General features: G+C 66.1%; 99 protein-coding genes, 5 tRNA genes and 1 pseudogene (1 of these 105 running past the window's edge). 63 read left to right on the top strand and 42 right to left on the bottom strand.

The window, feature by feature from the left end; genetic code table 11:
- The 11 genes and pseudogenes from E3C22_RS24725 to E3C22_RS05170 all read left to right on the top strand — a co-directional run.
- A pseudogene (locus tag E3C22_RS24725) lies at positions 1-121 on the top strand (ISAs1 family transposase); the annotation flags it as partial.
- 404 nt (positions 122-525) lie between these two features.
- Positions 526-1,971 carry an allantoinase PuuE gene (puuE, locus tag E3C22_RS05125; RefSeq protein ID WP_134760951.1) on the top strand — a complete coding sequence of 482 codons (1,446 nt, stop codon included), beginning with the start codon at positions 526-528 and terminating at the stop codon, positions 1,969-1,971.
- On the top strand, positions 1,968-2,987 hold the full coding sequence (gene alc, locus E3C22_RS05130; protein ID WP_134760952.1) for an allantoicase: 1,020 nt from the start codon (positions 1,968-1,970) through the stop codon (positions 2,985-2,987). Before puuE ends, alc begins: the two co-directional genes overlap by 4 nt.
- Positions 2,987-3,481: an ureidoglycolate lyase gene (locus E3C22_RS05135; protein WP_134760953.1), complete on the top strand. Its 495-nt coding sequence runs from the start codon at positions 2,987-2,989 to the stop codon at positions 3,479-3,481. Before alc ends, E3C22_RS05135 begins: the two co-directional genes overlap by 1 nt.
- A gap of 179 nt (positions 3,482-3,660) precedes the next feature.
- Complete coding sequence (locus E3C22_RS05140; protein WP_134760954.1) at positions 3,661-5,019, top strand: NAD-dependent succinate-semialdehyde dehydrogenase; 1,359 nt, start codon at positions 3,661-3,663, stop codon at positions 5,017-5,019.
- A gap of 221 nt (positions 5,020-5,240) precedes the next feature.
- Positions 5,241-6,899, top strand: coding sequence for a glucose-6-phosphate isomerase (gene pgi / locus E3C22_RS05145; RefSeq protein ID WP_134760955.1), 1,659 nt, complete (start codon positions 5,241-5,243; stop codon positions 6,897-6,899).
- Positions 6,899-9,385, top strand: coding sequence for a glycogen/starch/alpha-glucan phosphorylase (locus E3C22_RS05150; protein WP_134760956.1), 2,487 nt, complete (start codon positions 6,899-6,901; stop codon positions 9,383-9,385). Before pgi ends, E3C22_RS05150 begins: the two co-directional genes overlap by 1 nt.
- 118 nt (positions 9,386-9,503) lie before the next feature.
- Positions 9,504-11,006 (top strand): sulfatase, encoded by a 1,503-nt coding sequence (locus tag E3C22_RS05155; RefSeq protein WP_134760957.1) that lies wholly within the window; start codon positions 9,504-9,506, stop codon positions 11,004-11,006.
- A 300-nt stretch (positions 11,007-11,306) separates the two neighbouring features.
- Positions 11,307-12,578, top strand: coding sequence for a glucose-1-phosphate adenylyltransferase (gene glgC / locus E3C22_RS05160; protein ID WP_134760958.1), 1,272 nt, complete (start codon positions 11,307-11,309; stop codon positions 12,576-12,578).
- A 7-nt stretch (positions 12,579-12,585) separates the two neighbouring features.
- Entirely contained in the window at positions 12,586-14,031 is a 1,446-nt protein-coding gene (glgA, locus tag E3C22_RS05165) for a glycogen synthase GlgA (protein ID WP_134760959.1), read from the top strand.
- Between the two features lie 3 nt (positions 14,032-14,034).
- A complete protein-coding gene (locus E3C22_RS05170) occupies positions 14,035-15,663 on the top strand; it encodes an alpha-D-glucose phosphate-specific phosphoglucomutase (protein WP_134760960.1) in 1,629 nt (542 codons plus the stop codon).
- A 70-nt stretch (positions 15,664-15,733) separates the two neighbouring features.
- Here E3C22_RS05170 and E3C22_RS05175 read toward each other — a convergent pair whose 3' ends face one another.
- Positions 15,734-15,946 carry a hypothetical protein gene (locus tag E3C22_RS05175; RefSeq protein ID WP_134760961.1) on the bottom strand — a complete coding sequence of 71 codons (213 nt, stop codon included), beginning with the start codon at positions 15,944-15,946 and terminating at the stop codon, positions 15,734-15,736.
- A gap of 148 nt (positions 15,947-16,094) precedes the next feature.
- Between E3C22_RS05175 and E3C22_RS05180 the strand changes: the two genes are divergently transcribed.
- The 4 genes from E3C22_RS05180 (at position 16,095) to E3C22_RS05195 (ending at position 19,989) form a co-directional block, all read left to right on the top strand.
- Positions 16,095-16,406: a hypothetical protein gene (locus tag E3C22_RS05180; protein ID WP_342635617.1), complete on the top strand. Its 312-nt coding sequence runs from the start codon at positions 16,095-16,097 to the stop codon at positions 16,404-16,406.
- Entirely contained in the window at positions 16,385-16,705 is a 321-nt protein-coding gene (locus E3C22_RS05185) for a type II toxin-antitoxin system RelE/ParE family toxin (protein ID WP_134760962.1), read from the top strand. The genes E3C22_RS05180 and E3C22_RS05185 overlap by 22 nt, the downstream gene beginning before the upstream one ends.
- Positions 16,706-16,775: 70 nt before the next feature.
- Positions 16,776-18,842, top strand: a complete 2,067-nt coding sequence (gene glgX, locus E3C22_RS05190) for a glycogen debranching protein GlgX (protein ID WP_134760963.1) — start codon at positions 16,776-16,778, stop codon at positions 18,840-18,842.
- A gap of 181 nt (positions 18,843-19,023) precedes the next feature.
- Positions 19,024-19,989, top strand: coding sequence for an AEC family transporter (locus E3C22_RS05195; RefSeq protein WP_134760964.1), 966 nt, complete (start codon positions 19,024-19,026; stop codon positions 19,987-19,989).
- Here the strand turns inward: E3C22_RS05195 and gluQRS are convergent.
- Positions 19,970-20,902 (bottom strand): tRNA glutamyl-Q(34) synthetase GluQRS, encoded by a 933-nt coding sequence (gluQRS, locus tag E3C22_RS05200; protein WP_134760965.1) that lies wholly within the window; start codon positions 20,900-20,902, stop codon positions 19,970-19,972. The two genes, E3C22_RS05195 and gluQRS, sit on opposite strands and share 20 nt — an antisense overlap.
- Positions 20,903-20,976: 74 nt before the next feature.
- Here gluQRS and E3C22_RS05205 point away from each other — a divergent pair, with 74 nt between their 5' ends.
- The 9 genes from E3C22_RS05205 (at position 20,977) to E3C22_RS05245 (ending at position 30,968) form a co-directional block, all read left to right on the top strand.
- Positions 20,977-21,615 carry a DNA-3-methyladenine glycosylase family protein gene (locus E3C22_RS05205; RefSeq protein ID WP_245514802.1) on the top strand — a complete coding sequence of 213 codons (639 nt, stop codon included), beginning with the start codon at positions 20,977-20,979 and terminating at the stop codon, positions 21,613-21,615.
- 214 nt (positions 21,616-21,829) lie between these two features.
- Positions 21,830-23,422: a peroxidase family protein gene (locus E3C22_RS05210; protein ID WP_134760967.1), complete on the top strand. Its 1,593-nt coding sequence runs from the start codon at positions 21,830-21,832 to the stop codon at positions 23,420-23,422.
- A 286-nt stretch (positions 23,423-23,708) separates the two neighbouring features.
- Positions 23,709-24,269 (top strand): HNH endonuclease, encoded by a 561-nt coding sequence (locus E3C22_RS05215; RefSeq protein WP_134760968.1) that lies wholly within the window; start codon positions 23,709-23,711, stop codon positions 24,267-24,269.
- Positions 24,270-24,926: 657 nt separating this feature from the next.
- Positions 24,927-25,691 (top strand): glutamine amidotransferase, encoded by a 765-nt coding sequence (locus tag E3C22_RS05220; protein WP_134760969.1) that lies wholly within the window; start codon positions 24,927-24,929, stop codon positions 25,689-25,691.
- A 32-nt stretch (positions 25,692-25,723) separates the two neighbouring features.
- On the top strand, positions 25,724-26,494 hold the full coding sequence (locus E3C22_RS05225) for an ATP-binding cassette domain-containing protein (protein ID WP_134760970.1): 771 nt from the start codon (positions 25,724-25,726) through the stop codon (positions 26,492-26,494).
- 32 nt (positions 26,495-26,526) lie between these two features.
- The gene (locus E3C22_RS05230) at positions 26,527-27,513 is read left to right on the top strand and encodes an autoinducer 2 ABC transporter substrate-binding protein (RefSeq protein WP_134760971.1); all 987 of its coding nucleotides are present in this window, start codon (positions 26,527-26,529) and stop codon (positions 27,511-27,513) included.
- A 190-nt stretch (positions 27,514-27,703) separates the two neighbouring features.
- Positions 27,704-28,699: an ABC transporter permease gene (locus E3C22_RS05235; RefSeq protein WP_134760972.1), complete on the top strand. Its 996-nt coding sequence runs from the start codon at positions 27,704-27,706 to the stop codon at positions 28,697-28,699.
- Positions 28,696-29,643 carry an ABC transporter permease gene (locus E3C22_RS05240; RefSeq protein WP_134760973.1) on the top strand — a complete coding sequence of 316 codons (948 nt, stop codon included), beginning with the start codon at positions 28,696-28,698 and terminating at the stop codon, positions 29,641-29,643. Before E3C22_RS05235 ends, E3C22_RS05240 begins: the two co-directional genes overlap by 4 nt.
- On the top strand, positions 29,640-30,968 hold the full coding sequence (locus E3C22_RS05245; protein ID WP_134760974.1) for a M20 family metallopeptidase: 1,329 nt from the start codon (positions 29,640-29,642) through the stop codon (positions 30,966-30,968). Before E3C22_RS05240 ends, E3C22_RS05245 begins: the two co-directional genes overlap by 4 nt.
- Here E3C22_RS05245 and E3C22_RS05250 read toward each other — a convergent pair.
- Genes E3C22_RS05250 through E3C22_RS05270 form a run of 5 tightly spaced genes read right to left on the bottom strand, consistent with a single transcriptional unit; the run spans position 30,965 to position 36,009 of the window.
- Positions 30,965-31,858: a ribokinase gene (locus E3C22_RS05250; RefSeq protein ID WP_134760975.1), complete on the bottom strand. Its 894-nt coding sequence runs from the start codon at positions 31,856-31,858 to the stop codon at positions 30,965-30,967. The genes E3C22_RS05245 and E3C22_RS05250 overlap by 4 nt on opposite strands.
- Positions 31,855-32,703, bottom strand: a complete 849-nt coding sequence (locus tag E3C22_RS05255) for a BtpA/SgcQ family protein (RefSeq protein WP_134760976.1) — start codon at positions 32,701-32,703, stop codon at positions 31,855-31,857. The genes E3C22_RS05250 and E3C22_RS05255 overlap by 4 nt, the downstream gene beginning before the upstream one ends.
- Before the next feature lie 17 nt (positions 32,704-32,720).
- Positions 32,721-33,932 carry a carbohydrate kinase family protein gene (locus tag E3C22_RS05260; protein WP_134760977.1) on the bottom strand — a complete coding sequence of 404 codons (1,212 nt, stop codon included), beginning with the start codon at positions 33,930-33,932 and terminating at the stop codon, positions 32,721-32,723.
- On the bottom strand, positions 33,929-35,005 hold the full coding sequence (locus tag E3C22_RS05265; protein ID WP_134760978.1) for an ABC transporter ATP-binding protein: 1,077 nt from the start codon (positions 35,003-35,005) through the stop codon (positions 33,929-33,931). The genes E3C22_RS05260 and E3C22_RS05265 overlap by 4 nt, the downstream gene beginning before the upstream one ends.
- Positions 35,002-36,009, bottom strand: coding sequence for an ABC transporter ATP-binding protein (locus tag E3C22_RS05270; RefSeq protein WP_206026925.1), 1,008 nt, complete (start codon positions 36,007-36,009; stop codon positions 35,002-35,004). The genes E3C22_RS05265 and E3C22_RS05270 overlap by 4 nt, the downstream gene beginning before the upstream one ends.
- Before the next feature lie 116 nt (positions 36,010-36,125).
- On the opposite strand from E3C22_RS05270, the gene E3C22_RS05275 reads away from it, so the two are divergent.
- From E3C22_RS05275 to ggt, 8 genes are all read left to right on the top strand, one after another.
- Positions 36,126-37,070, top strand: coding sequence for an ABC transporter permease (locus tag E3C22_RS05275; RefSeq protein ID WP_167591648.1), 945 nt, complete (start codon positions 36,126-36,128; stop codon positions 37,068-37,070).
- Complete coding sequence (locus E3C22_RS05280) at positions 37,067-37,915, top strand: ABC transporter permease (protein WP_134760981.1); 849 nt, start codon at positions 37,067-37,069, stop codon at positions 37,913-37,915. Before E3C22_RS05275 ends, E3C22_RS05280 begins: the two co-directional genes overlap by 4 nt.
- A 29-nt stretch (positions 37,916-37,944) precedes the next feature.
- Positions 37,945-39,453 (top strand): ABC transporter substrate-binding protein, encoded by a 1,509-nt coding sequence (locus E3C22_RS05285; RefSeq protein ID WP_134760982.1) that lies wholly within the window; start codon positions 37,945-37,947, stop codon positions 39,451-39,453.
- Between the two features lie 123 nt (positions 39,454-39,576).
- Positions 39,577-40,518 carry an ABC transporter substrate-binding protein gene (locus E3C22_RS05290; protein WP_134760983.1) on the top strand — a complete coding sequence of 314 codons (942 nt, stop codon included), beginning with the start codon at positions 39,577-39,579 and terminating at the stop codon, positions 40,516-40,518.
- A 102-nt stretch (positions 40,519-40,620) separates the two neighbouring features.
- Positions 40,621-41,421, top strand: coding sequence for an ATP-binding cassette domain-containing protein (locus E3C22_RS05295; RefSeq protein WP_134760984.1), 801 nt, complete (start codon positions 40,621-40,623; stop codon positions 41,419-41,421).
- Between the two features lie 83 nt (positions 41,422-41,504).
- A complete protein-coding gene (locus E3C22_RS05300; RefSeq protein ID WP_134761820.1) occupies positions 41,505-42,443 on the top strand; it encodes an ABC transporter permease in 939 nt (312 codons plus the stop codon).
- A gap of 1 nt (position 42,444) precedes the next feature.
- Complete coding sequence (locus tag E3C22_RS05305) at positions 42,445-43,524, top strand: phosphotriesterase family protein (protein WP_134760985.1); 1,080 nt, start codon at positions 42,445-42,447, stop codon at positions 43,522-43,524.
- Between the two features lie 126 nt (positions 43,525-43,650).
- Positions 43,651-45,246, top strand: a complete 1,596-nt coding sequence (gene ggt / locus E3C22_RS05310) for a gamma-glutamyltransferase (protein ID WP_134760986.1) — start codon at positions 43,651-43,653, stop codon at positions 45,244-45,246.
- A 45-nt stretch (positions 45,247-45,291) separates the two neighbouring features.
- On the opposite strand, the gene E3C22_RS05315 is transcribed toward ggt, so the two are convergent.
- The 9 genes from E3C22_RS05315 to E3C22_RS05355 form a co-directional block, all read right to left on the bottom strand.
- Complete coding sequence (locus tag E3C22_RS05315; RefSeq protein WP_134760987.1) at positions 45,292-46,296, bottom strand: ABC transporter ATP-binding protein; 1,005 nt, start codon at positions 46,294-46,296, stop codon at positions 45,292-45,294.
- Positions 46,293-47,306, bottom strand: coding sequence for an ABC transporter ATP-binding protein (locus E3C22_RS05320; protein WP_134760988.1), 1,014 nt, complete (start codon positions 47,304-47,306; stop codon positions 46,293-46,295). The genes E3C22_RS05315 and E3C22_RS05320 overlap by 4 nt, the downstream gene beginning before the upstream one ends.
- A gap of 17 nt (positions 47,307-47,323) precedes the next feature.
- Positions 47,324-48,295, bottom strand: coding sequence for an ABC transporter permease (locus E3C22_RS05325; protein WP_134760989.1), 972 nt, complete (start codon positions 48,293-48,295; stop codon positions 47,324-47,326).
- 11 nt (positions 48,296-48,306) lie between these two features.
- On the bottom strand, positions 48,307-49,350 hold the full coding sequence (locus tag E3C22_RS05330) for an ABC transporter permease (RefSeq protein ID WP_134760990.1): 1,044 nt from the start codon (positions 49,348-49,350) through the stop codon (positions 48,307-48,309).
- 260 nt (positions 49,351-49,610) lie between these two features.
- Complete coding sequence (locus E3C22_RS05335; protein WP_134760991.1) at positions 49,611-51,305, bottom strand: ABC transporter substrate-binding protein; 1,695 nt, start codon at positions 51,303-51,305, stop codon at positions 49,611-49,613.
- 82 nt (positions 51,306-51,387) lie between these two features.
- A complete protein-coding gene (locus E3C22_RS05340) occupies positions 51,388-52,281 on the bottom strand; it encodes a proline iminopeptidase-family hydrolase (protein WP_134760992.1) in 894 nt (297 codons plus the stop codon).
- Positions 52,282-52,324: 43 nt separating this feature from the next.
- Positions 52,325-52,918, bottom strand: a complete 594-nt coding sequence (locus E3C22_RS05345; protein WP_134760993.1) for an ANTAR domain-containing response regulator — start codon at positions 52,916-52,918, stop codon at positions 52,325-52,327.
- Complete coding sequence (locus E3C22_RS05350) at positions 52,915-54,120, bottom strand: transporter substrate-binding protein (protein ID WP_134760994.1); 1,206 nt, start codon at positions 54,118-54,120, stop codon at positions 52,915-52,917. Before E3C22_RS05350 ends, E3C22_RS05345 begins: the two co-directional genes overlap by 4 nt.
- 114 nt (positions 54,121-54,234) lie before the next feature.
- Positions 54,235-55,149 carry a LysR family transcriptional regulator gene (locus tag E3C22_RS05355; protein ID WP_134760995.1) on the bottom strand — a complete coding sequence of 305 codons (915 nt, stop codon included), beginning with the start codon at positions 55,147-55,149 and terminating at the stop codon, positions 54,235-54,237.
- Positions 55,150-55,274: 125 nt separating this feature from the next.
- Between E3C22_RS05355 and E3C22_RS05360 the strand changes: the two genes are divergently transcribed.
- From E3C22_RS05360 to E3C22_RS05370, 3 genes are read left to right on the top strand one after another with little or no spacing between them, the layout of a single operon-like run.
- Positions 55,275-55,670, top strand: a complete 396-nt coding sequence (locus E3C22_RS05360) for a (R)-mandelonitrile lyase (RefSeq protein WP_134760996.1) — start codon at positions 55,275-55,277, stop codon at positions 55,668-55,670.
- A gap of 48 nt (positions 55,671-55,718) precedes the next feature.
- The gene (locus tag E3C22_RS05365) at positions 55,719-56,447 is read left to right on the top strand and encodes an SDR family oxidoreductase (protein WP_245514804.1); all 729 of its coding nucleotides are present in this window, start codon (positions 55,719-55,721) and stop codon (positions 56,445-56,447) included.
- A gap of 34 nt (positions 56,448-56,481) precedes the next feature.
- Positions 56,482-56,709 (top strand): tautomerase family protein, encoded by a 228-nt coding sequence (locus E3C22_RS05370; RefSeq protein WP_134760998.1) that lies wholly within the window; start codon positions 56,482-56,484, stop codon positions 56,707-56,709.
- 140 nt (positions 56,710-56,849) lie between these two features.
- On the opposite strand, the gene E3C22_RS05375 is transcribed toward E3C22_RS05370, so the two are convergent.
- A tRNA-Leu gene (locus tag E3C22_RS05375) sits at positions 56,850-56,935 on the bottom strand.
- Between the two features lie 418 nt (positions 56,936-57,353).
- Here E3C22_RS05375 and E3C22_RS05380 point away from each other — a divergent pair.
- Together E3C22_RS05380 and E3C22_RS05385 are read left to right on the top strand one after the other, a co-directional pair.
- Positions 57,354-57,935, top strand: coding sequence for a YqaA family protein (locus E3C22_RS05380; RefSeq protein ID WP_134760999.1), 582 nt, complete (start codon positions 57,354-57,356; stop codon positions 57,933-57,935).
- An 11-nt stretch (positions 57,936-57,946) separates the two neighbouring features.
- Positions 57,947-58,480 (top strand): disulfide bond formation protein B, encoded by a 534-nt coding sequence (locus E3C22_RS05385; protein WP_134761000.1) that lies wholly within the window; start codon positions 57,947-57,949, stop codon positions 58,478-58,480.
- A gap of 27 nt (positions 58,481-58,507) precedes the next feature.
- Here the strand turns inward: E3C22_RS05385 and E3C22_RS05390 are convergent, their stop codons facing one another.
- The 3 genes from E3C22_RS05390 to E3C22_RS05400 form a co-directional block, all read right to left on the bottom strand.
- Positions 58,508-59,740: a DUF3095 domain-containing protein gene (locus E3C22_RS05390; RefSeq protein ID WP_134761001.1), complete on the bottom strand. Its 1,233-nt coding sequence runs from the start codon at positions 59,738-59,740 to the stop codon at positions 58,508-58,510.
- A gap of 108 nt (positions 59,741-59,848) precedes the next feature.
- Positions 59,849-60,682: a 3-deoxy-manno-octulosonate cytidylyltransferase gene (locus E3C22_RS05395; RefSeq protein WP_134761002.1), complete on the bottom strand. Its 834-nt coding sequence runs from the start codon at positions 60,680-60,682 to the stop codon at positions 59,849-59,851.
- A gap of 89 nt (positions 60,683-60,771) precedes the next feature.
- The gene (locus tag E3C22_RS05400; protein WP_134761003.1) at positions 60,772-61,461 is read right to left on the bottom strand and encodes a glycosyltransferase family protein; all 690 of its coding nucleotides are present in this window, start codon (positions 61,459-61,461) and stop codon (positions 60,772-60,774) included.
- 373 nt (positions 61,462-61,834) lie between these two features.
- On the opposite strand from E3C22_RS05400, the gene E3C22_RS05405 reads away from it, so the two are divergent.
- From E3C22_RS05405 to E3C22_RS05420, 5 genes are all read left to right on the top strand, one after another.
- Positions 61,835-62,728: a hypothetical protein gene (locus E3C22_RS05405; protein ID WP_134761004.1), complete on the top strand. Its 894-nt coding sequence runs from the start codon at positions 61,835-61,837 to the stop codon at positions 62,726-62,728.
- Positions 62,729-62,735: 7 nt separating this feature from the next.
- A complete protein-coding gene (locus E3C22_RS24405) occupies positions 62,736-63,398 on the top strand; it encodes a hypothetical protein (RefSeq protein ID WP_167591649.1) in 663 nt (220 codons plus the stop codon).
- Positions 63,395-64,390: a mitochondrial fission ELM1 family protein gene (locus tag E3C22_RS24410; protein WP_167591650.1), complete on the top strand. Its 996-nt coding sequence runs from the start codon at positions 63,395-63,397 to the stop codon at positions 64,388-64,390. The genes E3C22_RS24405 and E3C22_RS24410 overlap by 4 nt, the downstream gene beginning before the upstream one ends.
- 44 nt (positions 64,391-64,434) lie before the next feature.
- Positions 64,435-65,124, top strand: coding sequence for a hypothetical protein (locus E3C22_RS05415; RefSeq protein ID WP_134761006.1), 690 nt, complete (start codon positions 64,435-64,437; stop codon positions 65,122-65,124).
- A 61-nt stretch (positions 65,125-65,185) separates the two neighbouring features.
- Positions 65,186-66,136: a mitochondrial fission ELM1 family protein gene (locus E3C22_RS05420; protein WP_167591651.1), complete on the top strand. Its 951-nt coding sequence runs from the start codon at positions 65,186-65,188 to the stop codon at positions 66,134-66,136.
- A gap of 616 nt (positions 66,137-66,752) precedes the next feature.
- On the opposite strand, the gene tuf is transcribed toward E3C22_RS05420, so the two are convergent.
- The 5 genes from tuf to E3C22_RS05450 form a co-directional block, all read right to left on the bottom strand.
- A complete protein-coding gene (tuf, locus tag E3C22_RS05430; protein ID WP_134761008.1) occupies positions 66,753-67,928 on the bottom strand; it encodes an elongation factor Tu in 1,176 nt (391 codons plus the stop codon).
- Between the two features lie 183 nt (positions 67,929-68,111).
- Positions 68,112-69,368 carry a DUF5996 family protein gene (locus tag E3C22_RS05435; RefSeq protein WP_134761009.1) on the bottom strand — a complete coding sequence of 419 codons (1,257 nt, stop codon included), beginning with the start codon at positions 69,366-69,368 and terminating at the stop codon, positions 68,112-68,114.
- 55 nt (positions 69,369-69,423) lie between these two features.
- A complete protein-coding gene (locus E3C22_RS05440) occupies positions 69,424-70,359 on the bottom strand; it encodes a pirin family protein (protein ID WP_134761010.1) in 936 nt (311 codons plus the stop codon).
- Positions 70,360-70,648: 289 nt separating this feature from the next.
- Positions 70,649-70,722, bottom strand: a tRNA-Gly gene (locus E3C22_RS05445).
- Positions 70,723-70,760: 38 nt separating this feature from the next.
- Positions 70,761-70,845: transfer RNA gene (locus E3C22_RS05450), tRNA-Tyr, on the bottom strand.
- Positions 70,846-71,032: 187 nt separating this feature from the next.
- Here E3C22_RS05450 and E3C22_RS05455 point away from each other — a divergent pair.
- Positions 71,033-71,890: a TrmH family RNA methyltransferase gene (locus E3C22_RS05455; protein WP_134761011.1), complete on the top strand. Its 858-nt coding sequence runs from the start codon at positions 71,033-71,035 to the stop codon at positions 71,888-71,890.
- A 20-nt stretch (positions 71,891-71,910) separates the two neighbouring features.
- Here E3C22_RS05455 and E3C22_RS05460 read toward each other — a convergent pair whose 3' ends face one another.
- From E3C22_RS05460 to E3C22_RS05495, 8 genes are all read right to left on the bottom strand, one after another.
- Entirely contained in the window at positions 71,911-74,112 is a 2,202-nt protein-coding gene (locus E3C22_RS05460) for a methyl-accepting chemotaxis protein (RefSeq protein ID WP_134761012.1), read from the bottom strand.
- Positions 74,113-74,443: 331 nt separating this feature from the next.
- Entirely contained in the window at positions 74,444-75,790 is a 1,347-nt protein-coding gene (locus E3C22_RS05465; protein ID WP_134761013.1) for a TadE/TadG family type IV pilus assembly protein, read from the bottom strand.
- Between the two features lie 137 nt (positions 75,791-75,927).
- Complete coding sequence (locus E3C22_RS05470) at positions 75,928-78,681, bottom strand: ATP-binding protein (protein ID WP_134761014.1); 2,754 nt, start codon at positions 78,679-78,681, stop codon at positions 75,928-75,930.
- Between the two features lie 4 nt (positions 78,682-78,685).
- A complete protein-coding gene (locus E3C22_RS05475) occupies positions 78,686-79,873 on the bottom strand; it encodes an EAL domain-containing response regulator (protein WP_134761015.1) in 1,188 nt (395 codons plus the stop codon).
- A 148-nt stretch (positions 79,874-80,021) separates the two neighbouring features.
- Positions 80,022-80,999 carry an HAD family hydrolase gene (locus E3C22_RS05480; protein WP_134761016.1) on the bottom strand — a complete coding sequence of 326 codons (978 nt, stop codon included), beginning with the start codon at positions 80,997-80,999 and terminating at the stop codon, positions 80,022-80,024.
- A gap of 253 nt (positions 81,000-81,252) precedes the next feature.
- Entirely contained in the window at positions 81,253-82,755 is a 1,503-nt protein-coding gene (locus E3C22_RS05485) for an arylsulfatase (RefSeq protein ID WP_167591712.1), read from the bottom strand.
- A 410-nt stretch (positions 82,756-83,165) separates the two neighbouring features.
- Positions 83,166-84,863, bottom strand: coding sequence for an arylsulfatase (locus E3C22_RS05490; protein ID WP_206026911.1), 1,698 nt, complete (start codon positions 84,861-84,863; stop codon positions 83,166-83,168).
- Between the two features lie 62 nt (positions 84,864-84,925).
- Positions 84,926-85,837: a formylglycine-generating enzyme family protein gene (locus tag E3C22_RS05495; RefSeq protein WP_134761822.1), complete on the bottom strand. Its 912-nt coding sequence runs from the start codon at positions 85,835-85,837 to the stop codon at positions 84,926-84,928.
- A gap of 652 nt (positions 85,838-86,489) precedes the next feature.
- On the opposite strand from E3C22_RS05495, the gene E3C22_RS05500 reads away from it, so the two are divergent.
- The 3 genes from E3C22_RS05500 (at position 86,490) to E3C22_RS05510 (ending at position 90,553) form a co-directional block, all read left to right on the top strand.
- A complete protein-coding gene (locus tag E3C22_RS05500) occupies positions 86,490-87,341 on the top strand; it encodes a transporter (RefSeq protein WP_134761018.1) in 852 nt (283 codons plus the stop codon).
- 61 nt (positions 87,342-87,402) lie between these two features.
- Positions 87,403-88,350 (top strand): SphA family protein, encoded by a 948-nt coding sequence (locus E3C22_RS05505; protein ID WP_134761019.1) that lies wholly within the window; start codon positions 87,403-87,405, stop codon positions 88,348-88,350.
- 46 nt (positions 88,351-88,396) lie between these two features.
- On the top strand, positions 88,397-90,553 hold the full coding sequence (locus tag E3C22_RS05510; protein ID WP_134761020.1) for a mechanosensitive ion channel family protein: 2,157 nt from the start codon (positions 88,397-88,399) through the stop codon (positions 90,551-90,553).
- A 70-nt stretch (positions 90,554-90,623) separates the two neighbouring features.
- Here E3C22_RS05510 and E3C22_RS05515 read toward each other — a convergent pair whose 3' ends face one another.
- A complete protein-coding gene (locus tag E3C22_RS05515; protein ID WP_134761021.1) occupies positions 90,624-90,806 on the bottom strand; it encodes a hypothetical protein in 183 nt (60 codons plus the stop codon).
- A gap of 411 nt (positions 90,807-91,217) precedes the next feature.
- On the opposite strand from E3C22_RS05515, the gene E3C22_RS05520 reads away from it, so the two are divergent.
- The 3 genes from E3C22_RS05520 to E3C22_RS05530 are packed head-to-tail and all read left to right on the top strand — an operon-like array spanning position 91,218 to position 93,317.
- Positions 91,218-91,838: a HupE/UreJ family protein gene (locus E3C22_RS05520; protein ID WP_134761022.1), complete on the top strand. Its 621-nt coding sequence runs from the start codon at positions 91,218-91,220 to the stop codon at positions 91,836-91,838.
- Positions 91,828-92,616 carry a hypothetical protein gene (locus E3C22_RS05525; RefSeq protein WP_134761023.1) on the top strand — a complete coding sequence of 263 codons (789 nt, stop codon included), beginning with the start codon at positions 91,828-91,830 and terminating at the stop codon, positions 92,614-92,616. The genes E3C22_RS05520 and E3C22_RS05525 overlap by 11 nt, the downstream gene beginning before the upstream one ends.
- A gap of 14 nt (positions 92,617-92,630) precedes the next feature.
- Positions 92,631-93,317 (top strand): DUF1007 family protein, encoded by a 687-nt coding sequence (locus E3C22_RS05530; RefSeq protein WP_167591652.1) that lies wholly within the window; start codon positions 92,631-92,633, stop codon positions 93,315-93,317.
- 326 nt (positions 93,318-93,643) lie between these two features.
- Here E3C22_RS05530 and E3C22_RS05535 read toward each other — a convergent pair.
- The 6 genes from E3C22_RS05535 to E3C22_RS05560 all read right to left on the bottom strand — a co-directional run bounded on the left by E3C22_RS05535 (position 93,644) and on the right by E3C22_RS05560 (position 98,014).
- Positions 93,644-93,719, bottom strand: a tRNA-Arg gene (locus E3C22_RS05535).
- 11 nt (positions 93,720-93,730) lie between these two features.
- Positions 93,731-94,036: an ETC complex I subunit gene (locus E3C22_RS05540; RefSeq protein ID WP_134761025.1), complete on the bottom strand. Its 306-nt coding sequence runs from the start codon at positions 94,034-94,036 to the stop codon at positions 93,731-93,733.
- Positions 94,037-94,229: 193 nt separating this feature from the next.
- Positions 94,230-94,306: transfer RNA gene (locus tag E3C22_RS05545), tRNA-Pro, on the bottom strand.
- A 168-nt stretch (positions 94,307-94,474) separates the two neighbouring features.
- Positions 94,475-95,359 carry a TauD/TfdA dioxygenase family protein gene (locus E3C22_RS05550; protein ID WP_134761026.1) on the bottom strand — a complete coding sequence of 295 codons (885 nt, stop codon included), beginning with the start codon at positions 95,357-95,359 and terminating at the stop codon, positions 94,475-94,477.
- A 158-nt stretch (positions 95,360-95,517) separates the two neighbouring features.
- Positions 95,518-96,720: a LeuA family protein gene (locus E3C22_RS05555; RefSeq protein WP_167591653.1), complete on the bottom strand. Its 1,203-nt coding sequence runs from the start codon at positions 96,718-96,720 to the stop codon at positions 95,518-95,520.
- Complete coding sequence (locus E3C22_RS05560; protein WP_245514805.1) at positions 96,677-98,014, bottom strand: alpha-hydroxy acid oxidase; 1,338 nt, start codon at positions 98,012-98,014, stop codon at positions 96,677-96,679. Before E3C22_RS05560 ends, E3C22_RS05555 begins: the two co-directional genes overlap by 44 nt.
- A gap of 235 nt (positions 98,015-98,249) precedes the next feature.
- Here E3C22_RS05560 and E3C22_RS05565 point away from each other — a divergent pair, with 235 nt between their 5' ends.
- The 13 genes from E3C22_RS05565 (at position 98,250) to E3C22_RS05625 (ending at position 113,392) form a co-directional block, all read left to right on the top strand.
- Positions 98,250-99,173, top strand: coding sequence for a LysR family transcriptional regulator (locus tag E3C22_RS05565; RefSeq protein ID WP_134761028.1), 924 nt, complete (start codon positions 98,250-98,252; stop codon positions 99,171-99,173).
- Positions 99,174-99,593: 420 nt separating this feature from the next.
- Entirely contained in the window at positions 99,594-100,622 is a 1,029-nt protein-coding gene (locus E3C22_RS05570) for a TRAP transporter substrate-binding protein (RefSeq protein ID WP_206026912.1), read from the top strand.
- Entirely contained in the window at positions 100,619-101,143 is a 525-nt protein-coding gene (locus E3C22_RS05575; RefSeq protein WP_134761029.1) for a TRAP transporter small permease, read from the top strand. Before E3C22_RS05570 ends, E3C22_RS05575 begins: the two co-directional genes overlap by 4 nt.
- 16 nt (positions 101,144-101,159) lie before the next feature.
- Positions 101,160-102,446, top strand: coding sequence for a TRAP transporter large permease (locus E3C22_RS05580; protein ID WP_134761030.1), 1,287 nt, complete (start codon positions 101,160-101,162; stop codon positions 102,444-102,446).
- A 45-nt stretch (positions 102,447-102,491) separates the two neighbouring features.
- Positions 102,492-103,091: a flavin reductase family protein gene (locus E3C22_RS05585; protein ID WP_134761031.1), complete on the top strand. Its 600-nt coding sequence runs from the start codon at positions 102,492-102,494 to the stop codon at positions 103,089-103,091.
- Between the two features lie 54 nt (positions 103,092-103,145).
- Positions 103,146-104,570 (top strand): FAD-binding oxidoreductase, encoded by a 1,425-nt coding sequence (locus tag E3C22_RS05590; protein ID WP_134761032.1) that lies wholly within the window; start codon positions 103,146-103,148, stop codon positions 104,568-104,570.
- A gap of 403 nt (positions 104,571-104,973) precedes the next feature.
- A complete protein-coding gene (locus E3C22_RS05595; RefSeq protein WP_134761033.1) occupies positions 104,974-105,915 on the top strand; it encodes a LysR substrate-binding domain-containing protein in 942 nt (313 codons plus the stop codon).
- Between the two features lie 119 nt (positions 105,916-106,034).
- Positions 106,035-107,045: a Bug family tripartite tricarboxylate transporter substrate binding protein gene (locus E3C22_RS05600; RefSeq protein ID WP_134761034.1), complete on the top strand. Its 1,011-nt coding sequence runs from the start codon at positions 106,035-106,037 to the stop codon at positions 107,043-107,045.
- A gap of 353 nt (positions 107,046-107,398) precedes the next feature.
- A complete protein-coding gene (locus tag E3C22_RS05605) occupies positions 107,399-107,911 on the top strand; it encodes a tripartite tricarboxylate transporter TctB family protein (protein ID WP_134761035.1) in 513 nt (170 codons plus the stop codon).
- A 4-nt stretch (positions 107,912-107,915) separates the two neighbouring features.
- A complete protein-coding gene (locus E3C22_RS05610) occupies positions 107,916-109,478 on the top strand; it encodes a tripartite tricarboxylate transporter permease (RefSeq protein WP_134761036.1) in 1,563 nt (520 codons plus the stop codon).
- Entirely contained in the window at positions 109,475-110,338 is an 864-nt protein-coding gene (locus E3C22_RS05615) for a shikimate dehydrogenase (RefSeq protein WP_134761037.1), read from the top strand. The genes E3C22_RS05610 and E3C22_RS05615 overlap by 4 nt, the downstream gene beginning before the upstream one ends.
- 95 nt (positions 110,339-110,433) lie before the next feature.
- Positions 110,434-112,365, top strand: a complete 1,932-nt coding sequence (locus E3C22_RS05620; protein WP_134761038.1) for a bifunctional sugar phosphate isomerase/epimerase/4-hydroxyphenylpyruvate dioxygenase family protein — start codon at positions 110,434-110,436, stop codon at positions 112,363-112,365.
- Between the two features lie 127 nt (positions 112,366-112,492).
- Positions 112,493-113,392, top strand: coding sequence for a LysR family transcriptional regulator (locus E3C22_RS05625; RefSeq protein ID WP_134761039.1), 900 nt, complete (start codon positions 112,493-112,495; stop codon positions 113,390-113,392).
- 147 nt (positions 113,393-113,539) lie between these two features.
- Here E3C22_RS05625 and E3C22_RS05630 read toward each other — a convergent pair whose 3' ends face one another.
- Positions 113,540-114,004 (bottom strand): DUF192 domain-containing protein, encoded by a 465-nt coding sequence (locus E3C22_RS05630; protein ID WP_134761040.1) that lies wholly within the window; start codon positions 114,002-114,004, stop codon positions 113,540-113,542.
- 204 nt (positions 114,005-114,208) lie between these two features.
- The gene (locus E3C22_RS05635) at positions 114,209-114,784 is read right to left on the bottom strand and encodes a cold-shock protein (protein ID WP_134761041.1); all 576 of its coding nucleotides are present in this window, start codon (positions 114,782-114,784) and stop codon (positions 114,209-114,211) included.
- Between the two features lie 417 nt (positions 114,785-115,201).
- Between E3C22_RS05635 and E3C22_RS05640 the strand changes: the two genes are divergently transcribed.
- On the top strand, positions 115,202-115,343 hold the start of the coding sequence (locus E3C22_RS05640) for a VOC family protein (RefSeq protein WP_134761042.1). It continues 299 nt past the right edge of the window; 142 of the gene's 441 nt are visible here — the first part of the coding sequence; it begins with the start codon at positions 115,202-115,204; its stop codon lies off the right edge, out of view.

Below are 115,343 nucleotides of genomic sequence, written 5' to 3' on the forward strand. Positions count from 1 at the left end.
GCGGCGCCTCGCCCTCAACGTCGCCAGACTGCATCCCGACAAGACCCCCATGCGACGAAAACTCCTCAAGGCCGGATGGGACGAAAGCTTCTTCTTCGATCTCATTCGCCATATGCGATAGACCTGCTCAAGGGGGGAGATCAGGCCAATCGCCACCTCTCCCGCCACGATCCCGACGCCCTCCAACGCAAGGCCCGCGGCGAAATCCTCAACATTCCGAATGACGGGAGCTGAGGGAGTGGCAATCAGCCGATCCCCAAGGGCAATCGCTCGAAGCCCCGCACCGCCGGTGACGCTTCGATCTCCCCCCTTCCGGGGGAGATGGGTGGCAACCCAGAGGGGGGTATGGCGCCGGCGTCGGGACATGTCGGCGCCCGTCGCGCCCCCTCTGCCTTTTGAACCTGTTGAAGGGCGACATCTTCCGTCAAGGAGGAGATCAGGCTGCGCGCGGCCCCTCCCGATTGATCTGGCGTGAAACTGCCGCTACCCCTGTCGTCACCGATAAACGCCGCAATGCGACCCGCGATGACAGAGCGCTATCCCCGCGACCTCCTCGGCTACGGCAGGACGCCGCCCGACCCGAAATGGCCGAACCCTTCGGGCGAAGGTCATGCGAAGATCTGCGTCCAGTTCGTCGTCAATTACGAGGAGGGCGGCGAGAGCTCGATCCTCGACGGCGATCCTGCCTCCGAATCGCTCTTGTCCGAGATCGTTGGCGCTCAGCCCTGGCCCGGGCAGCGCAACCTCAACATGGAGTCGCTCTACGAATATGGCTCCAGGGCCGGCTTCTGGCGGCTGTGGCGGCTGTTCACCGAGCGCGACATGCCGGTCACCGTCTATGGCGTGACGCTGGCGCTGCAGCGCAATCCGGAAGCCGTCCAGGCGATGCTGGAGGCGGACTGGGAGATCGCCAGCCACGGTCTTCGATGGCTGGAATACAAGGACTTCTCCGAAGAGGAGGAACGCCGGCACATCGAAGAGGCGGTGCGTATCCACACGGCCGTCACCGGCTCGCGGCCGCTCGGCATCTATCAGGGCAAGCCCTCCGCCAACACCCTGAAGCTCGTGATGGAAGAAGGCGGCTTTGCCTATTCCTCCGACAGCTATTCCGACGATCTTCCCTATTGGATCCCGGGCCCGCACGGGCCGCATCTCATCATCCCCTACACCCTCGACACCAACGACATGCGTTTTGCGACGCCGCAGGGCTTCAATTCGGGCGAGCAGTTCTTCACCTATCTGAAGGACGCCTTCGACACGCTCTACGCCGAGGGCGAGGCAGGCCAGGCGAAGATGCTGAATATCGGCCTGCACTGCCGGCTGGTCGGCCGGCCGGGACGAATTGCCGCCCTCGCCCGCTTCCTCGACTATGTGCAATCGAAGCCGGACGTCTGGGTGGCCCGGCGGATCGACATCGCCCGGCACTGGCGCGAGCATTTCCCCTATACCCCCCGCCTCCAGCCGAGCCGGATGAGCGCCGGCGACTTCATCGCCGCCTTCGGTTCGGTCTTCGAACATTCGCCCTTCATCGCCGACCGGGCCTTCATGCAGGGGCTCCACGCCGCCAACGATACGCCCCTCGGCCTTGCCGGCGCGATGATCGCGGCGTTTCGCGAGGCGAGCGAGGCCGAGCGCCTCGGTATTCTGAAGGCGCATCCCGACCTTGCCGGCAGGCTGGCGCTGGCCGGCGATCTCACCGAGCAGTCGAAGGCCGAGCAGGCGGGTGCCGGGCTGGATCGGCTCAGCGAGGACGAACTTTCCCGCTTCACCGACCTCAACGACCGCTATGTCGAGCGCTTCGGCTTTCCTTTCATCGTCGCCGTGAAGGGCCTCGACAAAAGCGCGATCCTCGCCGCCTTCGAGCGCCGCGTCGAGAACGAACGAGCCGAGGAGTTCGCCACCGCCTGCCGCGAGGTCGAGAAGATCGCCCGCCTGCGCATCCAGTCCCTCTTCGAAAGCCATCCAGCATGAGTTCCGAACGCTTCCTGACTGCCGCTCCCCTGCCGGAGGCGGCGGAACTGACGCGCCGTTTCGTCGACCTCGCCCAGCCCCGGCTCGGTACCGGGGTGACCTTCGCGACCGACGACTTCTTTGCCGACAAGGCCCGGATGATCGACCCGGCGCCGCCGGTCTTCTATCCCGATCGCTTCGACGATCACGGCAAGTGGATGGACGGCTGGGAATCCCGCCGCAAGCGCACCGCCGGCCACGACCATGCGATCCTGCGCCTCGGCCAGCGCGGCGCCGTCGCGGCGATCGACGTCGAGACCTCCTTCTTCACCGGCAATTTCCCGCCCGAGGCGATGATCGAGGCGGCGGATACGGAAGCCGAGCCCGGCGAGGCCGACTGGCGGGTGCTGGTGCCGCGCACCGCGCTTGCCGGCAACGGCCACAACCTCTTCACCGTCGAGAGCGGCGCGCCGATCCGCTGGCTGAAGCTGCACATTTTGCCCGATGGCGGCGTCGCCCGGCTGCGGGTGTTCGGCACCATCGCCAAGGATTGGAGCGGCGTTTCGCCGGACGAGACCGTCGATCTCGGCGCCATGGAGAATGGCGGTACCGCCGTCGCCTGGAACGACGCCCATTACGGCCATCCCGCCAACATGCTGGCGCCGGGTCGCGCGCCGGTGATGGCGGACGGCTGGGAGACGGCGCGCCGCCGCGTTCCCGGCAATGACTGGTGCGTCCTGAAGCTCGGCACCGCCGGGACGGTCGAGCGCGTCCTTGTCGACACCAACCACTTCAAGGGCAACTATCCGGACCGCTTCGCCCTGCGGGGCGGGCGGCTCGGCGGCGAGACCACGACCGAGGCGATCGACGCCGCAAGCCGCGGCTGGCCATTGCTGATCGGCGAGACCAGGCTCGAGGCCCATGCCATCGCCGAGTTCGACGTGGAACGCCTGGCGGAGCCGATCACCCATGTGCGGCTCGACATCTTCCCCGATGGCGGCGTCTCGCGGCTGCGGCTGTTCGGGAAGAAGGCGTGATGGCGGCGCGGATCCTCAGGCCGCAGGCGCTGACCAGGGAGGCCTTCGCCCCCTTCGGCGAGGTGATCGAGACGCAAGGTGCCGAAGAGCGGTTGATCAACGCCGGCACGACGACGCGCTATCACGATCTTGCCCGGGTGGACGTCGAGGCAGCCGGCGGTCGCCCGCTGATCTCGATCTTTCGCGGCCAGCCCTTCGCCTCACCCGTGACGATCGCGATGTTCGAGCGTCATCCGCTCGGCAGCCAGGCCTTCTATCCGCTGTCGGGCCGGCCATGGCTGGCCGTCGTGGCGAAGGACGACGCCGGCCGGCCGGGCGACGCCTTCGCGTTCCTGGCGACCGCCACGCAGGGCGTGAACTATGCCCGCGGCGTCTGGCATCATCCGCTGCTGTCGCTCGAGGGGGTCTCGGATTTTCTCGTCGTCGACCGTGGCGGCGAAGACGCCAATCTCGAGGAACAGTGGCTTGAAAGCCCATATCGGCTCGAGATCTGAGCGGTACCGGCGTGTTGCCGCCACCCGCTTCAACGCCGGATGGCGGGACGACCCCGCGATCTTTTGGCGGGAACCCGCAGATCAGCGGCGCGCCGCCTTTTTCGCCGGGCAAAACACCCTAGCTTGGGCCCTATGCGGCCGGCCTGGCTCACGAGATAACCGCGACGGGACATTCCAAAATGCCTAAAAGCATCAACCCTGCGACGGGCGAAATCATCGAGGATTTCGCCGAGCACGACGATTCCGCGATCGAACGGGCGCTCGAAAATGCCGAACTCGCCTTTCGCGACTGGCGGCGGACGCCGTTCAGCCGGCGGGCCGACCTCCTGCGACGCACCGCCGACGTCCTCGAAAGCCGCAAGGACGAACTGGCGCGGATCGCGGTGCTCGAAATGGGCAAGCGGCTGAAGGAGGCCGTCGCCGAGGTGGAGAAGTCGGCGCTCGGCTGCCGCTACTATGCCGAACACGGCGAGGCGATGATCGCCGACGACGTTCGCGACGGACCGGCGGCGAAGAACTACGTCGCCTATCTGCCGATCGGGCCCGTCCTTGCGGTGATGCCCTGGAACTTCCCCTACTGGCAGTGCTTCCGCTTCATCGCCCCGGCGCTGATGGCGGGCAATGTCGGGCTGCTGAAGCATGCCTCCAATGTCAGCCAGTGCGCCCTCGAGATCGAGAAGGTGCTGCTCGAGGCCGATGCGCCGCAGGGCGTCTTCCAGACGCTGCTGATCTCCTCCAAGAAGGTCGAGCCGATCCTGCGCGACCGCCGGATCCGGGCCGCGACGCTGACCGGCAGCGAAGCGGCGGGTGCCGCCGTCGCATCGACGGCCGGCTCGGAGATCAAGACCACCCTTCTCGAACTCGGCGGCTCCGACCCGTTCATCGTCATGCCCTCGGCCGACATCGGCAAGGCCGTCGAGGTGGGCGTCACCGCCCGCATGCAGAACAACGGCCAGAGCTGCATCGCCGCCAAGCGCTTCATCGTCCACGAAGACGTCTATGACGACTATGCCGCGCGCTATCGCGACAAGCTGGAATCGATGACCGTCGGCGATCCGATGGATGCTGCGACGGATATCGGCCCGGTCGCGATGAAATCCGGCGTCGACGACCTGACAGACCAGATCGACCGCTCGGTGAAGGCCGGCGCAACGCTCACCACCGGCGGCGCCATCGACGGCAAGGGCTTCTACTTCAAGCCGTCGATGCTGGAAAATGTCGGCCCGGAAGCGCCCGCCTATCGCGACGAGCTGTTCGGCCCCTGCGCCATCTTCTTCAAGGTCAAGTCGATCGACGAGGCGATCGATCTCGCCAACGATTCCGACTTCGGGCTCGGCGGCTCGGTCTGGACCAACGAGGCCGGCGAGATCGAGCGCTTCGTCCGCGACCTCGATACCGGCGGCACCCATGTCAACCGGATGACCGCCTCCGATCCGCGCCTGCCCTTCGGCGGCGTCAAGCGCTCGGGCTACGGCCGCGAGCTCTCCAAAGAGGGTATTCATGCCTTCATGAACGCCAAGGCCGTGACCATCGACTGACCGAAGGGCCGCTGGCGCGCGCAACTTTCTGAAGCCTTGCCGAATGGCAGCTGCGACAATTGGAGTCGCAAGCTTCCGGTTACCAGCCGGCTATTTTCTCGGCACACTTGCCGGGTGCCTATGGGCAAGGCATAACTTCAACGTCGACTTCCGGTCGGCGGGCCCGCGTCTGTGGACGGCCGGGCCTGCCGATCTTTCGACAAAGCGAACGGACACGGCCAATGAGCACGACCCAATCTCAGGCACCGACCGACGATCCCTCACAGACATCCCTCGCCTCGCTTGCGCAGACCGCCAGCAAGCGCGGCATCCGCAGCCTGTTCGCCCATGACCCCGGCCGCTTCGAGGCATTCTCCGCCTCGGCGGCCGGCCTCCTCCTCGACTATTCCAAGACGGCGATCGATGCCCAGACGCTCGCCAGGCTGTTTGATTTCGCCAGGGCCTGCAGCCTCAGCGAAAAGCGCGATGCGATGTTCTCCGGCGAGCGCATCAACATCACCGAGAACCGCTCGGTCCTGCATGTCGCGCTGCGCGCCGAGCCCGCCGACGGTTACCGCGCCGACGGCGCCCCGGTGAGCGCCGAGGTCATGGAGGTTCTGACCGCCATGGCGAACTTCGCCACCAAGGTGCGTAACGGCGAGATCGCCGGCTCCGGCGGCGATCTGATCACCGACGTCGTCAATATCGGCATCGGCGGCTCGGATCTCGGCCCGGTGATGGCGACCCTGGCGCTCGCCCCCTATCATGACGGCCCGCGCACCCATTTCGTCTCGAATGTCGACGGCGCCCATATGGCCGACACGCTGAAGGGGCTGGATCCGAAAACGACCCTGTTCATCGTCGCGTCGAAGACCTTCACCACCATCGAGACGATGACCAACGCCGCGACCGCCCGGCGCTGGATCGTCGCCTCCCTCGGCGAGGCGGCGGTCGGCGATCATTTCGCCGCCGTCTCCACCGCCTTGGACAAGGTCGACGCCTTCGGCATCGCCAAGGAGCGCACCTTCGGCTTCTGGGAATGGGTCGGCGGGCGCTATTCGATCTGGTCGGCGATCGGCCTGCCGCTGATGCTCGCCATCGGGCCGGAGAATTTCCGCGCCTTTCTCGCAGGTGCCCGCGAGGTCGACCAGCATTTCAAGTCGGCGCCGCTGGAGGAAAACCTGCCGGTGCTGCTCGGCCTCGTCGGCTACTGGCACCGGGCGCTGATGCATTATCCGACCCGGGCGATCATCCCCTACGACCAGCGCCTGTCCCGCTTCCCGGCCTATCTCCAGCAGCTCGACATGGAATCCAACGGCAAGGGCGTCGGCCTCGACGGCGAGCCCGTCGACATCAGCGGTCCGGTCGTCTGGGGCGAGCCCGGCACCAACGGCCAGCACGCCTTCTTCCAGCTGATCCACCAGGGCACCGACGTCATCCCGGTCGAGTTCATGGTCGGCGCCAACGCCCATGAGGGCGCCGACATGTCCGACCATCAGGACCTGCTCCTCGCCAATTGCCTTGCCCAGAGCGAGGCGCTGATGAAGGGCCGTTCACTGGAGGAGGCACGCCAGCAGCTGCTCGATGCCGGGCGCTCTGCCGATGACGCCGACCGCGTCGCGCCGCACCGGGTGTTCACCGGCGACCGGCCGTCGATCACCATCCTCTACTCGACCCTCGATCCCAGAACCCTCGGCGCGCTGATCGCGCTCTACGAGCACCGGGTCTTCGTCGAGGCGCAGCTGTTCGGGATCAACGCCTTCGACCAGTGGGGCGTCGAGCTCGGCAAGGAGCTTGCCAGCAACCTCGTCCCGATCGTCACCGGAGAAGACGCGGCGACGGGCCGCGACGCCTCCACGCAAGGCCTCGTTGCCGCCATCCACTCCATGAGGAATGCCTGATGTCAGCCAGCCCCGAGATCGAACCCATCGGCGCCACGGTTCCGGAACCGCGCCAGAACGACCCGGACACGCTGGCGCGCCAGATCGTCGAGAAGCTGACCTATTCCATCGGCAAGCATCCCGAGCAGGCCCGCAAATACGACTGGCTGAGGGCAACCACCCTCGTCGTGCGCGACCGGATCATCGATCACTGGTTCGCCTCGACCGACCGGATCCGCGCCAGCAAGGACAAGCGGGTCTACTACCTCTCGATGGAGTTCCTGATCGGCCGGCTCTTGCGCGACGCGATCAACAATCTCCAGCTCACCCAGCCGATCGGCGAGGCCCTCAAGCGCTACAATGTCGATCTCGACATGGTCGAGCTTCTGGAGCCCGACGCCGCCCTGGGCAATGGCGGCCTCGGCCGCCTCGCCGCCTGCTTCATGGAATCGATGGCGTCCACCGGCGTGCCCGGCGTCGGCTACGGCATCCGCTACGTCCACGGCTTCTTCCGCCAGGAGATCGCCGAGGGCGCGCAGGTGGAACTGCCGGAAACCTGGCTCGTCCACGGCAATCCGTGGGAGTTCGAGCGGCGGGAGTCGAGCTACGAGATCGGCTTCGGCGGCAAGGTGATGACCCAGCAGGAGCCCGGCAAGCCGCCGCGGCAGGTCTGGCGTCCGGCCGAGCGAGTGCTGGCCGTCGCCTTCGATACGCCGATCGTCGGCTGGCGCGGCGAGCAGGTGAACACCCTGCGCCTGTGGAGCGCCCAGGCGATCGACCCGATCCTGCTCGACGCCTTCAATTCCGGCGATCACATCGGCGCCCTGGTCGAATCCAACAAGGCGGAGGCGATCACCCGCGTTCTCTATCCGGCCGATTCACACCAGGCCGGCCAGGAGCTGCGGCTCAGGCAGGAATACTTCTTCTCCGCCGCCTCGCTGCAGGACATCATCCGACGCCATCTTGGCGAGAACGACAGCCTCGACAATCTTGCGGAAAAGGTCGCGATCCAGCTGAACGACACCCATCCGGCGGTGTCGGTGGCCGAGCTGATGCGGCTCCTCGTCGACGTTCACGGCTATGACTGGGCCAAGGCCTGGACGATCACCCGCGCGACCTTCGGCTACACCAACCACACCCTCCTGCCGGAGGCGCTGGAGCACTGGCCGATCAACCTCTTCGAGCGGCTGCTGCCGCGCCAGATGCAGATCATCTACCAGATCAACGCCGACATCATCCGTCAGGCGTCGCAGGACAAGGGCTTCGACGGCGCCCAGATCTCCGCCATCTCGCTGATCGACGAGGGCCATGGCCGCCGCGTCAGGATGGGCCAGCTCGCCTTCGTCGGCAGCCATGCGGTGAACGGCGTCTCGGCGCTGCACACCGAACTGATGAAGGAGACGGTGTTCCAGAACCTTCACCAGCTCTATCCGGAGCGCATCCAGAACAAGACCAACGGCGTCACGCCGCGGCGCTGGCTGATGGAGTGCAATCCCGGCCTCACCGGCCTTCTGACCGACGCGATCGGCCCGCGCTTCCTCGACGATATCGAAAAGCTCGCCGATGCCGACCCGCTGGCCGACGATGCCGCCTTCCGCGAGAAGTTCGCTGCGGTGAAACGGGCCAACAAGGCGCGCCTCGCCGACGTCATCTCCGACAGGCTCGCCATCACCCTCGACCCGGACGCCATATTCGACATCCAGGTCAAGCGTATCCACGAATACAAGCGGCAGTTCCTCAATATCATCGAGGCGATCGCCCTCTACAACCAGATCCGCGCCCATCCGGAAAAGAGCTGGACCCCGCGGGTCAAGATCTTCGCCGGCAAGGCCGCGCCGAGCTACGTGCAGGCCAAGGAGATCATCCATCTTGCCAACGACGTCGCCCGGCTGATCAACTCCGATCCGGCGGTGCGCGATCTTCTGAAGGTGGTGTTCGTCCCGAACTACAATGTCAGCCTCGCCGAGATCATCATGCCGGCAGCGGACCTGTCGGAGCAGATCTCGACGGCTGGCCTCGAGGCCTCCGGCACCGGCAACATGAAATTCGCGCTCAACGGCGCGCTGACCATCGGCACGCTGGACGGCGCCAATGTCGAGATGCTGGAGCATGTCGGCGAGGAGAACATCTTCATCTTCGGCCTCAAGGCCGACGAGGTCGCCCAGCGGCGCCGCGAGGCGCATAGCGGCCGCTCGATCATCGAGCGGACGCCGCTCCTGCGCGAGGCGCTGGATGCGATTTCGACGGGCGTGTTCGCACCGGAGAGCCCGGCCCGCTATCACACTCTCGTCTCCAACCTCTACAACAACGACTGGTGGATGATCTGCGCCGATTTCGAGGCCTACTGGAAGACCCAGCGCAGCCTCGACAGCCTGTTCCTCGACCAGAATGCCTGGCAGTCGAAGGCGGTGCACAACACCGCGCGGATGGGCTGGTTCTCCTCCGACCGCTCGATCCGGGAATATGCCAAGGACATCTGGCAGGCAGGGCCCGGCAAGGTCACCTGAGGCCGACCTTCCAATTGCGAACATAACTATCTGCGAGGCTTACGGACCGCCTGGGTGACCCCCGGGCGGTCTTTTTCGTATGCGGCGCCCATGGCGCCGATCATTCGGAGTTTTTCCAATGACCCTGTCCCGGCGTGACTTTCTCCTCACCGCGAGCGCCGCAGGCGCAAGCCTTGCGGTCGCGGACGCCGCGCTCGCCCAGCAGCCGCGCATCAACCTCTCTCAGACGGCCAGACGGCCGGACAAGCCCAACGTCATCCTGATCGTGATCGACACGCTGCGGCGCGACCATCTCGGCGTCTACGGCAATGGCTGGATGAAGACGCCGGCGCTCGACCAGCTCGGCCGGCAGAGCCTGCGCTTCACCCGGGCGACGCCCGAGGCGATGCCGACCATTCCGGCGCGGCGGTCGATCCATTCGGGCATGCGGACCTTCCCGTTCCGCAATTGGGAGCGCCGCGCCGGCAACGGCTCGTCGGTCTGGGGCTGGCAGCACATCCCCGACGACCAGCCGACGCTCGCCGAGCAGCTGGAGAAGGCCGGCTACGAGACGATGCTGGTTACCGACGTGCCGCACGAATTCACCCCGGGCATGAACTTCTCCCGCGGCTTCAAGCTCGTCGACTGGGTCCGCGGACAGGAGGGCGATCCCTACCGCCCCTACTGGTCGGTCGATCCGTTCGAGCTGCAGAAATTCATGTGGCGCGATGCCGATGGTCAGGCGCTGACGACGAAATACGGCAATGCGCCGCTCGCCCGCGAGCTTAGGCAGTATCTCGCCAACACCCAGGACAGGCGGGCCGAGGACGACCGCTTCGCCGCCCGCGTGTTCCGCTCGGCGGCCCGGGCGCTGGAAGGCATTCCGCGCGACAAGCCGTTCTTCCTGACGGTCGATTCCTTCGATCCGCACGAGCCCTGGGACGCACCGCGGCGCTACGCCGACGCCTATGACGATCCGGGCTATGACGAACCGGAACCGGTCACCCCGCGCTACGGCTCCAGCGACTATCTGCCGGAACGCCAGTTGCAGCGGATGCGAGCGCTCTATGCCGGCGAGATCACCATGACCGACACCTGGCTCGCCTTCTTCCTCGACCGGCTGCACCAGATGAGCCTTCTCGACGATACCGTCATCCTGCTCACCAGCGACCACGGCATGGCCCTCGGCGAGCATGGCGCCCTCGGCAAGCCGGCCTATGCGCTCTGGCCGGAGATGACCGACACGCCCTTGTTCATCCGCCATCCGAACGGCACCGCGGCCGGCGAGGCGCGCGACTATTTCGCCTCGACCCACGACATCCTGCCGACGATCCTCTCCTTTGCCGGGGTCGAACCCAGGAAGGAGACCGATGGCAGCGACCTCTCCCCGCATCTCGACGGCAAGGCGGGCACCGTGCGCGAACATTTCACCTCCGGCCTCAACGACTATGTCTGGGTGTCCGACAAGCGCTTCGCGATGATCTCCCGCAACGACGGCAGCGAGGCGAAGCTCTACGACATCGCCGCAGATCCGGAGCAGGCCAAGGATTTGGCTGGGGACAAGCCGCAGGAGGTCAAGCGGCTGTTCGATCTCGTCCTGAAGGACGCCGGCGGCGAGCCGCTGCCGCATTACGACCTGTAGGGCCGAGCGAGCGGGCGGCGGGCGGCGTAACAACACCTCTCCCGCCGCCCTCCTCCCCTCCGGCACGAGAATCGTTGCGCATCGGCCAGGTTTGACGATCCGCGGAGCGTTGCCGGTCGAGCTTATCGAGCCGCGGGCCGTGCACGGCCATCGCTGCTTGACTCTCTCCGCCCTATCTTCACTCTTTGCGCTCACAAGACGGGTCGTCGCGGCCGCTTTTTCCGAAGCTGCCGGCACGATTCCGCAAATCGCAACGATGCGGCATGAAAGCCCGCACGATCCGCCGGGCAGGGAGGGACAATGCCAGACTCACGACCGTTCGCGCCGCTGGCGCGCGACGCCATGGCTTATGTGCTGGCGGGTGGCCGCGGCAGCCGTCTGCTCGAACTCACCGACAATCGGGCAAAGCCCGCCGTCTATTTCGGCGGCAAGACCCGCATCATCGATTTCGCCCTGTCGAACGCCATCAATTCCGGCATCCGCCGCATCGGCGTCGCCACCCAGTACAAGGCCCACAGCCTGATCCGGCATCTGCAGAACGGCTGGAACTTCCTGCGGCCCGGCCGCAACGAGAGCTTCGACATCCTGCCGGCCAGCCAGCGCGTGTCGGAAGACCAGTGGTATGCGGGCACGGCCGACGCGGTCTACCAGAACATCGACATCATCGAGGACTACGCGCCGAAATACATCGTCATTCTCGCCGGTGATCACATCTACAAGATGGATTACGAGATCATGCTCCAGCAGCATGTCGATTCCGGCGCCAACGTGACGGTCGGCTGTCTGGAAGTGCCACGCATGGAGGCCACCGGCTTCGGCGTCATGCATGTCGACGAGAACTTCGTGATCACCGATTTCGTCGAGAAGCCGAAGGATCCGCCCTCCATCCCCGGCCGGCCGGACGTCGCCCTCGCCTCGATGGGCATCTACGTCTTCGAGACCAACTTCCTGATGGACCAGCTGCGGCGCGACGCATCCGACCCGAATTCCCAGCGCGACTTCGGCAAGGACATCATCCCCCATATCGTTCGGCACGGAAAGGCGGTCGCCCACCGCTTCAACCGCTCGGTCGTGCGCTCGGCGATGGAGCCCGACAGCGAAGCCTACTGGCGCGACGTCGGCACGGTCGACGCCTACTGGCAGGCCAATATCGACCTGACCGACATCGTCCCGCCGCTCGACGTCTACGACCGCGACTGGCCGATCTGGACCTATGCGGAGATCAATCCGCCGGCGAAGTTCGTCCATGACGAGGACGGACGGCGCGGCATGGCGATCTCCTCCCTGGTCTCGGGCGACTGCATCATCTCCGGCGGCTCGCTGAACCGCTCGCTGCTGTTCACCGGCGTCAGGGTGCACTCCTATTCCCATCTCGACCATGCCGTCGTCCTGCCCCGGACGGACATCGGCCGCAGCGCCAGGATCCGCAATGCGGTGATCGACCGCGGCGTGCACATTCCGGACGGACTCGTGATCGGCGAGGATCCGGAACTCGACGCCAAGCGGTTCCGCCGCACCGAATCCGGCATCTGCCTCGTCACCCGGGCGATGATCGAGCGGCTGAGCTACTGACCTGGCGATGCAGATCCTCTCGATTGCCTCGGAAGCCTTTCCGCTGATCAAGACCGGTGGGCTCGCCGATGTCGCCGGCGCGTTGCCCTTCGCGCTGGCCGAACACGCCTGCCGCGTCGTCACGCTGCTGCCGGGCTATCCGACCGTCATGCGGGCGATCGAGACCGCCGGCGCCGACGTCGAGGTGCTGCCGCTCGACACCGTGCTCGGCGCGCCCGCCCGGATCCTCGCCGTCGACCTCGCCGGACTGAAGCTCTTCGTCCTCGACATGCCGACGCTCTACGACCGCCTCGGCGGCCCTTACACCGACGCCGGCGGCCACGACTTCGGCGACAACTGGATGCGCTTTGCCGCTCTCTCCAAGGCGGGCGCGATGATCGCGCAAGGGGCAGTGCCGGGCTTTCTCCCCGACATCGTCCATGTCCACGACTGGCAGGCGGCGCTGACGCCGGTCTATCTCGCCGCCTCCAACCGGCCGCGGCCGAAGACCGTTCTCACCATCCACAACCTCGCCTTCCAGGGAAACTATCCCTCGGCGATCTTCCCGCAGCTGGAGCTGCCGGCCGCCACCTGGTCCATCGAGGGTGTCGAATATTACGGCAATGTCGGCTATCTGAAGGGCGGGCTACACGCCTGCGACGTCGTCACCACCGTCAGCCCTACCTATGCCAAGGAGATCGTCACCGAGGGCAGCGGCATGGGCCTCGACGGGCTCCTGCGCGGCCGCGGCTCGCGCCTCGTCGGCATCGTCAACGGCATCGACACCAGGGTCTGGGATCCGGCCAGCGATCCGGCGCTCGCCGCGAACTATTCGGCGCGGGAGCTCAAGCCGCGCATCCACAACAAGCGCGCCCTCGAGGGCGAATTCGGCCTCAGGCGGGAGAACGGCCCGATCCTTGCCGTGGTCAGCCGGCTGACCTGGCAGAAGGGCCTCGACCTCGTCGCGGAGGTCTGCGACGAGCTGGTGGAGCGCGGCGTCCGCCTCGTCGTCGTCGGCTCCGGCGAGGCGATGATCGAAGGCACCTTCCAGGCCGCCCATTCGCGCCATCCCGACCGTGTCGGCGTGAGGATCGGCTATGACGAGGAACTGTCGCACCGGGTTCAGGCCGGCGCCGACGCGATCCTCATTCCGTCGCGCTTCGAGCCCTGCGGCCTCACCCAGCTCTACGGTCTTCGCTATGGCTGCATCCCGGTGGTCGCCAAGGTCGGCGGCCTGGCCGACACCGTCGTCGACGCGAACTACGCCGCGGTCAGTGCCGAGGCCGCGACCGGTGTCATCTTCACCCCACCCGACCGGGCCTCGCTTCTCGAGGCGGTCGACCGCACGCTCGGCCTCTACGAAGAGGCCCGCGTCTGGCGAAGAATGCAGGCTGCGGCTATGAAAGCGGATGTTTCTTGGACGAAGAGCGCGAGGCTCTATGCGGGCCTCTACAGCGATCTGATGAAAGAGTAGACGATGATCGAGACGATCGCCACCACGCCCTACGACGATCAGAAGCCCGGCACCTCCGGACTGCGCAAGAAGGTACCGCACTTCCAGCAGCCGAACTACGCGGCGAACTTCATCCAGTCGATCTTCGACGCCCTGCCGCTGGACGGCGGCGAGACGCTGGTGATCGGCGGCGACGGCCGCTTCTACAACCGCGAAGTCATCCTGATGGCGATCCGCATGGCCGCCGGCAACGGCTATGGCCGCGTCGTCGTCGGCCAGAACGGCATTCTCTCCACCCCCGCCGCCTCGAACCTCATCCGCAAGCGCGGGGCATCGGGCGGCATCATCCTCTCTGCCAGCCACAATCCCGGCGGTCCGAACGGCGATTTCGGCATCAAGTACAATGCGGCAAACGGCGGCCCGGCGCCGGAGCGGATCACCGAAAAGATCTACGAGGCCTCGAAGTCGATCAGCCGCTACCGCGTCTGGACCTCGACCGCGCCGGATATTTCGAAGCTCGGCGAGACGAAGCTCGGCGACATGGTGGTCGAGGTGGTCGACCCGGTCGCGGACTATGCCGCGCTGATGGAGACGCTGTTCGATTTTCAGAAGATCCGCGACCTCATCGCCTCGGGCTTCGGCATTCGTTTCGACGCGATGCATGCCGTGACCGGGCCCTATGCGACCGAAATCCTGGTCAATCGCCTCGGGGCCTCGCCGGACAGCGTCGTCAATGCCGTGCCGATGGAGGATTTCGGCGGCGGCCATCCTGATCCCAACGCCGTCCACGCCAAAGACCTGATCGACGCGCTGATGGCCGCGAACGGGCCGGATTTCGGCGCCGCTTCCGACGGCGACGGCGACCGCAACCTGATCGTCGGCAAGGGCATCGTCGTCTCGCCGTCGGATTCGCTCGCCGTCCTCGCCGCCAATGCCCATCTCGCCCCCGGCTATGCGCGCGGGATCGCCGGTGTTGCCCGCTCGATGCCGACCAGCCAGGCGGCCGATCGCGTTGCCGAGAAGCGCGGCATCGGCATCTATGAGACGCCGACCGGCTGGAAGTTCTTCGGCAACCTGCTCGACGCCGGCAAGGTGACCATCTGCGGCGAGGAATCCGCCGGGACCGGCTCCGACCACGTGCGCGAAAAGGACGGCGTCTGGGCCGTGCTCCTCTGGCTGAACATTTTGGCCGAGCGACGCGAGAGCGTTCAGGCGATCATGGAGAGCCACTGGGCGGAGTTCGGCCGGAACTTCTATCAGCGCCACGATTACGAGGAGATCGATTCCAAGGCGGCGAACGGCCTGATGGAATCGCTCAGGGACCGTCTCGCCTCGATGGCCGGCCAGCGTTTCGGAACGCTCGTCGTCTCGGAGGCCGACGACTTTTCCTACAAGGACCCGATCGACGGCTCGGTGGCGACCAGCCAGGGCGTCCGGATCGTCTTCTCCGGCGGCTCGCGCATCGTCTACCGGCTGTCCGGCACGGGCACCAAGGGTGCGACGCTGCGCGTCTATATCGAGCGCTTCGAGGCCGATCCGGCGAAGCATGCCCTCGCCCCGAAAGAGGCGCTGAACGAACTGATCGACACCGCCGACGTCATCGGCGAGATCAGGAAGCGGACCGGGCGGACGGAGCCGGACGTCATCACCTGACGAAAGGCTGCGTGGCGACGCGAGATCTTCTCGCGCCCGGTCGCCTGCCGTCCGCCGATGGCAGGTGACCTTACGGAGCGATGACGATCTCGACGCGGCGATTCTGCTGCCTGCCGCCATTTTCGAACATGCGCTGGTCGAGCGTCGGGTTACCGGAATTGCTGTCGAGCGACGCGATGGCGCGGGTGCTCGCCGGCGATTCGCCGACGACGCTTGCCAGCGCGCCGCCCGCCATGAAGCAAGTGAGATCGAGCAGAGCGCAGAGTAAGATCTTCTGGGACATCGGTGAGATCCTTCATGTTCGCCCGGCCGCCGATGCGGCTCGCCGCTGTCCCTGAAATTGCGCGTTTCCTCGCCTGACGTCGGTGACCGGCATCACAGGGGTCGGCCCTGAGCCGCTTCCGTGTCCGGTGCGAGCGCGTAACCGCTCGTTGCCGACTGCACAGCGGATCGTGCAGTTTGACCGTCGGACGGGCGGACTTTCCAGCGTCCGCGTTCGCGGGCATATTGTTGCCATGACCAAGTTGCTCGACCGCGCCTTCGATCGCATCCGCGCTTTGCCAGAGGAGGCGCAGGACGTGCTCGCCCACGAACTCCTGCAGATGACCGGCGAGGAGCAACCGGTCCATCGGCTCGCGCCCGACGAAAAGGCGTCGATGGCCGCCTCCATGGAAGAGGCTGCGCGCGGGCAATTCGCCTCCGACGGGGAAGTACGAGCGGTTTGGGCGAAACACGGCCTCTGACACTGCGCTACACGCCTCGGGCGCTCGTCGAACTCGACGAGATCCTCGAATATATCGGCGAACAGTCGCCGAACGGGGCGGACAAAGTCCGCAATCGACTGCGCGGCATCATCGATTTCCTGTGCAGCTATCCGCTGGCCGGTCAGGCCACCGATCTGCCGATGCTGCGACGCATCGTGGCACGCCCATACCCCTATCTGATCTTCTACCAGGTTCTCGATGGCGAGATCGTCGTCATCGCGGTTCGCCACGCCGCCCGCGATCCACACACCATGCCCGACGAAGCGAGCGAGAAATGAGCCGAACTCGTCCCCGGTCCGCACCGGCCTTCACGCCAACGAAACTCATTCAGGCGCAATCGTCTCACCCATGACCTTCCAGATCACTTCCGAGCGCGGGCTGCCAAAGCGGCTTGGTGCCATTCCGAGAAAGCGCGGCGTGCTCTTTGCCGTCACCTCGCACAATGCCGACAGGATCGAGCTGTGCCTGTTCGACGAGACCGGGACGAAGGAGGTCCAGCGCCTGGCGCTGCCCGGCGAGGCGGACGGTGTGCGTTACGGTTTCGTGCCGGACCTGAAGCCCGGCGCCCGCTACGGCCTGCGAGCCCACGGGCCGTTCGACCCGGCAAAGCGGCATCGCTTCGATCCCTCCAAGCTCCTTGTCGACCCCTACGCCGTCCGGCTCGACCGGCCCTTCGTCTACCACCCCTCGCTGGTCGCGCCGCCTGAACGCAGGCTGGACACCGCCCCCTTCGTGCCGCGTGCGATCGTCACCGATCTCTCGCGCGATGCCGCGCCGCTGCCTTCGGCACGGCCTGGATTCGTTTACGAGCTGCATGTGCGCGGCTTCTCCCAGCGCCACCCTGCGGTGCCGGATCCGATCCGCGGCACCCTTGCCGCCCTCGCCGAACCTGTCTGTCTCGACCATATCCGGGCCCTCGGCGTCGACACCATCGAACTGATGCCCGTCGCCGCCTGGGTCGACGAACGGCACCTCACCGAGCTCGGCCTCACCAATGCCTGGGGCTACAATCCGGTCACCCACATGGCGCTCGATCCGCGGCTGGCGCCCGGCGGCCCCGCCGACATGCGCCGGCTGGTGGATGCATGCCACGAGCGTGGCATCCGCGTGCTCCTCGACGTCGTCTTCAACCATTCCGGCGAGGGACCGGCGGAAGGGCCGACGCTCTGCTACCGCGGCCTCGACAACGCGCTCTACTACCGCCACGGCGAGGACGGCTCGCTCGTTAACGACACCGGCACCGGCAACACCTTCGCCTGCGACCGCCCGGCCGTCATCCGCCTCGTGGTCGACGCGCTCCGCCACTATGTCGAGACGATGGGGATCGACGGCTTCCGCTACGATCTCGCCCCCGTGCTCGGCCGCAGCGACGAAGGATATTCCCCTGACGCGCCGCTGCTCGAGGCGATCGCGAAAGATCCGCTGCTGAGGGACCGCATCCATGTCGCCGAATCCTGGGATATCGGTCCCGGCGGCTATCAGGTCGGCAATTTCCCGCCGCCCTTCTACGAATGGCAGGACCGGTTCCGCGACGACGTCCGAAAGTTCTGGCGCGGCGATGCCGATGCCGTCCGCGACCTTGCAACCCGCCTCGCCGGCTCCGAGGACATCTTCGGCGGCAATGGCCGCCGCCCCTCCGCCGGGGTGAACATGATCGCGCCGCATGACGGCTTCGCTCTTGCCGACCTTGCCGCCTACGATCACAAGCACAACCTCGCAAACGGCGAGAAGAACCGCGACGGCCACGGCGAGAACTATAGCTGGAACAACGGCGTCGAGGGTCCGACCACGGATCTTGCCATCCTCGAGGCCCGCCACCGCGACATCCGGGCACTCTTCTCGACGCTGTTCGTCTCGCGCGGCAGCCTGATGATCGTCGCCGGCGACGAGATCGGCCGCAGCCAGGGTGGCAACAACAACGCCTATTGCCAGGACAACGAAACCCTCTGGCTCGACTGGCAGAATGCCGACGGCGATCTTGCCCGCTTCGTTGCGAGCCTTGCGCGGCTGCGCCGCGAGCACCCGGCGCTGTCGGCCGACCGCTTCCTCACCGGCGGCATCGTCGAGGGCGGCGAGGTGGAGGACGTCGTCTGGCTGACCGAGGCTGGCAGCCCGATGACCGAGGCCGAGTGGCACGATCCGGCGCGCCGCTTCCTCGGCATGAGCGTCTATGCGCCGCGAAGGGCCAGTGAGGAGGAGAGCGAACGGGCGCTGGTCTATCTCAATGCCGGACGGGAGCCTGTCGCCGCCACTCTCCCTTCGCCGCGCGCCGGCCACGCCTTCCAGCTTTTCCTGCGCTCGGACAGGCCCGAGGCGTCGCCTGAACATCCCGATATCGGCGACGTCGTCACCGTCGATGGGCGTTCGGTCGTCATTCTGATCGAGCATCGCACAGCGTCCGGTCGGCGGCCTTAAGACAGCCGCCTCCGCCGATCCCCTGCGGGGCCTTGCTCCGGCCTGCCGCGCCGCGTAGCAAGAGGCGGTAACCGTTCATCGAAGGGTCCTGATGGCCGGCGGCACTGCCACGTGCCGGCCGTCCGGGCTTTCCTCCCGCTGTCTTCCCGATCTTACCGGGCGTTGTCGCCCTGCGCCCGTCATGCACACCATTCTCGCCATCATCGTCCCGATCTTCAGCATGATCGCCCTCGGCTATGCCGCGGCGCGTGTCGGCCTTCTCTCGGAGGCGGTGGGAGACGGGCTTGCGCATTTCGTCTTCGTCATCGCCGTGCCGGTGCTGCTCTTCCGAACGCTGGCGACGATGAGCTTCGGCGACGCCAATCCGGTGCTGCTGTGGCTGTCCTATTTTTCCGGCGTCGCCATCACCTGGACGCTCGGCACTTTGGCGATCGGCAAATTCGCCAAGGCCGATCACCGGACCGGGGTGATCGCCGGCATCTCGTCGAGCTTCGCCAACACGGTCTTCGTCGCCATCCCGACCCTGCAGCGGGCCTTCGGCGATGCCGGCCTCGAGCCACTTCTGATCATCATCTCGATCCACCTGCCGGTGATGATGATCGCCTCGACCCTTCTGATCGAGCGCGCCGCCGCCCTCGACGTCGCCGTCGGAGCGGAAATTGCCCGTGAGCCGGTGCCGCTGATGCGCACGTTGCAGCGCATGGCGCGGAACCTCCTCACCAATCCGATCGTCGTCGGCATTCTGACCGGCGTCTGCTGGCACGGGCTCGGGCTGCCGCTCACGGGCGCGCTCGACGAGGTGACGCGGCTCCTCGGTGGGACGGCCGGCGGCCTCGCGCTCTTCTCGCTGGGCATGTCGCTGACCCGCTACGGCCTTCGCGGCGACATCATCGCGTCGTCGCTGATCGCCCTCCTGTCGCTGATCGTCATGCCGCTCTGCGTCTGGCTGTTTGCGCGGGAGTTGGGCCTGCCGCCGCTCTGGCTGAAGGGCGCCGTCCTGACGGCGGCGGCCCCGGCCGGCATCAACGCCTATCTTTTCGCCACCTATTTCAAGGCCGGCGAAAAGCTCGCGGCGACGACGATCCTGATTTCCACCGTCGCCTCGGTGGTGACGCTCAGCCTCTGGCTCAAGATTCTCGGCGTCTGAGGATGTCGCCCGCCGGGCCGCCCGGTCGGCCGGAAAGGCCGACCATCCGGCGGATGTCCTCGGCCGTCAGCCCCGCCTTGCGCAGCGAGCGGATCGAGGTATCGCCGGCGCTTTTAGAAAGCTTGCGGCCGTCGGCATCGAGGATCAGCGGGTGGTGGTGGTAGCGCGGCGGAGTCAGGCCGAGCAGCGCCTGCAGCAGCCGGTGGATGCTCGTCGCATAGAACAGGTCGCGCCCCCTGACGACGTCGGTAACGCCCTGGATCGCATCGTCGACGACCACCGACAGATGGTAGCTCGTCGGAATGTCCATCCGCCCGAGAATGACGTCGCCCCATTCCAGCGGCCGCGCCACGATGGCGCCGCTCTCGCCGAGCGGCGAGGCGCCATGCTCGTCCCAGGTCAGCGCCGGCACCATCTCGATCGCCCGTTCGACGTCGAGCCTCCAGGCGAAGCGCTCGCCATCGCTCATCCGGCGCTCGCGTTCCCCGGTCGAGGCATGGCGGTCGAGCCCCGGATAGAGCGGCGCGCCGTCGGGATCGCGCGGCCAGGCCCGCCCCTCCTCCGCCTCGAAGCGCTCGACATGCGCCCTGATCTCGCCGCGCGACATGAAAGCCGGATAGACCAGGTCTTCAGCCGCCAAGGCCTCGAGCGCGGCGGCATAGTCGTGCATGTGTTCGGATTGCCGGCGCGGCGCCTCGTCCCATTCGATGCCGAGAAAGGCGAGGTCCTCCTCCACCTGCCGCTCGAATGTCGGCGTGCAGCGGGCGGTATCGATGTCCTCGTGGCGCAGGAGGAATTTTCCGCCGGAGGCCCGCGCGAGGTCGAAATTGACGAGGGCCGAATAGGCATGGCCGAGATGCAGCTCGCCGTTCGGGCTCGGCGCGAATCGGAACACGGCGTCGATATTGGACATGATCGGCAATTCCCTCGTTGGCCCGTCCTGCTATGGTTGGAATGCGAGAGGAAAATGACGGAAGACACCAGGCGATGATCCGTTCGGAAGCCGACATTGCCGAGGCGCTGGATGCGCTGACAAAGGCCGATGCGAGGCTTTCGCAGATCGTCGCGACGGCGGGACCGGTGCCGCTGCGCAGATCCCGCTCCGGCCTCGAAGGGCTGATTGCCATCGTCGTCGCCCAGCAGGTGTCGAAGGCGAGCGCCGAGGCGATCTTCGGCCGCCTCGCCGGCGCCATCGACCTTTCCGATCCGCTGGCGATTCTCGCGACCGAAGACGACGTCCTCAAGGCGGTCGGCCTCTCGCGGCCGAAACAGCAGACGCTGCGCGCCATCGCACAGGCGGTCGCCGAAGGCCGGGTCGATCTTCCCCGCTGCGAAACCGCACCCGCCGATGAAGCCATCGCCGAACTCGTCGCCGTGCGCGGCATCGGCGCCTGGACGGCGGAGTGCTATCTGCTCTTTTGCGCCGGCCACCGCGACGTCTTTCCTGCCGGCGATCTGGCGCTGCAGGCGGCGGTCGCCCATGCGCTTTCCCACGAAACCCGCCCCAGCGCAAAACGACTCACCGAGATCGCCGAGGCCTGGCGCCCGCACCGCTCCGTCGCGGCGCGACTGTTCTGGGCCTATTACGCCACTATCCACAGGCGCGAGATGGTGCCGGCCGCGTGAAGATATTTCGTATACGCCCCGAGCCGTTGCGCTCTATTGATTCTCGTCACGGGGACCTCAGGCCGCCAGCTATTTCTCGAAATTTCCCGAAGGGAACTTTCTGCTTGAATTAATTCAGGGTTGTAATATCGTCCCTGCCGACTGCTGCTGACGCGTCGGGTATCCAATATACATTTCAGCTGTAGTCGCGACGAAACCGTCGGGGAGATTACAAATGGCTGATAATAGCGAATCTGCACGTCAGCAAAAATCAAGAGAATATATTAAAACCAATTCGAAAATGCCGCTCGGCACGCGAATGTCCCTCGAATTGATACATGGTGGTTTTGCCCGCTGCGCCGATCACTCGGGAGAAATGCAAATTTCTCCGGAAATGATGCGAAACGCCAAGGATATCGGTGATCATTTTTTCTACCATCTGAAAAACTCACCGTACAAATTCAACGAAAAACTTAATGATCATATCAGTAAAAAACCAGGTGGCCTCGCATATAGTTCGGGCGATCAGCCCAGCCGGCATATTCCCGCAGCTATGACATTTGTCGGGCAATTCATTGATCACGACTTGACATTGAATGCCGTCAATCTGACCGAGGATCAAAGCCAGGGGCCGATTGAAGACCTCGCTTCGCCGTTCATCGATCTGGATAGTGTATTTGGTCCTCGCGTCGATGATACGATGCCGGCTTCCGGCAGGCGGCGCGAAACGTCATACGACGAGACCTTCGGCCTGTTCACTCTCGTTCCCGTCTGCGACAGTGCCCTCGACGTGCAGGGATACGACGTTCCGCGCTGCCAAAAAACCGGCATTGCGCGGATTGGTGACAAACGGAACGACGAAAATCAACTCGTCTTGCAGGTGCACATCTTGATGATGCGCCTCAACAACGCATTCAGGCGGAAAGGTCTTTCGCCCCGAGACGCCAAACGAGAAACCATCCTGCATTGGCAATCGTTCGTCGCCACGCACTACCTGCCTCTCGTCGCACTGTCATCGGAGATCACGCTGGTTCGAAAACGGCTTTCGACCGATCCCGACTCCCTTCTCCACCACCCGACGATGGACATGGCCAAGGGCGGAAAACGACTCGGTATGCCGCATGAATTTGCCATCGGATTCCGATATGGCCACAGCCAGCTCCGCAGCGGATATCGACTTCGCGATACCGGTACCCCCTTTCCTCTCTTTGACACAACGCCTGAGGGAGAAAACGATCTGCGCGGCGACAAGCCCCTCACCCCCGAGCGAATCATTGACTGGGCTTTTTTTGCGGGAGCCGGCACGCCATCCAATCTGATCGATACCAAAGTAAACGACGTCGTGTTCCAGCTCCCGCCATCGACGATTCCGGACGAGATCAAGGACCGATTGAACCTTGTCGAGCGCAACCTGACGCGAAGTAAGAATATTGGTGTTTGTGCGGGCGAAGACCTCGTCACGGCCTACAACACCCAATATGCAGCCGACGCCACAATCTCGGCTTTGAGCCCCGAGGAAGTCACCAATGGAAGAGATGAAGAGCCATTCAATGATGAAGATGGCAAGTTCCGGACGCCGCTTTGGTATTACATCCTGAGGGAGGCGGAACACGACAATCCGCCCGGTTTTAGTGATGAAGGAAAGCTTGGTCATCTCGGCAGCCGGCTTGTCGCCGAGGTGCTACTCGCCGGAATTTACCACGCTGAGCCGTCTTTTCTCCGAGATAAAGCGTGGGGCGCCAAGATCCCTGTGGCCTCGGGTGACCAAAAATCTGTCTCTTTGACAGATATCGTGAGTTTCGTTGAGGGCGTCGAAGAATCCGCGTGATTGGAGAGGTGCGATACAGGCAAATCCAAATTGCTTCGTAGCGCCAACATATATTCAAAAGGGAGCGGCTAGGCAGTTGCTCCCTTTATCGTTCCGCCTTCAGACTTTCACCTCCGCCAGCGCAAATACGCAGCGTCTCCACTGATTTGAAATTCGCTGGAAACGCGTCCCGGCCTCAAGCCCCTGTCATGACTGGCTTCAGGCTTCACAAAGGCGACATGATAGAGCACGATAGTCCGCGCCGACGCAGGCAGCCTTATGACGGCGTCAGCCGAAGGAGAATGCGGTGACGATTGCGGTAAGTCAGGACTTATCCCCAGCCCTCGTCCTCAACGCCGATTTCCGGCCGCTGAGCTACTACCCGCTTTCACTCTGGTCCTGGCAGGACGCGATCAAGGCAGTCTTCCTCGACCGGGTGACCATCCTCGCCGAATATGACCGGGCGGTGCGAAGTCCGACCTTCTCGATGCGCCTTCCCTCGGTCGTCTGCCTCAAGACCTACGTCAAGCCCGCCCGCAACCCCGCCTTCACCCGCTTCAACGTCTTCCTCCGCGACAGATTCCAGTGCCAGTACTGCGGCTCGCCGCACGAGCTCACCTTCGACCACGTCATTCCGCGCTCGAAGGGCGGCCTCACGACCTGGGAGAACGTCGTCGCGGCCTGCTCACCCTGCAATCTGAAGAAGGGCGGCCTGATGCCGAAGGCCGCCGGCATGATCCCGCATCAGACGCCGTACCAGCCGACGGTGCACGATCTGCACAACAATGGCCGGCTGTTCCCGCCGAACTTCCTGCATGAGAGCTGGCTCGACTATCTCTACTGGGATTCCGAGCTCGATCCCGAGTGATCGCTCGCCGCGGCGCTCCTCCTGCGGCGATTTCCGTATCGCGATGAGCGGCGCAGCGACCTGAGGCCGCAGACGCCAGGCATTCGCGCATCCGGAAGCGTGTGAGTGCGCGAGAAAACGTCTCTGGCTGACGACCGATCCGTGCCGGCCGTCACCGGCGTTGCCGACGCCCCGCAAGGTCGCGGAAATCCTGCCTCCACCTGTTTCCCGCGCTCAGCGCCACAGAGACGACGCCGCAGCCTCGCACCGTGGGGGAACGGCGCCGGGCAGCCGCACGCTCCAGCAGATCGACGGAATGCCCTGCTGCTTCAAAAAACTTTCAGCGACCAATTTTCAGGCAATCTGGCTAGAATAAGCGCTTTACAGCCGCGTTGAACCGGTTCAATCTGCAGATATGAGCGATATCGCCCGTCCAGCCGGAGCTGCATCCGACCGCTGCCAAGGGGTTGCGCCGCCAATCGCCGCGCCGCCTTTCACTGGCGCCGTGGTCGGGTGCAGCACATTCCGGACACCGCGCGAGAGCGTTCCACCTCATTCGCTCGGCGAGCGAGGGCTGCGGGCCACGGACAGCCGAGGCAGGCGGCGCGCGGCCCCGCGAGCGGTCGCGGCAACGCAACGAAACGACGCCGGCAGGAGATCGGCGGAACGGAGAGGACGATGACGAAGAAGAACGTGCTTCTGGTCGGCGAAAGCTGGGTCAGCTCGGCGACGCACTACAAGGGCTTCGACCAGTTCGGCTCGGTCACCTTCCATCTCGGCGCCGAACCGCTGGTCGATGCGCTGAAGGACAGCGACTTCTCCCTCACCTATATGCCGGCTCACGAGGCCGTCGAGAAATTCCCCTTCGAGCGGGCCGGCCTCGACGCATATGACGCGATCATCCTTTCCGACATCGGCGCGAATTCGCTGCTCTTGCCGCCGGAGGTCTGGCTGCACAGCCGCACGGTGCCGAACCGCCTCAAGCTGATCCGCGACTGGACGAAGGACGGCGGCGGCCTCCTGATGATCGGCGGCTACTTCTCCTTCCAGGGCATCGACGGCAAGGCGCGCTGGCGCCGCACCGCTGTCGAGGAAGCGCTGCCGGTGACCTGCCTTCCTTATGACGACCGCGTCGAGATCCCCGAGGGCGCGGCGCTCGAGATCGGCGCTGCGGAGGGCATTCTCTCCGGCCTCGCAGGCACATGGCCGCCGCTCCTCGGCGTCAACGAGGTGGAGGCCAAGCCCGGCTCGGACGTTCTCGTCAGCCTGCCGGAAGAGCATGGCGGCCATCCGCTGCTCGTCACCGGCACCTACGGCAAGGGCCGCAGCGCCGCCTGGACATCCGACATCGGCCCGCACTGGCTGTCGCCCGCCTTCTGCGAGTGGGAGGGCTATGGCCGGCTCTGGAAGAACCTTCTCGGCTGGCTGACCGAGGCAGCCTAAGCGGCCCGACGGACGTGAGCGAAGGAGCGCGAATGACACCGCCGCTGATCGAAGCCAGGCAGATCTCCAAGCGCTTCGGCGCCCTCACGGCGCTGAACGCCGTCGACCTGACGATCCGCTCGGGCGAGGTCCTGGCGCTCCTCGGCGACAACGGCGCCGGCAAGTCGACCTTCATCAAGGTTCTGTCCGGCGCCCATCCGGCGAGCGACGGCGAGATCCTCGTCGATGGCCGGCCGGTGCATTTCGCCTCGCCGCAGGATGCCGCCGAAGCCGGGATCGCGACGATATTTCAGGAGCTCGCACTCTCGGAGAACCTGTCGATCGCCGAGAACGTCTTTCTCGGCCGCGAGATGACCCGCAACGTCCTCGGCGTGCCGTTTCTCAAACGCCGGGCGATGAAGCGTCAGGTGACCGGCCTCCTCGACGAGCTCGACGCCCATATTTCCGACCCGGAGGCCCCGGTCGGGAGCCTTTCGGGTGGCCAGCGGCAGGCGGTGGCGATCTGCCGGGCGCTCAATCTCGACGCCCGGCTGGTGATCATGGACGAGCCGACTGCAGCGCTCGCCGTCGCCGAGACACGCAAGGTGCTGCAGCTCGTGCGCCGCCTCGCCGACAGCGGCCGCGCCGTCATCCTGATCAGCCACAACATGCATGACGTCTTCGAGGTCGCCGACCGCATCGCCGTCTTCCGCCGCGGACGGAAGATCGCCGAGCGCGAACGCCGTGCGACCGATCCCGAAGAGATCGTCTCCTTCATCACGGGCGCACATCCGGACGTGCGGGCGCTCGAGATGCAGTCCTGACGCTCCGCACGCAACAACCGAAAGGCCGTCCCATGCTGAAGACCAGAACGCTCCTTCTCGCTGTCGCGGCGGCCCTTGCCGCCTCGACCACCTTCGCCGCAGCGCAGGACAAGGCCCGTGTCGCCTTCGTCCCGCAGATCGTCGGGATCCCCTATTTCGACGCCATGCAGCAGGGCGGCGAGCAAGCGGCGAAGAAGCTCGGCGTCGAATTCGTCTATCAGGGCCCCGTCGACACCAATCCAGTCGACCAGCTGCAGATCGTCCAGAACCTGATCAACCAGGGCGTCGAGGCGATCTCGGTGTCGGTGCTCGATGCATCCAGCCTCGCCCCCGTCGTCGAGGCGGCGAAGGCGAAGGACATCAAGCTGTTCACCTCCGACAGCGACGCGCCCGATTCCGGCCGCGCCCTCTATGTCGCCCAGGCCAGCGACCAGGGCCTCGGCTACACGATCATCGACGAGATGGTGAAGCGGGCCGGCGAAGACGCCAAGATCGGCATCGTCTCCGGCGAGGCGACCGCCTCCAATCTCAACGCCTGGATCGGCTACATGCAGGAGCGGGTGAAGGAGAAGTATCCGAACGTCACCCTGCTCGATCCGCAGTTCGCCGGCGGCAGCGCCGAGCGCGCCGCCCAGATCGCCGGCGACATGATGGCCTCGAACCCCGACCTGAAGGGCATCATCGCCGTCGCCTCGACCACCTGCCCGGGCGTTGCCCAGGCGATCGAGACCGCCGGCAAGATCGGCGCCGTCGTCGGTACCGGCTATTGCAGCCCGAACACTGCCCGCGCCTATCTGAAGAGCGGCGCCTTCGGCTATTCGGTGCTCTGGGACCCGTCGGAACTCGGCTACCTGACCGTCTGGGCCGGCAAGCAGCTGATCGACGGCAAGACGATCCCGGCCGAGACGACGCCAGAGGGCATGAGCCATCCGGTCACCTATGACGACAAGACCGGCATCCTCCTGCTCGGCGATCCGGCGGTCTTTACTGCCGACAATGTCGACGACTTCAACTTCTGACCGGGGTTTCCGGAGGGCCGAAACCGGCTCTCCGGCTAGGCCGTGCCGGCGACGGCCCGGCGCGGCATGACGGCCAGATGCCGGGCCGTTCCCCTCTGAACCAAGAGACCGGGACCGGGCGGTGAGCGCTCGGCCCCGCGACGATCGACACCTCGCCGCTTGGCGAAACCAAGGGACCAAAGGCTCCGTAATGGGCGCGATTGTGCGGCAGATCGGCGAACGCGAGCTCCTGCTCGGTGCGGCATGCATCGTGGCATTGCTGCTGTTCTCGCTCATCTCCCCCTACTTCCTGACGGCGACGAACATCCTGACGGTCCTGAGGAACTGCAACGAGCTGTTCCTGATCGGACTCGGCATGACGGTCGTGCTCGGCATCGGCGGCATCGACGTTTCGGTCGGGGTGGTGATGGGGCTTGCGGCGATCGCCGTCGGGCGGCTGCTTCAGGCCGATGCCGGGCCGCTGCTTTCCGGCCTTGCCGGGCCTCTCGCCGGCGGCGTCATCGGGCTGGTGACGGCGAGCGTCGTCGTCCTCGGCCGCATCCCCGCCATCGTCGCCACACTCGGCCTCTTCGGCGTCTACCGGGCGGCGGTGTTCCTGGCGCTCGGCGGCGCCTGGCTGTCCGGCCTGCCGACCGACCTCACCAGTGTCCTCGGCGCCCCGGTCCTCGGCATTCCGGTCGCGCTTCCCGTCGTCGCGATCGCTTATCTCATCGTCTTCGTGGTGATCCGCCACACACCCTTCGGCCTCCACGTGCTCGCCACCGGCAACTCCGAAGTCAAGGCGCGGCTCTCCGGCGTCAGCGTCCGGCGGGTGCAGTTCACCGCCTATGTGATCAGCGGCATCTGCTGCGGCCTCGCGGCGAGCTTCTACATCGCCACCTATCGCAACGTCGCGATGACCATCGGCGGCACGCTGGCGCTGGAAGCGATCGCCGCCGTCATTCTCGGCGGCACCAGCATCCTCGGCGGCAGGATGAGCCTGCTCGGCACGGCGCTCGGCGTCCTCCTCCTGCGCATCCTGCAGAACGGGCTGCTGCTGGTCGGCGTCCCCTCGCTCTGGCAGCCGGTGGTGACCGGGCTGCTCCTCATCCTCGTTCTCGGCACCGAGGCGGGGCGGGGCCGGTTCGACGCCGCCTCCCTCACCCGCCACCTGCGCCGGCCGGGCCGCCAGGGAGCCGCAGGATGAGCAGCCGCACCTCCCTGACCCTGCCGATCCTTGCCGGGCTCTGGATCCTCATCGTCGCCGGTCTCGCGATCCTGCAGCCGAGCGCCATGGCGCTGTCGACGGTCACCACCGTCCTGCAGTTCTCCACCCTCCTCGCCCTCGTCTCGCTCGGCCAGGCGATGGTGATCCTCGGCGGCGGCGCCGGCATCGACCTTTCTGTCGGCGGCACCGTCTCCCTCGTCGCGATCATCGCCATGCTGCTCGACACGGCGGGCGTGCCATCCTTCCTGCTGCCGGTGGTCTGCCTCGTCGCGGGAACGCTGCTCGGCCTCGTCAACGGCATTCTGGTCACCCGGCTGCGCCTCTTGCCGCTGATCGCCACCCTCGGCACCTTCTACGTCTATTCCGGCACCGCCCTTGCGATCACCGGCGGCTCGGCGATCGGCGGCGCGCCGGCCTATCTGCTTCCCTGGGGACGCGGCACGCTCGCCGGCTTCCCGCTGCCGTTCGTGACCCTGGTCCTGCCGCTGTTCGTCCTGGCGGTCCTGCTCCTGCGCTATACCGCCTGGGGCCGCTGGATCTACGCCTTCGGCTTCAACGAGCGCTCGGCCCGCCTCGTCGGCATCCCGGTCGACCGCGCCCGCTTCATCGCCTACGGCTTCAGCGGCCTGATGGCGGGCCTTGCCGCCCTTGTCAGCCTCGCCTGGCTCGGCAGCGCACGCCCGAACATCGGTCAGAACCTCGAACTCACCTCGCTGACCGCCGTCATGCTGGGCGGCGTTGCGATCTTCGGCGGACGCGGCGGCCTCGTCGGTGTGCTCGCCGCCGTCCTCCTCCTCGTCACCCTGCAAACGGGACTGCTTCAGCTCAACGTCAACACGATCTGGCAGGTCGGCATCATCGGTGCACTCCTGATCCTCGTGCTCCTCGTCGACAACATCCGCATGATCCGGAGAACCGCATGAACCCGACCGAACAGAGGATCTCAGAGGCCGTAGAGGCGGCGTCCGACCGCATCGTCGAGACGCTCTGCGCCCTCGTCTCCTTTCCCTCGATCGTCAAGAGCGACCCGCGCGAGGCGGGCCCCGGCGAACACGACTGCCAGCATTATCTGAAGGGCCGCCTCGAAGCGCTCGGATTTGCCACCGACCTCTGGGATCCCGACGGGCCGGCGCTGCTGGAAAAATACCGCGGCCGGCCCGGCGCCCATGAGGGCCGCACCTTCGAGGGCCGGCCCAATCTCGGCGGCACGCTGAAAGGCAGCGGCGGCGGCCGCTCGATCATGCTGAACGGCCATATCGACGTCGTGCCTCCCGGCTCGCGCGACCACTGGCGGAGCGACCCGTTCCAGCCGGTCGTCGAGGACGGCTTCGTGCGCGGCCGCGGCACGGTCGACATGAAGGGCGGCGTCGCCTCGATGCTGATGGCGATCGAGATCCTCAAGGAGATCGGCGTCGATCTCGCCGGCGACGTCGTCTTCACCACCGTCGTCGACGAGGAGATCGGCGGCATGGGTTCGCTGGCGATGGTCGACCGCGGCTTTACGGCCGATGCCGGCATCATGACCGAGCCGACCGCCAACCGCATCGCGCCGCTCTGCCACGGCATCCTGTGGGGCCGCATCATCCTCGACGGCATCGGTGGCCATGCCGAGCTGACGCCGAACAGCTGGGACGGCAGCGGCCCGGTCGATGCGGTGCAGCTGGTGCGGCAGATGCTCGACGGCATCGACATCCTCAACCGCCGCTGGACCACCGACCCGCGCAAGAACCATCCGCTGATGGAGCTGCCGAACCAGGTGATCGTCACCCAGATCCAGGCCGGCGAACATCCGTCCTCCACCGCGGGGCGCGGCGAGATCGTCGTCGACATCCAGTATCTGCCGCATGAGAAGGACGAATTCGGCCTCGGCGGCCATGTGAAGCGGGAGTTCGAGGCGCATGTCGCGGCGGTCTGCCAGGCCGATCCGTATCTGCGCAAGAAGCCGGCCCGGGTCGAGTGGATTCTCGACGCCGATTGCGCCGAAGTGCCGGCGGACCATCCCTTTGTCGCCGCCTTCCAGTCTGCCGCGGAAGCGGCAGAGCTCAGCCCGGCCCTGTCGGGCTTCGGCGCCCACAGCGACATCGGTCTGCCGACCAGCCTCGGCGGCACGCCGACGGTGAATTTTGGCCCGGGCGATCCCGCCCAGTCGCATCAGCCGAACGAGCAGGTCTCGATCCGCGACCTCGTCGACTGCACCAAGGCGATCGCCCTGGCGATCCACCGCTGGTGCGGGCCTGCGAAGGCTTAAGAGGCTCGCTGCGCGAGGATCTCGTCGGCGGTCGGAAAGGACGGCATCGTGCCGGGCCGCGTCACCGAGAGCGACGCGGCTTTCAGCGCGATGCCGAGCGCCTCGGAAAGTGCGAGCCCCTCCGCCAGCATGGCGGCGAGCGTCCCGACTGCGACGTCGCCGGCACCGGCCGTATCGACCGGGCTGACCTTCGGCGCGGAGAGGGCGACGAGGCCATCGCCGTTACCAAGCCAGGCGCCTTCCGCCCCGCGGGTCACCACCACCGTCCGGCAGCCGTGCCCAAGCAGCGCCTGAACCGCCTCGGCCGTCGAAAGGCCGGTGATGTGCCGGGCTTCCGGCCCATTTGCCACCAGCACGTCGGCGAGCGGCAGCAGCGGCCGCATGTCCCAGGCGATCGGTGCGGTATTGAGGATGACACGGGCGCCGCGGTCGCGCGCAAAGCTCGCCGCAGCCATCGTCGTCTCCGCCGAGAGATTGCCCTGCAGGACGAGGATGTCGCCCTCTTCCATCGCCGAGAGAGCCGCGAGCGCCTCGGCCGCGGCCAGACCCGTAGCCGAGGCCGCCGAGGAGACGATCATGTTTTCCCCGTCGGCCGAAACCCAGATCGACGAAATGTCGGTCGGCGCCTCGAGGACGCGCCATTCGACCGATAGCCCCGCCTCGCCGCAGAGCGCATCCCGCAGGAAGGTGGCGTCGGCATCCTTGCCGATCGGCGCGTTCAGCCGGGTCCTGGCGCCCGCCCGAGCAGCGGCCACGGCCTGGTTGAGCCCCTTGCCGCCGGCGCATCGCTCGAGCCCGGCGGAGAGCAGCGTCTCGCCCGGCGCGGGCAGCCGCCCGACCCGCTGGACGACATCGACCGTCGCATTGCCGAGCACATGGACGGTCGTCATCCGCGCAGCTTGCCGACGACGGCCATGAAGGCTTCGACCCGGCGCGGATCGACCTCGTTCCACCAGGAATCGCCGTGTTTCAGGGAGCTCGCGACGATCACCGCATCGGCGTGTTCGAAGATTGCGCCGACATTGTCCTTGGTGACGCCGCTGCCGACCAGCACCGGCAGGCTGGTCGACCGGCGGATCGCGGCGAGTTCCTCGGGATCGGCGCTGTTGCCGGTCCGCTGACCGGTGACGATCACCGCATCGGCGTCGAAGAACTCGGCGTCGCGGGTCAGCTCCGCCAGCGACCGGTCGGCGACGATGGCATGGGCGCCGTGCTTGACGTGGATGTCGGCGAAGACCCGGATGTCGTTAGCCCGAAGCCATGCGCGGTAGCGGCTGGCGGCCCCGGCCTTGCCCTCCATGAAGCCTTCATTGGCGACATAGGCGTTGGCCCACTGGTTCACCCGGACGAAGTCGGCGCTCGACGCCTTGGCGCTGGCGAGCGCGGTGTCGACGGCATTGGCGAGGACGTTGATCCCGACCGGCACCGAGACAGCCTGGCGCACCCGATCGGTCATCACCGCCATGACGGCGGCCGTCTCCGGCCCGAGCTCGTTAGGCTTGGCGAAGGGAATGTCGCCATGGTTCTCGACGATCAGCCCGTCGATGCCGCCGTCGACATAGCGCTTCGCCTCGGCGACGGCATGGGCATAGACCGTCTCGATCGGTTCGCCGTCATAGTGCGGCGCGCCGGGCAAGGGCCTCGCATGGATGACGCCGATCGCGACCTTGCGGCGCTTGAACAGCGCCTCGATCGCATTGGTTTTTTCCCGATAAATGGATGCCGGGTGGGACAAGTCTGGTCTCCCGCTGGTCAGAGGATCTCGATGGAGGTGTCCGCCAGGCCTTCGCCCGGCAGCGCCGCGGCGAGGTCGGCCGCCGTCGGGCGCACCTCCTGCCCGCCGAAACGCGTGGTCGCGAGGCTGCCGGCCGCGCAGGCGAAGCGCAGCGCCGAGGCGACGTCGACGCCGTTCAGCCAAAGCGCGACGAAGGTCGCGGCAAGGGCGTCGCCGGCGCCGGTGCGGTCGCACACGGCGACGTCGAGCGCGTCGGCCCGGTGCGCTGTTCCGCCCCGCTCGACGGCAAACGCGCCCTTGTCGCCGAGGGTGAGGACGACGACGTCCGGCCAGTCCGGTCCGCCGTCCCTCGCCCGGCCGGTCAGCCATGCCTTTGCCGCCTCGGGCTCGGCCGGACAGCCCGGCAAGGCCGCAAGGCTCTCGCGGTGCAGGATGACGACGTCGAAGCTGGCGAACAGGCGCTCGGAATTTTCCGCCAGCCAATGCGGCGGCAGGCCGGTCGCATGCATCGTGAGCCGATAGGAGCGCCGGCGCGCCAATTCGAGGACGCCGACCTGGCGCGGCAGCTGATAGCCCTCGAAATGCAGGCACCAGGGCACGCCGTCCGGCTCGTTGGCGATGACGAAACGCTCGACGTCGAAATCGGCAAGGCTTGACGGCTCGTTGACGATGGTACGCGCGCCGTCGCTTTCGACGAGGACGATCGCGCGGTCGAGGCGACCCTGCCGGCGCTCGCGCTGTGGGACCACCTCGACGTTGCGGGCGGCGAGTTCGGCCACCGCCCAGTCGCTGTCCTGATCGGTGCCGAGCACGGTGATCAGGCTGGCGGCGACCGGCCACGGGCCACCGATGCCGCCGGCGACGGCGGCGACATTCGCCGCGATGCCGCCGATCAGCTTCATGATCTCGATGGCGGTGAAGCGCTCCTCGCGCTCCGGCAGACGCGTCACCGGCGCGATCAGGTCGACGCTGACATAGCCGACCGCGGTCAGCCGCGGCCAGGCCCGCGGCCGCCGGTCGACCCACTCCGACAGGCGTTTGCGCGAGGTCAGCGAGCGGGCCGTCTCGGCCGGCTCGTAGTCGAGCTGGCGGATCGCCTCCTCGACCCGCGATCGCAACGCCTCGGAGACCGCGACCCGGCCGTTGAGAACGTTCGAGACGGTCCCCTTGGAGACGTTGGCGGTGCGCGCGACGTCGGCGATCGTCGGCCGTTGGTTGTCGACACTCATGTGGCGCGGCTTTCGGCGCGGGCCCGGCGGAGGAGATCGATGCGCAGGCGATAGGCCGGCGACATCCGCGCCTCCTCGTCGGAGAGGAGCGTCAGCCGGTCGAATTCCTCCGCCCGGATGCAGGCAGCCTGATGGCTACCACGCGAAAAGGTCGAGAGCGGCGGCTGTTCCGAACGGCAGGCATCGATCGCCGACGGGCAGCGCGAGGCGAAGCGGCAGCCCGGCGCCCTCTCATAGGGACTGGGCGGCTCGCCCGCGATCGCCTGACGCTGCCTGGCATCGCCCGGAACCGGGCTCGGCGAGGCGGCGAGCAGCATGCGCGTATAGGGATGGCGGGGATTGCCGAACACCTCTTTCGCCTCTCCGGTCTCGACGAGTCGCCCAGCATAGAGCACCCCGACATGGGTCGCGACATGCCGGATGACGGCCATGTCATGGGAGATGAACAGATAGGAGACGCCGAGCCTGTCGCGCAGATCGGCGAGGAGGTTGATCACCTGCGCCTGGATCGAGAGATCGAGCGCCGAGACCGCCTCGTCGCAGACGATCAGTTCCGGCTCGACGGCGAGCGCCCGGGCGATGGCGATCCGCTGGCGCTGCCCACCGGAAAATTCGTGCGGAAAGCGGTCGGCCTGGTGGGCGCCGAGGCCGACGAGTTCGAGCAGCTCGACCACCCTGTCGCGGACGTCCCGCCGAGGGCGCAGCCGGTGCAGCCGGATCGGCGCGGCGATCGCTTCGCCGACCTTGACCCGCGGATCGAGCGAGGCGAACGGATCCTGGAAGATGATCTGCATCCGCTGGCGCAGGCGCCGCATCTCGGCATCGCTCTTCTCCCCGATCTCCTCGCCGTCGAGAAGCAGGCTACCGCCGTTCGCCTCGACGAGGCGGAGGACGAGCCGGCCGATCGTCGTCTTGCCGGAGCCGCTCTCGCCGACCAGCCCGAAGGTCGCGCCTTTTTCGATGACGAAGGAGACGTCGTCGACGACATGCGCCGCCCGCTCGCGGCCGAAGAGGCCGCCGCCGGTGCGATAGGTCTTGGTCAGGTTACGGACTTCGAGGAGCGGCGCAGTCATGCGGGGAGCGCTTTCGCGACCGCTTCCTCGAGGGGCGCCCGCCAGCAGGCGACGTCGTGGCCGGGCTCCGCCGGAAGCAGCGGCGGATAGGCCTCACGGCAGCAGTCGACGGCGAACGGGCAGCGCGGCGCGAAGCGGCAGCCCTCCGGCATGTCGCCAGGCGAAGGGACCTGACCGTCGATCGATGCGAGCTGCCGGCCGAAGTCGTTCGCCCGCGGCATCGCGGCAAACAGCGACAGCGTGTAGGGATGCTGCGGGTCGGAGAAGATGGCGTCGCGACTTCCCCGCTCGACGACCCGGCCGGCATACATCACCGCGATCTCGTCGGCGATTTCCGCGACGACGGCGAGGCTGTGGGTGATGAACAGCACCGCCGTGCCGAGCTCGCTCCGCAACTCGTCGATCAGCGCCAGGATCTGGCTCTCGATGGTCACGTCCAGCGCCGTCGTCGGTTCGTCGGCGATCAAAAGCGCCGGCCGGCAGACGAGCGCGATCGCGATCATCACCCGCTGGCGCATGCCGCCGGAGAGCTGGTGCGGATAGGCGTCCATCCGCTGGTCCGCCGCCGGGATATGCACCCGCTTGAGCATTTCGAGCGCCGCCTCGCGGGCCTCGGCCCGAGACAGCGTGCGATGCTGGCGCAGCGCCTCGACGATCTGCTCGCCGACGGTCATCACCGGGTTGAGCGAGGTCATCGGTTCCTGGAAAACCATGGCGAGGCGGTCGCCGCGCAGCGCCGCCATCCGCTCCTCGGACAGAGCGAGAATGTCGGTTGCCTGGAACTGCAGGCGTTTCGCCGTCAGCCGGGCGTTCGGCGGCAGCAGCTTCATCAGCGACAGGGCGGTCAGGCTCTTGCCCGAACCGGACTCGCCGACGAGGCAGAGAATCTTCCCGGGAGCCAGCGAAAGATCGACGCCGTCGACGATGTCAGGCCCGTCGCCGAAGCCGACCCTCAGACCGGAAATCCGCAGCAACTCCGGGTCGTCGCGGGTCTCGGAAGTCATCATCTCTCCGTCCGCCTCCGCGAAACTGCCTCCGAAAAAGGCATTGACACATCGCTGTGCATCCAGTGATTATCAATCGAGTTGAACCGGTTCAAGAGAAAATGGAGCAGGCGCCTGTGGGCAAGTTTCTCCTGTCCAGACTTCTCAGTCTCGTCCCGATCCTGTTCGGAACCTCGCTCGTCGCCTTCTTCCTCATTCGCCTGATCCCGGGCGATCCGGTCATCGCGCTGCTCGGCCTCGAAGCCAATGACGATGCCATCGCCGCGCTGCGCTCGAGCCTTGCCCTCGACCGGTCCCTGCCGGTCCAGTATCTCGCCTGGCTCGGCAACGTCCTGACCGGCGATTTCGGCCGGTCGATCCAGGGCGGCCGCCAGGTGTTTCCGCTGATCCTCGGCGCCCTCGGCCCGACGGCCCTCCTCGCCGTCGCCGCGCTGGTCATCTCGCTGCTGATCGCCATTCCGGCCGGCATCGTCGCGGCGACCCGGCGCGACACCGTCGCCGACTACGGCGCCTCGTTTGCGGCCCTCTGCGGCCTGTCGATGCCGAGCTTCTGGCTGGGCGTGCTGCTGATCCTCGCCTTCTCGATCTATGTCCCGATCCTGCCTGCCTCCGGCTACGTCTCGCCGCTGGTCGACCCGCTTCGCTTCCTGTCCTTCCTCGTCCTGCCGGCGCTGACCCTCGGCACGGCGCTCTCGGCCGCGACGATGCGGATGACCCGCGCGACCATGCTGGAGGTGCTGCGGGCGGATTTCATCCGCACCGCCCGGGCGAAGGGCGTGCCCTGGCGAAGGGTCGTCTGGCGCCACGCCTTCCGCAATGCGCAGATCCCCATCGTCACCCTGATCGGAATCCAGATGGGCCAGCTTCTCGGCGGCGTCGTGATCACCGAGACGGTGTTCTCCTGGCCCGGCATCGGCAAGCTGACGGTGGATGCGATCTTCGCGCGGGACTATCCGGTGGTGCAGGGTGCGGTCCTCGTCACCGCCGTCCTCTTCGTCTTCATCAACCTTCTGACCGACGTCGTCTACACGCTGATCGACCCGCGGGTGGGCCTGCAATGAGCGCCGTCGCTGCCCCGGGAGCCGCCCTCGCACGCGGGCTGGTCCGCGATCGCCGCGCCGCCTTCGGCTGCGCCCTCGTCGTCGTCGCCTGTCTCGCCGCAATCGCGGCGCCGCTGCTCGCCCCCTACGATCCGAACGCGCCGGACTTCGTCGCGGCGCTCTCGCCGCCGTCCTCGGCGCATCTCTTCGGCACCGACGACCTCGGGCGCGACACCTTCTCCCGGGTCATCTACGGCGCGCGGGTCTCGCTGCTCGTCGGGCTGGTCAGCGTCGTCGGCGCGCTCGTCGTCGGCACGGGACTCGGCGTCGTCGCGGGCTATTTCGGCCGCTTCGCCGATGCGCTGATCATGCGGGTGATGGACGTCGTCTTCGCCTTTCCGAGCATCCTCCTCGCCCTTGCCATCACCGCCGTCCTCGGGCCGAGCCTTTCCAACGCCATCCTCGCCATCGCCGTCGTCAACCTGCCGGTCTTCGCGCGCATCGCCCGGGCCCAGACACTGGTGGTCCAGAGGCTCGACTTCGTCGAGGCGCAAAGGGCGCTCGGCTTCGGCCCCTTCGCCATTCTCGCCAAGACGATCGTGCCGAACATCCTCGCGCCGATCATCGTCCAGGGCTCGCTGCTCTTTGCCGCGGCGATCATCACCGAATCCTACCTCTCCTTCCTCGGCCTCGGCGCCCAGCCGCCGACGCCGACCTGGGGCAACATGCTGCGCAACGCCATCGGCTTTCTCGGCCTCGCGCCCTGGCTCGCCTGGTTTCCCGGTGCCGCGATCTTCCTGACGGTGCTCGGCTTCAATCTCTTCGGCGATGCCCTGAGGGACATCTTCGACCCCCGCAACACCTGACCCACGCAAGAGCGAAAGGATCGGCTCGAATGTTGAGAAGAACGCTTCTGAAAAGTCTCGCCGCGAGCGCCGCCCTGCCCCTCGTCCTGCGGCACGGCACGGCCTTCGCGGCGGCCCCGGACGTCCTCGACGTCGCGATCGTCTCCGACCCGGTCACCCTCGATCCGGCGCTGATGGCCTCGTTCTTCGAGCTCTCGGTGCAGTACAATCTTCATGAGCCGCTGCTGCACGTCACGCCGGACCTTGCGATCGAGCCGGGCCTTGCCGAACTGTCGGCGCCCGACGACACCACCTATGTCCTGACGCTCAAGGACGGCCTGACTTTCCACGACGGGACGGCCATCGACGCCGAAGCGGTCAAGGCGAATTTCGACCGCATGCTCGATCCGGCCACAGGGTCGCCGCGGCGGAGCGAACTCGGCCCGATCGCGAGCGTCGAGGCCAGCGGACCGCTCGAGGTCACCATCAAGCTCTCGGCGCCCTACGCGCCCTTCGCCGGCGTCCTCGCCAACCGCGCCGGCATGATGGTCTCGCCGAAGGCGGTGGCGGATCTCGGCGCCGACTTCGCCACCAAGGCGGTCGGCTCGGGTCCCTACAAGCTGGTCAGCTGGAACAAGAACTCCGAACTCGTGCTGGAGGCCTTCGACGGTTACTGGCGCGGCAAGCCGGCGATCGGCCGCGTCGTCTTCCATCCGATTTCGGACGAGACCGTGCGGATGACCAACCTGCGCTCCGGCACCGTGCAGCTGGCCGACGGCGTCGCACCGCAGCTCGTCTCGCAGGTCGAGCAGGCGAGCGACCTGACGATGAAGCAGCGCCCAGGCCTCGGCTTCAACGCCTTTTCCTTCAACAACACCCGGGCGCCCTTCGACAAGGCCGCCGTCCGGCAGGCCTTCGTCACCGCCGTCGGGCCTCAGGTCATCCAGCGCGCGGTCTATTTCGGCACCGGATCGGTCTCCAACGGCCCGGTCCCGCCGTCGATCGCCTGGGCCTATGACGAGACGCTCGATCCCGCCCGCGGCGACGCCGAAAAGGCGAAGTCGATCCTCTCGGAGGCCGGCATCTCCGATCCGGTCGAGGTGTCGGTGACGGTCACCAATTCGCCGCTGCAGGTGAGGACGGCGGAGATCATCCAGGCGCAGGCAGGACAGGCCGGCTTCAAGGTCTCGATCAACCAGATCGATCCGACCAGCCTGATCACGGTGCTGCGCCAGAAGGACTTCGATCTCTGCATGTCACCCTGGTCCGGCCGGTCCGACCCGGACGGCAACATGTTCAACTACTTCACCAAGGACGGGCCGAACAACTTCGCCGGCTACCAGAGCGATGCGGTCGACGGCCTCCTGAAGAAGGCCCGCACGACGCTCGACCAGGACGAGCGGGCGACGCTCTACAAGCAGGCGCAGGAGACCATCGCCGAGGACGCGCCGATGCTCTTCCTCACCTTCCCGTCGACCCTGCAGGCATCCGTGGCGAAGCTCGACTGGATGCAATGGCCGGACGGGGCGCTGCGCCTGCAGTTCGCCAAGTTCAGCTGAGCGGCGAGGCGGCCTTGCGCCGGCCCGTGCGACAGATCGCAGAAATGGCGGCCCGGGCCCGCTCGGGCCGCCGGACAATGCCCAAGGCAACCCTTCCCCTGCTACGATCAAAGGAGAACTGACATGTCCCTCAAGAAGCTATTTGCCGCCGGCCTTCTCGCCGCATCGATGGTCGGCGCGCTCGGCGTCGCCAGCGCATCGGCCGAGACCTTCGCACTGGTGACGATCAACCAGCAGGCGCTCTTCTTCAACCAGATCAACGACGGCGCCAAGGCCGCCGCCAAGGAGGCCGGCGCCGATCTGGTGATCTACGACGCCAACAACGTTCCCTCGGCCCAGAACACGGCGATCGAGAACTACATCACCCAGAAGGTCGACGGCATCATCCTCGTCGCGATCGACGTCAATGGCGTCAAGCCGGCGATCACCGAGGCCAAGAAGGCCGGCATTCCCGTCGTCGCCATCGACGCCCAGATCCCCGACGGCGACAACGTCTCCTTCATCGGCGTCGACAACGAGAAGGCCGGCGGAGAGATCGGCAAGTTCTACGCCGACTACGTGAAGAAGGAGATGGACGGCAAGGCGGGCGTCGGCATCATCGGCGCGCTCAACTCCTTCATCCAGAACCAGCGTCTCGACGGCTTCAAGAAGGCGGTCGAGGACAGCGGCGTCGACGTCGAATTCCTCGACACGGTCGACGGCCAGAACGTTCAGGACGTGGCGCTCGGCGCGGCCGAGAACCTGATGACCGCCAACCCGACCATGGCCACGCTCTATGCCACCGGCGAGCCGGCGCTGATCGGCGCGGTCTCGGCCGTCGAGAGCCAGGGCCGCCAGAGCGACGTCAAGGTGTTCGGCTGGGACCTGACGGCGCAGGCGATCAAGGGCATCGACGAGGGCTGGGTGACCGCCGTCGTCCAGCAGGACCCGGCCGCCGAGGGCAAGGCCGCCGTCGAGGCGCTGATGAAGATCAGCAAGGGCGAGACCGTCGAGCCGACCATCTACATCCCGGTGACGATCGTCACCAAGGAGAATGTCGACCAGTTCCGCTCGATGTTCAACTGATCAGAACCCAGGCGGGGCGGGCCGGCAGCGGCCCGTCCCGTTCCAAGCCAAAATGGAACGGCCACCATTCGAGGCGGCCGGAACAACGAGTGACGAACGACGATGACCGAGAAGACGACCGACCGGGTCAGGATGACCGGCATCTCCAAGCGATACGGACCGATCCTCAGCCTCTCCGACGTCTCGCTGCGGATCGCGCCGGGCGAGGTGCTCGGCCTCGTCGGCGACAACGGCGCCGGCAAGTCGACGCTGTCGAAGGTGCTGTCCGGCGCGGTGGTTCCGGACGCGGGGACGATCGAGATCGACGAGGAGACCGTCCGCTTCGAGACCCCGGCGGACGCGCGGGCCGCGCATGTGGAGATGGTCTATCAGGACCTCTCGCTCTGCGACACGATCGACGTCGCCGGCAACCTCTTCCTCGGCCGCGAGCCGGTGCGCCGCGTCGCCGGGGTTTCGCTGCTCGACAAGCGGCGGATGCATGACGACGCGAAGGCGATGCTCGAGCGCCTCGGCATCGTCATCGCCGACACCCGCCAGAAGGTCGAGAACCTTTCCGGTGGCCAGCGCCAGTCGATCGCCATCGGCCGCGCCGCCTCCTTCGACCCGAAGGTGCTGATCATGGACGAGCCGACCGCCGCGCTCGCCGTCGCCGAGGTCGAGGCCGTGCTCGAATTGATCCGCACCGTCTCGGCGCGCGGCGTCAGCGTCATTCTCATCACCCACCGGCTGCAGGACCTCTTCCTCGTCTGCGACCGCATCCAGGTCATGTATGAGGGCCGCAGCGTCGCCGAACGGAAGATCTCCGAGACCAGCATCGAGGAGGTCGTCGACCTCATCGTCGGGCGGAAATTCACCGCCCGCTCGGCCGCTCGCGGTGACAGACAGGAAGGAGTTTCCGCGTGAGTTCCGGCGGAACCAACGAAGGCGCACTCCACGCGCCGGCAGCCAGCGCCAGGGTGCGCCGCGCGACGCTGCGCGACCGCTTCATGGAAAACGGCAGCGTCGCCTCGATCGCGATCTTCTTCATCGTCGTCTGCGTCCTCTTCGCCGTCGTCACCTCGAGCTTCCTGACGACGCCGAACCTTCTCAACGTCATCCGCCAGTCGGCGCCGCTGCTCATCGTCGCCGCGGCGATGACGCTGGTGATCACCACCGGCGGCATCGACCTTTCGGTCGGATCAGTCCTCGCCCTCGTCTGCGCGCTGTCGGCGACGCTCCTGCAATGGGGCGTTCCCTGGCCGCTGGTCATCGTGGCGATGCTGCTGCTCGGCGGCCTCGTCGGCGCGCTGCAGGGCTTCTTCATCGCCTATGAGCGCATTCCCGCCTTCATCGTGACGCTGGCCGGGCTTTCGGTGATCCGCGGCGTCGCGCTGCTGATCACCGGCGGCTATTCGATCCCGATCGCCACCGACAGCCCCTTCGTCGTCCTCGGCCGCGAGTGGTTTCTCGGCGTGCCGATCCCGGCATGGATCGCCCTTGCGACGATCCTTCTCGCCCTCCTCGTCTTCAACCACACCCGCTTCGGCCGCTACGTCACCGGCATCGGCGCCAACAGCGAGGCGGTGCGCCGCGCCGGCGTCGACACCCGCCGCACGACGCTGATGGTCTATGTGCTGTCCTCGGCCGCGGCGGCGCTCGCCGGCATCATCCTCGCCGGCCGGCTCGGCTCCGGCTCGTCCAACGCCGGACAGGGCTTCGAGCTCGAGGTGATCGCTGCGGTCGTCATCGGCGGCACCAGCCTCTTCGGCGGCCGTGGCACGATGATCGGAACGCTGCTCGGCGCGCTGACCGTGGCGGTGATCGGCAACGGCCTGATCCTCGCCCACATGTCGCCCTTCCTGACGCCCATCGTCACCGGCACCATCATCCTCGTGGCGATCTGGCTGAATTTCCGCCTGTTCAAGAACGCATCCCGGAGCCGCTGACATGGCCCTCGAATTTCATTCGCCCGCCGCGAAGGGCGGCGGCATCGGCGTCGGCTCCGGACAGGTGATGACCGTGCTCGGCCCGATCCCCGTCGCCGAGATGGGCGTGACGCTGATGCACGAGCACATTCTCATCGACGGAGCCAAGTCCTGGAGATGCCCCTGCCATCCGGACCGCAAGGCGATCGCCGAGCAGCCGGTGTCGATCGAGATCATCGGCGAATTGCGGATGGACCCGTATATGAACCGGGACAACGTCTCGCTGACCGACAGCGACCTGGCGCTGTCCGAGCTGAAGATGTTTCAGGCGCTCGGCGGCCACACCGTCGTCGATCCGACCAATATCGGCATCGGCCGCGATCCGGTGAAGCTCGCCCGGATCGCCCGCATGAGCGGGCTGAAGATCGTCATGGGCTCGGGCTTCTACCTCGAATTCTCCCATCCCGAATGGCTGGAGGCGATGGATGTCGAGGAGGTGACGGAGCTGCTGGTCAAGGATGTCGGCGGCGGCGAGGAGAAGCCGGAGATCGCCGCCGGCATCCTCGGCGAGATCGGCGTCTCGAAGGATTTCACCGAAGCGGAGAAGAAGTCCCTGAGGGCCGCGGCGCGCGCCTCCGCCAGGACCGGCGTGCCGCTGTCGATCCATCTTCCGGGCTGGGAGCGCCTTGCCCATCGTGTGCTCGACCTCGTCGAGGAGGAAGGCGCCGACCTCTCCCACACCGTTCTCTGCCACATGAACCCCAGCCACGCGGACCTGCCCTACCAGACCAGCCTTGCCCGGCGCGGCGCCTTTCTCGAATACGACATGATCGGCATGGATTTCTATTATGCCGACCAGGACGCCCAGTCGCCGTCGGACGAGGAGAATGCGAGGGCGATCCGCACGCTGGTCGATGCCGGCTTTGCCGATCGCGTGCTGCTGTCCCAGGACGTGTTCCTGAAGATCATGCTGACGCGCTTCGGCGGCTTCGGCTACGCCCACATCCTTCGCCATTTCGTCCCGCGGCTGAAGCGCCATGGTGTCGACGAGGCCACCATCGAGACGATGATGATCGACAATCCCCGCGCCGTCTTCGCCTGAGACCGGGCCCTGCGCATCCATTGGGCGTCCCGTCGGACAGATGGCGCGCCGAGACGTTCACTCCAACCCAACCGTCCGCCTGATCGCCCTCTCCGAGAGGGCAGGCGTTGAGACGAGGAGGTCCCGATGCAGGACTATGACCGCGACTTCATGAAGCCCGGCCGTTCGGTCTCGGTCTCCGACCGGGGCATGGCGGCCACCTCGCATCCGCTGGCCAGCCTGACGGCCGTCGATATTCTGAGGGCCGGCGGCAACGCCATCGACGCCGCGCTCGCCGCGGTGGCGCTGCAATGCGTCATCGATCCCCACATGACCGGGATCGGCGGCGACTGCTTCGCCATGGTCTCGCCGGGCGGCGGCAGGCCGGTCTCGCTGAACGGCTCCGGCCCGGCGCCGGCCGGCATCGGCGCGGTTGAGCTTCAAGCGCTCGGCTGGTCGGCGATCCCCGACGACAGCGTTCACGCCGTCACCGTGCCGGGTGCCGTCGGGGCCTGGTGCGAGCTGCATGACGAATATGGCCGGCTCGGCATGGACGAAATCCTCGCGCCGGCGATCGCGGCAGCCGAGGAGGGCTTCTGCATCACACCGCGGGTCGCCCACGATTGGGCGGCATATGGACACCGGCTCGCCGCCCATGCTCCCGCCGCCCGGCAGTTCCTGCCGGGCGGCAAAGCGCCGGCGATCGGCGATCGCTTCCGCAATCCCGCCCTTGCAGCGACCCTCCGGCGGATCGCCGCCGAGGGTGCTTCGGCATTTTACGAAGGTGCGGTCGCCGCCGAGATCGTCGAGGTGCTGCAGGCGCTCGGCGGGCCCCATCGGGCCAGCGATTTCGCCGGCTATTCGGCCTTCGCGACCGAGCCGATCTCGGCCTCCTATCGCGGCTACGAACTCCTGGAATGTCCGCCGAACGGCCAGGGCCTCGCGGCGCTGATGATCATGCGCATTCTCGACGGTTTCGATCTCGGCGACGCCTCGCTCGGCGAGGCCGACCGCATCCATCTTCTCGCCGAAGCGACCAAATGCGCCTATGCCCAGCGCGATCTCCTGATCGGCGATCCCGAGCACATGCAGGACGCCATCGAGGACATCCTGTCAGAACGCAGCATCGCGCGGATCCGCGACAAGATCTCCATGGACACGGCCTCGCAGCCGCAAGTCTGGGACGGCCCGCTCCATCGCGACACGGTTTATGTCACCGTCGTCGACGAGGACCGCAACGCCATCTCGCTGATCAACTCTCTATTCAACGCCTTCGGCAGCGGCATCTATGCCCCGAAGTCGGGCGTCCTCCTGCAGAACCGCGGCTCCGGTTTCTCTCTCGCCGAAGGTCACCCGAACCGGATCGCCGGCGGCAAGCGGCCGTTCCATACGATCATCCCGGCCATGCTGATGCGGGACGACAAGGTGGTGATGTCCTTCGGCGTGATGGGCGGCCAGTATCAGGCCGTCGGCCACGCCCAGATCCTCACCGGCATCATCGACCGCGGCCTCAACCCGCAGCTCGCCTGCGAGGCGCCGCGCAGCTTCTCCTTCGATGGCACGTTGTCGCTGGAGACGACGATCGCCGAGGAAGTCCGCCGCGACCTCGAAGCGCGCGGCCATGCCACCGCCTGGGCGAGCGCGCCGCACGGCTCCTGCCAGGCGATCTGGATCGACCACGACAGGGACGTTCTCATCGGTGCGACCGACCACCGCAAGGACGGCATCGCCCTCGGTTATTGAGGCGCGGGGACGGCGACAGGCTCCGTCGCTCGGACCGGCCACGCCTCAATCGGCGTCGCTGCCGAGAGGATAGTGGCAGGCGACGCTGCGACCCGGACCGGCCGGCAGCAGCACCGGCCGCTCGGCGTGGCACCGCTCCTGGGCGAAGGGGCACCTGGTCGAGAACTTGCAGCCTTTCGGCGGGGCGAGCGGGCTCGGGATCTCGCCCTCGAGCAGGATGCGGTTGCGACGGCCCCGGTTGCGGGCCTGCGGCACGGCCGAAAGCAGCGCCTCGGTATAGGGATGGCGGGGCCGCGAATAGAGGCTTTCCGTCTCGCCGATCTCGACCAGAGCGCCGAGATACATCACCGCGACGCGCGTCGACACCTGCCGCACCACCGCGAGGTCGTGGGCGATGAAGACATAGGTGAGGTTCAGCCGCTCGCGCAGCTCGGAGAACAGGTTGACGATCTGCGCCTGCACCGAGACGTCGAGGGCGGAGACCGGCTCGTCGGCGACGATCAGCTCCGGCTCCACGGCGAGCGCCCGCGCAATGCCGATGCGCTGGCGCTGGCCGCCTGAGAACTCGTGCGGATAGCGGTCGAGATGTTCGGCTCTCAGCCCGACGATGTCCATCAGCTCACGCAGCCAGTCCTCCACCGCCCGGCCCTTGCGGATGCCATGGACGCGCACGGCATCGCCGACGAGGTCGCGCACCCGCCGGCGCGGATTGAGCGAGGCGGAGGGATCCTGGAAGATCATCTGCATGCGCCGGCGCACCGGCAGCAGGGCGCGCTCCCCGGCACGGGTGATGTCAGTTCCGTCGAAGGTCAGCGAGCCGGAGGTCGGATCGTAGAGCCGCGTCAGGCACCGGCCGAGGGTCGACTTGCCGGAGCCGGATTCGCCGACAAGGCCGAGCGTCTCGCCGGCAAAGAGGTCGAGCGAGACATCCTCGACCGCATGGACGGTCCGGCCGGAGCCGGGTCGCATGGTCTTGCCGACGGTGAAGTGCTTGGTGAGATCGCGGGTCGCGATCAGCGGCGGCCTGGCGGTCTGGGTGGCAGCGGTCATGCGGCGATCTCCTCGCCGAGGACCGAGGCTCGGAGCCGCTCGCGCTCCTCGCCCTCCAGCACGCAGAGCGCGGCGTGGCCGCCGTCCCGGCGCACCGGCGGCCGTTCAAGGCAGGCGGCCCTGGCGAAGCGGCAGCGCGGCGCGAAGGCGCAGCCCGTCGGGATCGCGCCCGGCACCGGCGGCATACCGGGAATCGAGGGGAGCCGTGGAAGCCGCGGCCCGTCGATCGGCGGGATCGAGGCCATCAGCCCCCAGGAATAGGGATGCATCGGCCGCTCGAAAACCTCTTCGGTGGTCCCCTTCTCGACGATCCGGCCGGCATACATGACATGAACGCGGTCGGCGACTTCCGCCACCACGCCCATGTCGTGGGTAATCAGGATGATCGCCGAACCGAACTCGTCGCGAAGCCGCAAGAGCAGGTCCAGCACCTGCGCCTGCACCGTGACGTCGAGCGCCGTGGTGGGCTCGTCGGCAACGAGGAGCGCCGGGTTGCAGGAGAGCGCCATGGCGATCACCGCCCGCTGGCGCATGCCGCCCGAAAGCTGGTGCGGATAGCGGTCCTTCGCCTCGTTCGGGTTGGGCAGACCGACCGCCGCAAGGAGTTCGACGGCGCGCTTCAGAGCGGCCGATTTCGAGACGTTCTCGTGGGTCCGGATCTGTTCGGCGATCTGCCAGCCGATCGTGTAGACCGGCGTCAGCGCCGTCATCGGATCCTGCGAGATCAGGCCGATCTCCTTGCCGCGCAGGCGCCGCAGCTCGCGGTCCGGCATTTCCAGAAGATGCTTGCGCCGGAACGCCACCGCGCCCTCGACGAAGGTGGTCTTCGGATCGTTGAGCCCGAGCAGCGACATCAGCGTCACCGACTTGCCGGAGCCTGACTCCCCCACGATCGACAGGATCTCGCCTTCGGCGACCGAGAAGGAGACGTCGTCGATCGCCTTCACCCGTCCCCGGTCAGAGGAGAAGGAGACGGTCAGGCCCTGGACGTCGAGCAATGGCGACTTCATGGGATGCGGTTCCATCGTCAGTTGCCCCTCACCCGCGGGTCGATCACGACGTAGAGGATGTCGACGAGGGCATTGGTCACCACCACGAAGAACGAAGCGTACATGACCGTGGCGAGGATCATCGGCAGGTCGAGATTGAGCATTGCCTGATAGGTCAGGCGGCCGACGCCGTTGAGGCCGAAGACCACCTCGGTGAGCAGCGCGGCGCCGCCGACGAGAACGCCGAAATCCATGCCGAACATCGTCACGAAGGGGATCAGCGACATCCGCAGCGCATGGCGCAGCATCACCCGCGACGGCGACAGCCCCTTGGCGCGGGCGGTGCGGATGTAGTCCTCCTGATAGGTCTCGACGAGATTGGCCCGAAGCACGCGGCCATAGATGCCGATGTAGAGGGCGGCGAGGGTGAACCAGGGGATCACCAGCGTCTTGAACCACAGCCACGGCCCGTCGAAGAACGGCTTGTAGCCAAGGCCGGGCACCCAGGAGAACAGGAAGCTGTCGTGGAAGCGGCTCTGCGACACGAGGTTGAGGAGCTCGCCGAGCCAGAAGACCGGCATCGACACGCCGATCAAGGCGAGGATCATCAGGCCCTTGTCGATGATCGTGTCGCGGGTCATCGCCGCCAGCACCCCGACGGCGATCGACCCGACCACCCAGAGGATGGCGGCACCGAAGACCAGTGACAGGGTGATCGGCGCGGCGCGCATGACCTGCGGCACCACTTCCAGGCCACGATTGACGAAGGAGGTCAGGTCGCGGGAGACGAAGAGCTTCTTCATCATGATCGCGTACTGGACCGGCAGCGGCCGGTCGAAGCCGAAATCCTTGCGGATTGCCTGGACCGTCTCCTGCGCCGCGTTGCGGCCGGCGATGCGCGCCGCGGGGTCAGAGCCCGGCGTCGCGAAGAAGATCAGAAAGACCAGCGCCGAGATGCCGAAGAGCACGAAGACCATCTGGCCGAGCCGCTGCAAGATCGAAAAGACCATCTGACGTCCTTTCAGCGGAGCTTGGTGCGCGGATCGACGGCGTCGCGGACGCTGTCGCCGAGGACGTTGAGCGCGAGCACGGTCAGCACGATCGCGACGCCCGGCGCCAGCGCCACCATCGGCCGCGTATAGAGCAGCCCCTGACCGTCCTGGATGATCGTGCCCCAGCTGGCATCCGGCGGCTGCACCCCGATCGACAGGAAGGAGAGTGCCGATTCCGTGACGATGTTCAGCGCCATCATGATCGGGATGTAGACGATCAAGGTCGTGGTAACGTTGGGCAGGATGTCCTTGACGAGGATCCGCCAGCGCGGGATGCCGAGCCCCCTCGCCGCCAGCACGAATTCGCTCTCGCGCAGGGAAAGGACCCGTCCGCGCACCGGCCGCGCGATATAGGGAACGTAGATGATGCCGATGATGACGATCGGCAGGATGAGGCTGCCTGAGCCGATGTGGAACGGGCCGATCCAGATCTCCTGGGTGAGAAGGACGATCGAGAGCGAGATGGCGAGGAGGTAGACAGGGAAGGCCCAGAGCACTTCGAGGATCCGCGACAGGATCATGTCGACCCAGCCGCCGAAGAAGCCGGCGATGGTGCCGATGGCGGCGGCGAGGACGAGACAGATCAGCGTCGCGGCCGAGGCGATGAGCAGCGAATTGCGCCCGCCATAGAGCAGCCTTGCGGCGACGTCGCGGCCCTGGTTGTCGGCGCCCAGCATGTACTGCCACTCCCATGTCGGCGCGATCGGCGTCGTCCCGAGGCCGAGGCCGGTGGTCGAGGCCTGCATGATCTTCATGCTCTCGCCGCCGACGGTGATGCTGCCGCTGAGATTGGAGCGGAAGGGATCGGTCTTAGCGAGATAGCCGGCATAGAGCGGCGCCGCGAGGCAAGCCGCGACGATCAGCACCATCACGACGAAGGCGCAGATCGCGGCCTTGTCGCGCCTGAGAATGCGCCAGGCCCGGCTCCAGGGGCTCTGCCCGGCTTTTGCGGGAGCGCTTGCCGCGTCGCTGGAGGCTTCTGTGATCGGACGCGTTGCCGCTGCGTCTGACATGGTGACGGGATCCTGTCTCATGGTGCCGTACCGGGCTCGGGGCGAACCACACCCGCCACGGCAAAGATTGCAAAGCCCTGCGGGCGACCCTCTACCCGCACGATCGGCAGGAGGGGCTTGCCGCTTCGGGCCGGTCTCGCGGGACGGCAGGCGTCCCGCGAGGGCTGCTCAGCCAATGGAGCTTTGGTCTCGACATTGGATGCGGAGCCCACATCGATCGGGACTCAAATGTCGAATGCGCTCCACTCCACTTGATCGTCTCACTGCACCCAGGACTGGTCGATGACCCAGCGGAACTGGTTGGAGAAGATGAAATTGCCGACCCGCTTCGAGGTGAAGTCGACATTCTTCGGGGTGAACAGCGGCGCCACCGGCGCCTGTTCCATGAACGCCTTGTCGAGCTTCGCCCACATCTCGTTGGCGGCGTCGGGATCCGTCACGGCCGTCTGCATGGCATCTGCCATCTGCTTGTCGAGATCCTTGTTGCAGTAGCCGGCGATGTTGATCGAGGAGTCGCTGCCGGGAGTGAAGGAGGCGCAGGACAGGAGCACGTTGAGGAAGTTCGAGGCCTGCGGATAATCCATGAACCACTGCGACACCGAAATCTGCACCTTGTTGTCGGTGTTCTGGATGTAGGTGAACTGGATGTTCGGCGAGATCGCCTGCATCGTGGCGTTATAGCCGAGCTCCGACAGGACGCTCTGCAGATAGGTGCCGACGGCGCGGGACGTCGCGGTGTCTTCCGCAACGACGGTCACCTTCTGGCCGGCGGTGCCGCTTTCCTCGACGAGCTGCTTGGCCTTTTCCATGTCGGGCGCCGACCAGCTGGTGCCGGGGTCCTTCGAATAGAGGCAGCTGTCGACATGGCCGGGGAAGTCCGGCGGCAGGATCTGGCAGGTCGGCTGGGCGAGCACCGGGCCGCCATAGATGTTGACGAGGGCATTCCTGTCGATGGCGAAGTTCACCGCCTGGCGCACCTTCACATTGTCGAACGGAGCCAGATTGGTGTTCATCGGCGCATACCAGAAGGCCGCCAGCGGATTGACGTGAACCTGGTCGGCATATTGCGTGCCGAGTTCGTTGAGACGGTCGGCCGGCGGCGGATCGAACATCCAGTCGACCTGGCCGTTCTGGATGGCATTGATCGCCGATTCTTCCTTCATGCCGAAGCGGTAGACGATCTCGTCGGGAAAGCCCTGGGGCTGGGCCTCGACGCTCCACTCCTCGAAATGCGGATTGCGCTTCAGGACCATCTTGTCGTTGGGATCGTAGCTCTCGATCATGTAGGCGCCGGTGCCCGGGATGAAGGAGGTGCCCGCATCCGTCGCCGGGGTGCCGGCCGGCAGGATCGTCGCATGGGGGACGGCGAGCTTGTCGAAGAATTCGGAGTCCGGCTGCATCAGATGGAAGGAGATCGTGCCGGCATCCTCGTCGGCGACGATGCCGCCGTCCAGCGTGCAGTTCTCGGCATCGGCAAGGCACTTATCGGCGCCGACGATGTTGTTGTAGAAGCTGCCCGAGGTCGGGCCGTGGATCTTGAAGATCCGCTGGAAGGAGGCGACGACGTCTTTCGTCGTCACGTCGGAGCCGTCGGCGAACTTGATGCCCTTGCGCAGCTTGAAGACATAGGTCTTGCCGCCATCCTGGGGCTCCGGAATGGCCTCGGCGAGGTCCGGGACGATCTCGAAGCCCTCGGACCGCGAGGCCTGCTTGAACTTGACCAGACCGTCATAGGTCATCTGGAAGATCTGCCAGAACTCAGCGGTGTAGTTGACCTGCGGGTCGATCGTTCCGGCGGCGGAGACCGCCGAGAGGATCATCGTTCCGCCGCTGTGCTCTTCGAGCAGCGATTTCCGGTCCTGTGCCGAGGCGACCCCCGCAAGCGCGGTCTGGGCGAGAAGCCCGGCGGCGAGGAGGGTCGACGTGATTTTCAGACGCTGAAGCGTTGCGCTCATGCTTGCCGTTCCTGTTGGTGGGGTTTCGAAGTGGCGGGCGCGGCGGCGATCGACGCCACACCCGTGGTTTCGGGCGCGGCGTTCAACCGGCCTTCTCGTCGAGAAAGGCCGAGACCGCCGCCATGCAGGCCGCACGCTCCTCCACATGCGGCATGTGCGAGGAGGCGCCAAACACCGTCCAGCGCACGTCGGGGATCTCTTCCAGATACGGCGTGACGCAGGCCTGGGTCGCTTCGTCGTGGCGCCCGGAGACGAGATAGACCGGAACGTCGATCGTCCCGAGCCGGCCCACGATAGACCAGTCCTTCATCGAGCCGACGACGTGGAATTCGTTCGGACCGTTCATGGTGAAATAGACGGTCGGATCTGAGGCGATCTGGTCGAAGGTGTACTGGACCTTTGGCGGCATCGGCACGATGCGGCAGACATGGTTGCGATTGAAGACGTCGGTCGCCGCCTGGTATTCCTCGCTCTCGGTGGTGCCGGCCGTCTCGTGCTTCAGCAGCGTCTCGTGGACACCGCCGGGAAGCGCCTCGCGCAGCCGGTTCGCCTCGGCGACCCAGGTTTTCATCGCGGCCGGGGAGTTGGCGATGACGAGGGCCTTCAGCCCCGCCGGCCGGTCGACGGCGAACTCTGCGCCGAGCATGCCGCCCCAGGACTGGCCGAGCACGCAATAGCTCTGACGAATGCCGAGATGATCGATCAGATTGTGCAGTTCGGCCTTGAAGAAGTCGACGGTCCAGAAGTCCGCCCCCTTCTGCGGCAGATGGGTGGATCGGCCGTTGCCGACCTGGTCGTAGTGGATGACCGCCCGGCCGCTTGTCGCGACGTCCTTGTAGGAATCGACATAATCGTGGGTGCAGCCCGGGCCGCCATGGACGACGACGAGCGGCGGTTTGCCTGAGTTGAGGTCGCCGGTGATGCGGTACCATGTCCGATACTCGCCATAGGGCGCGAACCCTTCCGTTGCTGACACCTGATCGTCTCCTTTTCTGTCCCTGCGTCCAGGCGCCGACGGCTCATGCCCCGCGGCGGCTGGCCGGCGCGTCGTCCCGGCAGATCGTTTCGGCCGCTTCCTCGATCGTCATGCGCCAGGTCATCGCGATGCTGCGCAGCGTCTTCATCGCGGCAGCCTCGTCGCGCTCGCCGCCCTGCATCAGCCTGAGCACCGCCCCGACCACCGCCGGCCGCTGCTGCAGCCGATCCTCGAGATGGCGGATGTCGTCGCTCTTGCGGCGCACGACGCCATGGCTGTGGGCCGCGACGAGCAGCGCCGAATAGGCGCCGGAGGACCCGATCGGCTTCAAAAGATGCGCGGTGGAGCCTTGCGACAGCGCCCATTCGATGCGGCCCGGCGCTTCCGTTCCGACGAGGGCGATCATCGGCATCGGCGCAAGGCCTGCGGTCCAGGGGAACTGGCCGTCGTGGCCGCTGTCGGCATCGAAGAAGACGACGTCGGCGCCCGCATCGGCCTCGTCGAGCTGCGGCCAGACGAGCCGGGCATCGATGTGCAGCATGGCGAGCTGGCGCATCAGCGCGTCGACCGATGGATGCGGCCGATGCAGGATCACGGCCTGCCAGCCGGCGAGTTCGAGGCGCTTGAAACCGCTCATTTCACCACCCTCAGACCCCTGGCAAGCGATGCGGGTTGCGCCTGTGCCGCCGATCGCGGCGTCAGTGCGGCGCGCGCCGCGGCCCCGGCGAGATAGGGATCGGCCGCGACAGGGCCGGTGCCCCTGCCGGCCGTATCCTCCAGAAGATGGAACCGTCCGTCGGCCCCGGCCCGCGCCAGATGGGGCGTCAGGCCGGCATGGTGGGTTCGTGGATCGACGCTGAGGTCGCCGAGCGGCGTCTCGAACCGGCGCGAGGTGACGATCTCGCGTACCAAGGCCGGGTCGTCGCCGCCTGCCTCGGCGATGGCGGTGCCGAGCACCAGCACCGCCGAATAGGCGGCGGCGAAACAGGACGAGATCGCCTTGCCGTCTCCCAGCCGCTCGGCCATCCGGCCCTTGAAGGCCTGGTTCCCGGCCGTGTCGAGCGCATCAAGATAGGTCGAGGTGGTGATATGCCCGTCCGCTGCTCGCCCGAGCACTGTGAGGTCGCAATCGGTCGCGTTGCAGGAAACGACGGGGCGGTTTTCCGGCCGGAAGGCGTCGTCCTCGAGGCCGAGGGCGTGATAGGCCCGCAGGAACGCGTGCAGGCTCTCGCCCACGAGATTGGAGAGGATGAAGTCCGGCCTCTCCTGGCGGATTTCGGCGATCAGGTGGCCACAGGCGGTATGGCCGAGAGGCAGATAGCGGTCACCGAGCAGCGCGCCACCCTTCGCCTCGACGAGTTCGCGGGCGATCCGGGCGATTTCCCAGCCCCAGATGTAGTTGGAGCCGACGACGAAGGGCTTCGCCCCGTAGCGGGGAAGCAGATAGTCGAACAGCGGCAGCAGATGCTGGTTCGGACAGGCGCCGAAATAGAGCGCGTGCTCGCTCGCCTCGTAGCCTTCATAGGGAAAGGCGTACCAGAGCAGCGCGTCATGGCGCTCCACCACCGGGACGATCTCCTTGCGCGCCGAGGAGGTGATCGCACCGACGACGTGGCGGGAGCCGTCGCGGATGGCGCGCTCGGCGAGTTCCGCATAGCGCCGGTCATGCCCCTTCGGATTGGCAAGGACCGGACGCAGGCGCACGCCGAGATCCGCCCGTCCGTTGATCTCGGCGATCCCGGCAAGCGCCCCGGCGACGGCTTCCCGGCCGAGATCCGCATAGGGTCCGGCGGCGGAAAACAGCAAGGTGACCGGAATGGCCGAAACTCTCGAGGACAACGCAAATTCCCCGCCTGAACACAAAAAGCCCCGCGACGTCCAGGAGACGTCCAACGGGGCTCACTTGCCGCTCGGCCCGCTGAGGGCCTCATCTGCCCTCACTTTAGGCAGGGTCTAAATAGTAGTCAATGCCTCATGTCGAGCAGCGCGTAGCGCCTCGACCATCAAGGCGAAGGCGGGCGATTGCTGGCGGCGGCTCGGATAATAGAGGTGATAGCCGGAAAATGGCTCACACCAGTCTTCCAGTACGCGAAGGAGCTGACCACTCTCGAGATATGGCTCAACCTCGGTTTCCGGAACATAGGCGAGACCGATGCCGTCTAGCGCTGCCCGGACCAGAAGAGCGACACTGTTGAAGACGGCTTGACCATCCACGCGCACGCGCATCTCGCGACCGTTCTTGTCGAATTCCCACGCGTAGAGCCCGCCATGCGTCGGCAGGCGGAGATTGATACAGGAATGCGCGGTCAACTCCTCCGGCACGGTGGGGCGCGCCCTCTCTGCAAAATAACCGGGGCTGCCGACGACCGCCATCCGCATGGGCGGCGCGATGGGTACCGCGATCATGTCCTTGGCCACCAGTTCGACGTTGCGCACCCCGGCATCGTACCGCCCCGACACGATGTCGGTGAGACCGAAGTCGATGACGATCTCCACCTTGATGTCGGGATATCGCGGAAGGAAGCGCGCGAGTGCCGGCCAGAGGACCCGGTTGGCGGCATGCTCGTCGGCAGTGATCCGGATCGCACCCGCCGGTCTTTCGCGCAGTTCGTTCAACGCCGAGAGTTCGGCTTCGATCTCGTCCAGACGCGTTCCGAGGGTTTTCGCGAGGCGCTCGCCAGCTTCCGTGGGAGCGACGCTTCGCGTCGTTCGCGTCAGCAGGCGCAGACCAAGTCGCGTCTCCAGATTGCGAATCGTCTGGCTGAGCGCCGACTGCGTCACGCCGAGTTTCGCCGCGGCCTTGGTGAAGCTGCGTTCGCGCGCCACGGCGAGAAAGGCCGCGAGGTCGTTCAGGTTTTCGGCCAACATTGATTAGCCCTGCTAATGGGTCCAATCAGATTATACGGGCTAATCGTGCCTGGCGAAACCAACTATCTCCATTGCCGACAGCGCCACCGAACTGGACGCGGCAATCGACGAGATGGAGTTTCTCGATGGATATCAAACGCAACGGCTCGCAACCCTCTGGCAAAGCTCCGGACGACTACTTCACGGGCACCGTGCGCATCGACCCTTTGATGAGCCCGCCGGAACCGGCGCGCGTAGCGAGCGCCATGGTCACCTTCGAGCCCGGTGCACGCACCGCCTGGCATACCCACCCGCTGGGCCAGACCCTGATCGTCACCTTCGGCTGCGGCCGGATCCAGCGTGAAGGCGGACCGATCGAAGACATCCATGCAGGTGACGTCGTCTACTTCGAGCCGGGAGAAAAGCACTGGCACGGTGCCGCCCCGACCACGGCGATGACGCATATCGCCATTCAGGAGAAGCTCAACGGCTCGCCGGTGGAATGGATGGAGAAGGTCACTGACGAACAGTATGGCGCATAGGCGCTGCCACCAGACCATCGGGAATTTGCGATCATGATCAAAGACAAAGTGGTGATCATCACCGGAGCGTCCTCGGGCATCGGCGAAGCGGCGGCAAAACGGCTCGCCAAGGAGGGCGCCAAGGTCGTCCTCGGCGCGCGACGTCGGGACAGACTCGCGAAAATCGCCGGGGCAATCGTTGAGGCTGGCGGCGAGGCCGTCTTTCAGGAAATGGACGTCACGCGACAGTCCGACAACGACGAAATCGTCAGATTGGCCAAGGAGACGTTCGGGGGCGTCGACGCGATCTTTCTCAATGCCGGCCTGATGCCGAGTTCGCCGGTTTCCGCGCTGAAGACCGATGAGTGGAACCGGATGGTGGACGTCAACATCAAGGGAGTCCTCAACGGCGTGGCGGCGGTCCTGCCGACTTTCATCGAGCAGAAATCGGGACAGGTGATCGCGACATCGTCGGTTGCCGGGCTGAAAGCCTACCCGAATGGCGCCGTCTACGGCGGGACGAAATGGTTCGTGCGCGAATTCATGGAAGTTCTTCGCATGGAGTCAGCCATGGAAGGGACGAACATCCGCACGGCAACGATCTATCCCGCCGCGATCAGGACAGAACTCCTGGACACGATCACCGACGGACAGGCTGCCGAGGCGATGCACGGCCTCTACGAAAAATTCGGCATCTCGCCGGAACGGATCGCAGATGTCGTAGCCTTTGCTCTCGATCTGCCGGAAGATACGACCGTCAACGAGTTCACGGTCGGGCCGGCGAACCAGCCCTGGTGAAGCCCGGCCACCGCTCTTAAAAAAGGAAAACCACATGCCGCATGTCGTCGTGAAACTCTGGCCTGGCAAATCCGAGGATCAAAAGACCGAACTGGCGGAGGCCATCACGCGGCAGGTCACGAGCATCCTGAACTGCGGAGTGGATTCCGTCTCCGTCGGCTTCGAAGAGGTCCGTTCCGACGACTGGCGCGAGATGGTCTACGAGCCGGACATCATCGGCAAGGATGCCTCGCTCTACAAAAAGCCCGGCTATCGAATGTGACGGCAAGAATTTCATGGCACGGTCGGGGAGGAAGCACGAGGCTCCCGCCCGCTCGGAACGCGTTACCGAAGGCCCATGAGGCCGTTCGAAAAAATCCCTGCGTTTCGACGGCACGGCCCGCCATGCTTGCATTGTGAAAATGGTGCGGGTGGTCGGACTCGAACCGACACTCTGTCACCAGAAACGGATTTTGAGTCCGTCGCGTCTACCATTCCGCCACACCCGCAGTTTGCCCGGCAAAGCGCCGGGCGACGTGACGATCGCGCCCGCCTCAATGGCACAAGCGCCGCCTCGCCGTAAAGACGGCCACGAACGATATCGCGGGCGAGCTTTCGCCCTTGGTCTTTCGGCGCGGTCGCTCGTCTCGTTCCTGCAGCGATGGGATGCTCCGTCCGGTCCGCGCAATGCAGGTGCTTCGTGCCGTCGTTCCGACGAAGAGTGCTTTCCGCTCCTCTTAAGGCGGACTACATCGCACCGCCTCGCGATGCCGACCCTCGCCCGGATCTTTGACGGCTTGCCTCTTCCCGATTGAGTGAACGGCCCTGCCCGGCATGCGGCGCGGGATTGCGCTCGCGCCGACTTCGGCCTAAGCGCATCCGGCCCGCCTTGCATCGTCCCACCGCCAGAGCCCGGACCGATCATCCATGCTGCGCCGCCTCTACGACTGGGTCATGTCGCTTGCCGCCACCCGCCATGCCGAAACCGCGCTCGGTGCCGTGGCCTTCGTCGAGAGTTCGGTATTTCCGATCCCGCCGGATGCGCTGATCATCCCGATGGTGATCGCCGAGCGGAGGAAGTGGATCCGCATCGCGCTGATCTCGACCATCGGCTCCGTTCTCGGCGCCTTTCTCGGCTACGCGATCGGCGCGCTGTTCTTCGACGCGGTCGGACAGCCGATCCTCAGCTTCTACGGCAAGGCCGAGGCGTTCCAGAAACTGGCGGCGCGCTACAATGCCTGGGGCGGCTGGGCGGTGCTGGTCGCGGCGCTGACGCCGTTCCCCTACAAGGTGATCACCATCTTCTCCGGCGTCACCGGGCTGAACCTTCTCGTCTTCACCCTCGTCTCGATCGTCGGCCGCGGCGCGCGCTTCTTCCTCGTCGCCTTCCTGCTCAATCGCTACGGACCGCCGATCAGGGGCTTCATCGAGAAGAATCTCGGTCTTCTCTTCACCCTCTTCATGATCCTGCTGATCGGCGGTTTCGTCGTGATCCGCTACCTGATGTGAGGCACCGGCCAATGGCTGTTTCCGATCTCGTCCGCCGGCCGACCGGCTTTCGCCAGGTGCTCGCCTCCGGCTTCCTCCTCGCCGGCATGGCGGTCACCGTCGGCTCGGCGCTCTTGTTCCAGTATGTCGGCGGCTACATCCCCTGCGCGTTGTGTCTCACCGAGCGCATTCCCTATTATGTCGGCGTGCCGATCGCCCTCGTTGCCCTCGTGCTGGCGGCCGGCCGCGCGCCGGCGCCGATCACCCGCGGGCTGATCTTCCTCGTCGGCCTGATCATGCTGGTGTCGCTGGGGCTGGCCGTCTATCACGCTGGCGTCGAGTGGCACTTCTGGCCGGGGCCGACGGGCTGCGCCCAGGTCGGCGGCGGCGACCTTTCCTCAGGCGACCTCCTCGCCGACATCGACGCGGTGCATCCGCCCTCCTGCGACGAGGCGGCGGGCCGCTTCCTCGGCCTTTCCTTCGCCGGCTGGAACGCCATCGCCTCGGCGCTCTTTGCGGCCATCGCCCTTCGCTCGGCCTTCGCCAGGGCCGACCGCTTCGCCTGACGGCAAGGCGCGCACGCCGGGCAGCCGTCAGCCGGCGACCGCTTCCCGCCCGCGCTTCTTCAGCGCCATCGCGGCGGCGGCGGCATAGCCGCCCATCGCGCCGTCGACGAAGTGGACGTGATCGGAGCGGCTGGCGGTCGGCACGAAACACGTCATCAGCGCCGCGCTCTGCCGATGCAGCCCGGCATGGACGATGCCGTCTGCTTCGGCGCGCGCCAGCCGCTCTGCAATCGCGTCGGCGACGGCATCCGAACAGTCGAGGGTCAGCCTCAGCCCGTCGTCGAACTTGCGGAAATCGGTATTGCGCACGAGCTGCGAGCGGTAGCGCGCCGGCTCGAAGCCGCCGACCCTGAGGCCGAGGACGAAGGTCAGATGGGCCAGCAGCGAGCGGATCGCGACGATTACCGTCGACAGCCATAAAGCCCTCCCGACGCGCGCTGCGGCCGTGCGCGCCTCGAGCATCAGCCCGGCCGTCGGCCAGCGCTGCTTCGGCCCCTCCTCCGGCACCGGCCTGCCGGCGTCGGCGGCGGTTGCGGCAAGCGCCAGAATGTCGCCTGCAACGGCGGAAAAGCGCGCCGGGGCGACGGTCTCCGCCGGAAAGGCGATGAGCGAGAGGATCACGCCGTGCCGCGCCTCGATCGGCGAGAAGCGGCAGGAAAGGCCCGTGAGATCCGGCCGCGCGGCGTCTCCTGCCGCTGGATCGAGCCGGTACTCGCCGGCCTTCATCCGGGCTTCGGCAAAGGCGACGCCGCCGCCGGAAAACATCGTGTAGGCGACGTCCGGCGAGGCGGCAAAGCGCGCCACGCTGACCTCGCGACCCCGCTCGCGGATCGTTTCGACCGACAGGAGCGCGGTGCGCAGGTGAAAGCCGAAGGCATCGCGCGCCCAGCCGGCGACGCCTGTGAGCGCCTCACGGGCGACCGCGGCATGGTCCGGCGGCAGCGCGAAGCTCGCCCCGTCGCCGGCAAAGACGAAAGGAAAGTCGCCGCCGCCGATCCGGTTGGCGACGGCCGCGATCACCGCCGCGGCGACGGTGTTCACCGCCTTGTAGCGCCCCTCGCCGATCGCCTCGGTGGAGCGCTCGATATCGGCAAGCCCCACCAGCCAGCCTTCCGGCAGCGGGTGATAGACCGCCGGGTCGGCGAGACGGGCAAAATCGGTCTCGACCGGCAGGCCGTCGAAGAAGGCGAGCGTCTGGTCCTTGCGGCCGTCGTCACGCCCCGGCCGATGCGTCGCGCCGATGTCGCTGCCGTCGTCCATCACCGCCCGCTCCCCTCCCGCTGGCTTGGCCGATATCGAGGATACCTCCAGATACGTCCTTGCCACGGGATCGCGACGTGACGATTGCGTGAAGGAGGGGCTGCTCTGTCACTTCCTCGTTTCGGCGAGCTTCGCCTTGCGGGTCTTCGGCTTCAGCCGGCGCAGGAAGCCATCGATGCCGGTCAGCGGCTTGACGACCGAGAACAGCCGGTCGACCGAGCGGTTGGTGCCTTCCTGCCTCGCCGCCAGAACCTCGCAGGCGACCAGCGCGATCTCCTCGCGATCGACGCCCGGAAACCGCGCGGCGATGGCATCGAGCGGCGTGGGCGACGTCGTCCCCGTCGTCTCGATGCGCCCGGAGCGGGCCATCAGCCGCAAGACGATCTGTTCGAAGGTCCAGTCGTGGTCGTGGAAGAGCTTCCAGCGGTCGGAGCGCTCGGCCGAAAAGCCTGCGAGAACGACCCTCGCATCGGGACAGGCCTCAGTGAGCCACAGCGCCAGCGCGAAACCGGTGGTCGGCGCGTAGTCCGGCGGGTAGAAGCCGGCGAAATGCTCCGACAGGTCGAGATGACCGACCGGCCGGTCGCCGAACTCCGCCGCCTCGCTCAGCCGCTCGGCGGGAATGGCCTTGATGTTCAGGATGCCGTTGAATTTCGGTCCGGGAAAATGGCTGCAGACCGCCTCGACTTCCCGGCGATGGACGATGTTGGCGCCGGCCGGGCTCGACCGGGCGACCAGAAGGCTGTCGCCGTCGAAGGGCCCCGACAGAACCTTGTAGACCTTGTTGAAGAAGACGAAGAGCACGCGGTCGGGATAGGCCTTGCGCAATGCCGCGACATCGGCGGCCTCGCTGTTGGCGACGAGAAGGATGGTCGCGAAGCGCGAGAAGAAGCCGGCCCAGCCGGCCGCGTCCTCCGGCAGCGCTTTCGTCTCTTGCGGCATGAAAGGTCCTCACATGCGAAGCCGGCCGCGCGTCACGCGGCCGGCGAGAGGGATCAGGATCTGCGGTGCCGGTCCGCGGCCGGACGCAGTCAGGCCCGCTGCTGGACGAACAGCGTGCGCTCGCGCGCAGCGAACCATTCGTCGGCATAGTCGCAGTCCTTGTAGTCCTCGAAATACGGCCCACCATCGGTGAAATGGACGTTCTTCGCGTTCGGATTGTAGTCGTATTCGTTGACCAGCCAGTTCCATTCCCTCGGCAGCTCGCCGATCAGATCGTCGTTCTCCAGCCACTTGAACTGGTGGAGCTGCAGCCCGGTGGCGCTGTTCACATAGTCCTGCGTCAGCGCGCGGCACTTGGCGTTGTTGAACAGGATGACGCTCGACCAGTTCTTCTTCTCGTATTTCGTCTGGGTCTGGCCGAGGAATTTCGTCTCGATCTTCGGCACGTAGTCGTGCTTGACGCACATCGCGGCGTAGCGGTCGTCGCGCAGCTTCCAAAGTTCGGAAATGTCGGCGCGCAGCATCATGTCGCAATCCATGAACAGGCTCCAGCCCTCGAAGTTCGAGAGCGCCGGCACCAGGAAGCGCGAGAAGGAAAATTCGGTGGACTGCAGATTGTTGCGCTCGCGGGTGAAGATCCCCTCCAGGTTCTTTAGAACGATTGGAGAAAACTCCACCGGCATCGAAGAATTTTCCAGAATGCTCTGGGCGAGCACATGGTAGGCGACCACCTCCTTGGTGTCGAAGCCGATGAAGACGCGGGCGGTATCGATGGACATTGCGATCTTTCCTTTCCGTTTGCGCATGCTCTAGCAAGAAGCGGGCGCCACTTGAAGCCGGACTTAGCAACTGGGCGTCCGTTGAAAGTGGCAGGCTCGCGGCGGCGCGTGACGAATGGTTTCAAGAGCCCGATTTCCGCCGGGGTCCTTGCGCCAGATCAAGCCGGCCGATGGCGCGCAGTTTTCTTTGATGCTAGGGCGACGGGCGCGCCGCCTCACCGGGTTGCGAGCCGCGCCGCTGCCCAGGATGCGCCCGGCATCTGTCGGGGGAGAGAGCTGCCGGACGGCAGCCTAAGATGAGCCCAGGCCCGGAATGAGGGCCAGAATCTGCGGGTGTCGGCGATCGGCCGGCGCGGCCGCTCGGGAGCCGTGAATGGATCTGTCGCCGCCGGTCGTCATCAGGAAGAAGCGTCACTCGCCGCTGATGCGCTGGCGAATCGAGCGGGCGACCTCCCGGGCCATGGCGAAGGAGACGGCATATCGCCGGGAGTTCGACGCCTTTCGCCAGAGCCTTCAGGGCACTCTTTCATCCACGGATGGCTCAACGGTTCTGCTCGCCGCCTGCAACGAGCTCTATTATTGGGAATTCGCCCGGACGTTCCTGCGCTCCATCGAGGCGATCGGCTCGCCCGAGCGCTTCCATCTGCATCTCTGCGAACCCTCGCCGGAGGCCCTCGCCGACATTGAAGCACTGGCATCCTCGCTGTCGACGGTCGAGCTCACCTTCACCTATGACGATGGCGCGTTCGCGAAGCTTCCGGCCTATCCGACGATCTATTATGCCGCCGTGCGATTCCTTGTTGCACCGCTGATCCTTTCTGCCACCCGCTCGAGCGTCCTCTGCCTCGATGTCGACGGCATCGCACGCGCGCCGGTCAGCCCGGCCTTCGAGGCGATTGCCGGCGAGGAGGACGTCCGGCTGATCAAGCGGCCGGGGGAAAAGTCGGTCCGCCGCGTTCTGGCAAGCGCCCTGGCGATCCGGCCAAGCGAGGCCGGCATTCGCTTTGCCGATCGGCTCGGCCGGGCGATCGCCGCGATCCTGTCGATGCATCCGCGCTACCATGTCGACCAGATCGCCATCGTGCGCATCGTCGAGGCGATGGAAGCCAAGGGTGAACTGTCGACAGCGCAGATGCCGCTCTCCTTCGCCGATCACGAATTCGGCGAGGATTCGGCGATCTGGACCGCCAAGAGCTGGCAGCGCAAGAATTCCGAAGCTTTCGTCCATGCCAAGGGTGCGGTAAACGGCGCCTTCGACAACAGCTAGCGTCCCGATGTCAGCACCGCATTTGTCACAGTTCGTCGCCACCCACAGGAAATGGCTGAAGCCCTTGGGCATCCTGGAAAAGCCCTGGCTGATCCTCGGCTCCGCGCCGGAGCCGACGGTTCCCGGAGCCATCTTCGACACCCATGCCCGGATCGACATCAACAATGCCGGCCGCACCGCCCAGGCGATGGGCTACGGCAGGGCCGACCTCACCGTGCGTGCCAAGAAGAAGTCCTGGGAAGAGCATCGCCACACCGACACCCGGCTTCTCCTGTGGATCCACACCGTTCCGACCCTCGTCCTGCCGCTGCTCCTGATCGGCAAGCCCTACGACCATATCGGCAAGGTCAAGCCCCTGCGCCGGCGCGACCGCGAACAGGTGGTGCTGGAGGTCAGCGGCGTCTCGCTGGATGCGATCGGCGACCTCGGCAAGGTGACCAACGGCGTCGCCATGGCCTGCTACGGGCTGCTGCTCGGCGTGCCGGAGATCGTCCTCTCCGGCATTTCGCTTTCCAAGGTCGGGCATTCCTACGACGAGCTCGGCCGCCGGCGCCGGCAGGTCGACGAAGACCGCGCCGTCCTCACCGCCCTTGCGAGCGACCGAAGGCTTGCGACCAGCGAAGCCGACCTCGCCGCCGAATCGGGCATCCGCCTGTGGAGCGCTCCGTGACGCCGCCCGACGCTCAACCGCGGTTCCATGTCTGGACGGTCAGCGAGACCAAGGCCGGCACGCTGACCCAGTGCCTCGGCGTCGCGCGCTTCATCGATCCCGAGCCGCACGTCATCACCGTGCGCAAGGAATTTCGCTGGCTGAAGCCGACGATCTCGCACTTTCGCGATCTTCTCACCCGCCGCCAGCCCGACGTCATCATCTCCTGCGGCGGCAAGGCGCTCAGCCACACGATGCTGATCGCAAGGCTCTGCCGAAAACGGCCGCTCACCGTCCATCTTGCAGGGCCGCAGCCCGCCTATGAGGACCGCTACGACCTTGCCTTCGTGTCGCGCCACGACTGGACGCCGGAGCGCGAGAAGAAGCCTCATCTGCATCCGGTGATCGGCGTGCCGCACCGGGTCGATCCGGAGGAAATGGCCGAGCGCCGCCCCTCGGCCCGCGCCCGCCTTGCACCCGGCAATGCCCGCATCGCCACCATTCTCGTTGGCGGCCCGAACAAGGCCTATCTCTATGACGAGGCCACCATCGACAGGCTGGTCGCGGCGATCCGCGACCTTGCCGCCGGCGGCTGGACAGTGCTGGTCTCCACGTCGCGCCGTTCGCCCGCCTCGCTGCAGGAGCGGCTCGCGGCGATCGGCGACGAGAAGATCGTGATCTGGGACCGGAAGGGCGACAATCCGTTTCGCGACTATCTCGCCGCGGCCGACGCGCTGATCGTCACGAAGGATTCAGTGACGATGCTCTGCGAGGCACTGGCGACGGGCAAGCCGGTCTACGCCTTCGACCTCGCCCACCGTCCGGCCAATCCGCATCTGGACAAGTTCGAGCGCTATCACGCCGACATGTCGGAGACCCTTGGCCTGACCCGGCGCTTTGCGGGCTCGCTCGAGCCTTATGACTATACGCCTCCCGAGGAAGCAAAGCGGATCGCGGCGATGGTCACGCAGCGCCTCACCGAAAGGGCCGCAGGCCGGGAGAAGCGTCCGTGAGCAAGGCACATCGCCCAGCCGGCTCAGACGAGGAAAGGTCGGCCATGGCCGTTGCCGAAGCGCCCGCCAAGTTGCAGGCCGAAAAGCCCTATCGGCGAGTCCTCGAACTCCAGAGAAAATGGCTGCGTGGGCACGGGCTCCTCGACCGGCCCTGGTTCATTCTCGGCGCAGCGCCCAGTCCGGCGATCCCGGAGACCCTCCCGGCCGACGTCGTGCATGTCCACGTCAAATATTCCGGTCATTCGGCCAAGCGGCTGGGGCTGCCGCCCGGCGACATCACCTTCCTGACCCACAAGGCGACGGAGCAGCATCTCGACGGCCTCGAGATCCGCAACATTCTCCGGCTGCGCCGCCGCCTGCCGCATCCCGTGCTGATCGGCCGGTGGTTCGGCATGGCCGGCTCTGACGAGACGACGATCACCCACACCGAGCGCGACCGGTTCTTCGTCAAGACCCTCGGCTCGCTGTTTCCCTCCGGCGGACGCGACCAGCGGCCGTCGAACGGCGTCGCGATGATCACCTATGCGCTGGCCGTCGGTGTGCCGCGGATCATCGTCGCGGGAATCTCCGTCGACCGGGATGGTCACGCCTACAACGCCAATGCCAAGCCCCGCCGCCACAAGGAAGAAGACAAGGCGGCGCTGAGCAAGATCGCCGCCATCGCGCCGCAGGTCGAGACAACCGAGCAGGCGCTGAGCGAGGTGACCGGCATCCCGCTCTATCGCGCCTCCTGAAACCTCCGACCTTCACCACCTGCTCCGGCCAGCGGTCGGCGACATACGGCAAGGAATGACAATGGCCCTGCGCGCCTGGACGGTCTGCGATCCGAAGGCCGGAACGCTCACCCAGAGTCTCGGCGTTGCCCGGCAGTTCGATCCGGAGCCGCACCGCGTGCTCCTCGACGGCTGGCTGCCGAAGTGGCGCCGCGGCCTGTTCTCTCCCTATCGCCGGATCGAAAAGCCCGAACCGGATCTCATCGTCTCCTGCGGCAGCATCGCGCCCCGCCATGTCTTCGCCATCGCCGAGGCCTGCAGGAAGCGGCCCTTCCTCGTCCACCTGCAGCCCTACGAAGGCAGCGGGCGGGACCGCTACGACCTCGTCTTCGCCGGGCGTCACGACCTCAGACGGATCGAGAACCCGCCCGCCAACTATCGCGAGATGCTCGGCGCGCCGCACCAGATATCGGCAGCGATGCTAAAAGCGCTGCGCCCGGCCGCGCGGGCGCGCTGGGCACCGTCGGGTGGACCGGTGGTCACGGTACTCGTCGGCGGGCCGACCAAGGCCTACGACTACGGCGAAGAAAGGATCGAGGCGCTGCTCTCGGCGATCCGGGGCTTTTCGGCGGAAGGCCGGACCGTCCTCGCCTCGCCCTCGCGCCGGACCCCCGAGGCGCTTCTCGACCGGCTGCTGTCGGCGCGGGACGACGGCATCACCGTCTGGGACCGCACCGGCGACAACCCCTACAAGGAATTCGTCGCCGCGGCCGACGCCTTTCTCGTCACGAGAGATTCGGTGACCATGCCGAGCGAGGTCGCAACCACGGGCAGGCCGGTCTTCATCTTCGACCTTGCCGCGGTTCCGGGCGAGAAGTTCGAGGAGTTCGAGTGGTTCCACCGGGATCTGTCGGAGACTTTGGGGCTGACGCGGCCGTTCGAGGGCCGGCTCTACGACTATGCCTACGAGGCGCCGGACGAATCGCGGCGCATCGCCGGGATTATCCGCGAAGAGATGGCAATGCAGGGGTGATTGGCGGGCGTTTCGCGTTTTGGAGCGTTCTTCGCGTCTATGTCCCGCCCTTCGCGCCCCCCTCTGCCCTGCCGGGCATCTCCCCCTCAAGGGGGGAGATCGGCGATTGTGCCGCCGACGCTCGACCTTCCGACCGTCGCTGCGGGGTGAAAGCGTTACCAACTCTGGCAAAAGCCGATGGGCGGGATCGATCTCCCCCCTTGAGGGGGAGATGTCCGGCAGGACAGAGGGGGGTGATCGACAGCCGCAAGCGGTCGATCGAAGGTCGGCGATACCGAAGCGGCCCGACGTCCCCAACATGAAAACGGGCCCCGTAGGGCCCGTTCGCGTCTCTCTCAAATGCCGTCGGCGCTGATCGGCACTCGCGCCCGACCGATCCTTACTCGACGATCGCGGCGACGATGCCGGCGCCGCCACGCGAAAACGGGCCCCGAAGGGCCCGCTCACGTCTCTCTCAAATGCCGTCGGCGCTGATCGGCACTCGCGCTCGACCGTCCTTACTCGACGATCGCGGCGACGATGCCGGCGCCGCCACGCGAAAACGGGCCCCGTAGGGCCCGTCCGCGTCTCTCTCAAATGCCGTCGGCGCTGATCGGCACTCGCGCCCGACCGATCCTTACTCGACGATCGCGGCGACGATGCCGGCGCCGACGGTGCGGCCACCTTCACGGATCGCGAAGCGCAGGCGCTCTTCCATGGCAATCGGCACGATCAGCGTCACGTCCATCGTCACGTTGTCGCCCGGCATCACCATCTCGGTGCCCTCGGGCAGCGTGCAGACGCCGGTCACGTCCGTCGTGCGGAAGTAGAACTGCGGCCGGTAGTTGGTGAAGAACGGCGTGTGGCGGCCGCCCTCCTCCTTGGTCAGGATGTAGGCCTCGGCCTTGAACTTGGTGTGCGGCTTCACCGAACCCGGCTTGCACAGCACCTGGCCGCGCTCGACGCCGTCACGGTCGACGCCGCGGATCAGAGCGCCGATGTTGTCGCCGGCCTGGCCCTGGTCGAGCAGCTTGCGGAACATCTCGACACCGGTCACCGTCGTCTTCTTGGTGTCGCGGATGCCGACGATCTCGACTTCCTCGCCCACCTTGACGATGCCGCGCTCGACGCGGCCGGTCACCACCGTGCCGCGGCCGGAGATCGAGAAGACGTCCTCGATCGGCATCAGGAACGGCTGGTCGATCGGACGCTCGGGGGTCGGGATATAGGCGTCGACTTCCTTCATCAGCGCCCGCACCGCGTCCTCGCCGATCTCCTTATTGCTATCTTCGAGGGCGGCCAGCGCCGAGCCCTTGATGATCGGAATGTCGTCGCCCGGGAACTCGTAGGACGACAGCAGCTCGCGAACCTCGAGCTCGACCAGCTCGAGCAGTTCCTCGTCGTCGACCTGATCGACCTTGTTGAGGAACACGACGATCGCCGGAACGCCGACCTGGCGGGCGAGCAGGATGTGCTCTCTCGTCTGCGGCATCGGGCCGTCGGCCGCCGAGCAGACCAGGATCGCGCCGTCCATCTGCGCCGCGCCGGTGATCATGTTCTTCACGTAGTCGGCGTGGCCCGGGCAGTCGACATGGGCGTAGTGCCGGTTCTCGGTCTCGTATTCCACATGCGCCGTCGAGATCGTGATGCCGCGCGCCTTCTCCTCCGGCGCCGCGTCGATCTGGTCGTAGGCGCGGTACTCGCCGAAGAACTTGGTGATCGCCGCCGTCAGCGACGTCTTGCCGTGGTCGACGTGTCCGATCGTGCCGATGTTCACATGCGGCTTGTTACGCTCGAATTTGCTCTTGGCCATCGCCAGCTCCCAGTGCCGGAAGTAATTTCAGGTGCGCGCGACATAGAGGGTTGCGCGGTGCGACGCAAGAGCGTCGCCAGTGGCGCGCGTCGCGACGGGCCCTTAAACCGGTCCGGAGACCCGCTCGACCGGATCATGCGCTCTAACGCATTGCCAGCGCACGGCCGAGGCGGACGGGATGGCCTAGGACGATCGCTTGAGAACGTCCTGCCATTCCGGGTGGCGGCCGATCTGCGCCTTAGCGAAGGGGCAGAGCGGCAGGATGGCGACGCCGTCGCGCCGGGCATCCTCGACCGCCTGACGGACCAGCCGCTCGCCGACCTTGCGGCCGCGGAGCGCCGAGGGAACCTCCGTGTGGTCGATGATGATCAGCCCCTCGCCTGCGCGGCTGTAGGTCATCTCGGCCTCGATCCCGTCGACGACGAGGACATAGCGCCCCTTTGCCGGCCCGTCCTCGCGCTCGACCGTTGGCTCACCGATGGACGGCGTTTCTGCCTTGACCGCCGGGCGCGGCCTGCGGACCTTGCCCGGCACGCCGGCCTCGCATTCCAGCCGATCGCGATCCCACCCGCCAAGATCGGCCGCCGCCTCATAGGTCGAGACGAGGAAGGCCATCAGCGCCTTGTCGGGGTCGGCGGCTGACTGCACGGCCTCGTAGGGCAGCATGAATTCCGACAGCTCCTCGCTCCAGAAGGCGGCATCCGGGGCGACCGGCGCGGCCCTGAAGCCGCCGGGGGCGGGATAGGCATAGGCGTAGAAGGCCGGGTAGTCGATGCCACCGCCGCCAAGCCAGAAGCCGGCGGAGGAGACCTCCTGGTCATAGGCCTCCTGCGCGACATCGTCCGGCAGAGCGGGAATGCCGGCCGGATGAAGCGGCGCGGCCCGCCCCGAAAAGCGGGTGACGGCGAGGTCGAAGCTCCCCCAGAACAGATGCACCGGGCTCGCCTTGCCGAGGAAGGAGGTGCGGAATGCCTTGAAGACGCGATCGATGGAGATCAGCGCCTGATGAAAACGCTGAACCGCCTCCGCATCGTAGGGACGCTCGCGATGATCGTCGATGAACGGCACCGGAAACGCCACCTCATTCGGCACGCCGTTGAACACCGGCGTCCCGCCGAGGTCGGCGATCAGCCTGAGGACATCGGCGTGAAAGGCGGCGACCGTCGTCGGCCGCAGCGCGAAGGACGCTCTGCGGCCGTCGCCGCTCGTGCCGACGACGGCGTGGTCGTGCAGGTCGAAGAGGATCTCGATGCCGCTGGCGTCCGGGATCGGCGACGACGAGAGGCCCCGGGGCGTCACGTAGAAGGTCGCGTTCCAGGAATGGTTGAGCCAGGGCGCATGGGCGAGCCGATACTTGCCCACGACCTGAAGGTAGAGGTGGAGGGCAGACGCGGTCTCGCGCCATGCGAGGTAGTCGAGCTTCGGCCAGGCGGTGCTCATGGCAGGCGATCTCCGGGTTCTGCGATTTCGTCGGGTCGATCTGATTTGTCACGGCTCATCCCGGCAACGGGATGAACTCGTCCCTGTCGTCGGCGGGCAGGTCGAACCGGCCCCTGCCCCAGTCTGCGGCTCGCCAGGCCGCCTTGGCCTCTTCGATGCGCTCCTTCGAGGAGGCGACGAAGTTCCACCAGATATAGCGCGGGCCGGGCAGCGTCTCGCCGCCGAGGATCATCAGCCGCGCCCCCCGATCGCCGGCGGCGATCGTGATCCGGTCGCCGGGACGAAAGACCATCATCTGGCCTGCCGCGAAATCCTGGCCGGCGATCAGAACCGAGCCTTCGACGATGTAGAGACCGCGGTCCTCGTGCTCGTCCGGCAAAGGCAGCCGGCTGCCCGGGCCGAGCTTCACGTCGGCATAGAAGGTCTCGGAGAGCATTTCAGCAGGCGAGACCGCACCATAGGCGTTGCCGAGGATGAGGCGGACGGAGACGCCGGGCGCCTCGATGACCGGCAGCGCCGCCTTGCCGTGATGCTCGAAGGATGGCGCATCGTCCTCGTGGCTGTCCGGCAGGGCGATCCAGGTCTGGATCCCGAACAGGCTGTTCGGCCCGCTGCGCGCCGTCGCGGACGTGCGCTCCGAATGCGAGACCCCGCGCCCAGCGACCATCCAGTTGAGCTCGCCCGGCCGGATGATCTGGTCCGCGCCGGTGCTGTCGCGGTGGTGGAAGTCGCCACGGAAGAGGTAGGTGACGGTGCCGAGACCGATATGCGGATGCGGCCTGACGTCGACACCCTGCCCGGTCAGGAACTCCGCCGGACCCGCCTGATCGAAGAAGATGAAGGGCCCGACCATCTGCCGCTTCGGCGCCGGCAAAGCGCGGCGGACCTCGAAGCCGCCGAGATCGCGTGCCCGGGGGATGATGAGGGTTTCGATCGCGTCGAGGCCGACCCCGTCGGGGCAGCCGGGTTCGAGTGCGGGGTTCCAGCTCATGCGCCACATCCTCCTTTGCCAGACGGACGCCCGGGAGCTAGCCGAAGCAACCAGAGGCCGCTAGCTGCACGACCTGCCACGCTGTGTCGCCGAAAGCGGAACGCCCGGAGCAACGAACGTTGCAGCGGTCACCGGAAAGGCGGATCCTCGGCAAATTCTCGGCGGGCGGATGCTGACGGCCGTCGAGATGCTAACCCGAAAGATAGCAGGCACGGGCTGCGAGAACCATCGAACGCTCGGCACGACACGCACAACTCGATGAGAAACAGCAGCGATTTCAGTCAGTTGATGGAGCGGGTAGCGGGAATCGAACCCGCGTATTCAGCTTGGAAGGCTGCTGCTCTACCATTGAGCTATACCCGCGCAGTGCTGACACTACGCCGTCATGGGACGAAAAGCGATGGTGGAGGGGGCTGGATTCGAACCAGCGTAGGCTTAGCCAACGGATTTACAGTCCGTCTCCTTTAACCACTCGGACACCCCTCCGAACCGACGATGGCGCCCCATCGTCATTCGCATGATCCGGACGGGCGCTCGAAAACTGCGCCGCCCAGCATGTCCGTGCGGCCTTATGGAAAAAGCGCGGGCCGCTGTCAACGCCGTCAAAGGGTTCGGCACGGCGAAAATTTGCCGCCCTCTTTCGCTTTGCCATGGGCTCCGTTAAGCCGGCGCCATGACTGACGAGACCGCCGGAACGCCCAAGGACACCCACTACGCCAAGCTGCGCCGCGCCCACAGGGACGCCAAGCGCGCCCAGGCGGGCGAGGCTCCGCGCCGGCAAAAGGGCGAAACTGTCCCGGGCCGGGCCCCGGCCGCCGGCCGGATCTGGCTCTACGGCCTCCACACCGTCGCCGAGGCGCTGAAGAACCCCCGTCGGCGTCTCCATCGTCTCGTCGTCACGCGCAATGCGCTTTCCCGCCTCGGCATCAACGATGCCGCCCTTCCCTGCCCGTTCGAGATCGTCGAGCCGCGGGCGATCGACGCCGAACTCGGCTCGGACGCCGTCCATCAGGGCGTCGCGCTCGAGACCGAGCCGCTTGCGGCGAGCCGCCTCGGCGACCTCTCCGCGGCAAGCCTGGTGCTGGTGCTGGACCAGGTGACGGACCCGCACAATGTCGGGGCGATTCTTCGCTCGGCGACGGCATTTGCCGCAGACGCGGTGGTGACGACCGCCCGCCATTCGCCGCAGGAGTCCGGCGTCCTCGCCAAGGCAGCCTCGGGCGCGCTGGAACACGTCACCCAGATCGAGGTGAGGAACCTTGCCGAAGCCCTCGACGAACTGGCGGACCAGGGTTTTCTGACGGTCGGCCTCGATTCGGAAGGGCCCGAGAGCTTCGAGGCGAGCCTTGCCGGCGAGAAGCTCGCCATCGTCCTTGGCGCCGAGGGCAAGGGCCTTCGCCAGAAGACCCGGTCGACGGTCGGAAGGCTCGCCCGGCTGGAAATGCCGGGTGCGATCCACTCGCTCAACGTCTCCAACGCCGCCGCCATCGCACTCTATGCTGCAAGGCGGCATCTCGCACAGCCGGGCTGACGGCAGGCTGCCGAGATCTGTTAGGCCGCGCCGCGCAAGGGGACGACCTCGCCCTTGCCCTGTGCCTTCCGGCCAAGGGTGAAGCCCGACACCTTTTCATCCAGAAGCATGGACTGTTCGGCGAGATTGTTCGTCGCGGCGGTGGACTGTTCGACCATGGCGGCGTTCTGCTGGGTCGTCTGGTCCATCTGGGCGATCGCGTGACTGACCTCCGACAACGCCGTCGCCTGGGCGTGGGCCGAGGAAACGATCGCGTCCATCTCGTCCTTCAGGGAGGACACCTCACCGAGGATGCCGCCGAGGGCTTCGCCGGTCTGCCTCGACATCGAGACGCCGGTTTCCACCTCGCCCACGGACCGGGTGACGATCTCCTTGATCTGCCTTGCCGCATCGGCCGAGCGCTGGGCAAGTTCGCGCACTTCCTGGGCGACGACCGCAAAGCCCTTGCCGGCCTCTCCCGCCCGCGCCGCCTCGACGCCGGCATTGAGGGCGAGGAGATTGGTCTGAAAGGCGATCTCGTCGATCACGCCGACGAACCGCGTGACCTCCTGGGACGAGGTGGCGATGGCCTGGATCGCCGCGATCGTACTCTTCACGACATCGTTCGAGCGGCGGGTCTCGTTTGCCGTCCTCGAGACGATGCCGCCTGCCCGCTCGGCGCGCCTGGCGCTCTCCTCCACCGTATCGGAAACCTCGCCCAGGGCCGCGGCGGTCTCTTCCAGTGCCGCCGCCTGCTGCTCGCTCCTTCGTGCGAGATCGTTGGCAGCGACCCGCAGTTCGGAGGAATTGTTCTGCAGCGAGCCCGACACGTCGGCGACGACCGCCACCGCTTCTTCCAGAGCGGCAAGCGAGCGGTTGAAATTGTGCCGGAGCGGCTCGAAGACTTCGGCGAAGCGGGTCTCGATCCGATAGGTGAGATCCCCTTCCGACAAACGGGAGAGCGCCTTGCCGAGCTCGTCGACCGCCTGCATGGAGGCAGCCTGGGTCTTCGCCCGCTCCGCTTCCACGGCGGCGCGCCGGCGCTGATCTTCGGCCTGGCGTTCGGCCTCCTCCTCACGCTCCCGCCGCACCCGCTCCTCGGTTTGGACGATGATGTCGCGCACGGTGCGGGCCATGGTGCCGAATTCGTCGCCGCGGGAAGTGTCGACACCGGTCATGTCGGTGCGCCCTTGCAAAAGCGCGTTGAGGCCAGCGGTCAGAGACCGCAACGGAACGGTGATCGACCGGCTGAGGAACAGGGTGGCGGCGATCAGGACGAGCGCAGTCGCCGCCGCGATCCCCAGGAGCCAGACGAAAGATTCGAACGCCTCGTCACCGAGCTTGACCGCCACCGCCTCGATGCGATGGATCGTCTCGTCCGCCAGGGTCCTCATCATGTCGATCTGCCGGGTCGCGATCGCGAACCATTCGTCCGGCTCGTAGGGGGTGAGATCGCGGGAGAACCCGTCCTGCGTCAGGCTATGGCGAAGCTCCGCGACCGCACCACGCAGCGGCAGGATGCGACTGCGTGCGCTTTCGGCGATCGCGGCTGGCACGCCGTCCAGATAGAGGTTGAACAGCGCCGCTTCCTTTCCGCCAATTTCCGCGAAGGCAAAGAACTGCTCGGGCGTGAAGCGCCCCGAGGCGATGACCGCCGTGCCGATGCCCCGCTCCTGGGCCGCGAACTCTTTTGCCGCGAGCAGCAGGGTGAAGTCGGACAACGGGCCGGCAATCTTCGGTTCGTCCACCGCGTGGTGCAACGAGATCGCCAGAAGCGTCAGTTCGTGGATCAGCCGGGTATAAAAGGCGAAGACCTCGCCGCCATTCGCGGTGAAGCTGTCGACTGACGCTCGGGTCCCCTCGAGGCCCTCGTGGATCATCGGCTCGATCCTGCCCATCAGCGGCTTGGCATATTGATCGCCGATCTGCTCCAGAAGCGTTTCGGCGTGCTCGAACGGCTCGTGCGCCTCGTCGGTCGCCTTCCGCGCCTTGCCCATCGCCTCGGACATCCTGGCGCCGCGGCTGCCGATAAGGCCTGCCGTCGTGCCCCGTTCCGTCTGCAGAGACTGGATCAACGCGGCGACGATCTCGATCTCGTTGGTCGCGTCGCGCAGATTGTACATGTGGTGGTAGCGGACCCAGGAGGCCTGCATTTCGCTCCAACCCATCACCATCAGAACGGCGACTGGAACGATCAAAGCCCCCGTCAGCTTGACCACGACGGGCATATCCCTGAGACGCATTGTCTATTCCCACGAACGATCTGGCCTGCGCGCCGACGCAAGCTTCCGAGGAAACCTTATGCGCTATTCATTAATACAACCTAGACATTCAATTATATCAGTTTGATATTTATAATACCAAATCAAATCTGCAGCGAAGCTGGGCCAGCACGACGAACCCAGAGAAAATAAAACGAGCGCAGGCCAGCTCGAATCATTGGCAAGATACTCGATATGCCTCATTCGGATTTGGTCGATTTCGAAGATCCGAGTACGAAACGAAGGATCTGCCACTGGCATTCTATCCCGGTGACAGTCATTCCCAAGAGGCCGCCGCTCACACGCTTGGTTGCTACTTGGAGAGGGCGATGTTCCGGCCGACCGGACCGACACCCGCCGGAACCGGGACGCTCGATCCGTCATAGTCGGTATTGAGGACGAGCTTCACGCCGGAGGTCACCTCGACCTCGTGGGCGACGATCGCGGTCCATTCCGAATACTGGCCGACCTCCGCCTCGCAGCCGAGCAGGCCCTCGACGAGGCCGGTGATCGGATCCGGATCGCATTGTCCGTCGCCATCCTTGTCGCCGCCGATCGTCAGCTTGTCGTTCGGAACATAGATGGTTCCCACCATCTTGCGGGCGTTCCGGCTCTCGATCTTGAACTTGCGCGCCTTGTCGGTGTCGCGATCGGCATAGATCAGGATGCCCGCCATGGCGCCGGTCTGCGACGCCGACAGCGAGATCTCGGTATCGTTCTTGATCGCCAGCCCCGCCTTCTTGCCGACAAAGACGAGGCTGACCCCGTCGCCGGTCAGCGTCGCGCCCTTCTCGAGCTTCAGCGCACCGTCCCAGAAGGTATAGGTGCCGGGAAGGAACACGATGTTCGAGCTGCCGGAAAGCTTGGTGTCGCCGCAATAGACGCCGGGGAAGAGATTGCGGTTGGTGTCCTTGATCGACAGCTTCTCATAGTCGCAGTGATCCGGCGTGGCGGCCACGCGGGACAGAAGCGGATCCTTCACCGTCGGGCAGTCGGTGAGCGGCACCGGCGCGTAGTTCGCCTCGAGGCCCACATAGCCACCGGAAGAACAGGTGAGTTCGCTGGAGAGCTTGGCGAGCTGGGTGACGGACACGCCATTCTTCGCCGTCGAATTCGAATAGACGGCGCAGCTGCTCGCATAGATCTTGCCGTCGCCGGACATGGAGACCGTCTTGCTGCCGTCCTCGCCGAGGGCGATCATGCAGATCCGTCCGCCGCCCGAGACCCTTGCGGTCGCCAGCGCCTCGACCTTGCGGAGCGTGTCGTCGAAGCCCGGCATCGGAAAGCTGGGCGTCACCTCCATCGACAGCCTGACCGTCACCTCGTTGAGGATGCCGTTCTTAGCTGCCGTTTCCTGGTCCGGCGATCCGAAGGAGACCTTCGTCTCGAGCTTGCCGGCATCGGCACCGACATTCACCGCCACCATGGCCGCGATGGTGCTTTCGAGGAGTTCCGGCCGGGTATTGGCGAGATAGAGTTCGCGGGCAGCTCCGAGCGCAGCCGAGTCGGCGGCCGACTGCAACCGCGACTGCGTCGAGAAGGCGACGGAATAATTCACCGCCCCGCCCATCATCATGAGAAGGACCGGCATCGCAAGGGCGGTCATGACGGCGAAATTGCCGCGCCGGCACTGAAGGAATGATCGGAGGTGCTCGGTCATCTCACGGGGTCTCGTTCTGCCCGATGAGTAACCTGCAATTCGATAAAGCTCAGCTAATCTAACTGCTTAAGAAACGCTCACTGATTATATCAGCAATTGATCGACTGGCATTCGAAGCGGATGGCCCGGATCGTCGCTCAGCCGGCGGCAGCAGTCCGAGCGTCGTGGTCGACGAGGAGGTCCGACAATGCGCGGCAGGATTTCGCAATCGTCAGCCGCAACGCATCGTAGAGCTCGGCGCTCGCCGCTTCGCCCGCCTTGCCGCAATCCTCGATCGCCGAAGAGACGGCCGCCGCCCGCCCGGCTCCGGCGCTGCTGCACATGGATTTCAGGGCATGAGCGAGCTGCGCCGTCTCGGCCGGATCACCTGCCGCTGATTCGAGGTCCCGCAGGGCCTGCGGCGCTTTGGCCGTGAACATGTCGACGATCCGCTTCAGAAACGCCGAGCCGTTCTGCTGCGCCAGCATTTCCAGCATCGCCACCGTTTCCGCGTCGAGGATCGGCAGATCATCCCACGCAGCATCGCCTGCGGGGCGCGCGCCGGCCCGATCGTCCACCACAGCGGCCTCACCTTGCAAGGCTTCCGCTGGAAGCGCGGCATCCTCCAGGGCTCTGGCGATCTCGGCGACGGTGAAGGGCTTGGTGAGATAGGCGTCCATGCCTGCGGCGCGCCAGCCGGAGGCGTCCGTATCGCGGCCATGGGCGGTGAGCGCGACGATGCGCGAGCGACGGCGCGCAAGGCGGTCTTCCGCCTCGCGGATGCGGCGGGTAGTCTCGTAGCCGTCCATGCCAGGCATCGAGCAATCCATGAAGACCAAATCGAAGGCCGAGGTCTCGATCCGCTGCAACGCGGCGATGCCGCTCTCGGCGAGGTCCGGCGAGACCGAGAAACTGGCGAGAGCCTCCTTCAGAACTTCGCGATTGACCGCGCCGTCATCGACGACCAGGACCTTGAGCGCCGCAAAGCGGGCATCACGTGGCTTGGAAGGCTCGTCCCCTGCAGCGGTAGCGCGAAGAAGCGTAAAATCGCCGGCAAGGATCGAGGCCGCGAGGGTGTCGACATCCCGCCGGCGCAGCGGGACGGCGATCTCGCCGGAATGACCCTCAGCAGCGCCGATGGCAGCCTCGTTTCGGAGCAACACGACGGGGCCATGACTGCCGGGCGTCCCGCCGGCGAAATGGCGGCGATATTCCGCCTCGCCTGCCAGAACCACATCGCAGGAAACGGCATCGGCCTCGCCGACAACCGTCGCGCCCCGTTCGGCCAGCATCGCGGCCGAGGCGGCACGGGTCAGCGGGTCGTCGTCGAGGAGCAGGACGCTGCGGCCCTGGAGTGATTGCGGCTCGCCGGCAGGCGTCGCGACCTCGAAATCGATCTCGAAGCCGAAGCAGGAGCCCTCCCCCTCCCGGCTCGTGGCGCCGATCGTCCCGCCCATCGCCTCGACGAGCTGCCGCGAGATGGCGAGACCCAGGCCGGTGCCGCCGAACTTGCGGGTGATCGTCGCATCGGCCTGGCTGAACCGGCTGAACAGGCTGCCGAGCTTGTCCTCGGCAATGCCGATGCCGGTGTCCCGCACCGAGAAGCCGAGGCGCTGTCTGGAGCTGCCCGAGACCGGCCCGAGGCAGCGGAGCTCGACGGTGACACCGCCGGTCGCGGTGAATTTCAGCGCGTTGTTGACGAGGTTGGTCAGAACCTGGCTGATCCTCACCGGATCGCCGATGACCTCCCTCGGCACGTCGGCCCCGACGATGAGCGCGATCGACAGCGACTTTTCCCGGGCGCGCTCGGCAAAGAGGCTGGCGACGTCCTCGACGATCGTATCAAGCGAGACGGGGATCGATTCGAGCTCCAGATGGCCCGATTCGATCTTGGAAAGGTCGAGGATGTCGTTGAGAATGTTGAGCATGCCGCGACCGGACCGCAGGATGATCTCGGCGTAGCGGCGCGGCTGTTCCGCGAGCCGCGCCTTCGACAGCATCTCCGCCATCACCAGCATGCCGCTCATCGGCGTGCGGATCTCGTGGCTGACGGTGGCGAGGAATTCCGACTTCGCCGTGTTGGCCTGTTCGGCCTCCTCCTTCGCCGCCCGCATCTCGGCGGTCCGCTCGAGAACCGTCTCCTCCAGCGTCTCGCGATGCCTCTGCAGGAGCTGGTCGCGCTCCTCGATCCGCGAGAACATGTCGTTGAAGGCGGAGGACAGGACGCCGACCTCGTCCTTCGACGACGAATCGAGACGCTTGGAAAGGTCGGAGCGCAGACCGATATCGGCGAACTCGTCGGCGAGATGGCGCAGCGGCCGGACGATCCGTCCGATCAGCCACCAGGCTACGGTGACGGCGAGCGCGAGGACGCTCGCGCAGAACAGCGTCGCGATCAGCAGCCCGCCGAGGAAACGCTCGCGCAGCCAGGCGACGTCGGCATGGATGGACAGCCAGCCGACCATCCGGCCGCCGTCGCGGATCTCGACCCGGTCGGTGATCGTATCGGCGAGAAACAGCGCCAGCAGCCCGTCATTGTCGAGCCGGCGATTGGAGCTGACCAGCGACTCCGCCGTGCCGATCTCGGCGATGGTGCGGCCGTCGGCAGCCGTCACGTCGGCATAGTCGACATGGGGCAGGCCGCGGATGCCGCGGATCACCTGGTAGACGCCGCGGCGATCATTCTCCGCGACGGCCGTCGAGGCGGCTGCGGCAAAGGCCGCCGCCGAGCCGCGAAGCCGGCTCCGCTCGGCATCGACCGTCTGGCGAAAATCCTGGACGAGGAAGAAGCCGACGGTGCAGCCGACCGCGGCGACCACCGCGACGACGACGACGACGGACAGGCGAAAGCCGAGCGTTCGCCAGGTCTTCAGAGGTTGTGCGGCGAGCGAGGCCCGGCTGCCCTGCTGCATCGCGTCAGCCGGTCGAGCGCAAAGGCTCGGCCGTCCAGGTCTCGGTCGGGAACGCGACCTCGGCCGGGACCGCCGGAGAATAGATGAAGCCCTGAACGACCGGCACGCCGGCCTGCTCCACCATGCGAAGCTGGTCCAGCGTCTCGACGCCCTCGGCGACGACCTCCATGCCGAGATCGGAAGCCATGGCGACGGCGGTCTGCAGGAACAGGCGGGAGACGCGGTCTGTGATCCCCGACTGGACGATGGACTTGTCGATCTTCAGCTCGCTGAACGGGCAGAGCCGCAACAGCGCGTAGTTCGCCGTCCCGGTTCCGTAATCGTCGAGAGACAGGCCGAAGCCGGCCATGCGGATGCGCGTCAGCTGTTCGATGAGACCGGTCATGGATTTCGGCAAAGCGGTCTCGGTCAGCTCGAAGACCACCTGGCGCGGCTCCAGCCCGTGCTTTTCGACAAGCTGCAGGAGTTCGGCCTGGAAATCCGGCGCATCGAGCGTCCGGGCGTCGAGATTGATCGAGATGCGGCGCTGATGGCCGGCAGCCCGCCAATGCGCCGCGGCTGCCATGGCGCGATCGGCGATCGCCAGCGTCAGCTTCGGCAGATCGGCGTCCTTGACGCCGTGGTGGAAGACTGAGGGCGGGCCGAGCAGCCGCCCGTCGGTAGCCTTCAGCCGGACGAGAGCCTCGAGGCCGACGAGACGGCCATCCGCGGGAGAGATCTGCGGCTGGAAATAGGGCACGATCTCGCCGGGGGTCGAGGCTGACGCATCGGCGTCTTGCGAAAGCGCCGCCGCGCCCCGCAGACAGGCCTCGCAATTGGCAAGCTCGGCGAGGAAGGCGTCGCGCCGCAGCGGCTTCTTGAGGACGCCGCAGACGACGAGGCCCAGCATGCGGCCCATCTGCCGCGCCGCCTCGATGATTTCCTTCGATTCGCCGCTGGAAATGATGACGGCGCCCCGGTAGCCGCGCTCGCCGAGCGAGCGCAGATAGGCGAGGCCGTCGAGGCTCGGCATGTTGAGATCGAGGAGCACGACGTCGACGGGGGGAACCGCGGCCTCGAGGCGCTCAAGCCCTTCCCGCCCGTCGCCTGCCACGGAAGCGTGATGAGGCCCCGTCGAACGGATCACGCTCTCCGCGACGGCAGTGAAGATCGGGTCGTCGTCGACGATCAGGAAATGATGCGTGGTCACCATGGGCCTCCGGCTCCTTGATGCCACGGCAAACCGAAGACTTCGTTACTATCGCAAGGGCCGCCGACTTAAGAAGTCAGACTTACGATTTTGCGAAGATCAGTCGACGATGACCGGCCGGGTGGCGATCATCCTCCCCTCGCCCCACAGATCACTGCTTGCCCGGCCAGATGACTGCCCAGTCCTTGGCCATGTCGACCAGCAGCCAGCCCTTCCCGCCGGCGGCATCGAGACCGTCGGACAGGCGGCCGACGGAACTGTCGCGGTCATAGGCGAATTCGCGCTTTGCGTCCGTATGGTGGACGAAGAGGCCAAGGCGCGGCCCCTCGCCTGCCGTCGCCCATTCCAGCATCTGGAGGTCGCCGTCCGAATTGCCGGCGACGAAGATCGGGCGCCGGCCGATATGCCGGTCGATGCCAACGGGCTTGCCCGCCTTGTCGTCGAGGAACTGCAGCCCGCCCTCCTTCATCAGCGTCGGCTTGCCGTCGACGAGACTGTAGTTCGTCGCGCCTTCCGAACCGACGACCTGCTGGGGAGGCACGTTGTAGGCCTCCTGCGAAATCGCGCGGATGAAATGCACGCCGCCGCCTGAGACGATGTAGGTCGAAAAGCCCCGGTCGCGCAGATAGGCGAGAAGTTCGACCATCGGCTGATAGATCATGTCGGCATAGATCCGGCCGGATGTCGGATGGGTGGCGGTCGTCAGCCATGTCTTCACGTCCGTCTCGAAATCCTCGACCGTCAGGCCGGAATGCGAGACGTTGACGATGTCGATGAGGCCCTTGTCACCGCCTGCCATGGCGCCCTTCATGTCGCCCGCCGCCGCCGCCTTGAGGACGTCGGAGGTGAGGATGCCCGGATCCGCCTTGGCCTTTTCCTGCAGGCGGTCGAAGGCGTAGAGCGCCTGGAAGTAGAGCGGTTTCTCACTCCACAGAGTGCCGTCATTGTCGAAGGTCGCGATGCGCAGCTCCTGCGGAACGTAATCCGGCGACTGCGGATCGGAGACCTTTTCGACGAAGGCGACGATGCTGGCCTTGCTGGCGGTGTCGTTCCAGGACGGCAGCGGATCGCCTGCTGCCGGCAGCAGCGAGATCGCCAGGAAAAAGATCAAACCCGAGAGGACTTTCATCGAAGGTCTCCTTTGATGGGCAGAGCCACCGTGGCGGCCGCCGGCGGAGCGGCCGCCAGTCGCCGCAGCAGTGGCTGGGCCGTCGTCGCTTGTTGGCTGCTGGAATAGCGCTCGTCGCCGAGCGGTGTGGCCTCACCAGTCGGCGGTCGCGCCGGTTGCCGGTGCGGGCGGCTACTGCAATTCGGCGACTTGACCGCCCCGCCACGATCGGCGGAGCGGCTGCTTGTCGAAACGGCCGCCCGGGCGAACCGGATCAATTGCCGAGGTTGGACTTCAGCGACTCTTCGATCGAGCTCAGATTGAACGAACCGGGAGTCTGGCTCGGCGGGTATTCCTGCATCGTCTGCAGGAACTGTGCCGCCAGAGCCTGAACCGGGGCAATGACGAAGGCATGGTCGATGATCCAGTCATTGTAGGTGTTGGAATTGTGCTGGGCCTTCTCGAAGGGATCGCGCCGCAGATTGAAGATCAGCGGCACCCGCAGCTCGGTGAACGGCTCTCGCCAGACTTCGAAGGCCTGTCCGCGGTTCTCCAGGAAGATGATCTTCCAGGCGTCGTAGCGCGCCGCCACGACTTGGCCGTCGTCATTGACGTACCAGAACTCCTTCCGCGGGCTCTGGTCGCCGCCTTCGAGATAGGCCGTCATGTCGTAGCCGTCGATGTAGTTGCGATAGTTCCGCCCGTTGAGTTCGACACCCTCCCTCAGCTGCGTCTTGATGTCCGGATTGCCGGCGATGGCGGCGAAGGTCGGCAGCCAGTCCTCGTGGGCGACGATGCCGTTGAGGGTCTTGCCCGCCGGGAAGTGGCCGGGCCAGCGGACGAAGGCGGGGACGCGGTAGGCACCCTCCCAGTTGGAGTTCTTCTCCGAGCGGAACGGCGTCGTGCCGGCATCCGGCCAGGTGTTGTAGTGGGGGCCGTTGTCGGTCGAATAGAAGACCACCGTGTTCTCGGCGATGCCGAGCTCGTCGAGCTGCTGCAGGAGCTCGCCGACCATCATGTCGTGCTCGACCATGCCGTCGTGATATTCGTCGCCGTCCGGGCCCGAGATCCCGGTGTTGCTTTCCTTCACATGGGTGCGGAAATGCATCCGGGTGGCGTTCCACCAGACGAAGAAGGGCTGATCCGCCTCGTGCTGGCGCTTGATGAAGTCCTTCGCGCCGGCGAGCGTCTCCTCGTCGATCGTCTCCATGCGCTTTTTCGTCAGCGGCCCGGTGCTTTCGACGCGCTGGGTGCCGTCCGCATTGGCCCAGGAGTGGATGACACCGCGCGGCCCGAAGCGATCGATGAACTTCTCGCCGTTGGCGAGGGTCATGTCGCGCGGATAGTCGCGATTTTCCGGCTCCTCTTCGGCATTGAGGTGGTAGAGATTGCCGAAGAACTCGTCGAAGCCATGCATGGTCGGCAGATGCTCGTCCCGGTCGCCCTGATGGTTCTTGCCGAACTGGCCGGTCGCATATCCCTGGCTCTTCATCACCGTCGCCATGGTGACGTCGGTTTTCTGCCAGCCCTGGGGTGCGCTCGGCAGGCCGACCTTGGTCATGCCGGTGCGCACCGGAACGTTGCCGCCGATGAAGGCGGCGCGACCCGCGGTGCAGCTCTGCTGGCCGTAATAGTCGGTGAAGGAGAGCCCTTCGGCCGCGATCCGGTCGATGTTGGGCGTCATGTATCCCATCATGCCGCGATTGTTGTGGCTGATGTTCCAGGTGCCGATGTCGTCCCCCCAGATGACGAGGATGTTCGGCTTGCCGCCACCCATCCCTGCGGCCGGCGTCGTCTGGGTCGCCTGCGCATGGGCCGGACGCTCTGAGGCCCCGATCGCCGCGGCGGTCGCGACGAGGCTTGCCCCCGCCACCAGCAGATCGCGGCGATGTATCGTCGTCTGCGACGCGCGATCCTTGGCGCCCGTCGTCGTCTTGCCTCCATCCTGTCTTGCCATTGTGCCGTCTCCTCTGAACTCTGCGTGTTGATAGGATTGTCCGCAGTTTTCCGGCGCTGAACTGCGATCGCCGGTCTCGCTGGGCTCGAAAGCCTTACCGCCTGGGGAGAGGATCTTGCGGCGGGGGTTGCTGCTACCGCAGCAATTCAGTCTCCACTCGCAGCCGATCAGTGCTGTGAATCTGCCATCGTGCGTTTGGCCAATGCCCCAAGCGCAAGATTGCAGGAACTCTATTGGATGGCCTTTTCCAAGAACTGGCCGACCACGTTCGACATGTCGAAGCTAGCCCCGCCTTGCACGGGCGGATACTCCGCGAGTGTCTGAAGGTGCTGCTCCATCAGACTGCTCATTGGCTGGATCAGCCAGGAGACCTTTTGCATGAGGTGACCGTAGGCATCTGGCGTATCGTAGCTCTCGAACGGATCCATCCTGATATTGAAAACCAGGGGCACTGTGCGAGGGAGTACGTCAGCGTAATAGTCTTCTTTCGTTGAGAAGTGGAATTTCCACGGCCCCATACGAACAGCGGTCAGTCTGCTTTCGTAATAATGAAAGATGTGATCACGGGAGGAGTGTTTGGCCTCACCTTTCCAGTAGGAGAGGTTGTCGACTCCGTCGATATACTGCTTCTTTTCCTGCATCACCTTCTCGGCGACATTGCTGATGCCGGCCGCGGCGGCGAGCGAGGTGAACATGTCCTGATGAGCCTGAATGCCGTTGAGGACCGCACCTGAGGGCAGCACGTTCGGCCACCGCAGCATCGACAACACACGCACGCCACCTTCATAGGTGGTCATCTTCTCGCCCCGGAACGGCGTCGTTCCGCCATGGGGCCAGGAAGAGTGTTCAGGGCCGTTATCCGTCGAGTACCAAACGATCGTATCCTCGGCGAGGCCCTGCTGGTCGAGCCAGTCAAGGACCTGGCCGATGTCGTGGTCGTGTTGCAGCATGCCGGAACCGTGGAAATCAGCCTCCGACGTATAGTCCTCGGCGGCATAGCGCCATTCATCGTTCAACCGCGTGTAGAGATGCATCCGGCTGGTGTTCATCCAGACGAAGAACGGTTCATCAGCTTCCTTGGCAGCCGCCATGAACGCCTGAGCGCGCGGGATGATTTCGCCGGCATCGAAGTTCTTCATCCGATCCTGCGTGAGGGGTCCCGTGTCCTCGATCGATTGCTTGCCGATCCTTCCGAAGCGTGGATCCTCGGTGGTGTCGTCGACGTCGGTGGCAAGACTATGCAGAACGCCGCGTGTGCCATAGCGCTTCTCATAAGCATCGATGCTGCCGGAAAAGGCCTCGCCGAAGCGCTGGTAGTCACGTTGCTCCGATTCTTCCTGGGTGTTGAGGTGGTAGAGATTGCCGTAGAACTCATCAAAGCCGTGCACGGTCGGCAGGTGCTCATTGCGATCGCCGAGATGGTTCTTGCCGAACTGACCGGTGCGATAGCCGACGCTCTTGAGCTGTTCGGCGAGGGTGGGTGAACCTGCCTGGAGGCCGAGCACTGCGCCGGGCTGTCCCACGGTCGTCATGCCCGAGCGGATCGGATACTGTCCGGTGATGAACGCCGCCCGGCCAGCGGTGCAACTCGGTTGCGCATAGTGATCGGTGAAGCGGATTCCCTCGTTGCCGATCCGATCGATGTTCGGGGTCGTATAGCCCATGACCCCCATGCCGTAGGCCGAGACGTTTTGCCAGCCGATGTCGTCACCCCAGATGACCAGGATGTTCGGCCGTCTGTCGCTCCTTGCGCCAGCGGGTGGAGTGGTCTGGGTCGCCTGTGCACGGGCCGGACGCTCGGAGGCCCCGATCGCCGCGGCCGTCGCGACGAGACCTGCCCCCGCCACCAGCAGATCGCGGCGATGTATCGTCGTCTGCGACGCGCGGTCCTTCGCGCCCGTCGTCTTGCCTCCATCCTGTCTTGCCATTGTGCCGTCTCCTCTGGACTCTGCGTGTCGGTGAGATTTCCGCAGTTTTCCCGGCGCTGGGGCTATGGTCTTCGGACGCACCGGAATCCGATGTGGCTTGTCGAGCTGTCGACCTGCTGGGCGTGCCGGGCAGCAGGTCGGTAGCGGCGGCAATAGCTGGGGGCGCAGAGATGCGAGCCCCCCTTCAGGACCCGTCGCGGGATCCTGATCTCGGGCTGTGCCGGATCGAAACTCGCGTCCCGATCGCCGTTTCGCAGATTGGCCGGAATGCAGCAGGCCTTGGCGGGGTCGCCGGCATGCTTCGGTGCATAGAAGTCGGCGGTCCATTCCCAGACATTGCCGATCATGTCCGACAGACCGAAACCGTTGGGTGGGAAGGCGCCGACCGGCGATGTCCGCTGGTAACCGTCGGTGGCGGCATTGAAATGCGGGAAGATTCCCTGCCAGGTATTGGCCATCGGCCGGCCGGCCGGCATGAAGTCGTCGCCCCAGGCGTAGTCGCGACCTTCGAGCCCCCCGCGGGCGGCGAATTCCCACTCCGCCTCGGTCGGCAGCGCCTTGCCGGCCCAGTCCGCATAGGCTTCGGCGTCCTCATAGGCGATATGGACGACGGGGTGATCGTCCAGCCCCTGGATCGAGGAATCCGGGCCGGCGGGATGGCGCCAGTCGGCACCGAAGCAGAACGCCCACCACTGGCTGTGATCGCCGAGCGAGACCGGATGGGAGGGCGGCGTAAAGACCAGCGAGCCGGCCTTCAGCATGTGCGGCAGGGCGCCGGGATAGTCGCCGGCGTCGGGAATCTTTTCGGCCAGCGTCACGTAGCCGGTCCGGCGCACGAAGCGGCGGAACGCTCTGTTGGTGACGGGATGGCGATCGATCGAGAAGGCATCGACCGTCACGTCATGGGCCGGCGCCTCTTCGGGGTAGTGCCTGTCGGAGCCCATGCGAAAGGCGCCGCCGGAAAGCGCGACCATCTCGCTCTTGCGACCGTCATCGGCCGTGCGGACGCCCCGGGAGCTGAACACCGGCCTACTCCGGAGTTGCTTTGCGACAAAGCAGGCTCGCCGCTGCTGGCGGCCGCTGCCGCGCATCCGGCGGGGCGATTTCGAATATTCCCACGACTCAAATCCTCCAGATATTTACTTCTATTTGGAGAGAATTTGCACAATACTTTCAACGCCAAACATAATAAAGCACGTAGTTCAAAATAATCAACCCGTAATCGCCGCTTTCAAACAAATAATCCGAATAACAGAACCGCAATTGTTGCAAACAAGATCAATATTTAAAGCATTTTTCGTGATAAAGGCGACAATCTCAACATCAATATTTTCAATATGCAACTATGTATGTGGTAAAAATGTCATTCATCCGTCTGAATATTTCAGAGAGTTGCACAGGTCAACAGATATCTCTTCGATTTTAGCGCCAGATGCGCTATCACGACTCGCATTGAAGTATGGACTATTTAAGTAATTTAATTTGACCTGGCTTATACTTATGAAGTTTAGGTGGTCGATTTGACGCGTATCCATGACACGCGGTCGAGAATGCTGGCGGAAAGACTGGACGGGGGAGACAATGTTGATGGTATCGCGGAAAGTACGAACGGGCCTCGCTGTCGGAATGTTCGTCAGCCTTGCCGAGTGTGTTATGGTGCTATTACCGACAGCAGCACATTCCCAAGACACCGACCTGGCAAAGCAGCTTTCCAACCCGATTGCCTCGCTGATCAGCGTGCCGTTCCAGTTCAACTTTGACGACAACATCGGACTGGACGACGGCGGCTATCGGATCGTGATGAATGTGCAGCCGGTCATCCCGATCGCGCTCAGCGACGATCTGAACCTGATCTCGCGGACCATTCTCCCGATCACCTATCAGGAAGATGTCGTCAGCGCGGTCACCATCCCTGCGTCGATGCAGGGCGGCCAGTTCATCCCGGCACAGACCTTCGGCCCGTCCGGCGCGCAGTTCGGCCTGGGCGATACCGTGCAGAGCCTGTTCCTCTCGCCGGCAAATCCCGGCCCATCGGGCATCATCTACGGTGCGGGCCCGGTCTTCCTGCTTCCGACCGCCACGGAGACCCTGCTTGGCGGAGACAAATGGGGAGCGGGGCCGACGGCCGTCGCCCTGAAGCAGACGGGCCCCTGGACCTACGGCGTCCTTGCGAACCATATCTGGTCCTTTGCCGGCGCCGACGATCGCAGGGATGTCAGCGCGACGTTCCTTCAGCCGTTTCTTTCCTACACGACCTCGGACGCCTGGACCTTCGCCTTGAACACCGAGAGCACCTACGACTGGGTGTCCGAGGAGTGGAGCGTCCCCGTCAACTTCCAGATCAGCAAGCTCGTGACGATCGGCGAGCAGCCGATCAGCCTGCAGGCCGGCGTCCGCTACTGGGCCGACAGCCCGCCGGGCGGGCCCGAAGGGTTCGGTGCCCGCCTCGGCGTCACCTTCCTGTTTCCCAAAGGATGAGAGCCGCGGGGAGATCCGTGCGGCACGTTGAGACGAACTGTCGGCACATCGGGGGGTGGAAATGAGCAGATGTCGATTGGTCGGGGCGGGTGCCTCGCTCGCAGCCCTAGTGGCGGGATTGTCCGCCGCCGGTCCGGCGCGATCCGCCGAGGGCGGCCTCAGCCACTATCTTCCCGGCCTCGCCGGGGATTTCGGTCTCGCCATCGCGCCGAAGCCAGGGCTGCAGGTGGCCAATGTCGTCTGGTGGCAGTCGGGCAGCATCGACGCGGCGGTGTTGCAGGGCCGGGTGGATCTCGGCCTCGACGCCGACATCGTCCTCGACGTTCCCGTGGCGACCTACACCTTCGACGGCGCGATTCTCGGCGGTGTCTACACCGCCGGGATCGCGGTGCCTTTCGGCTACGGGAAGCTCGATGCGGAGGCGACCGGTCCGCTCGGCAACACGCTCAGCGTCGGCGACGATTCCTTTGCCTTGTCCGACATCGCGATCACCCCCCTGCAGCTCAACTGGAACAGCGGCAACTTCCACTTCAAGTTCGCCGAAACGGTCATCGCGCCGACCGGCGCCTATGATGTCGACGATCTCGTCAATCTCGGCCGGAACTACTGGAGCTTCGACAGCATCGGCGCCATCACCTGGTTCGACCCGGAGATTGGGACGGAACTCTCGGTGGCGGCCGGCGTGATGCTCAATACCAAGAACGAGGACACCGATTACCAGACCGGCGTCGAGACCCATGTCGACTTCACCGCAAACCAGTTTCTGGCGCCGACCTTCGCTCTGGGACTGAGGGGCTACTACTACCGGCAGGTGAGCGGCGACAGCGGCAGCGGCGCCCTTCTCGGCGATTTCAAATCCGAAGCCTTCGGCCTCGGCCCCGGCTTCCTGTGGTCGCCGGCCTTCGCCGAAGGCCGGCTGGCGATCGCCGGAAAATGGCTGCATGACTTTTCGGCCGAGAACCGCTTCAAATCCGATTACGGTATCGTCACCGTGGGGTGGAAGTTCTGACAAGGGCCGGAGGTCCCGGCCGGCCCCGGCGGCGAGGAGATGAGAGGTGAGCACCGCGACGCGTGACCGCCGTTCGGCGACCTCCAGGCTGACGGCCCTCGCCGCGCTCCTGATCCTCTCCTCGCCGCTTCTCGTCTCCGCCGCCTTCGCCCAGGAAGCGTCTGTCGCGCCGGCCGCGCAGGAAGCCCCTTCCCCGTCTGCCGCGACAGCAGGCGGCACCCGGGACCTGCCGCTCGAAGAGAAGCTGCGGCAGGTCAAGGGCATGATCGACGACCCCGAGGTTTCGGCCTGGCTCGATGCGCAAGGCAGGCCGGCAGCGGTGCTGGTGCCGGCCGTCCCGAAGACCTCCTATATCGAGGCACGGATCGAACGCATCCGCAGCCATCTGAAGACCGTCCTTGCCGCCGGGCCGGATCTCGCCGGCACGCTCGCCGGCCTCTTCGGCAGCCCCGGCCGCGGCCTGACGCTTCAGGGCTCCGGCTACGGCCTGCTACTCGTGGCCCTCACCCTGGCCCTTGGCGCAGCCGGCTCCTGGCTGATGCACCGGGCAGTGAGCGGCAGGGGCAGCCACACCGAGGGACCACCTGAAGGCGCAGCCCTCATGCTGCCGCCGCTCGGCTTCGCCTTCGCCGGCGCGATCGTGCTCTTTCTCTTCGACTGGCCGCCGACGCTCCGCCGGGTCGTCGTCGCGTTTCTCCTCGCCTATGTCGGCACACGGCTCGTCGTCGTCGGCGGCCGCGTGCTGCTGGCGCTCCTCAGGGAGGAAGGCAGGGACAAGCCGGAGACGCCGCCGGAAGATCTCGCGCGGCACCGCTACTGGCAGGCGAGGACATCGCTGTTCCTCGGCTATCTGTTTTTCGGCTGGGCAGCCGTCGAGACCGTCGATGCTCTCGGAGCGCCCGTGCCGGCGCGGCAGCTTGCCGCCTATATCCTCGGGCTCGGGCTTCTCCTCATCGCCGCGGCAAGCGTCTGGCAGCGGCCGACTGCCCCGGTTTCAGCCGACCGCGCGAGGCTCCACACCGTCGCGATCCTCGTCGCCCTGATTCTCCTCTGGCTCCTTTGGGTGGCGGGGCTGATGACGCTTCTGTGGGTCGGCATCTTCGCGCTCGTCCTGCCGGCCGCCGTTCGCCTTGCGGGAACCGTGGCCCGGGTGGCGGCGAGCCGCCGGGTCGCGGAGACGCCCAAGGCGCGTCTCCTGCCGGTGATCGCCGAAAGGGTCGGCCGAGCCGCGGTGATCCTGGTGGCGATCGCCTGGCTGGCGAGCTTCGCCGGCGCCGATGCCGCATCGCTGACCGGCGGCGCCGACTTCGTCTCCCGTCTGCTGCGCGGCATTCTCGGCGGCATCGCCGTGCTGCTGATCGCCGACCTCGTCTGGGCGATCCTGCGCGCCACCATCGACGACAGGCTGCGGCAGGCGCGATCCGACGTCGCCGACACCGAGGAGGCGCAGGCGAGGCGGGCAAGGCTCCTCACCCTCCTGCCGATCATCCGCAATCTCCTTGCCGTTGCCATTGCCATCGTCGCCCTGCTGATGGTGCTGGCCGGCCTCGGAGTGGAGATCGCGCCGCTGATCGCCGGTGCCGGAGTCGTCGGCGTCGCCGTCGGTTTCGGCGCCCAGACGGTGGTCAAGGACGTCATCAGCGGGATGTTCTATCTCTGGGACGACGCATTCCGGGTGGGCGAATACATCCAGAGCGGCGGCTACAAGGGCACGGTCGAATCCTTCAGCCTGCGCTCGGTGAAGCTGCGCCATCATCGCGGGCCGCTGTTCACCGTTCCCTTCGGCGAGCTCGGCGCCGTCCAGAACATGAGCCGCGACTGGGTGATCGACGTGATGTCGGTCAACGTGCCCTACGACACCGACCTGCAGAAGGTGAAGGCGATCGTCAAGGATATCGGCCGGCAGCTGCAGGAGGCGCCGGAATTCAAGCCGCACATCATCCAGACGCTGAAGATGAAGGGCGTCCAGCAGTTCGGCGACTTCGCGATGAACCTGCGCCTGGCGATGACGACGCGGCCGGGTCAGCAGTTCACCATCCGCCGCCAGGCCTATGCGATGATCCGCAAGGCCTTTCCGGAGAACGGCATCGAGATCGCCATCCCGACCGTGCAGATCGCCTCGGATGGCGACCCGCAGACCAACCAGCAGGCTGCGGCGGCCGCCCAGCGGATGCAGGTCGCGGGGAATCCGGGCGCGGCGTGATCCGTCTTAGGTCCAAAGTCAGCGCTGCGGTGCCCGCCAACTGGAGCCGGAGCGGTCGGCGACCATCAGACTATTGCGGCGTGCCCGAGGGCGGCACCGTCCCCATCTGCGGCGCCGGGCCCGGGGTCTCGCTGCCGTTGCGCACCTCGTAGATGACGAAGGCGACGACGGCGACCACGACTATCAGACAGATCATCCACCAGCCCCGCGATTGCTGGGGCCGCGGATCGCGGTTGTAGTCACGTTCGGCCATCGCTCCGGCAACCTTTCGGAACCCATTGAAATCATAGATGCCACGGGAAAAGCGGCGAGGTTAAGGACCATCCGTCCCGGCGCCGATGTTTTCCGGTTTTTCAGATCGCGATCAAATTGACCGTCCGACCGGCGGCGATCGGTTGCCATCTACTCGCCGGAAGCTGGGGAATGCTCTCGGATATCTGTCCGGCAGATTGGCTGAGGGAGGCAGGCCGGCGGTTGAGACGAGGGCTTCAGGCAATGTCGTTGGAAAGCGCGACCGCCCCCCTTGTGGCTGACCGAGGGTCGGACAGCCCGCCAGTTCAAGCCCCAATCCCGAGGACGCTCGCAGCCTGAACAAGATTTAATGTTATTTCATTACATCATGCGTTAAACCCTCCCTGCCGTCCAAGACCAGCAGGAGAGGCCCATGCCAGACAGCCGCCCAGCGTATTTGCCCAAGGTCCCGGCGAGCGCAGCGGCGACCCTCCTGCTCGTCGCCACCCTCGCGCTCGCCCCGACCGAGGCCGGGGCCCATCTCGTCCGCGGCGCGCAGGGCGGCTTCGGCAGCGGCTTCGAGCATCCGCTGACCGGCCTCGATCATTTCCTCGCCATGTTCGCCGTCGGCCTCTGGGGTGCGCAGATCGGCGGCCGGCAGGTCTGGACGCTGCCTGTGGCCTTTCCGCTGATGATGGTCGTCGGCGGAATCATCGGTATCTCGGGCGTCGCCCTGTCCGGCATCGAGACGGGCATCGCGCTTTCGATCCTTGTTCTCGGCCTCGCCATCGCCTTCGCCTGCCGCCCGGCCGAATGGCTCGCCCTCGTGCTGATCGCCTTCTTCGCCCTGTGCCACGGCTATGCCCATGGCGCCGAACTGCCGCTTGCGGCCGATCCGGCGGACTATGCGATCGGCTTCGTGCTGGCGACCGGCCTGATCCATCTTCTCGGCATCGGCGTCGGCCTCCTGGTCGGCCGGCTGTGGCATGGCCGCGTCTCGCGCATCCTCGGGGCGCTGATCGCCGCGGGCGGCCTCTATTATCTTGCGCTCTGATCGTCGCAGATCCGCCCGGGCGCTCGCCGGCCCGTTCCTGATCCTCGCGGCGCTGCTGCTGGCGGTCGTCCCGCGTCTCTCACCCGCCGCATCCCTCGACGCCCTGGCCTGGTGGATCGCCTATGGGCCGATGGCGCCGGAGCGGGCTCTGCCGATCTGTGCCTTCGGCGTGGCCCTCGCGCTGACCGGCAGGAGATCGGCGGCCGCCGCAACGTCGAGCTTCGCGTTCGGTGCCGTTTCCGGTTTTGCGATGGAGCCGCAGTGGCTGGATCTGCTCGGCCGGCTGCCGGCGGCGGCGACCCATGATTTCTATGCCGGGCCGCTGTCCTGCATCGCGGCCGGCGCGAGCCTGATCTGCGGCCGGCGCTTGCGGCCTTTCATGCTGGTGCCCTCGGGCTTTCTTCTCGGCGCCATGTGGGCACTGTGGATCCGGCTGCTCGATCCGACGCTGCACGAGCCGAAGATCACCATGACCGGCCTCCTTGTCGCCGCCCTTCTGGCAGCGGCAGTCGCAATCACCCTCGCCCGCTTCCGAGGACCGTGGATGTTCGTTGCCGCGCCGATCCTCGGCAGCTGGCTGGTCGCCATCGGCCTTCTCTACGGTGGCGCTTATATCGCGGCCCGCTCGCCGGCGCTCGTCCTGCCGCCCCCGGCAGCGAGCGCCGATCCAGACCCGGCCCTTCTCGACGGGCTGTTCGGCACTCCGGCGGACACGAGGCAGCACCCCGCGACACGCCGGGATCCGTTCGGCAGCGGCGGCGGATCGAAACCGTTCTGATGGAGGCGTTGCCCATGGCGAGAATCGATCCTCACCCGGCTGACCCGGGCCCTCGACGCGGCGATCGGCGAGACAGGAGGCGGCGCGAGACCGTCGGGACCGCCGCCGGCGCTCTCGCCGTCGCGGTCCTGGCGATGGGTCTCTGCCCGGCCTTCGCCCATCCGAATATCGTGATGACCTGCCGGGTGCTGTTCAATTTCGATGGCCCGTCGGTAAACGGCCTCGGCGAGGTCTGGACATTCGACCAGACATTCAGCGCCGAACTCCTGAAGGACTTCGACGCCGACGGCGATGGCCGCTTTTCCAATAGCGAAGCCGCCGCCATGCAGAGCGAGATCATGAGAAATCTCGCCGACTCCCGCTACTTCACCTATGTCTCGATCGACGGCAAGGACGCCGGCAAGCTTCCGGTGTCGGGCTTTCGGGCGGAGGCGAAAGACGGCGTCGTCAGTATCGCCTTCGGCGTCCCTGTCAAGACACCCCTCGACCCGCGGATCCACACGCTCTCGGTGGAGATCAAGGATCCGGAATTCTTCGTCTTTGCGAGTTTTGCCGGCGACAATCCGGTGCTGATGCGCGGCGATGGCGCCGAAGCGGACGGCTGCGTGCCGAAACTCGTCGACGACAGTGCCGGCGCCTATTTCGGCGGCGCCATCATTCCCGAAGCTGCGACACTCTCATGCGGCAGCAGGCCGCGATGAGGCCAAGCGCACCGGTCACCGGCCGATGCGTCAGCCGCAGCGACCCTCGGCAGCCGCAGTCCGGTCCACCTGGCCTTCAGTCCAATCCCGCTGGCCGCCTCGAACGCAGCCGGCAAGAACTCCCGTGCGATCCGTCGAGCGAAGGTTGCGGAAATTCCGGACCACGACCGGCATGCGGCTCGTCAGCTTCGCGACCTATGATCCGGGGTCCATGGATCTGAAACAGAGAGCTCTCCAGACCATCGACACCCCGTTCGGCACGAGATTGTCACCCATGTCTTAGGAACGGTCTGTTACCCATGTCTCCGGGCCGGACACTGAACGATTGGCGACCCCGGCAGGATTCGAACCTGCGACCATCGGCTTAGAAGGCCGGTGCTCTATCCACTGAGCTACGGGGCCGATTCCTGCCCTCAATGGGTCCAGGGCTGGCGGCGGTCGTATTTGAAATTGTCGGCATAGGCGACCCGCACCCGCTTGGGGCTGTGCGCCTCTTCGACCCTATAGGGAATATCGTTGCGCTCGGCATAGTCGACCGCCTGTTCCTTTGTCTCGAAGGTCAGGCGGATCTGCGAGCGCATGTCTTTCGACGAGGTGTAGCCCATCAGCGGCTCGACGGCCTTCGGCGCCTCGGGCTCGAATTCGAGAACCCAGTTGTGCGTCTTCGCCTTGCCCGATTGCATGGCGGTCCGGGCCGGCCGGAAGATGCGTGCAACCATGTGCGTCCTCGCTCAGTCGCTAGAGCGCCGTGCGTCCGAATGGATGCAAAGGACGCTCTCAGTTATTGAACCACCGCATCGTGCTTTTAGAAAATCGATTCCGATTTTCGGGCCGATGCTGTAACGTTGACGCACGATCTGCCGGCAGCCGAACGCTTTCCGGACACGACCACGCGCCGAGCCCGAACGTCCCTGGTCGGAGCGGCAGGATTCGAACCTGCGACCCTCTGGTCCCAAACCAGATGCGCTACCAGGCTGCGCTACGCTCCGCACACGGGGTGTCCCGTCTCGCCCTGCGGTCTGCCGGGGTTTCGACGCCAAGTCAAGCCTGAGAAAGCCGGCCGCAGACAACCGCGAGGCGCGTCCGGTATCGTCCGCGCCATCGGGTCGCCGGGCGAGGCGAGGCCGGCAGCTTCCAGCCCGTGATCCTGTGGCCGATTATGCCGCCTGCGCGGCCTCGGCGAGGACCTGGTCGGCCATCACTTGGCAGCGCTTGATCAGCCGGTGCTCCTCGGGCGTATAGTCGGCGACGGCATTGTGGATCGTGCCGAAATTGTCCCACATCAGGACGTCGTTTTCCGACCAGCGATGACGATAGCGATACTTCTCCTGCAGCTGGTGCTGGAACAGGAAGGTGAGGATCTCGTCGCTCTCGGCCTTGTCCATGCCGTCGATCCTCTCGGCATAGCCGGGATTGCAATAGAGCACGAAATCGCCGGTGATCGGATGGCGCAGGAAGATCGGTTGCGAGACCGGCGGCTTCTTGCGGCGCTGCTCGTCGGTCAGCGGCGGCCGCTTGCTGCCCTTCTCGCGCCGCATCGTTTCCCAGAACTTGTTGAAGTCGTGGGTGGCCGTCTTCGCGGCGAGCTTCTCTTTCAACTCTTCAGGCAGGTCGAGATAGGCCGCCCGCATGTTGCAGAATTCCGTGCAGCCGAGCGGCTCGCCGTTCCGGCGCGGGATCTCGATGCCGTAAAGGACGTTGGCGAAGGCCATCTCCTTGGAATAAGACATGTCGGTGTGCCAGTCCTGGCCGGCATCGGCAAGGCCGAGCGGCTTGCCGTCGACGACGATGTTGGAAAGGATCATCACCTCCGGATGGCCGGGCTCCTGATAGCTGTTCGCGACATTGATCTCGAGCGTCCCGAAGGCGCTGGAGAACCGCTTCAGCTCGGCGGCGTCCAGCGTCTGGTCAGGAAAGCTGATCACGCCGTGGCGGCCGAGCGCCTGCTTGACGGCGTGGCGGTCCGCCTCGGACAGCGGTTGTGAGAGATCCAGCCCGATGATGCGGGCGCCGAGGCTCTCGCCGGATGGAACGATCTGCATGACTTCTCCTCCTTGGCTGACTTGGCTGACCGGGCCTGCTCCCGCCGGTCGTGATGTCCCTGATCTATCGGCGCCGTCGGGCGGTGCACAGGGCCGGGCTGGGCACATCGTTGTTTCCGAAAATGCAACAAAGCTTGTTTCCGCATCGGCAACGCCGATCAGGCCGCCTTCGCCTCCTCGACGAGTGCCCGCAGTTCGTCATTGGTGACGGCACGCCGCTCGCGCGTGGCGATCACCTTGACCCGGTCGAGCAGCGCCGGGTGGGCTTCCTGCGGCAGGGTCAGGCCGAGTTCGCCGAGCTTGTGGGCGACGGATACGAGGCCGCTCTTCTTGCCGAGCAGGATCTCGCGCTTCTGCCCGACGATTTCGGGCTTGTAGGATTCGGCGGTGAAGGGCTCCTTGAGGACGCCGGCGACCACCATGCCGGCCTCGTGGCGGAAGGCGTTGGCCCCGACCACCGCTTTGTTCACCGGGACCGGAATGCGGCTCAGCGCCTCGACCCGGCGGGAGATCGCCTGAAAGGTCTCGAGCTTCAGGCCGGTGCGATAGCCTTCGAGCACCTCCAGCGCCATCACCACGTCCTCGGTCGCGGCATTGCCGCAGCGCTCGCCGAGGCCGTTGATGGTCGAGGAGACATAGTCGGCCCCGGCCCTGACGCCGGCGAGCGTGTTGGCGCAGGCAAGGCCGAAATCGTTGTGGCAGTGGATCTCGAGGGCAAGGCCGGGCGCCGCCTGCCTGATACGCGAGACGATGTCGGTGATCGCCTCCGGCAGGGCGCAGCCGGTGGTGTCGACGATCCTCAGCCGATCGACGGTGCCGCTCCGGTCGAGGGCCGCGACGAGTTCGGCGAGGAATTCCGGCTCCGCCCGCGTCGTGTCATAGGGGCTGAAGATGACTGCAAGCCCCTTGTCCCGGGCATGACGGGTCAGCATCAGCGCCTTTTCGAGATAGTCGGCATTGCTGATGCCCTTCAGCTTGTGGGCCCGCTCCACCTCGCTGATCGGAAAGCTCAGCCGGACGCCCCAGACGCCGAGAGAGGCGGCGAGATCGATGTCCTGGGTCAGGCCGCGGCAGAGGACGCTGATCCTGGCATCGAGGCCCGCGGCGACGATGGCGGCGATCGCCGCGCGATCCTCCTCGCTGCTGGCAACGGTCCCGGCCTCGATCTCGTAGACGCCGAGTTCGTCGAGCATTCGGGCGATCTCGAGCTTCGCCTCGCGGTCCATGACGATGCCGGCCTGCTGTTCGCCGTCGCGCAGGGTACAGTCGGCAATGCGGAGGGTCCGCTCTTCGCCGCCCCAGGCGGCGATGCCGGGATTAAACGGGCTCGGCCACATCCCGTTGGCTGGGGGCTGTATCATCGTTGGTCTCCCAAAGCTGGTTGTGTGTCCCGGCGGGGCTGGCATGGCGGTCGGCCGACCGGCCGAAGAGGCCCATCGCCGCCGCCGGGCCCAGCGCCGCCATCAGGTCGGCGCGGGCGATGAGGTCGGGCGTGATGTCGGCAAGCCGAGGGGCGCCGAGGAGCTGCATCACCCGGCGGAGTTCCTGGCCGAGAATCTCGACGGCGCGATCCGCTCCTGTGCCGCCGCCGGCGGCGATGCCGTAGAGCATCGCCCGGCCGATCATCACCGCATCGGCGCCAAGGGCGATCGCCTTGGCGACGTCGGCGCCGCGGCGGATCCCGCCGTCGAGGAAGACCTCCATCCGGTCTCCGACGGCGGCGCGGATCTCCGGCAGGCAGAACAGCGACGGCAGCGCGCCGTCCAGCTGGCGACCGCCGTGATTGGAAACGGCGACGGCGTCGACGCCCATTCGCGCGAGACGCGCGGCATCCTCGCCGCGTGCGATGCCCTTGACGACGAGCTTGCCCTTCCAGCCGTCGCGGATCGCCTCGAGGTCGTCCCAATCGAAGGAGGGATCGTAGTTGCGCCCGACCGTCGAGGCCGCGGTGTTGACGTCGCTGACGCCCTCGAAGGACGTCAGATTCGCCATGGTCGGCATGCCGTGGAACAGCGTCGACAGTGCCCAGCCAGGATGGAACGCAAAATCCCTGACATTGCGGGCGGTATAGCGGAACGGCACGGAGAAGTCGTTGCGGTAGTCCCGCTCGCGATTGCCGCCGACCGGCAGGTCGACGGTGATCATCAGCGCCTCGAAGCCGGCGCTTCTCGCCCGCTCGATCAGCTCGGCGGTGATCTCCCGCCGCTTGAAGATGTAGCACTGGAACCAGCGCCGGCCGTCATGACACCTCGCAATGTCCTCCAGAGTGACGCTGGCGGTGCTCGACATGGCGTAGGGTATGCCGGCGGCAGCCGCGGCGGCGGCGCTCGCATGATCGCCCCGTGGCCAGGAGAAGCCGGCTGCGCCGAAGGGCGCGACGACGATCGGAAGGGACGAGGGCGCGCCGAGAAGCGTCGTCTCGGTGGTGACTGCCGAGACATCGACCAGCGCCCGCGGCTGGAACCGCAGGCGGGAAAACGCGTCCTCGTTGCCCCGCAGGGTTCGCTCGTCCTCCGCCCCGCCATCGACGAAATCGAACACCGCCCGGGGGAGCCGGCGCTTGGCGGCGCTGCGCAGATCGCCGATCGAGCGGCATCGCGCAATGTTCCGGCGCCGCCGCGACGAGGTGGCAGGCAGATCCTGCGTCGTCATCATGGTCTTTCTCTTGCGCAAGGCGCTCCCCGCGCGATGTCGTAGGGCGGCTGTGCCGGCAACCCTGCCTTGCCGCCGCGTTCCGTTCGCCGACAGCATAACCTTCCCGGTCGCGCTTTCGACCGCTCCGCCCGAACGGATTTGGAAAAACGGTGTTTCCGATCTTCGGCGCGATCAGGGCCGGTTCGACAGCGACAGCGGCTTTCGCTCACCCGACAAGGCGGCTAAGGATCGGCCCATGCAGGATCGCCAGATCATCGGCCTGATCGCGACCTTCGTCGCGGTCGCGGAACTCGGCAGCTTCAAGCGCGCCGCGGAGGTGATCGGCCGCTCGCCCTCTGCCGTCACCACCCAGATCAACCAGCTCGAAGAGCTGCTCGGCGTCCGCCTGCTGGTGCGAACCACCCGCAATGTCAGGCTTTCCAGCGCAGGTGAGCAGTTCCTCGGTCGCGGCCGCCGCCTCCTCAACGAGACCGAAAGGCTGATCCGCGACTTTCGCGGCCAGGGCGACAAGCTCGCCGGCAAGGTCGAACTGTCGGTCTCGCCGACGATCGCCGTCAGCCTGGTGCCGAAGGTTCTGCATCTCCTTTCCGACGAGCACCCGGACGTGAAGATCACGCTCTATGAGGGACTTCGCGACGACGTTCTCAATTCCGTCGAGCGCGGCGCCGTCGATTTCGGCATCGGTCCCTATGCCGACGTGCCGCAGAGCCTCAGCTTCGAGCGCATCTTCGAGCAGCTGTTCCACCTGATATTGCCGGAAAAGCACCCGATCGCGCGCCGCGGCTTTGCGACCCCCGCCGATCTCCACGGGCTCGACCTCCTCTGCGCCAGCACCGGGGCGACGGCCAGGGCGGTGCTCGAGGAGATCGCCCGCGACGCCGGGCTGACCGTCATTCCCCGCTACGAGACGCTGCAGTATCCGACGCTCTACGCGCTGGTCGCCGGCGGTCTCGGAGCCACCGTCATGCCGGTCGTCGATCCGAACTTCCTGGCAGCGTCGCGGCTCGTCGCGGTGCCCTTCCAGGGCCGCAAGGTTTCCCGGACGATCGGCATCATCTCGCGACGCGGCGAGCCGATCACCGCGGTGTCGCAGCTGTTCATCCGTGCGATCCAGGAGACGGCCCTGCGCTATCGGGATCATTTCCAGCTGTCGGTCTGATTGTTCTGAAATTCTGAATCATAATTGCGATCTTTCCATTTGTCTGAACGGCAGGCCTGAGGCTAGCTACAAGCCATTGGCGACAGGAGGATAGCCAATGACACCATCGGACATGACGAGACCGGCATGCTGCCAGCCTGACCAGCGCGACAGGCGTGCGGACAAGATGCGGCAGCCCATGACAGGCCTGCAGTAGACCGCAATTCGGCTGCCTGCGGCAGCGATCGCATGCCCGGCCGCAGCCGACGCACCTGTACGCATGCGGTCCGGCCGGGCCGGCCAATGGCCGGCCGCCCCCAGCTTCCCTGCCGCAACACGCCGGCCGCAGACCAGGCGTCCGCGAAGCGCCGGGCGACCCCCTGACAATTCGCGATCTCGTCGTGCGAACAAGCCCAAATTCAACCCGGGAGGAACAGACCAATGGACATGAAACGACGCACGATCCTCAAGGCCGGCATCGCCGGCGGCGCGGTACTCGCAATGCCGGCCGTGCTGCGTGCCGCATCGGCGGTGGATCTGACGGTCATCAGCGGCAGCCCGACCAAGCACGTCATCTCCTCCGCCGGCGTCGAGCCGTGGATGAAAAAGGTGACCGAGCTCGTCGGCGACGCGGTCAATTTCAAATACTTCCCGGCCGGCCAGCTGGCGCCGCTGAAGGGCCTTCTCGACGCGGTTTCCGGCGGCCTCGCCGACGCCGCGCCGATCCCCGTCGGCTATTCGTCGGACAAGATGCCGCTCAACGGCGTCACCATGCTGCCGGGGCTCGGACAGTCGGCGAAAGACGTCATCATGGCCTATGACAAGGTGCTCCAGAGCGAGCTGATGATGTCGGAATATCAGAAGAACAAGCTCGTTCCCAACTGGAACCTCGCCTTCCCGCCCTATCAGTATGTCGCAACCGACGGGCCGGTGAAGACCCTCGACGGCTTCAAGGGCAAGGTGATCCGCACCGCCGGCGGCTCCACCAACCTCGCCATCCAGGCGCTCGGCGCATCGCCGGTGGATGTCGCTGCCGGCGACATCTACGTCGCGATGCAGCGCGGTACCGTCAATGCGACGATGTCGTCCTATCTCACCATCGACGGCTACGGCATTGCCGAGCTCTGCAAGGCGGCGAGCGACAACGGCTCCTTCGGCAACTTCTCCAACGTCTTCTGCTTCAACGAGACGAAGTGGAAGAGCATCCCGAAGGAGATCCAGGATTCGATGGTCGAGGCCGGCAAATGGACCGAGGAGAACATCGCCAAGGACATGCAGGAATCGAACGACGCGCTGACCAAGAAATTCGCCGACGGTGGCATGGAGATCTATTCCTTCCCGGACGACCAGCTGAAGCTGATCGACGAGAAGATGAAGTCCGTGCAGGAGGAATGGGTGACCCGGCTGACGGCACGCGGCATCCCGGCCGACAAGGCGCTCGAAGCCTATTCCTCGGCGCTCGGCGCATGAACAGCATGCGATCCGGACCGATCGGATCCGTCGACGGCGCGCTCTGCGCCGTCGAAAATCTCTGCGCCATCGTCGCCGGCGCGATCCTCGCCGGGACCATGGTTCTGGTCACCGTCGACGCATTCTCCCGCCACCTGTTCTCGGCGCCGATCTCGATCCAGTACACCTTGACCGAAAGCTACCTGATGGTCGGCGGCATCGCCCTCGCCCTGCCATGGGGATACCGGGCCGGCGGGCGCATCCGGATCGCCCTTCTCGTCGCGAACCTGCCGCTCGGCACCCAGAGCATCCTCTTCCGCGTCGGCAATCTCCTCGCGCTTCCCTATCTCGCCGCGCTGTTCTGGCTCTCGACCGGCAAGACGTGGGAGGCCTTCGCCAACCAGGAATACACGATGGGCATCATCGACTGGCCGGTTGGCTGGTCGTGGATCTGGGTGCCGATCGGCCTCGCCCTCCTCACGCTCCGCGTCCTCCTCGACACCTTGCGACCGTTCAGCCCGGCCGACATGGCCGAGCACTGACGGCCCGGGACATTCGATGACCATCCTTCTTGGAACTCTGCTGCTGATCGTGCTGCTTCTGATCGGCATCCCGGTGGCCTTTGCGCTGGGTGTCGCCGGAACCGCAGCGCTGTTCTTCATCGCCCCGGTCTCGACGATCGTCGGGCTGATGACGACGATCGTGCACGACACGATGGCGAACTACGTCATCCTCACCATCCCGGCCTTCGTGATGATGTCGGAATTCCTGTCGGTCGGCGGCATCGCCGACGACATGATGATCGCCTGCAACCGCCTGCTGCGGCGCCTGCGCGGCGGCCTGGCGATGGCCTGCGTCCTTGCCGGCGCGGTGCTCGCGGCGTCCTCCGGCTCGTCGACCGCCTCCGTCGCAACGATTTCCCGCGCCGCCTTCCCGACGATGCTGCGGCTCGGCTACGACCGCGGCCTTGCGGTCGGGACCATCGCTATCTCCGGCACGCTGGCGATCATGATCCCGCCGTCGATCGCCCTCGTCGTCTACGGCATCCTAACCGAGGAAAGCATCGGCAAGCTGTTCCTCGCCGGCATCGGCCCCGGCCTGCTGACGGCCGCCGGCTACATCGTCACCATCCTCTTCGTCCTCTGGCGCCGGCCGGATTTCGCGCCCAGCTTCCAGGACGATCTCGTCGACGAGAGCGGCGAGGCGATCGAACAGAAGGGCCGCGTCTGGCCGATCGGCCTGCTGGTGCTCCTGGTGCTCGGTTCGCTCTATTCCGGCCTTGCGACGCCCACCGAAGTCGGCGCCATCGGTACCGTCGGCGCCTTCCTCCTGTCGCTGCTCCTCGGTCGGATGACCTTCGCCAACTTCGTCCAGGCGATCGGCAACACGCTGCGCACCACCACGATGATCGTCGCGATCATCTTCGGCGCGCTGATGTTCGGCTACTTCATGACCTATACCCAGGTCACCAGCCAGCTCCTGCAGTTCATCGCCGATGCTGAGGTCGGCCCTTATGTCGTGCTGATCTGCACGCTGGTCGTCTATCTCATCCTCGGCATGCTGATGGACCAGTTCGCGATCCTCGTCCTGACGGTGCCGATCTCCTACAGCATCATCACCGGCCTGCATTTCGATCCGATCTGGTTCGGCGTGCTGATCACCAAGACGGCGGAGATCGGGCTGGTGACGCCGCCGGTCGGGCTGAACATCTTCATCGCCTCGGCCGCCACCAACACGCCGACGAAGGTGGGCTTCCGCGGCGTCGCCCCCTTCGTCGTCATGGAAATCCTGCTGCTGGCGATCCTGGTCGCATTTCCCCAGATCTCGCTTTACCTGGTCGGCTGACCAGACGACGCCACCACGGCAGCCAGACCCCACGGAGTCTTCGACATGCATTACGGCAACGAGAGGCCAGCGGACCTCCCCTACGATCCGTTCAAGGCGATCATCGCGCCGCGTCCGATCGGCTGGATCGGCACTCTCAATGCCGAGGGTGTCCCCAATCTGGGGCCGTATTCCTTCTTCTGTGCGCTCGGCTCGCATCCGCACATGATCGGCTTCAGCAGCGAGGGCCAGAAGCATTCCTATCTGAACGCCAGGGCACGCGGGGAATTCACCTTCTCGCTTGCCACCGAGGCGCTGACCGAAGCGATGAACGTCTCCTCGGCGGCGGTCGATGATGGCGCGAACGAGTTCCGCCTCGCCGGCCTCACTCTCGGCCAGCCGGTCGAGATCGCCACACCCTTCGTCGCCGAAAGCCCGGCGGCGCTCGAATGCGTGACCCTGTCGGCCGAACAGCTGCGCGACAGGGACGGCCAACTCGTCGACCGCTATTTCGTCATCGGCCAGGTGGTCCGCACCCATATCCGCGACGAATATATCCGCGACGGCCGCTTTGACACCGCTGCGGCGCGCCCGATCGCCCGGATGGGCTACCGCGACTATTCGACCGTCACCGAAGCCTGGGAGCTGATGCGGCCCGACGACTGAGGCCGGGCCGGAACGCCGCGAGGCGCGAAGACCTCGGGAGATGGGATGGTGGCGATGACGGATGGCAACGGCTTTCTGAACGCCCTGCGCGACATCGTGGGCGAGACGCACGTCCTCACGACCCCTGCCGATACCGAGCCGTATTACGTCGACTGGGTGGGCAGGACGCGTGGGACGGCGCTCTGCGTCTGCCTGCCCGCCAGCACGCAGGAGGTCTCGGCCGTCGTCGCGCTGTGCGCGCGGGACGCCGTGCCGGTGTTCCCGCAGGGCGGCAATACCAGCTCCTGCGGCGGCTCGGTGCCGCTTGAAGAGGGCCGCGGCATCCTGCTCAGCCTGCGCCGGATGAATCGAATTCTCTCCGTCGAACCGGAGAACGACGCGATCGTCGCCGAGGCCGGGGCGATCCTCGTCGAGGTGAAGGCCGCAGCGGAAGCGGCAGACCGTCTGTTCCCGCTCTCCTTGTCCTCCGAAGGCTCCTGCGCCATCGGCGGCAATGTCTCGACCAATGCCGGCGGCACGGCCGCCCTGCGCTACGGCACGATGCGCGATCTCGTCCTCGGCCTCGAGGTGGTGCTTGCCGACGGTCGCATCTGGGACGGGCTGCGGATCCTTCGGAAGGACAACACCGGCTACGACATGAAGGCGATGTTCGTCGGCTCCGAGGGAACCCTCGGCATCGTCACCAGGGTGGCGCTGAAGCTCTTCCCGCTGCCGCGCCACCGGGCCACTGCCTTCGTCGCCGTGGACACGGTGGCCGGTGCGGCGACGCTCCTTGGCCGCTGCAAGGCGGAATTCGGGCCGCTGCTCGATGCCTTCGAGCTGTTTTCCGGCTCGCAGCTCGACATCGTCTGCCGCCATGTCGAGGGCAACCGTCGGCCGATCGACAGCGACCATCCGTGGTATGTGCTGATGGAGCTTCAGACGCGGGACGGCGCAAAAGAGCTCTCGTCGCGGCTCGAAGCTCTGATCGGCGAGGCGCTCGAAGACGGTTCTGCGGCCGATGCGGCGCTCGCCCAGTCGCATGCCCAGGCCGAGGCGCTCTGGCGGCTGCGCCACAGCGTGTCCGAAGCCAACCGTCGCCACGGCCTCAACTTCACCCATGACGTCGCCGTGCCGATCGGCAGGATCGCCGATTTCATGCAAGAGGCGGATGCGGCGATGGCGAGCGACTTTCCCGAAGCGGAGATCTTCAGCGTCAGCCACATGGGCGACGGCAACGTCCACTACACCGCGATCTTCCGGCCTGGTGCGGTCAAGGCGAGCGGCGCCGATGCGCGCGATCTCGGCGCCAGGGTGACGCGGAAGGTCCACGACATCGCCGTCGGCCTCGGCGGCACATTCGGCGCCGAGCACGGCATCGGCCAGCGCTACCGGGCGTCTCTCCAGCGCTACAAGTCAGAGGTGGAGCTCGATCTCTTCCGCGCGATGAAGAGGGCGCTCGACCCGCAGGGCATCCTCAATCCCGGCAAGGTCCTCTGATCGCGGCTGATCCGCCTCTTCGCCGCGGCGGCCAGTCTGATCACGAAGAGCCCCACCACGGCGCCGCTACTGTGGCGACGAAACGCGCCGCGCGGCCAGCGCCGCCTCGGTGAGGACGTAGCGCGCGACGATCTCGGCGCATTCGCGAGCCGTGTCGATGATCGCGTCCGGCATGACGCGGCGATGGTCGGCGCCGAGGCGTCCTGGCGCGCCTCAGCCCGCTTTGCCCGCTGATGTGGTTTGGAGCGTTCCAAGCGCGAATGCTAAGAACGAGAATTGAGGAGACCGTCGTTCGGGGGAAACGCATGGCCGGCAAGACAGGAAAAGCGGCGCTGAGACCGGTCACTGGGGAGTGCGCGAGGCTGAAATTCGCGGCATGGCTATGCCTCGGTCAAAAGCCCCGATGAGCGCGCGACCGTCTCTGACACTGAAGCAGATCGAGATCGTGCGGGCGGTGATGGTAAGCGGCTCGATCGCAGGGGCGGCCCGGCTCCTGAATGTCAGTCAGCCCGGCATCAGCCGCGCGATGAAGCATATCGAGACCTCACTCGGCATCCGCCTCTTCAATCGCGAGGCCGGACGCTACGTGCCGGCGCCGGAAGCCGGAGCCGTCTTCGCGCAGATCCAGGAGGTCCACCAGCGCGTCAGCAATCTTCAGGAGGCGGTCGGGCGGCTGGAACGCGGCAAGGCGGTGGAACTGCGGGTGGGGTCGGTCCCTTCGATCGCCCAGAGCATGATGCCACCCGCCATCGCCGCCGTGCGTCGGCGCTACGCCGATCTGCGGATGAATGTCGAAATCCTCAAGATCGAGGAGGCGATCGACTACATCCTCATCGGGCGCGGCGAGTGTGTCGCCATGAGCTACCGGCTCGAGCATCCCTCCATCCGCTTCGACAAGCTGGCGAGGGGCCATCTCGTCTGCATCACGCCGAAGGATCATCCGCTCGCCGAGCGGAAAAGCGTCAGCGCGCGTGAGATCGTCGCCCATCCGCTGATCGGCATCGAGCCGACTGATCCTTACGGACGCATCATGGCTGCGATCTTCGAGCGCGAAAGCCTGCCCTATGACGTGATCGTCAAGGCCCGCTTCGGCTCCACGGTCGCCGCCCTGGTGGCCCAGGGGATCGGCATCGCGGTCCTCGACGTCTTCACCGTCGCCGATCTGCCGCGCGACAGGCTGGCCGTGGTTTCCATCGCCGAGGATACGGATTTCGACACTTTCGTCGCCTCGCGCGCCGGCGCCGTGCTTTCTTCCTTCGCCCAGCGTTTCGTCGAGGAGTTGCGGCGCCAGATGCTCCGGGTCGCCGCTGCGCCAGTGGCGGAAATAACAGGAAGGTATAGCTGACCGGCAATTTGGTATTTGCGTTATCGTGCGTCTGCTGAAAATGTGCGCGCCCAAGATGCCGCAAGTCGGGTGGCGGCGTCGGATCGGAGGACCCCGGCAAACATTCAGGGAGGCCAATCTTGAAATTCACCGCACTTTTTGCGTCCGCGCTAGCCGCGACCGTCGCATTCACCGTCACGCCGTCGCTCGCCCAGGACTATCCCACCAAGGAGATCCAGGGCATCATCCAGTGGGGCGCCGGCGGCTCGACCGATACGGTCATGCGCGCCGTCACGCCGAAGGCCGAGGAGGTCCTCGGCCAGTCGATCGTCCTGCAGAACGTTACCGGCGGCGTCGGCGCCATTGCGCTGAACAAGGTCGCCAGCGGCAAGGCCGACGGCTACACGCTTTTGATGGGCGCGGAAAACCCGCTGCTCTACAAGGTCATGGGTCTCGGCACCAAGGATTACTCGGACTTCGTTCCGATCGACATCCTCGCCCGTGGCACGCCGATCCTCGTCGCACGCCCGGACGCGCCCTTCGACGACTACGCGTCGATGATGGCCTACATCAAGGAGCATCCGAACGAGGTGAAGTTCGGCTCGACCGGTCCTGGCGGTGTCCCTTCAGTGGTCACCGCGATGATCGAGAACGCCGAGGGCAAGCTGCCCGTCACCTTCATTCCCTATGACGGCGACGGCCCGGCGCTGACAGCACTGCAGGGCAAGGCGATCGACGTCATGCCCGCCGTGCTCGGCGCCGCCATCGAGGGCGTGAAGGCCGGCAAGATGAAGCCATTAGCGATCATCGCCACGGAACCCGTCGAGCAGCTTCCCGACGTCAAGCCGATCACCGACGCGAACGAGAAATTCGGCAAGTTCCTGCCCTGGGGCCCGTTCTTCGGCATCTTCGCGCCGAAGGGCACGCCCGAGAACGCAGTAGCCAAGCTCCAGGACGCCTTCAAGCAGGCGGCGAACGAGGACAAGTTCAAGGAGCTGATGGACAATCGCGGCTTCATCCTGATGAACGTCGCCGGCAACGAGGCCGAGGACTTCATGACCAAGTGGCAGTCGAACACCACCTGGCTTTTGCAGGACGCCGGGCTGACCAAGAAGTCCCCCGAAGAGTTCGACATCAAGAAGCCCGAGTGAGACGACGGGGCGCGGCGGCAGACGCCGCGCCCCGTTTTTTTGAAGGCGAAGGCCCGCACGCGGCCGGATGGATAAGGGCCGAGGCAACATACCCCACTCTGCCTGCCGGCATCTCCCCCACAAGGGGGGAGATCGATCTCGTGCCGGCGCTTTCGCGACAGTTGAAGCGCGTGGGCTGGCACGACCGTCGACGAGATCTCGGCGTCCCTCGAAGTGGCCGATCTCCCCCTTGTGGGGTAGATGCCCGGCAGGGCAGAGGGGGGTCAATAGCGCCGCCTGAGAAAGCCGGGCCAACCGACAGCTTCCGCAGCCCAGCAACCGCATCGACCGAAATTATCGGGAGGAATTCAGCCATGGCCGCCAAACGTGCGCGCCGCCCCGGAGAAACGGCGTTTACCGGCCTTCTCCTCGTCGTCAGCCTATTCCTCCTGTGGAGCGCCTATGGCATTTCCGGCTTCGAGTCGCTGAGTTCGGCCGGCGCCGTTCCCTTGGCGACGACCTTCGCCATGGTCGTGACGGCGGCAATCGTCCTCTTCAAGACCAATCGCATGGTCCCCGCTGCCGACGAAAAGCTCGGACACGAGGTCCTGCCGCCGATGGTCATGGTCTTCGCCGTTTTGCTTCTCGTCTACGCCTTGCTGCTCGAACCACTGGGCTTCCTGCCGACGTCGTTCCTGTTTCTCGTCGTCGCGATCCGGCTTCTGTCGCACCGCTCCTGGCTTTATGCCGCCGCGATTTCGCTTCTCAGCCTCGCTCTCATCTACATCCTGTTCCGCATCGTCTTCACCGTCCTGATGCCGCCCGGCATCGTACCGGAAGGCGAGATCCTGTCCTGGCTGCGCCAAGCGACGGGCGTGAGGTTCTGAAGTCATGGACGCGGTCTTCTCCTTCCTCACCGTCTACACCCATCCCGAGCTCTTCGCCCTCGTCGCCGTCGGAACCTTCGCCGGCGTCTATGTCGGCGCGATCCCCGGCCTCTCCGTCACGATGGCCGTGTCGATCCTGATCTCCTTCACCTTCTCCTGGGACGTCCTGCCGGCCATCGCGCTGATGATCGGTATCTATATGGGCGGCGTGTATGGCGGCTCGCGCACGGCGATCCTCCTCAACATTCCCGGCGCCCCCTCGGCCATTGCCACCGCCCTCGATGGCTATCCGATGGCAAAGCGCGGCCAGGCCGGCGAGGCGATCGGCATCACCACGGTGATGAGTTTCATCGGCGGATTCGTCGGCATCGCGGTGCTGGCCGTCGCGGCGCCCTTCGTCTCCGACTTCGCGCTGTCCTTCCAGCCGCGCGACTACATGCTGCTCGCCGTTCTCGGCCTCCTCCTCGTCGGCTCGCTCGCTGGCGAGTCACTCGTCAAAGGCATTTTCTGCGGCGCCCTCGGTCTGATGCTCGGCACCGTCGGCATGGACCCCCTGACCTTCACCCAGCGCTTCACCTTCGACCTGCCGCTCTTGCAGTCGGGGATTTCCTTCATCGCCGTGATGATCGGTCTCTTCGGCGTCTCCGAGGCGCTGAGCCAGCTCCACGACGTCGACAAGCAGGCGGTGCGCCAGAAGATTTCGCGCATCGTGCCCTCCTGGGGCACGGTGACCAAGCACCTGCCTCTGTCGATGCAGACCTCGGCGCTGGGCGTTCTCATCGGCGCCCTGCCCGGCACCGGCGGCGACATCGCCGCTCTGATGGCCTACGACCACGCCAAGCGTGTCACCCGCAATCCAGAGCGCGAATTCGGCGACGGCGCGATCGAGGGGCTGGTCGCGCCGGAGACGGCCAACAACGCCGCCGTCGGCGGCGCTTTCATCCCCATGATGACCCTCGGCATACCCGGCGACGCCGTCACCGCCATCATGATCGGCGCCCTGTTCATCCATGGTCTGAACCCCGGGCCGATGCTGATGGTGGAAAAGCCGGACATGTTCTGGTTCATCGTCGGCGGCCTGGTGCTGGCCAATTTCTGCATGCTGTTCTTCGGCCTCACCGGCATCAAGCTCTTCGTCAAGATCGTGGAGATGCCCCGGGCCGTGCTCGTGCCACTGATCATGCTGCTGTCGATCGTCGGCGCCTATGCGGTCAACAACTCGATCAGCGACGTCTACTGGATGCTCGGCTTCGGCGTCTTCGGCTACTTCCTGAAGCTCTACGGCTATCCGCTGGGTCCGATCATCCTCGGCGTGATCCTCTCGCGCCTGCTCGACGACAACTGGCGGCGCGCGATCCTGTCGGAACGCGGCAGCCTCGAAGGCTTCTTCATGGGCATCCTCACCAGCCCACTTTCGCTGGTGCTCTTCCTGTCGGTGATCTTCATCTTCGTCTCGCAGACGCCGCCCTGGAAGCGCTGGCGCAAGCGCCGCGAGGCGCTGCGGGCAAGGATCGACCCCGCCAAGCCCGCAAAAGTGACGACCAACAAAGGGGACCTGCCCCGATGACGATCACCTCCGCGGCCCGCGGCACACCCGAGACCCTGACCCTCGGCCTGATCGGCGCCGGCATCGGCCTGTCGCGGACCCCGGCGATGCAGGAGGCCGAGGGCATGGCGCATGGCTACCGCACCGTTTACCGCCTGTTCGATACCGGCCAGATGGCGAGCCCGCCGCCCCTCGGCGATCTCCTGAAGGCGATGGAGCTGACCGGCTATGCCGGGCTCAACATCACCTATCCCTACAAGATCGCGGTGCTCGAACAGCTCGACGAGCTCGGCCCCGAGGCCGAGGCGCTCGGCGCCGTCAATACGATCGTCCTCCGGGGCGGCAGGCGGATTGGCTACAACACCGATCTCGGCGGCTTCGCGGACAGTTTTGCGAGGGAGATGGCGGGCGCGAAGCGGCGTCGGGTTCTCCAGATCGGGGCGGGCGGCGCGGGAATGGCCGTCGCCTTCGCCCTCCTCGACAACGGCGTCGAAGAGCTCTGCGTTTTCGACATCGATCGTTTGCGCGCAGAGAGCCTCGTCGCAATAGCCGCCCGGCGCTTTGGACCGGCCCGGCTGCGCCTCGTCCACGCCGTCGACGGCACATACGACGGCATCGTCAACGCCACGCCGATCGGCACCGACAAGCGGCCAGGGACGCCCTACCCGCTCGAGCGCCTGACGCCGGAGATCTTCGTCGCCGACGTCAACTATTTCCCGCTCGAGACCGAGCTCGTGAAGGCCGCCAAGGCAAAGGGCTGCCTTGCCATGGGCGGCGCGGGAATGGCCGTCGGCCAGGCCGTGCGCTCTTTTCGCCACTTCACCGGCCTCGACGCCGATCCCGGGCGGATGATGGCGACGTTTCTGGCGCTGGGGACTTGAGTGGTGCGGGGTATTGGCATGGTAGCGCCAAGGCACCCGGCAACGGAACGACACGCATCCCGAGCCCCGACCACCGCGACGTTAAGGAGCCCCGCATGAAGACGGCGATTGCCACCGTGTCGATCTCGGGGGATCTGAAGGAAAAGCTCGCGGCGATCGCCGCCGCCGGCTTTTCCGGGGTCGAGATCTTCGAGAACGACTTTCTCGCCTTCGACGGCGGCCCGCGGGAGGTCGGCCAGATGGTCCGCGACCACGGGCTCGAGATCTCCCTCTACCAGCCCTTCCGCGACTTCGAGGGAATGCCCGAGCCGCAGCGCTCGCGCACCTTCGACCGGGCCGAGCGCAAGTTCGACGTGATGGCCGAACTCGGCACCGACCTCATGCTGGTCTGCTCCAACGTCTCGCCGATCAGCCTCGGCGGCATCGACCGGGCGGCCGCCGATTTTCGCGAGCTCGGCGAACGGGCCGCAAGACGCGGCCTGAAGATCGGCTACGAGGCGCTTGCCTGGGGCCGCCATGTCAGCGACCACCGCGACGCCTGGGAGGTGGTGCGGCGGGCCGACCATCCGGCTGTCGGTGTCATCCTCGATTCCTTCCACACGCTGGCGCGCGGCATCGACCCGGAGACGATCCGCTCGATCCCGGGCGATCGCATCGCCTTCATCCAGCTTGCCGACGCGCCCAAGATCGACATGGACCTCCTCTACTGGAGCCGCCACTTCCGCAACATGCCGGGCGAAGGCGACCTCGACGTCCCCGCCTTCATGCGGGCGGTGATGGCGACCGGCTATCAGGGTGTCGTCTCCCTGGAGATCTTCAACGACCAGTTCCGCGGCGGCTCGCCGAAGTCGATCGCCGTCGACGGTTATCGCTCCCTCGTCAACCTCATGGACGGCGTGCGGCGCCGGGAGCCGTCGATCGCCGTCGACCTGCCCGCCATGCCGGACAGGATCGCGGCGAAGGGGATCGAATTCGTCGAATTCACCGCCAACGAGACGGAGGCCGGCGAACTCGGCGGCCTGTTTGCGGCGATGGGTTTTCGCAAGGCCGGCCGGCACGTCTCCAAGGACGTTTCGCTATGGCGCCAGGGCGAGATCAACCTCGTCGTCAACACCGAGCGCGAGGGCTTCGCCCATGCCGCCTATCTCGTCCACGGAACCAGCGTCTGCGACATCGGGCTGAAGGTCGAGGATGCGACAGCGACGCTCGAGCGGGCGCGGGCGCTGAAGGCCGAGCCCTTCGAACAGCCGGTCGGGCCGGGCGAATTGAAGATCCCGGCGATCCGCGGCGTCGGTGCCGGGATCATGCATTTCCTCGACGACGAGAGCGAGTTGAGAAACGTCTGGGACATCGAGTTCCGGGTCGAAGAGTCAGACGATGCGTCGGAGACTCCTGCCGGGGAGCCGGCCGACGGCCCGCTTCCCGGCGCGGGCCTCACCCGCATCGACCACATCGCCCAGACGATGAACTACGAGGAAATGCTCACCTGGACGCTGTTCTACACGGCGATCTTCGCCACCCGCCGCACGCCGATGGTCGACATCGTCGATCCCGGCGGTCTCATCCGCAGCCAGGCGATCGAGACCGCGGACGGCTCGCTGCGCATCACCCTCAACGGCGCCGAGAACAGGAAGACGCTGGCCGGCCATTTCATCGCCGAAAGCTTCGGCTCCTCGGTCCAGCACCTCGCCTTTTCGACCGACGACATCTTCGCCACCGCGGAGCGGCTCAAGGCGCATGGTTTCGCGCCGCTGGCGATCACCGCCAATTATTACGACGACCTCGAGGCACGCTTCGGCCTCGATCCGGATTTTGCCGACCGACTGAAGGCGGAAAACATCCTCTACGACCGCGACGGCGACGGCGGCGAATATTTCCAGCTCTACAGCCCGAATTACGGCGAGGGCTTCTTCTTCGAGATCGTCGAGCGCCGCGGCGGCTATGACGGCTATGGCGCGGCGAACGCCCAGTTCCGCATCGCCGCGCAGAAGCGCAGTCTGAGGCCGAAGGGCATGCCCCGCGGCTGAGCCCTAGCCAGCAGAGCGAGGACCGGCGCCCGGCCTCAATCGTCGCCTGCCGGTTCGACATGGTGCTCGCCTTGCGCCATGACGAGCAGAGCGATAACGCCGGCAGAGCTGGAGGCGAGCGGGGCGCATGGACAGGCTTCGGGAAATGGAGACGTTCGTCGTCGTCGTCGAGCGGCAGAGCTTCACCGACGCCGCGCGGCAGCTCAACGTGGCGCGTTCGACCGTCACCAAGATCGTCGCCGGGCTGGAAGCCCGGCTCGGGTTGAGGCTGCTGACGCGCTCGACCCATCACCTCTCGCCGACCGCCGCGGGGCAGATCTTCGCCGAGGAAGCCAGAACGATCCTCGAGCAGGTGGAACGGCTGCAGCACAAGATCGGCGAGGAGCAGACGGAGATCGCCGGCGAGATCCGTATCGGCTCGCCGCCCTCCTTCGGCTCCGTCCACCTTCTGCCGGCGCTGCAGCAGTTCCGCCGGCAATATCCCGGCGTCACCTTCGAGCTGCCGCTCGACGACGGCTCGATCAATCTCGTCAAGGAAGGGCTGGACCTTTCGATCCGCATCGCGCCGATCCTGAGGGACACGGCGCTGGTCGCTCGGCTGCTCGTCAAGGTGCCGCAGGTCCTCGTCGCATCGCCGGCCTATCTCGAGGTGCGTGGCACGCCGCAGTCGCCAGAGATGCTGGCCGAGCACAACTGCCTCGTCCACACGATCAAGTCGCCGGCCCGCGACTGGAGCTTCGACGACGGGGTCAGCGTGCGTGTGAGCGGAACCGTCGCCTCCAATCTCGGCGAGGTGCTGCGCGCCGCAGCGCTCTCCGGCGAAGGCATCTCCATCCATCCGACCTACATGGTCAGCAACGAGCTGAAATCCGGCGCGCTCGTCCGCGTCCTGCCGGACCACCGGCCGGAAGAGATGTCGATCTACGCGATCTATGCGGAACGGCGCTTTCGGCCGAAGCGGGTGCTGATCTTCCTCGACTTCCTGCGCGACTGGCTGCGTCGGCAGTCGGACTGGTTCATCGACTGACGGGCCTGACGGTCAGAGCCTTCTCCGCATGCCGACCCGCGAAGCCTTTCGCTGCGCCGATCCGATCGGCCGCGGCCGATCGAGGGCGGCGGGCAAGGCGCGTTCCGCCGCATCTCGGCGGGAAAACTTCCGCCCTTCGAATGCCGCTCACTCCGGCGGGATTGCGCTGTGTTCCAGCCGGTCGCCGATCGAGACGCCGTAGCGCGCCGCAGCGCCGCCGTTCAGCTCCAGCACGTAGCGCACCGGCTGGCCGGACGGGATGATGGCGAGCGACAGCGGCTGCGCATTGGTCTTGATCGTCACCACCTTTCCCTCCTCGTCCATGAACAGCATGTCGAGCGGGATCAGCGTGTTCTTCATCCACATGGCGACTTCGCGGGTCTCGTCGAAGCGGAAGAGCATGCCATGATCCTTCGGCATCTCGGCCCGGTTCATCAGCCCGACCTCGCGCTCCTTCGGGGTCAGCGCCAGCTCCACCATGACCGTGTGGTCGCCGCTGCCGGTGTGGAGAACCGCTTTGGAGAGATCGCCCTCGGCCAAGGCGAAATAGCCGGCGGCAAGCATCGCGGTGACGGCGACGACGAGGCCGGCGAGAAGCTTTTTCAAAGGCATCTGAGTTTCGTCACGCGGCGTCCCGCGCTCCCGATTGGCGTCAGGCCGGCTTTCGCCGCGAGATCTCTGCGGCCCGGTCCGGCGCGGGCGGACCATGCAACGTTTTTTCCCGGGGCGCCAGAGAGTGTCGCTGCCGTCCGCGGTCACCGATATGGGAAGGCTCCGAGCGCAGGGGCGTGAGAGCCGCTGCGGGTCGGCGAGACCTCAGTGGAGCGCGGGACCGCCGCCGTCGGGGGTGTGGATCTCGGCGGCCATCAGCCCCTTGTCGCCATTGCCGAAGCGCACCAGCACCGACTGGCCGGGCCTCAGCTCCGACAGCCCGTAGCGGCGGAGCGTCTCCATATGGACGAAGATGTCGGCCGTCCCCTCGCCGCGGGTCAGGAAGCCATAGCCGCGGGTGCGGTTGAACCATTTGACGACGGCTGGAACGAGATCGCTGCTCGGCACGACGCTGACATGGGTGCGCGAGGGCGGCATCTGCGCCGGATGGACGGCGGTCGACTGGTCCATGGAGAGAATGCGGAACGCCTGCAGCCCCTTGTCGCCGCGCTGCACCTCGCAGACCAGCCGCGCCCCTTCGGGAGCCGCCGCGTAGCCGTCGCGTCTGAGGCAGGTCACATGCAGGAGAATGTCCGGCCCGTGGTCGTCGGGCACGATGAAGCCGAAGCCCTTCGAGGCGTCGAACCACTTGATGTATCCCGAGACGACGCTGAGGCCGACGTCGCCGCTCGATAGCTGTTCACCGACGGTACGAATCCGTGTCGAGAGTCTGTCCGGCATTCGGGGGTTCCGCCTTTTACGCCAACCGAATCACGAGAATGAAACTTAGCATTAACTGTCCCATGTCGGGCAAGAGGCAGTAGAGGAAAATGGGATGTTTCGTGCCGAATTCCCGCATCTTCCCCGGAATTTCCAAAATATGCTGCATTTGCGCAAGCAACGCCGGCTCATTTTGGCAAATTGATATGATTTACGAAACGTCATCAGGTGGCGCAGCTTTGGCGATGACATGGCCAGCCGGCAGCGGCACGACGTCGCGGCTGGCCTCACGTCTTCGTGGGAGGGCGTTCACTCGCAAGCAGCCGATCGTCCGATCGCCGGCGAGAAGCCCGGCGAGGGCCTTGGCGGAAGTCCGCCCGGCCCTAGACTTGCTGGGTCGCCGCCGGCCGCCCGGCGCGCAGAATTTTGGAGGCGAACATGCGCTATCTGCACACCATGGTCCGGATTGCCGACATCGACGAGTCCCTGGACTTTTATTGCAACAAGCTCGGCCTCGTCGAAACCCGGCGGATGGACAGCGAACAGGGCCGCTACACGCTGATCTTCCTTGCAGCCCCTG

Origin of the sequence: Jiella endophytica (assembly GCF_004519335.1) — a bacterium.
In the GTDB taxonomy this organism is placed as follows: domain Bacteria; phylum Pseudomonadota; class Alphaproteobacteria; order Rhizobiales; family Rhizobiaceae; genus Jiella; species Jiella endophytica.

Bases quoted from the DNA above. Each gene is read 5' to 3' on its own strand.
- E3C22_RS05380 (WP_134760999.1), top strand. From the start codon at position 57,354: ATGCTGCGCCGCCTCTACGACTGGGTCATGTCGCTTGCCGCCACCCGC.
- E3C22_RS05560 (WP_245514805.1), bottom strand. From the start codon at position 98,014: ATGATGACGACGCAGGATCTGCCTGCCACCTCGTCGCGGCGGCGCCGG.
- E3C22_RS05140 (WP_134760954.1), top strand. From the start codon at position 3,661: ATGCCTAAAAGCATCAACCCTGCGACGGGCGAAATCATCGAGGATTTC.
- glgX (WP_134760963.1), top strand. From the start codon at position 16,776: ATGACCTTCCAGATCACTTCCGAGCGCGGGCTGCCAAAGCGGCTTGGT.
- E3C22_RS05170 (WP_134760960.1), top strand. From the start codon at position 14,035: ATGATCGAGACGATCGCCACCACGCCCTACGACGATCAGAAGCCCGGC.
- E3C22_RS05470 (WP_134761014.1), bottom strand. From the start codon at position 78,681: ATGCAGCAGGGCAGCCGGGCCTCGCTCGCCGCACAACCTCTGAAGACC.
- E3C22_RS05245 (WP_134760974.1), top strand. From the start codon at position 29,640: ATGAACCCGACCGAACAGAGGATCTCAGAGGCCGTAGAGGCGGCGTCC.
- E3C22_RS05580 (WP_134761030.1), top strand. From the start codon at position 101,160: ATGACCATCCTTCTTGGAACTCTGCTGCTGATCGTGCTGCTTCTGATC.
- E3C22_RS05615 (WP_134761037.1), top strand. From the start codon at position 109,475: ATGACGATCACCTCCGCGGCCCGCGGCACACCCGAGACCCTGACCCTC.
- E3C22_RS05540 (WP_134761025.1), bottom strand. From the start codon at position 94,036: ATGGTTGCACGCATCTTCCGGCCGGCCCGGACCGCCATGCAATCGGGC.
- E3C22_RS05150 (WP_134760956.1), top strand. From the start codon at position 6,899: ATGTCAGCCAGCCCCGAGATCGAACCCATCGGCGCCACGGTTCCGGAA.
- glgC (WP_134760958.1), top strand. From the start codon at position 11,307: ATGCCAGACTCACGACCGTTCGCGCCGCTGGCGCGCGACGCCATGGCT.
- E3C22_RS05620 (WP_134761038.1), top strand. From the start codon at position 110,434: ATGAAGACGGCGATTGCCACCGTGTCGATCTCGGGGGATCTGAAGGAA.
- E3C22_RS05195 (WP_134760964.1), top strand. From the start codon at position 19,024: ATGCACACCATTCTCGCCATCATCGTCCCGATCTTCAGCATGATCGCC.
- E3C22_RS05225 (WP_134760970.1), top strand. From the start codon at position 25,724: ATGACACCGCCGCTGATCGAAGCCAGGCAGATCTCCAAGCGCTTCGGC.
- E3C22_RS05205 (WP_245514802.1), top strand. From the start codon at position 20,977: ATGATCCGTTCGGAAGCCGACATTGCCGAGGCGCTGGATGCGCTGACA.
- E3C22_RS05455 (WP_134761011.1), top strand. From the start codon at position 71,033: ATGACTGACGAGACCGCCGGAACGCCCAAGGACACCCACTACGCCAAG.
- tuf (WP_134761008.1), bottom strand. From the start codon at position 67,928: ATGGCCAAGAGCAAATTCGAGCGTAACAAGCCGCATGTGAACATCGGC.
- E3C22_RS05230 (WP_134760971.1), top strand. From the start codon at position 26,527: ATGCTGAAGACCAGAACGCTCCTTCTCGCTGTCGCGGCGGCCCTTGCC.
- E3C22_RS05290 (WP_134760983.1), top strand. From the start codon at position 39,577: ATGTCCCTCAAGAAGCTATTTGCCGCCGGCCTTCTCGCCGCATCGATG.
- E3C22_RS05505 (WP_134761019.1), top strand. From the start codon at position 87,403: ATGAGCAGATGTCGATTGGTCGGGGCGGGTGCCTCGCTCGCAGCCCTA.
- E3C22_RS24405 (WP_167591649.1), top strand. From the start codon at position 62,736: ATGTCAGCACCGCATTTGTCACAGTTCGTCGCCACCCACAGGAAATGG.
- E3C22_RS05595 (WP_134761033.1), top strand. From the start codon at position 104,974: ATGAGCGCGCGACCGTCTCTGACACTGAAGCAGATCGAGATCGTGCGG.
- E3C22_RS05400 (WP_134761003.1), bottom strand. From the start codon at position 61,461: ATGTCCATCGATACCGCCCGCGTCTTCATCGGCTTCGACACCAAGGAG.
- E3C22_RS05355 (WP_134760995.1), bottom strand. From the start codon at position 55,149: ATGTTGGCCGAAAACCTGAACGACCTCGCGGCCTTTCTCGCCGTGGCG.
- E3C22_RS05240 (WP_134760973.1), top strand. From the start codon at position 28,696: ATGAGCAGCCGCACCTCCCTGACCCTGCCGATCCTTGCCGGGCTCTGG.
- E3C22_RS05270 (WP_206026925.1), bottom strand. From the start codon at position 36,009: ATGACTTCCGAGACCCGCGACGACCCGGAGTTGCTGCGGATTTCCGGT.
- E3C22_RS05630 (WP_134761040.1), bottom strand. From the start codon at position 114,004: ATGCCTTTGAAAAAGCTTCTCGCCGGCCTCGTCGTCGCCGTCACCGCG.
- E3C22_RS05395 (WP_134761002.1), bottom strand. From the start codon at position 60,682: ATGCCGCAAGAGACGAAAGCGCTGCCGGAGGACGCGGCCGGCTGGGCC.
- E3C22_RS05585 (WP_134761031.1), top strand. From the start codon at position 102,492: ATGCATTACGGCAACGAGAGGCCAGCGGACCTCCCCTACGATCCGTTC.
- E3C22_RS05135 (WP_134760953.1), top strand. From the start codon at position 2,987: ATGGCGGCGCGGATCCTCAGGCCGCAGGCGCTGACCAGGGAGGCCTTC.
- E3C22_RS05405 (WP_134761004.1), top strand. From the start codon at position 61,835: ATGGATCTGTCGCCGCCGGTCGTCATCAGGAAGAAGCGTCACTCGCCG.
- E3C22_RS05550 (WP_134761026.1), bottom strand. From the start codon at position 95,359: ATGCAGATCGTTCCATCCGGCGAGAGCCTCGGCGCCCGCATCATCGGG.
- E3C22_RS05570 (WP_206026912.1), top strand. From the start codon at position 99,594: ATGGACATGAAACGACGCACGATCCTCAAGGCCGGCATCGCCGGCGGC.
- E3C22_RS05490 (WP_206026911.1), bottom strand. From the start codon at position 84,863: ATGGCAAGACAGGATGGAGGCAAGACGACGGGCGCGAAGGACCGCGCG.
- E3C22_RS05440 (WP_134761010.1), bottom strand. From the start codon at position 70,359: ATGAGCTGGAACCCCGCACTCGAACCCGGCTGCCCCGACGGGGTCGGC.
- E3C22_RS05465 (WP_134761013.1), bottom strand. From the start codon at position 75,790: ATGACCGAGCACCTCCGATCATTCCTTCAGTGCCGGCGCGGCAATTTC.
- E3C22_RS05175 (WP_134760961.1), bottom strand. From the start codon at position 15,946: ATGTCCCAGAAGATCTTACTCTGCGCTCTGCTCGATCTCACTTGCTTC.
- E3C22_RS05515 (WP_134761021.1), bottom strand. From the start codon at position 90,806: ATGGCCGAACGTGACTACAACCGCGATCCGCGGCCCCAGCAATCGCGG.
- E3C22_RS05300 (WP_134761820.1), top strand. From the start codon at position 41,505: ATGGAAAACGGCAGCGTCGCCTCGATCGCGATCTTCTTCATCGTCGTC.
- puuE (WP_134760951.1), top strand. From the start codon at position 526: ATGACAGAGCGCTATCCCCGCGACCTCCTCGGCTACGGCAGGACGCCG.
- E3C22_RS05280 (WP_134760981.1), top strand. From the start codon at position 37,067: ATGAGCGCCGTCGCTGCCCCGGGAGCCGCCCTCGCACGCGGGCTGGTC.
- E3C22_RS05420 (WP_167591651.1), top strand. From the start codon at position 65,186: ATGGCCCTGCGCGCCTGGACGGTCTGCGATCCGAAGGCCGGAACGCTC.
- E3C22_RS05305 (WP_134760985.1), top strand. From the start codon at position 42,445: ATGGCCCTCGAATTTCATTCGCCCGCCGCGAAGGGCGGCGGCATCGGC.
- E3C22_RS05625 (WP_134761039.1), top strand. From the start codon at position 112,493: ATGGACAGGCTTCGGGAAATGGAGACGTTCGTCGTCGTCGTCGAGCGG.
- E3C22_RS05325 (WP_134760989.1), bottom strand. From the start codon at position 48,295: ATGGTCTTTTCGATCTTGCAGCGGCTCGGCCAGATGGTCTTCGTGCTC.
- glgA (WP_134760959.1), top strand. From the start codon at position 12,586: ATGCAGATCCTCTCGATTGCCTCGGAAGCCTTTCCGCTGATCAAGACC.
- E3C22_RS05295 (WP_134760984.1), top strand. From the start codon at position 40,621: ATGACCGAGAAGACGACCGACCGGGTCAGGATGACCGGCATCTCCAAG.
- E3C22_RS05475 (WP_134761015.1), bottom strand. From the start codon at position 79,873: ATGGTGACCACGCATCATTTCCTGATCGTCGACGACGACCCGATCTTC.
- E3C22_RS05565 (WP_134761028.1), top strand. From the start codon at position 98,250: ATGCAGGATCGCCAGATCATCGGCCTGATCGCGACCTTCGTCGCGGTC.
- E3C22_RS05485 (WP_167591712.1), bottom strand. From the start codon at position 82,755: ATGGGTGGCGGCAAGCCGAACATCCTCGTCATCTGGGGGGACGACATC.
- E3C22_RS05610 (WP_134761036.1), top strand. From the start codon at position 107,916: ATGGACGCGGTCTTCTCCTTCCTCACCGTCTACACCCATCCCGAGCTC.
- E3C22_RS05235 (WP_134760972.1), top strand. From the start codon at position 27,704: ATGGGCGCGATTGTGCGGCAGATCGGCGAACGCGAGCTCCTGCTCGGT.
- E3C22_RS05520 (WP_134761022.1), top strand. From the start codon at position 91,218: ATGCCAGACAGCCGCCCAGCGTATTTGCCCAAGGTCCCGGCGAGCGCA.
- E3C22_RS05345 (WP_134760993.1), bottom strand. From the start codon at position 52,918: ATGAGCGGTTTCAAGCGCCTCGAACTCGCCGGCTGGCAGGCCGTGATC.
- E3C22_RS05460 (WP_134761012.1), bottom strand. From the start codon at position 74,112: ATGCGTCTCAGGGATATGCCCGTCGTGGTCAAGCTGACGGGGGCTTTG.
- E3C22_RS05500 (WP_134761018.1), top strand. From the start codon at position 86,490: ATGTTCGTCAGCCTTGCCGAGTGTGTTATGGTGCTATTACCGACAGCA.
- E3C22_RS05390 (WP_134761001.1), bottom strand. From the start codon at position 59,740: ATGGACGACGGCAGCGACATCGGCGCGACGCATCGGCCGGGGCGTGAC.
- E3C22_RS05385 (WP_134761000.1), top strand. From the start codon at position 57,947: ATGGCTGTTTCCGATCTCGTCCGCCGGCCGACCGGCTTTCGCCAGGTG.
- E3C22_RS05480 (WP_134761016.1), bottom strand. From the start codon at position 80,999: ATGAAAGTCCTCTCGGGTTTGATCTTTTTCCTGGCGATCTCGCTGCTG.
- ggt (WP_134760986.1), top strand. From the start codon at position 43,651: ATGCAGGACTATGACCGCGACTTCATGAAGCCCGGCCGTTCGGTCTCG.
- E3C22_RS05575 (WP_134761029.1), top strand. From the start codon at position 100,619: ATGAACAGCATGCGATCCGGACCGATCGGATCCGTCGACGGCGCGCTC.
- E3C22_RS05555 (WP_167591653.1), bottom strand. From the start codon at position 96,720: ATGATACAGCCCCCAGCCAACGGGATGTGGCCGAGCCCGTTTAATCCC.
- E3C22_RS05265 (WP_134760978.1), bottom strand. From the start codon at position 35,005: ATGACTGCGCCGCTCCTCGAAGTCCGTAACCTGACCAAGACCTATCGC.
- E3C22_RS05495 (WP_134761822.1), bottom strand. From the start codon at position 85,837: ATGGTCGCGCTTTCCGGCGGCGCCTTTCGCATGGGCTCCGACAGGCAC.
- E3C22_RS05155 (WP_134760957.1), top strand. From the start codon at position 9,504: ATGACCCTGTCCCGGCGTGACTTTCTCCTCACCGCGAGCGCCGCAGGC.
- E3C22_RS05605 (WP_134761035.1), top strand. From the start codon at position 107,399: ATGGCCGCCAAACGTGCGCGCCGCCCCGGAGAAACGGCGTTTACCGGC.
- E3C22_RS05590 (WP_134761032.1), top strand. From the start codon at position 103,146: ATGACGGATGGCAACGGCTTTCTGAACGCCCTGCGCGACATCGTGGGC.
- E3C22_RS05330 (WP_134760990.1), bottom strand. From the start codon at position 49,350: ATGTCAGACGCAGCGGCAACGCGTCCGATCACAGAAGCCTCCAGCGAC.
- E3C22_RS05220 (WP_134760969.1), top strand. From the start codon at position 24,927: ATGACGAAGAAGAACGTGCTTCTGGTCGGCGAAAGCTGGGTCAGCTCG.
- E3C22_RS05530 (WP_167591652.1), top strand. From the start codon at position 92,631: ATGGCGAGAATCGATCCTCACCCGGCTGACCCGGGCCCTCGACGCGGC.
- gluQRS (WP_134760965.1), bottom strand. From the start codon at position 20,902: ATGTCCAATATCGACGCCGTGTTCCGATTCGCGCCGAGCCCGAACGGC.
- E3C22_RS05210 (WP_134760967.1), top strand. From the start codon at position 21,830: ATGGCTGATAATAGCGAATCTGCACGTCAGCAAAAATCAAGAGAATAT.
- E3C22_RS05415 (WP_134761006.1), top strand. From the start codon at position 64,435: ATGGCCGTTGCCGAAGCGCCCGCCAAGTTGCAGGCCGAAAAGCCCTAT.
- E3C22_RS05315 (WP_134760987.1), bottom strand. From the start codon at position 46,296: ATGACCGCTGCCACCCAGACCGCCAGGCCGCCGCTGATCGCGACCCGC.
- E3C22_RS05435 (WP_134761009.1), bottom strand. From the start codon at position 69,368: ATGAGCACCGCCTGGCCGAAGCTCGACTACCTCGCATGGCGCGAGACC.
- E3C22_RS05360 (WP_134760996.1), top strand. From the start codon at position 55,275: ATGGATATCAAACGCAACGGCTCGCAACCCTCTGGCAAAGCTCCGGAC.
- E3C22_RS05250 (WP_134760975.1), bottom strand. From the start codon at position 31,858: ATGACGACCGTCCATGTGCTCGGCAATGCGACGGTCGATGTCGTCCAG.
- alc (WP_134760952.1), top strand. From the start codon at position 1,968: ATGAGTTCCGAACGCTTCCTGACTGCCGCTCCCCTGCCGGAGGCGGCG.
- E3C22_RS05335 (WP_134760991.1), bottom strand. From the start codon at position 51,305: ATGAGCGCAACGCTTCAGCGTCTGAAAATCACGTCGACCCTCCTCGCC.
- E3C22_RS05635 (WP_134761041.1), bottom strand. From the start codon at position 114,784: ATGCCGGACAGACTCTCGACACGGATTCGTACCGTCGGTGAACAGCTA.
- E3C22_RS05285 (WP_134760982.1), top strand. From the start codon at position 37,945: ATGTTGAGAAGAACGCTTCTGAAAAGTCTCGCCGCGAGCGCCGCCCTG.
- E3C22_RS05260 (WP_134760977.1), bottom strand. From the start codon at position 33,932: ATGAGTGTCGACAACCAACGGCCGACGATCGCCGACGTCGCGCGCACC.
- E3C22_RS05320 (WP_134760988.1), bottom strand. From the start codon at position 47,306: ATGAAGTCGCCATTGCTCGACGTCCAGGGCCTGACCGTCTCCTTCTCC.
- E3C22_RS05370 (WP_134760998.1), top strand. From the start codon at position 56,482: ATGCCGCATGTCGTCGTGAAACTCTGGCCTGGCAAATCCGAGGATCAA.
- pgi (WP_134760955.1), top strand. From the start codon at position 5,241: ATGAGCACGACCCAATCTCAGGCACCGACCGACGATCCCTCACAGACA.